Below are 115,343 nucleotides of genomic sequence, written 5' to 3'. Positions count from 1 at the left end.
ACGGATTGTATACAACGCCTGATATTCTTCTCTTCATTATAGGTAATAACTACTACGGAAAGCTAATCCATTTTAATACTGTTTGCTTAATGGTAAACGATAAAAATTTATATGCGGTTGCCTGTTTTAATTGTTAAATCATGTGTCGCTTTTCAATTTTGCCTTGTTGTTGATAAAGAAAAGAGAAAAGAAAAAACTGTAAAAAAAGACGCCTTTATTCACATCTAATATGTTTTCTGAAAGAGAAACCATGCTGATAATACCTAAAAAGACCAGGAACAAAATATCCTTATTTTGAAATGCTGTTTTGAACCCGCTGTATAAAACAAACAGGAACAGGGCCAGACCGACAATACCCGTTTTAATTAAAAAACTGAGATATTCATTATGCGCATTGAATTCGTTGAGATAAGCAACGAACATTTTTTTATCAAAAAAAAGTTTGCTCAATAATTCTTTTTCCGAGCCACTACCGTACCCGATCACCGGTGAAGCTTTTACCAGCTGCATAATGGCTTCCCATCTTGCAAAGCGGGGCTCAGCATCTTCCACCAGTTGCTGCTCACCACTTAAACTAAGATCTGTTTTTAGATTGCTTATATAACGTTCTTTAAACGAGTCTGTTTTTTCTATGGCAAATAATGTAGCTGCCGAAATAAAAAGGCTACAGGTTAAAAACAACCATCGCTTTTTACCCTTAAAGACAAAAAATGGGAACAACAGGTTGATGATGACCAGGAAAGAAATGAATACAGCACGGGAAGATAGCTGCAGCATACCAACTGCTAAAACGATACAGCAAAAAATATAAATCCATTTGTAGCGCAGCTCTTTATTGGTGAACAAAAGGTACAAAAATGCCAACAGCGAAAAAGTAACATACATCGACAGGTAAGTGGCATGCAGTTTAATGGGCAAGGAAAAGCGATGGTTCATAAACCTTGCGGTGAACAAAGAGCTGTAAGAAAGATGCAGGCTTCTTATCTCAGATAATGCACTTGCAAAAAGATACAGCACGGTGATAGTACAAGTAAAACCAAAAATGCACACCAGGTTCAACCGGTAATTTTCCAGGTTTATATTGCTGATGGCAAATAAAACGGGAATTATAAGAATGGCTGACTGCCGACCGGAAACATTAAAACCTTCGGACCTGCCGCTGCTGTATAAAATACCTAATAAACCTACTATAAAAACAGCCACCAGAGTAAGTACACGGGTGCTGAAAATATTTTTCCAGGAGGGGCTTTCAACATGAATGATGGTATGCAGGCCAAAACATATCAACAGCAATTCGCTGTAAAAAAAATCAAAAGGGAGCGCAATAAGAAAACACAGCAGCAGGTAATAACTGATCCTGTTGGCTGTAGTTTCTTCTATAAAAAGCAGCTTTCTCATTTTTTAGAACGGTTATAGCATTCCATAATAAAATCTTCGTAAAGGTTTACAATATTGGGCCAGTTATACTCTTTATCGATCTTTACAAAATTGTTTTTTACCATCAGGGCGCTTTCTTTATGCCCGTTGCTTTGCAGCACCAGCTTGGTTACATCCTCGGGAGTTTTAAAATAATAGGCATCGCCATTTAAAACGGCACGGTTAAACGGATTGTCATGTGCAACAATGATAGACCCATTGGCCATTGCTTCCAGCAAAGAAGGATTAGTGCCGCCCACACTGTGCCCGTGAAAATACAGCTTACAAAATGCCCGTAGCGTGTTGGTGATATCTGCATCAAAAATGCCACCGAGAAATTGTATGCGTTTATCACCGTGGTATTTCTGGTACATTAATTTGCCATACGAATTATTGTAGTTACCGATCACGATGAATTTTTTTTCTGAATTGCTGGAATGAAAACCGTTCAATATCATATCAATATTGTTTTCGGGTTCCATTCTTGCCATCAGCATGTGATAGTTGGATTTTGAAACGCCGTATTTGGTAAGCACGGCTTCATTCTTATCTTCAAAAATTTCAGCGCCATAAGGGATATACCTGCTTTTGATATAATATTTCTCTTCCACATAAGTTTGTATAACAGTAGAATCAGCAATAAAAAAATGACTGTATTTAATGGCGAGTTTTTCGGCGTACTTTAAAAACTGCTGTACCGGCTTACTGTATTTATCTCTTTTCCATTCCATACCATCCATGTTGGAAATGATGACAGCATTTTTAGGAAATAATTTCCCCCACACCGAACTACTGGTATATCCCAAAAAAAGGATCACATCAAAATGCTGTTTTCTTGCATTACGGATACAATTCAGGTCATATACAAATTGACCTGCAGTACCGATCATACTCTCTGCATCAAAACAATGAATGATCCTTACGCCATTCCATACATCGTGCTGGTAAGGATGATTGTGCGAATTATAAACAGTTACCTGGTGCCCTTTATTCAATAGCCCAACGGCCAGGTACTGGGCCATTTGCTCAAAACCGCCATAAAAATTCGGTATACCGCGGGAGCCTACTATTGCTATATTTAATGATTGCATTGTACGGTTATTTTTTTGTAAGCAGCCAGTGTAGCCGCTGCTGTTTTTTTCCAGGTATAGTTATTAAAAATAGTTTTTGAAAGGGTACTGCTTTCGTTTGCCGCAGCTGCATTTTTTACGGCATTAAAAATGCTTTCGGGGTTTGAAGGATCGCAATAAAAAGCGGCGTCACCAAAATAAGAAGAAGCATAGCCATTGCTGGTGATGATCACCTGGCAACCCATCGCCGCAGCTTCCAGTGATGAGAGGCCACATACCTCGAACCAACTGGGCAATACATGCACTTTTGCAGCAGCATAATGTTGCAGTAATTGCTGCTGCGGTAAAAAATCAATGAACGAAATATTAGTGGATGCGATCTTCCTGCATGCTTCGTAATAATCTTTTTGATTAGGAGCAGCATCACCGATCAATGTAAGACTGTAATCTGTATCACTTAAAGCCTTTATAAGATTGTATTGATTTTTTATGCCTTCGATCCGGGCAACACATAAAACGGTATTCTCTTTTTTTACAGCATTGCTGTCAGCCGCAAAAAGATCAGGATCGAATCCCGTTTTGTATCACAGTAAAAGGCGACTTAACAGCATATTGTTTTACAAGGTCATGGTATTCATCTTTGGATTGTACAAAAATGCCGGCCGCTTTTTTCATTATATACCTGATACTGCTGCGTTGTCCCTTCCACAAATAACTTTTGCTCACCAGTTTATCCTTACGCATCAACCACCGGTAAATGGTCTTTGCGTATTCAATGCTGCCTTTAGGTAATATGCGCAGTAGCTTACCGGCAAACCCTTTGCGCTGTTGCTGATCATAAACAGAATAGTCGATCCAGATGGCCGATACCACAAAAGGCCTATCACATCTTTGAATATGCACCAGTATATCAGCCGGGCGGATGATGTTGAAGAAATGCAGCAGGTCGTATTTTTTATAATCAATCTTTTCGTGGGTGAGCTTAATATCCACTTCTACCTGCAACATCTTAAGCATGCGGGCAGTCTGCAGCACCTGCTGCGTATCGCCACCCGGTACCGAGTGCAATGTTGATCTTGTTATAAAAACTACTTTCATTGTATCTGCATTACTGCTAAAACCTTTGTTTAATTAAAACTGCCGGCACACCTCCATAAATACCATTTGCCTTATACACACCCGATCTCACCAGCGACCCAGCTGCTATCACACATCCATCTTCAATCGTTGCTCCGTCCAGTATAGTTGCCTTGGAACCGATCCAGCAATTATTCCCCACTTTTATACCCTGGTGTGTAACACCCTGCAGCCGTATAGGTATAGTGGCATCACTGTAATTATGATTCTCTGCATGAAAACTGATAAAATTGCCCATGATGGTATCATCGCCAATTTCAATACCACCGGCACAACCAAAAAAATTATCGGCACCCAACCCCACATTATTCCCCACTGTAATGCCTTTGCCCACACATTGCAGGCTGCCGGAACATTCGATCGTAACCTTTTTGCCCAGTGAAACATTATTGCCCAGCACAATACCCTGCGTTGATAAAGCATCGATATAGCATCCATGGTTAATGGTCACCAATCGACCCGCTTTTATTTTCGATCTTGCTTTGATAGTAACACGTCTGCCGATAAATAACATACCGCCACCCTTTACACCACTGAAAAACCCTCTTAACCACATTACCGTTCTTGAAAACAACAGCGACAGCAGGTAAGACACCGGCATAGCATTGTCAATCTCGAAAGAACCGCCTTTTAACCTGGATAATATTTTATTCAGCATCCTGCGCATCTGTTACTTTATTTTATAGATCGCTTTTAGTATTCTTTCAGGAAAAAAAGATAAACCCAGCAACAGGTAACCCTGCATTTTTAAAGGGCAGGTTTTTATCAGTTGCACAATATTGAAACGGGCGCCGGCCTGGTTATAATTATTGAACAGGAATTTTTTGGCCAGCAAAGAATAATAAGCCCCCTTTTTTATAGAGCCGGTGTTTTGCTGCCGGATGATCTTTAATAATTTATCCCCTTTTTCACGACTGATATAACCATTACCAATAGACGCATATTTTATTTTCCTGAACCGGCGGCTCCTCCAGGTGTCGTCAATAGTAACAGATTCCGGGTTGAACCTTACTCTTACCAAAACCTCCGGTATAATGGCCACCCTGCCCAACTGCATTATCTTATGCCATAGTAAATGATCTTCAAAACTGTGTGCATTGATATCGTACATACCTGCTTTAATGGCCGCTTCTTTTTTATACAGAACAGTAACATGCGAAAAAGGACAAACAGATGCCGGCAATTGCCTGATCGATTCATCGTCATAAGCAGCAAAAGGTTGCCGGTATATAAATGCACCATTCATATCCACATAGTCAGCATCACTGCCTACCAGCACATGTGCGGGATGGGATAAGAAAAATTCCAGTTGTTTTTCCAATCGGTCAGGCAGGCAGATATCATCTGCATCAAAACGGGCAATAAGCTCTGCTTTTGCATTCAGCAGGCCGATATTCAATGCCGCAGCAACGCCCTGGTTGGTTTGATGAATGATCCTGATACGCTCATCAGTAAAAGAGTTGATCACTTCCACTGTGTTATCAGCAGAGCCATCATTAATGATCAGTAATTCAAAATCACCAAAGCTTTGCTGCAATACGGAACTGATCGCTTCACCAATATATTTTGCAGCATTATACGCAGGCATCAGTACAGTGATAGTGGGTATCATAGCGGGTGCTCCTCCCGGCGCAGTTCTTTCATATCCAGAAAGAATAATAATTCAAATAAAACAACGATAGAAAATTGTTCAAACCAATATTCGGCAAAGAATGCGCCGCCCAGCACCAGCAACAGCGGCAATCCGAAACTCATTTTACGGGCACGCTTTAAAAAAAAGCCGAAGTATAAAAAAACTAATGAAGCGATGCCCAGCAAACCATATTCTCCCGCCACCTGGTAATACACGGCATCGGGTGTATTGGAAGCTTCATGCTGGCTTTGATCCTTTGAATGATAATAGAGGTACAGGTATAAATGATTATACAGGAAATCGGGATGAATATATTTTAACCTTGCAGGATAAGCACCGGCTGTATTCAGCAAAGTGGCTTTAAAAGCCAGGCGGGAAGCAAAATTAGCAATGCCATCACCGGTTAAAATTTTTGAAGGATGTGTTTTCAAAAAAGCAAACAACTCCTTACCGGCGATCCATTTACCGGGCTTTTTCCAGTCGTACATTTTTTTAAGACTGTCCAGCAAAACGGTATCATAAGAAATTGCAATAAAATTGCTGTAGCGGTTTATCTTTTCAACAATACCTACACTTTCATGAAACTGGAAAAAGCCGCTGTCTTTTGGTTTAACACCGGGAATAACAACTGGTTTTACAATTGCAGCCGGTGCTATTGTGGGTGCAGCCGCAGTAACACCCAGCCTGATCGCACTCATACTGTCAATATAATTCTGTGCATACTTCAGCTTTCTTTGATCAAAAGAAAGCACACTGTCCGGTTCTTTCTTTAATACACTTAAAGGAATTACTTTTTCAGGGGGAAGGTCGTAAGGCTTATCAATAAGATGGTAAAAGATGCGGCCCACATGCTCATTATTCTGTGGCGAAATTTTTGCCATGAATAACACCAGCATTGCCAAACAAATGAGGATACAACTTTTCTGCAGCTTATTACTGTAAAAAATAAATGCGAATACCAGTACGGCAATTAAAATAAGGTTGGTAAAATTGCTGGCGATCAACAATAGCGCCGCCATGCTCACCAGGCAAAGCAGGAATTGCCTGCGGTATAAAAAATACAACATGCCGAAAGCAGCAATAACAGCCGTGGTGACCGGGGCATCAAAACTGATACCGCTGATAAAATCGCCGGTGCTGATATAATATTTCTGATTCAGGCCTTTATAAGTGTAAGGATTGATCGAGCCTGTTTCGAACATAATGCCGGCAAAATTGAAAAAGATAACAACAGCATGCAGTAAAAAGAACAGGCTGACCGTTGTGTGTAGCTTTTCAGGAGCTTCGTTCTTAACAATAGTATACAACAGGTATGCAATTACAGCGCTCATGGCCCAGAAGGTAACACCCAGGGCTGCTGTGGCAAGATAAGCCGTAGAAATGCTTTTGTATTGTAATGCAACGTTGATAATACCAATGCCGATCATGCTGAAATAAAACCAGCAATAACGCTGCTGCAGCATATTTTTCAGGCTGATATCTTTACGGTTGAGTACGATACCAATAATGACAGCCACTACTTTTATCACCAGCTTTACATTCAGCACCAGTATTAAAAAGACCAGCAGGAGCCAGTGCACCTGCCGGGCTTTTTCTTTTAGTGTATGTATCAACGGTAGTTTCATGTGTTTTCTTTGTATAAAAATTTACACCCATTCTCTTACCAGCTTCCAGTCGTTTTTCTTTACCTGCCGGGTAACAACAAGCAGCAAAAGGTACAAGGCCACTGCTGCCAGTAATTTCATCACGAGTGGTATATGGAGGTATTCCACGGCAAAACCACTTGCAAGAGCAATACCGAGGCAAACAGCTACAGACAGCCAGCTCTCTTTTATTTTTATCAATATGGAGGAGCGCAGGTAAACCAGGTATTCAATTGTGGTGGCGACAAGGTAAACGGTGGCGGCGCCTTTAGCATTCAATAAGGGTATCATCAACAGGTCTCCCGCCACGATCACGATACCGGTGATCACGGTTATCTTTAAAATTCTTTTAAGATGATTCTGCGCAAACTGTATGGTCCATAAAAGATTGATCATGTACTGGAAGGGAATGCATAAAGACAATAACAGGAAAGTGATTTTATTGACCGCACCATATTTATAACCGGTCAGCACATCTGCAACCGGACCCCATATTACATTTAACATCAGCGGCAGCAGTGTGGCAGCGATCATGGCATAACGGATAAAAAAACCCAGCTCTCTTTTCTTTTCGGTAAGCGATGTTTCAGTATGGTTGCTGAAATAGCGGGAAAAGCGACTGAGTAAGATCGGTCCTAATATCAGCATCGGCAGCGGGCACAATTCAAAAACTTTATAAGCAAAACTATATTCTGCAGTAACAACGCTGCTGCACCAGATGCCCAGCAATATCCAGTCGAAACGGGCGATCAACGCATTTAAAAAAACCACACCGATCTGTGGCAAAGACTCCTGCAGCAATAAAAAATAATCTTTGCTCGACCAGCTCGTTTTTACGGCAACCTTCAAGCGGAACTGAACAATATAAAAGCACACCAGCAGTTCTGCCAACGCCGAAACAATGTAAATAATAATTACCTGCTGAATATCGATGCTGTTAAAAAGAACAATGATCAAAAGCCATACAGCCCTGATCACATTTGCAACAGAAGACATGATGGCCAACGGGCGAAAAAATTCCTGGCCATTGGCCAGTTGCTTAAATGGCGAAGTAAAAAAACTGGTAAGCTGGCTGATGGCCAGCAATAATAAAAGATTGTGTTGCTGAAAAAATGCAGGAAAGATGATATGCGCAATTAAAAGTGCTGCATAAAAAAATACGCCGCCAAAAATACTGTGCCATAGGAACAGGCTGAGCATTTTTGAAGGGTCATCGCCTGCAGCAACTTTTCTTACTACAATTTGCTCCAGGCGCAGGCTGAGCACCGCAGTAACAAAAGCCATTACCGCCAGCGACCAGTTAAACTCGCCATAAACAGGCTTGCTTAAAAACCTTGATGTAAGTAGAAATATCAATAGCCCCAGCCCCTGGTTAAAAATAACCTGCAGGCTGCTGGCGGATACATCATCTAAGAATTTTTTTCTCATGTAAAATTATTACATCGTATTCAGCATTTTGATACTAATACAATCGCAATAATTATACGGGGGGATGCCTCGGGATTATTTTTTTATTGCTTCAGCGGCAACATTTTACGGAGTTGTTTGATAAAGCTGTCAGGTACTGGTTTCAGCTGCACCATTTGCCTTTGGGAAGGCTGTGTTTGCCTTAAAATACCAGCGGCACCTGCAAGGGGTTGATAGCGGTTCAGCACCAGTTCCCTCGCTTCCTGCAATGCGCCCAACCGCTCCTGCCAGTCATTTTTTTCAATGGCATCTTTTATTTTTTTTATCGCAGCAGGAACATCTTCAATATCAATACGGATGAAAGATCGGGAAGGAAAAAATTGATCAATATTCTTACAGCCATAATATAACGGCACTGTATAAGCAAGGAAACAATCATGGATCTTTTCAGTAAAATAATAAGGCGCAGCCGTATTCTCCATAGCAATGCTGAAACGGTAAGGTAACAAGCCGTCTATTTTATCGGCAATATAATGAGTGCCCTTGCCAAAAAAATCGATCTGCGGCAACGCACTCTTCAGTTCATTAATAAAATTCAGGCGCAGGCGGTGCCCCTTTAATTTGGCAAGATCAGAAGCGATACAGGATAACATGCGTTCCTTCTCCGGTACAGCTAAAGCAGACAAAGCAGCATGATCCTGCTGCAAATACCAGCCCATAAAACCATGCGACACAATGGTATTGGAAGAAGCACCAACAGGAGAAAATACTTTGGCATATTGATCCAGCCGTTTAAACATCCAGGGATGTTCACTGTAAATACCCGGCTCCATCATAAAAGCAAGTACATTTTCCGGGAAACAACGGGTATTTATTTTTTGCGAAGGATTGTTCAGCACCAGTATACCATCGCATTCGGGTAAGCTGTTAGTGGTAAATGCAAATTCATCCCAGTAAGCAAACTGCTCATCACTATGCTGTGCAAATTTTTTAAGCCAGGAGAATAATGCGGCGCCCTGCTCAAAAGAAGCGCTAACCTGAATGATCTTTTTATTCTCCATGCTGGTATTATTTTAAAAGATACCAGCGCAAATGTAGGGTTTTAAATTATTGGCGTAAAGCGCAGCATCCCGCAAAGCAACATTACTGGCAACCATTCTATTATTTACTGCGATAAGTAATTAAATCAAATTACACTATATGCAAAAATTTTTCCTTTTAGTTTCCATACTGGCTGCTAACAGTTTGTTTGCACAGGAAGATACCGCAGTATCAAAACTGATGAACTCGATGGATGAAAAGCCACCCACAGGAACACCTACAAAAGTTTTTTATTCTCAGAAATTAATAAATGCCAACACGGTAGAAGTATTACACAAAGGCATACTGGAATTTAAAGTGGTGCACAATTTTGGAGATGCATCCGGGTCGAATGGAGGTATCAGAACTTTTTTTGGACTGGATGGCGCCACCGATGTAAAGATCGCATTCCAGGCGGGTTTGACAGATAAGCTGAATGTATTCTTGTCAAGAACAAAGGGCGGCGGTAACGTTACACAGTTAATAGAGACCGGTATCAAATACCAGTTCTTAAAACAGATGGACAATGATCCCAAACATCCTATCTCATTAACATTGTTTGCCAACATGGTGGTATCCACAGCTAAATCAGATACCAATACCAGTGCTGCACAATTAAAAATAAAAGAAAATCATTTTGAGAATTTTTCTGACAGGCTAAGCCAGGTGGTGCAATTAATGATCGCAAGAAAATTCGGAAAGATCAGCCTGCAATTAAATCCTACTTATGTACATACTAATTATGTAGTGACCAACGATCAGAAAAGTATGTTTGCATTGGGCGGAGGGGTACGTTTACCGGTAACAAAGAAATTTGTATTGGTGGCGGATTATTTTCATGCCTTCCGTAGCAAAGCATCCGAAGCAGCATTAAAAAAACAGTACGCAGGATTATATGATGCCAGTCGTTACGATGTGTTCGGCATAGGCGTTGAAATTGTTACACCCGGCCACATGTTCCACCTGAACTTTACCAACAGCACCAATATTTTAGAGAACAGGTTCATACCACGCACTTTCACTACATGGGGTAAGGGTCAGTATCGTTGGGGCTTTACCATTGCAAGAAATTTCGTATTGTTCAGGGATAAAAAGAAGAAATAATAACAAACAATAGTCTCCTCTCTTGTCATGCTTTAATAAGAAAAGGGCTTCTTTAATTAGAAGCCCTTTGTTTTATTGAGAAAACCTATAGGGATTGTCTTTAAAAGATCAGGTCATTTTCTCTTGGCAAATGGCCTTACCGAAGCAGTGAATAATAAACCGGTACTGTTCAGTTTGATCTTGCCGGCGCCTACACCGCCCAACGGTAACTTAAGATAAGGTTCAGCAGTAATAGAAATAAAATTGTTGAGCTTGTATTGATACCCTGCAGATAAAGTAAGCACAGAAAAATAATGCTTATTCTCATTATCTACGCTGTGATAATAACTGTAGGTTTGCCCACCTGCATAAACGTATTGGTATTCATAATCTTCTTTTTTCATAAAGAAAGATGAAAGACCGATACCAGCCAGCCAATTGTGCTTGCCAGATTGCAGGAAGTTATAATAAACACTAACAGGAACTTCCATAACGTTGCAATCAGCCTTGATGTTTACAAGACTTGACGGGTACGCATAGTCGAATTTGTACTGCGATGGTTTAGCTTCGTATATTTTTTTGGAAACATAAACGCCCGAAGCCACAGTAAAGTGTTTATTGATGGCATAACTTAAGCCAGCACCATATACCGGTTTTACTTTTCCGGCATTGGCCAGGCTAACATAACTCATATCGGCGCCGGCAGAAAGTGTGATGGCAAATTTATCACCAAATTTCTTGTCGTTTTTCTTCTCTGCTGCTTTATCACCGGTCTTATTTTTTTCCGTTACATTCTTTTCAGTTTCTTTCTTTACTGCAACTGTTTTATCCGCAGAATCTTTTACAATAGTTGCTACAACATCATCTTTTTTAATGTTCTTGTCATCAACAGGGTTGGTATTATTCCCGGTATTGTTGTCAACAACATCATCTGCACCGGTGGCAGCAGGCGCTTTGGTGGCAACAGATGTTTTACCACCATTGTTCAAAGGCTGTTTATCATTATTGATTACATTGTCTTTATCTTCTTCACTGTCTGTGGCAACACCTGGTTTCTTTATTTTAATGGCGACACGCCCTTTCTGTTGGTGTTTTCTTGCTTTGCTGGTTGCATAGGCAACATCCTTATCGCCAGCTACAGCGGCCATATTGTTGCTGTTGTCTTTCTGTACAGGTTGCAAGTTATTGTTGCCTGTTCCTGTTGCAGATGGTGATGGCTGTGTTGCAGCCGCAGTTGATTGCTGGCCGGGCATGGTTTTATCAACCGCATCAGTATTTGTTGTGGCAGGGTTGTTATTGCTATTGTTGTTTACGGGACCATTGCTTGCACCGGCAGTATTTTCTTTGCTGTTATCAGCACTGCCTGCAGTGATAACAGGGCTTTTGTTTCCGCCCCGGTTTTGAATAACAAAAAATACAGCACTTCCCACCAATAAAAATAACAGCAAAAAGATAAGAGGCTTTTTCCTGTCTTTCTTTTGCGGAAGGTGTTTATCAAGCAATACTTCCATCTTTCCCCACGCTGTATCATCGTAGGGAGGATGGTGCTGGCCGGCTGCATCCCTAATCAACTTATCTATTTCTTCATCAGGCATTTTGCGCTATTGATATTTTATTTTGATTGTACAATATTTTCTGCAACTGTTTCCTCGCTTTAGCAAGGTTCGATTTGGATGTACCCACCGAAATGCCCAGTTGCGTGGCGATCTCCTCATGACTAAAGCCCTCTACTATAAAAAGATTCAGCACAGTACGATATGCAGGTGAAAGATCCTGTATAAAGCCTATGATCTCATCATACGATATTTTATCAAACGCAGTTTCCGTTTCCACCGGTAAATGTACCACGGCAGTTTCCAACTCCACCACGTTCTTGTGCTTATTATTTTTCCGGAAATGATCAATGGCAGTGTAAACCATTATCTTACGCAGCCAGCCTTTAAAGGAACTTACTACATCAGTATAGGCAGGCTTAAAATGGTGGATCTCTTTAAAAACCTTCAAAAAACCATCGTTCAAAATTTCAGAAGCATCTTCGTCGCGGCTGGTATAGCGGTCACATATAGACATAGCATAACCATAGAAAGAGTTGTACAATTTTTTCTGGCTCTCTCTTTGGTTAAGGGCGCATCCCCTTATCTGAAGGTTTAATTCGTCGGCAGTTAACAAAAACTGTTTTTTAGAGATTAATATATACCAATCGTGGTAATTACCCTTTTGGTTGCCTGGATAAAAGGTAAATTTTTTTCGTTCAATAAGCAAGTAATTGTAGCAAATAAGCCCGTTTGGCCGTCATACTACACCTATATCGTAACTATTATAACCCTTTGTAAGTAAACCTTCTACGTACATTTACGGTATATTGATATGCCAAATAATTAAATTTATCGAGTTATCAACAGCCACACAATAAAAAGGCTTTATTGAGCGATTTATAAGTGTGATTTTATAAATCTGGTATCCAACTGAAAACCCAATTAGAATGAGATTAATCCGTAACGCGTTTGCGATTTTGCCTGCATTATTGCTTATGGCAAATGTTTCTTCTCCTCTTGCTGGAAATAATAATATCGTTAAACAACTGCATGCCGGCGTGGCCAAAACAGTTGCACTGATAGACCATTATGCAGACTGGAACTTAACAGCCATCGGTTTATCAAAAGAAGCATTCGATTATGCCTTTAAAGGGTATAATTATTTAAAAGAGAAGAACCTGCTCAACAACAGTGAAGTATTGACCATTGTTGATTACAGTAAACCTTCCTCACAAAAAAGATTGTACGTGCTGGATATGAACACCGGCGAACTGTTATTCAATTCACTGGTGGCGCATGGCCGCAATTCGGGACTGGAATATGCCAATGATTTTTCCAATGCAGAAGAATCGCATAAAACAAGTTTAGGATTTTTTATCACAATGAGTACCTACAATGGCAACAATGGTTATTCATTAAGGTTACAGGGCTGCGAAAAAGGTATTAACGACAATGCACTGGAAAGAGCCATCGTAATGCACGGCGCAGCGTATGTGAATGAAAATTTTGTAAACAGCAATGGTTACCTCGGCAGAAGTTATGGATGCCCTGCAGTACCGGAAAATCTGAATAAAAAAATAATTGAGACAATAAAAAATGGTAGTTGTATGTTTTTATATCACCCAACAAAAAAGTACACCGCCGTTTCTAAAATACTGAACAGTTAGCTTTTTTTCATTCTACAGTTTAAAAGTTTTATTGTTAGGCACAACAGGAGAAAGATACCCTACCGCATGGTGGGGATTCTTTTTTGTGCGTGCCTCGAAATTTTATTTCGAGATATGGCCCGAAATAAAATTTCGGGAAACACCCGAAAAGAATTTTCGGGAAACTACAACACAAATATCCCCGCGGCCACCTGGCAAACCAATCCCCAGAATAAACCCCAGTAAATTTCTTTAGGAGAATGATCGCTTACAATTAAACGGGACGTACAAACGATCCCTGCGATCAATACGGCAATGCACAAAGGCCATGTCATCAGCATGGTATTGTACAGCATAATAATAAGGAATATACCCACCAGGCCACCCATGCCCATGGCGTGCATGCTGATCTTAAAATAAATATTCGATAATAAACCTACTACAGTAGTTAAAAAAACACCGGTCATAAAAGAAGGCATTATTAAAGCAAGCTGTGGTGTTGATTTAAAGAAAACCCAGGCAGCCCAAAAATAAAATATCATGCTGGAGAGATAAGGGCCGATCCTGTCCTGCCGGCTATGCAGCATAACAGATTTGATAAACCCAAGACCTTTCATCAGCAAAATGGCAAAGGCCGGAAAAAATACCGTGTTCAATACCGTGGTAAAAACAATGCGGTATTTTTCATAAGTAGTTAAACCAGCAAAATAAGAGGGATGCACAAAGGCTAAAAAAGCCACCACATAAGTTGGAACGAATAAAGGATGGAAAACATAAGAAAAAAAATGCGCCAATACGCTCACCGCTAAAGGGAAATGCTTTTGAACCGGTTGTTCTTCAACCGGTAGATCTGTATTCAGTACTTTGTACTCCATACTTTATAATTCTTTTCTTAAACGGGCAACCGGTATATTCAGTTGCTCCCTGTACTTGGCAACAGTGCGCCGTGCAATATTATAACCTTTTTCCTGTAAAAGTTCAGTAAGGCGCTCATCACTTAAAGGATGTTTCTTACTTTCTTCGCCAATAAGGTCGCTCAGTATCTTTTTAACCTCCCTGGTACTTACTTCTTCGCCGCTTTCAGTTTGCAAACTCTCACTAAAGAAGAATTTAAGGCGGTAAGTACCAAATTCGGTTTGTACAAATTTACTGTTGGCCACACGGCTTACGGTGGAGATATCAAGATTAGTAGCTTCTGCAATGTATTTCAATATCATGGGGCGTAATTCTGTTTCATCGCCGGTGATGAAGAATTCACGTTGGTAATTCATGATGGCTTCCATGGTATTTAGCAACGTATTTTGCCTTTGCTTAATGGCATCAATAAACCATTTAGCGGCATCTATCTTTTGTTTAATAAAGAAAACAGCTTCTTTCTGGCGTTTATCTTTCTTACTGCCGCGTTCATAATCTTTCAGCATATCGCGGTATCCTTCGCTGATGCGGAGGTCGGGCGCATTCTTGCTATTAAGTGAAAGTTCCAGCTTGCCATTATTGTTCACAATAAAAAAATCGGGTATCACATAGCTTTCGCCTTTGTTAGTATCACCAATATTGCCCGCCGGTTTAGGATTTAATTTAATGATCTGCTTAATGATCTCCTTCAGCTGATCATCATTGATATTCAAACCCCGTTGAATTTTTTCATAATGCTTCTTTGTAAACTCATCAAAATACTTTTCCAGTACTTTCATGGCCATTTCCACATGCTTGCCTTCATCCAGCTTTCTTTCTAATTGCAATAGCAAACATTCCTGCAGGTTACGGGCGCAAATACCCGGCGGATCGAACTGCTGTATCTGCAGCACTAATTGGCCTATCTCTTCTTCGGTGGTATTGATATTCTGGCGAAAGGCCAGGTCATCAACAATAGAGGAAATATCCCTTCTTAAATAACCATCATCATCCAGGTTGCCAATGATCTGTTCTGCAATTTTCTGTTGATGATCATCCAGGTTCAGTTGGCCCAGTTGCTCCAGCATCAGCTCATTAAAACCTACTTCAACCTTATGTGGTATCACTTTGCCGTCATCCACTTCGGGATAATTATCATCCCTTAATTTATAATCGCCCACTTCATCATCGCCCTCGCTCACATATTCACTGATGTCTAAATTATCGTAATCATCTTCGCTGCCATCTGCTTCAAAATCATCCTCGCTGTCTTTAAATTCATCATTCGTTTCATCATATTCATCTTTATGATCCTCCTCTGCCTGCTCCAGTGCCGGATTTTCCTCTATCTCTTCTTTGATGCGTTCTTCTAAAATAGCAGTGGGCACCTGCAGCAATTTCATTAGCTGAATTTGCTGGGGCGATAGTTTCTGCAATTGCTTTTGATATAGTCCCTGGCTTAATGACATATGGTTTATCGAAGCACCCTTGCGGGCTAGGTTTAGTTTAAACAATCGGCCGTACACCTGTCCACCACCTCAAAACTTTAACAGCCATTACAGCGTATATTGCTGTAATTGGTTGTAAATTTAATGACAAACTTGCTTTTAAAATGAATGAAAAAGCTAAAATTTTATTTTTTTGCATGATTTTTGTGGTGAAAGGCGCTTTTGCGCAAAAAAGCACGACAATTTCCCTTACGCCTGACCGTCAATATTTAACTGTAATTCAATTAGATACACCACATTTTTGCAATTTATCGCTGGTAAAAAAAGGCGGAAAATATTTTTTAGGATTTCCACAAAAAAAGCCCCAGGTTGAGCAAAAAGCCGCCATTCCGGTAATTACCAGTAATTTTTATACACAAAACTTTGGATTTTTTTGCAGGAAGGAATTGCAGCTGGAAAAGGCCACCAAACTGCCCTTTAAATTCCGCCTGGGATCGGTACAGCAATGCGATTGGATGGAAGGAAAGCCGAATGCAACGGCTCCTTATTGAACCAGTTAATCAACCAGTTTTTCGGCCACACTCCAGATATCGCCTTCCATTTTATACAGGTACTTAGACAGTTGTTTTCCGAAACTGTAATAATGCTGCTTCACAAAATTCCTGATCTCGTCGATGGCCGGTAAGTTATCTTTTGTGGTAAAAAGAATCACATCTCTTGCAGGAACTGCGATGTATAAACTGTTTTGCAATTGCTCCTGGAAATTCAGCCACATGCCCTCAAATAATACCAGGGTAGCTTCGTAACTGCCGCCACAAACAATCATGTTCATGCCCTTTTCTGAAGAACGTATCTCGGGCTTTTTTTCATTTTCATAGAAGTAGATAAGATTTTCCTTTGCAACCTGGTGCAGGTTATCTAACCGTAAGCTGTCGGTAAGATCCGAAGGCATTACCTGTGTGAACAGCATGCCCATATCAAAACCATAAAATAAAAAACAATCCGGTAATACTCTTTTAAAGATGATCTCCATTTTTTGTTCTTTACCATCAGGCAAATTCATATAAGAGGCGCCGATCACAGGAGCGTCGTCTTCTATTTTAAAAACATCATTGATGTCAACATCAATACCTCCAGAATACTTTAAATAAGGAAAAATAATACTGGCGCTTTTTTCTGGTAACGGAGTTTCGGGCTGCAACACTTTGGATTTTTTTTATCGTGGTGGTTAAATAATTTTTTTAAATCCAGGTAAGGTTTAAATCGATACGGAATGTTTTGCCAGTATCTTTTTTACGGCAGCCACCATTTTTTCGCCTTTTTCTTTCAGCTGCTCTTCCGTCCAGCTTAAATTGATGAGGGTAGAAATATTGCGGCCGATAATAGCATCGCTGGCGCTGAAATCTTTATTGGCGTGATGGATCACTTTTTCTTTCAGCTCCGGGCTTAACGCATTCAGCGTAACGGAATTTTTAAGATGATCCCATTTGCGGATATAATGCCAGTTGTTGTTATAATAATAAAAATTACCGGCAAGGATGCCCTGTTCTTTCATTTCGTTCACTACTGCATTGGTAATGGCAGCAGTGGGCAGGCTCCAACTTAAAAAAGTACAGCTGTCACCTGCTTCATCCGGTATCCTTCTAAAGCTGATCTCGGGAACCGTGGCCAGTATATTTTTTAAAGCGGCATGGTTCTTTTTCTGAATGCCGATGAACTCATCCATTCTTTTGATCTGTGCCAAACCTACGGCAGCATGCAATTCGCTGATCCTGTAATTATAGCCGATAAAAGGATGCGTTTCCGCGCCACGGTCGTTACCGATATGGTCGTGTCCATGATCGCTGTAACCATCGCTTTTGATATAGATATCTTCATTATTCGTGATCACAGCACCGCCTTCGGCACAGGTGACTGTTTTTACAAAATCAAAACTAAAAGTACCGGCATCACCGATGGTCCCTAATTTTTTTCCTTTATAAGAACCGCCAAAAGCCTGGCAGGCATCTTCCAGTAAAAACAAACCATGCTCTTTACAGATGGCCTGTAATGCATCCAGGTCGGCCATAGCGCCGCACATATGTACGGGCATGATCACTTTTGTTTGCGGCGTAATAGCATTGCGTACAGCTGCAGGGTCAAGGGTAAGGGTATCATCAATATCCACCAGTACCGGCACGGCACCCACGCTTAATACCGATTCAAAACTGGCCACGAATGTAAATGCAGGCATGATCACTTCATCGCCATAGCCCACGCCCAGGGCACTGAGCGCTGTAGTTAATGCGGCAGTACCACTGCTCACCAGTTGCGCATATTTGCTGCCCAGGCGGTTACAGATCTCCTGCTCCAGCTCTTTGGCTTTCCAGATCCCTTTACGGGGACCATCAAAATTATAACGCATCAGGATGCCTGTTTCCAGCACATCATTTACATGTTTGCGTTCCGCATCGCTCCATAATTCAAAGCCGGGCATAAAATAGAATTGAGAGTGAAAAAATGAATAATTGATAAGGGCATTTCCGGCGCCCTTCAATTACCCGGCAAAGGTAAACAATATGACGAAAAATTTATCCCAATCGTTGTATCCCCGGCATAAATCAGGCGATGTTTAACATTTGTGTAGATCGCTGTTTTATGGCCCCAAACGAATATTATTTGTAACGTAATCAATGATAAACGTTATGCCTCACCAAACGTTCCTACGGAACGAAAAATGGCCTAACCATTTTTCCACCCACGAAATGTTCCTCCGGAACAAAAACCCTCTCCCACAAAACCTTTGCTACCAACGAGGTGTTCCTACGGAACAAAATAGGATTGTTCCGACGACATATCCTCATTGAAATGAATCTCCCGGATCAACGTAATACTCCTCTGTTCCGTAGGAACACTTCATGGGTAGACCTAAAAAACAGGGATGGTTACAGCGTTCCGTAGGAACGCATCGTGTGTTAAACGTTCAAATGAATAAAAAATACCGCACACAAAATCCTACATCAAATGATGCATCACGGCATCGCAGGTGTTTTAGCCGGCACGGCAAAATAATGGAGGCGCAGGCTATCGCTCCAGCCATTGGGGTTTTTATCAAAGCTCTTGCTGCTGAAAAAGATCATGCCCTGCACATTGGGTGTATTTCGGATGGCTTCTATCTGCCGGGGCAATTGCGTTTTATCCCTCCAGTTGGCATTGCTGTTGGCCCTGTAAATACCCAGGCCGATATAGCAATTCTTACCATAACAATGGGTGCTCCACCAGTTCAGGATAGGTTCAAAAGGCGCCAGCTTATGTTCAAACTCCCAGTATATCTGCGGCGTTACATAATCTATCCAGCCATTCTTCAGCCACAATACAATATCCGCATACAGGTCGTCGTAATTGGTTTGGCCGGCCTTGGTATTGCTGCCGTCAGGATCTTTATCAATATTGCGCCATACACCAAAGGGACTGATACCAAACTGGCATTTCGGGTTCTCGGCTTTAATGGCACGGCTGATCATCACAATAATAGAGTCGGTATTGCTCCTTCTCCAGTCATCCTTATTCATACCGTTGCCGTATACACGATATTTTTCATCATCCGGAAATTCTTTGCCTGCAATGCGGTATGGATAAAAATAATCATCAAAATGAATCGCATCCACCGCATAGCGGCTCACCACATCTTTTACAATATTGGTAACATATTGCTGCACTTCTTTATTACCGGGATCGAAATATTTTTTATCGCCGTAGGTTAAAAACCATTCGGGGTGCAGGCGGGTGATATGGGTAGGGGAAATAGAAGAACTGTTGATATTGAATACCGCCCTGTAAGGATTCATCCAGGCATGAAACTCCATGCCGCGTTTATGCGTTTCTTCCAGCATAAAAGCCAATGGATCGTAATAAGGCACGGGAGGCTGACCTTGTTTACCAGTCAACCATTCACTCCAGGGTTCGTAAGGAGAGGGATAAAAAGCATCAGCAGCCGGGCGCACCTGTACGATCATGGCATTCATGCCATTGGCCTTGTGCATATCCAGCAGGCGGATGAATTCGGCCTTTTGTGCGTCGGAACTGAGGTTTTTTTGCGAAGGCCAGTCGATATTATCAACCGAAGCCACCCATACACCCCGAAACTCGGGCTTGGAGGCAACAGAATCCTGTGCAGTTGCAACTTGAAAGAAAAAACTGAAGACAACAGTTAAAAAAACAAGCAATAAAGATCTCATTACGGGGAGTTGAATTATTTAGAGTCGCGGATCTTGTCCAGTAATTTATTCAAAGTTTTAGCCTCGCTTTCGGTAAGATTGCTCAGCACAGCATCCATATCATCCTGGTGGCCATCCAGTTTGGCCAGCAGCTTTTTACCTTTTTCGGTAATGGATACATCCACCAGGCGTTTATCCACTTTTGAAATAACTTTTTTTACCAGCCCTTTTAATACCAGGCGGTCAACAATACGGCTGGTATCGCTCATTTTATCGAGCATGCGTTGCCGTATCTGCAAGGTGGAAAGCGGCTGCCCCGCACCGCGGAGAATGCGGAGAATGTTGAACTGTTGTGAAGTAAGGCCATGCGTTTCAAACAGGTTCTTGATCTGTTCGTTCATCCAGTTAAAAGTGTAGATGATATTGATGCCGGCTTTCTGGTATTCGTTCCGGAACTTCGATTGGTTAATGTCTTCCTGTATACCCATAAATTAATCTTTAGGTGAAGGCGCAGCTTCGGGCGGCCTGCTGCTGCCAAATTCGTTTATATAGATCTTTACCAAAATGATAAAGTAACTGATGAGCAAAGGTCCGAAAATTACGCCCCAAAACCCAAATAAACCTATACCAACAATTACCCCAAAAATAGTAACTAATGGATGTACATCCATTAACCTTTTAAGAATGGTAAGCCGGGCGGCATAATCTGCATTGGTAATGACCACTACTGCGTAAATAAGCAGGCCCAGCGCGGGCCCCGCCTTACCGGTTGAGTACAGGTACAGGGTAAGCGGCACCCATATTACCGCGGTGCCCACCACCGGCACCATCGAGAAAATGCCGGTTAAAAACCCCCACAAACCCCAATCTTTTACGCCAAAAATGGCGTAGCCAATGGCAGCCAGTATACCCTGTATAATGGCCAGCACCGGAATACCGATGGCATTGGCCTTAATGATATTCTTTGTTTCGGTGCTCAGTAGCTCCACATTCTCTGCTTTTAAAGGAATAAAGCGGTCCAGGAATTTTTCCACCTGGCGGCCATTTTTTAAAAGAAAATATAAAAGAAAGAACATGATGGCAAAATTGCTGAGGATACCGGCCGAACTGTTGAGCAGGCTCGGTATGATAGTAGCGGCCTTTTTCTGAAAAGCAGCCAGGTTCTCATCGGTGAGTAACTGGATGCCTGTTTTTTCAAATATTTTTTGCCCTACGATCTTGGCATCCATCATCAGTTCCATGGGGTTGGAAAGGATACCGGCCACTTTATCAGTCAGCAGGTTGATGGAAAAATATACCGGTAAAGCGATCACCACCAGGCTGGCAATAATAAAAAGCAGTGAAGTAGCGGTTTTATTCCATCGTTTGATGATGGTGAGCCGGTAATAACTCTCTCTTAATAAAATATACAATGTAATAGCGCCTAAAAAGCCCGGTAAAAAAACATACAGCTGGTTGAGCAATAGAATAGCCAACAGGATAATGATCAGCAGTAAAATGATTTGTCGGAGGCGGTTATTAAAAGTACTGGGCATAAGTAAAAATACAAATTAGCGCAAAAGAATTGGCTAAATATTCGTTAGTCTTTCCATACCGAAGCGCCCTCGCTGCAGTTGGCGCAGATATCAATGTTCTTGCGGCTCTTCATCAATTCTGTGCGAAACTGTTTGTAATTATCATTGTGCCAGATCTCTTTAAAAGACTGGTGCTTTAAATTACCTAAGCGGTGCATCGCATCTTTATCAAAACAACAGGGCACCACCAGCCCATCCCAGGTTATTACGTTGGCGTGCTGCAGTTTCCAGCAGCGGTTGGCTAATTTATTTTTGGCAGTGTAGGTGCCATCTGCATTCTTTTTATAACGGCTGAATTTATCGGTAGTGGGAATAAGATTGTTGGGGTCGGTCTCGTAATCGTATACCTGCGCCGTTTTAAAACGCACTTCATCCACGCCCACTTCCTTTGCCAGTTTTTTAATTTCTTCCACCTGGTGTTCATTAGGCTTTACCACTAAAAACTGGAAGAACACAAAGGGTGTTTTACTCTTTAATTCTTTCTTCCATTTTACAATGTTCTTTGCACCTTCAATTACTTTATCAAGATTGCCGCCCACACGGTATTGCTTATAAACATCCTGCGTGGTACCGTCGATAGAAATGATCAGGCGATCCAAACCGCTTTCAACCGTGCGCCTGGCATTTTCATCGGTAAGATAATGGGCATTGGTGCTGGTGGCCGTATAAATGCCTTTGGAAGAAGCATATTGCACCATCTCTAAAAAATCAGGATTTAAATAGGGTTCGCCCTGGAAATAAAAGATGAGGTATAATAATTCTTTATAGATATCATCGATGGTTTCCCTGAAAAAATCTTTTTTAAGCATGCCGGTGGGCCGGGTAAATTGTCTAAGACCACTGGGGCATTCGGGGCAGCGCAGGTTGCAGCTGGTGGTGGGCTCAAATGAAATAGAGACAGGATAACCCCATTGCACCGGTTTGTTTAACAGCCTGCTTGCATAAAAACTGCTGAGTACTTTAATGCCATTAAAAAAACGCCGTGGGGTAAGCTTGCTTAATAAATTGGTACTATCATTCCAGTTGAACTGCGGCATATTGCAAAGGTAGTTTATAATTGCAGGATGAATGATTTGTTTTTACTTTAGCGTATAAAAATTTCGTTATGAGCAAATGCCTGTTGTTTGTCATTTTATGCTTTATTTTAAACCAGTTGAATGCGCAGGAAAAAGTATTACCTGCCGAAGCAAAACCATTTGTATTAAAAGGATATGAAATGCTGGATTATGTTACCGGCGACCTGAATGCAGATGGAAAAGCAGATGCCATATTAATTTTGAAAGTAACAGGGGAAGATACTGCAACAGAAGATGTAAAAAGACCCATGTTTTTATTGATACGCAAACCCGATGGTAAACTTAAATTGGAAAAAAGAAATGACAGCGCCATTATGTGCAGGAGTTGCGGTGGTGTATTTGGCGATCCTTATGAAGGACTATCAATCGAAAATAATGGTTTTTCAATTGATTTTTATGGCGGCAGCAACTGGCGCTGGTACTACCATTATTATTTTACCTACAAACCGGCAACTAAAAACTGGATGCTGGTTAAAGAAGAAAACGGAAGTTTTCAGTCCACTGATCCGGAAAAAGATACAGAAGATGCAACCATTGATGCAACAGAACTGGGGGATGTAACATTCGAAAAATTTAACAGCTCACCCGAGTATGTAGAAGCAGAATGGAAAGTAACGGCTGCTAAAACATTTTTTTATAATAATCCAAAATTGGGCAGCAAGCCCCGCAAAGGTTATCTTTTAAAAGGCGATATAGCTTCGCAGATAAGGGAATTGCAAAATTTTGTACAGGTAAGTTTTAAAAGTTCAAACGACAAATACATACATGGCTATATCCTTAAAAAAGACCTGGTTAAAGTAACGAAGTGATCCGATGCTATAATCTTCTCCAAAAGAAGCTTCGGTAGTGGCTGCTTTTGCCAGTATGGGTTTAAAGCAAAGCGTATTATTTATAAACTTTTCGTAGTTATTAAAGATCACATTCAGCGCAATAAAATTCATCACATAGCTCCTGGTCTCAGCTACTATCATTCCAGTTGAACTGCGGCATGCTGCAAAGGCACGTTGAATGCAACTTATTTGCTGAGCACCACTCCCTTAATATCTGCTTTTTTAATAAAGCCGGTATACCTGCTGTCCATTGCTGAATGCCTGTTATCGCCCAATACAAAATAGCAATCCTGGGGGATTATAAAAGGGCCAAAATTATCTGCGGTCCATCTCAAATTTTTGTCGAGCCACTTAAACGGACCGTCCGCAGAAATGCTGTCTTTATTCAGGTTGGGACTGAATTTAATTTTTGACTGGTACTTTTTTATCTGCGAGTTATCAAACCGGACGAATGCACTGTCTTTTAATATTCCGAAACCAGTATTTGCGTCCATCTCTTGAGGCATATCTTCTTCACCAATTAAAGCAAATGCTTCTTTTGTGATGATAAAATCATTTTTTACGTTCAGCTTTTCATCAACATTGATGTTATTCACAAAAAGTACTGCGTCTACCATCTTAATAGTATCGCCGGGCATACCACAAAGTCTGTGCATGTAACGACTGTTTTTTGTAGTACCAGATTGATACGCTATTGCCAATATCGAATCTTCGTAACTACTTGCAAAAACAACATAGTTCAGCAGGCGTGGAGTTTTTAAATTACTTATAAAAACATGGTCACCGATTTTGATAGTGGGTTCATTAGCGGATGTAGAGATTTTGTAACGTTGCAACATGCCGGTTACATTTGCTACAAACCAAAGCGCAATAATTGCGGTACAAACGGAAGCGACAATGTACCAGATTTTTTTCATTGTTAGTTTATTTATAAAAAAACCAGTACAAATGTACTGGCAAGTGAATATTTATAGCAGCGGCGATATTATTTATTATTTGCAGAAGCGCCCTCTTCCAGCTCCTCCGTCATATTTTCCTGTAATTTATTGGCCTTAACTACTACCGGTTTAAAACAAAGTGTGTTGCTTAAAAATTTTTCGTAGTTATTAAAGATCACATTCAACGCAATAAAATTCATCACGTAGCTCCTGGTCTCAGCAGGTAAGTAATTCTTTACATCCCAAAAGTCAGGATCATCCTTGCCGGTTTTTTTCATGGCTTCCCACACATTGCCTACACCGCAATTGTAACTGGCCACCACCAGCAGGTAATCATTGTCCAGGTTGCGGCAGCGGTCTTTTAAATAACGTGCAGCCAGGTAGGTGGACCGGTCGAAATTCTTTCTTTCATCTTTAATAATCACCGGTTTATATTTCTTATGCTCTTTTTTAGCAAGGGCCTTCGCCAGTTTCAGTTGACGCTTTTTTTCTGCAGCGCTTAAATGCGGCGCATATTTTAAACCATATTCCTTGGCTACTTCATCCATTATCTGCCAGTAACCCACCGCACCGGCTTTGGATACTGCATTGGCATTAAAGGCGCTTTCCAGGGCCAGTAACACTTTGAATTCGTTGGGAATATTGTGCTTGCCTAAAATAGCAGCAGCTTTTGGAAAGAATTTTTTGCCTTTATTATAAGTGCGGATCAAATATTCCCTCCTGTTGTTGGAAAATTTTTCAATATAATCGAGTGATTGTTCTTCGTTGCCACACAGCAGGTCGGGATATACCACGTTGGCATCTTTTATTGTAACAAGCGCTGCTTCTTTTTTGCCCAGTTTGGCCAACAGCTTTTTTTGAGTGCTGTCTTTTTTTACCTGTGCATGAGCAGGTAAAAAAGCAATGCTGGTGAATAAAATAGTAAAAGCTGTAAAGCTGCGAACGAAATGATTTCTTTTTGTCATAGCTGAAATATTTGCTGCCGGGTTACGTTAATAAAAAACAGGAATATTTTAAACGGGCAGACAATTTCTTTATTGCCCGTTCACAAAACTTTAGGAACTTTGTTAAATCCGTTTAACTATTAATTATACACTTATATATGCGTTTTATTACAATATTTATCTGCTGTATCATTCTGAAGGCTACTGCTCAAACACCTGCTGATAATTGCAAACAAATAAAAGATATTGCTCTTGCCGAGCAGTTGAACCATATAAGGTTGGAGCAACCAATTGATAACATCATTACTGCAGCATCGGGCTACGATGTAAAGTATTACCGCTGCGAATGGGAAGTAGATCCTGCAGTGCGTTATATCAACGGAAAAGTGACCATGTATTTCGTGCCATCCGATGCAGCCACATCTATCAATATGGACCTGATGAGCCCACTGGTAGTGGATAGCGTAAAACAAAGAAATACCAAACTGGTGGTGCAGCAGGCCAACAATGCGGTCACCATCAATTTTACCAATCCTCTCAACGCAGGTACACTGGATTCTGTAAGTGTTTATTACCAGGGGGTACCACCCACAACGGGCTTTGGTTCTTTTATACAGGATCAGCATGCAGGCGTTCCCGTTATGTGGAGCCTCAGCGAACCTTATGGCAGCCGCGACTGGTGGCCCTGTAAGAACTGGCTGGATGACAAAGCAGATTCTATCGATATTTTTATAACGGCACCGCAACAGTACAAAGCAGCTTCCAATGGTTTATTGCAAAGCGAAACATTGATTGCAGGTGGTACAAAAAAGATCACGCATTGGAAGCATCGTTATCCTATTGCCACTTATTTGATGTGTTTTGCGGTTACCAATTATTCAGTATTCAATAACACGGTGCAACTGGGCAGTGTTACATTGCCCATGCAAACTTTCTGCTATCCTGAAAACCTGGCTTCCTTCCAGGCAGGTACACAAAATGTGCTGGATGCTATGCAGCTGTACCATAAAACTTTTGGCGATTATCCTTTCATTAAAGAAAAATATGGCCATGTGCAATTTGGATGGGGCGGAGGTATGGAACACCAGACATCTACCTTTGTAATATCCATCAATGAAGGATTGATAGCGCACGAACTGGGCCACCAATGGTTTGGCGATAAAATTACCTGCGGCAGCTGGCGGGAAATATGGTTGAACGAAGGTTTTGCAACCTTCCTCGCCAGTTTTTATACAGAAAACAAATATCCTGCTCAAACGGCAACTAACCGTAAAAGCGAGATCGCCAGTATTACAGCCCAGCCCGGCGGCTCTGTATGGGTGGATGATACTACCAGTGTGAACAGGGTGTTCGATTACCGGCTTACTTATCTTAAAGGCTCTCATGTATTGTATATGCTGCGCTGGAAACTGGGTGATTCTGCATTTTTCCGTGCATTGCGGAATTACCAGAAAGACCCGAAAGTGATCTACAATTTTGCACATACCACCGACCTGCAAAGAAACCTGGAGGATGAAAGCAAGCAGGACCTTACACAATTCTTCAGCGACTGGTACAAGAACCAGGGCTACCCCAGTTACAATGTACAATGGAGTACGGTTGGTACCGGTTATGTAAAAGTAAAAATGAGCCAGACCACTTCGCATCCATCTGTAAGCTTTTTTGCATTGCCCGTAGCATTGAAATTTAAAAACAGCACGCAGGAAAAAACGATCGTGCTGGATAATAAGGTGAATGGCGAAGAATTTTTCAGTAATATTGGCTTTGTTGCTGATACCGTTTTAATTGATCCCGATTATTGGTTGATAACAAAGAATAATACCACCACCAAAGTATTTGATGTGGTTAACGGCAACAATATCGTACAGGTATTTCCCAACCCGGTAAAAGACCAGTTTTATATTTATCTCCGGAATTTTGCGGCGCAATCTTCTGCAAATATTAACCTGTTTAACTCCGTAGGTCAATTGATATATACGAGGAAGGTGGCACTGCCCGCTGGTTCGGAATACCTGGAGATCCCTTCTAAAAACTTAGCTGCCGGCGAGTATAACCTGCAGGTAATAGTGGGCGATTTTAAATACGTGAAAAAGCTGCTGAAATAAAACTGCTTTAAAACTATAATTTCTGTTAATCCCATTGCAGCAGCCTAAAACTATTTTCTTTATTGCACAACATTGCAGTACTTTGCTGCAACCAATTGAACGTGGCAAAAAAGAAGAAAACTGTTTTTAAAATACTTACTGTATCTGTAATCTACCTGGCAGCAGCTGCACTGGCTGTTTATTTAATTACCAATTATTTTAACCGCCCCCGCTTTGTGCGTTATCCTGCATTCGGCATTCCTGTTCCCGTAAACTATTCCATACATGGCATTGATGTAAGCCGCCACCAGGCCGCTATTGATTGGGAGGATGTAAGTAATATGCAGGATAAGAATATCAGGATAGGGTTTACATTCATTAAAGCCACCGAAGGGTTGAATGATGTTGATGCCGCTTACCGCCGCAACTGGTTCAAAGCAAAAGAAGCAGGCATACCCCGTGGCGCCTATCATTTTTTTATATCCAGCAAAAGCGGCAAAGCACAGGCCGAGAATTTTATTGAAACCGTTACGCTGGAAAAAGGTGATATGCCTCCTGTATTGGATATTGAAAGAACCAACGGGGCTTCCGTAACGGATATACAGCAGCGGGCCAAAGACTGGCTGGTGATGGTGGAGAAAAAATATAAAGTAAAGCCGGTGATCTATACCAACGTGGATTTTTACGAAAACTTTTTAGCAGGAAAATTTGATGATTATCCTTTGTGGGTGGCGCATTACCTGGTGCAGGACAAACCGAGGATAAAACGCAACTGGCTTTTCTGGCAATACAACGAAACGGGCCATGTGAACGGCATCGATGCCTTTGTAGACTTTAATGCCTTTAGCGGCGACAGCGCTGCATTTAAGCGCATCCTTATACAGTGATCCTTTTTCTCCTTATTAAAAGCCGCTACTTGTTTGCAGAATAATGTAATTTTATAGGCTGGCGCAATTATGGGAATCGAAAACGAAACAAAGGAATTTTTAATAAGGATCATGCAAACCATATCCCTGGTATTGCTGTGGATGATGGTCAATGTATTTATAGGATTTTATAAAGACTACGCTTTTTTTGAGCATCACCCCAACTGGACCAATTATCTTTTTTACTTTTTTTCGCTGGCCAGTTTAATAGTACTGGTAGTGCACCTCTGGCGCAAATGGAAGTTGTGAACCGTTAACTGCTGTGGTCCATCACGATCACCCATTTATTCTTGATCTTTTTAAATAATAAAGTAAAATAACCGGCGGCATCGCCCACGCTGCGGGTTAAATGCCATTTACCCACCACGGAAAAATATAATACCGATAAACGTTTTACTTCCAGGATATTAAAATCCAGTGTACCCATTACCGTTGTGTCCGGGTAGCCCTTTTTATAATTCTCCAGCGTTTTTTGCCAGCCATAGGTAATACCGCTTTTGCCAATAAACATCAGCGAATCGCTTTGCCAGTAAGTTTGCATAAAGCGATCAATATTGCCGGCATTCCAGGCGGCCCGCTGCTCTTCCAGCGATTGCCTTATCACTGTTTCATCTTTTGATTGTGCTGATGACAGCTGAGCAATAAAAATAAATGCAATGCCAAGAAAAAATATCTTTTTCATTATCCTGTTTTAATGCAACAAGATAATGAATTCTTTTACTGCCTGCAGTCTATAAAAGCCCCCTTCAGGGGGTTGGGGGGATTAGTGTTGATGATGCGGCGAGCTGCACTTACTACGGTGGCAATACCTGTAATTGTAATAATGTGCAGATACAATGAGTATAACAGCGGGAACTAAAAACCAATAATCGAGCTGGTGAAATAATTGCTTGAGTATGAGAAAAACAAAACCGATAGAAAAAACAATGATGGGAGTAAAAGAACGGTGGTGCACAAAATAGCCATGAAACAATGCATACGAACCCACTACAAAAGCCAGTGCGATCATACCCCATTCAAACAATTTATTGTCCACTATGTTGATACCAAACACCGGCAGGCTGGTAACGATCAGCGGCAGCAGGGCGCAATGAATAGCGCATGCTACGGAAGTAATGATACCCAGGGCGTCCCAGTTTAATTTGAATTTCATGTTGTGGGCGACAAAGATACGTATATTTGCAATAATGTTGCAATTTTTAAAAAAGATTCACAAAGCTTGAAATCAGGTGCTTATCTAAACTGCCCAAGGCATGCTTTGGCTTAAATTTGCGCAAATTATTTTATGAGTAAGAAGCTGCTGTTATACGTCGTTTTTTTTATAGTGCTGCTGGGCGGCTTTTACCTGTTGGTTTTTAATGATTATGATTTTTCTCATTCCACCCTGCCCATCAGGATCGATAATGTGGGGGATTTTTCCTTTATCAATCAAAATGGCAAAACCATCAGCCAGCGGGATGTGGAGGGCAAGGTATATGTGGCAGAATTCTTTTTTACCACCTGCAGGGGTATCTGCCCTAAAATGAACGCCAATATGCGCCGGGTGTATGAAGTATTTGCAGACGAGCCCAACTTTATGATACTCTCCCATACCTGTATGCCCGAAGTGGATTCTGTTCCGCTTTTAAAAGCCTATGAAGATAAAATGGTAAGGGGCAACCTGGTAAAAAATGCGGATGGCTCTTTTTCCATTGATTATGATACGCCCAATATCAAAAGGCCGCTGCTGAATAAGAACTGGAACTTTTTGACCGGCGATAAAACTTCCCTGTACAAAATGGCCCGGCAGGCTTATGGTATTGATAATGGTAAACCCGATAGTAACCAGTTGATAAAAGACCAGTTCATTCATACCCAGTTCTTTGCACTGGTGGATAAAGAAGGCAGGGTAAGAGGCGGTGTGTATGACGGACTGAAAAATGATGAGATAGAAAAACTGATCACCGATATTAAAGGCCTGCTGAAAGAAAAAGTAACTTCTAAAAGATTTATGAACGGCTTCAGCAGCAACCCTAATTAACGTGAGTCGTCAGTGGTGAGTGGTCAGTAGTGAGTGTGGGCTTGATATGGCAGGTTCTTTACTCACTACTGACCACTCACCACTCACGAGCTTTTCCGTACCTTTGCAATTCAATATGGACACCCTCCTCGACATATTAAAAAAGAATCACCTGAGCGTTACCGACGGGCGCAAAAAGATACTGGAACTGTTTTTAAGCAGTCCCGGTGCATTGGCGCATGCCGATATTGAAAAAAGCACCGGCGAAAGCTTTGACCGTGTGACCGTGTACCGCACCCTGCAGACCTTTGTTGATAAGGGCATTATTCATAATATTCCCACTACTGATAACTCTATTTTGTATGCACTGTGCAGGCAGGATTGCCAGGCCGGCCATCACCACGATAACCATGTGCATTTTATCTGCGACGCCTGCAACAAGACCATCTGCCTGGATGATGTGACCATACCGGAAGTAAGATTGCCCATAGGATTTACACCCAAACACGCTGAAATGGTGGTGAACGGCATCTGCTCCGATTGCAAATAAGTTTTTTTTAAAATATACTCTGCGGTTATCCACTTTACACAGGGGAAAAGCTGTTTACAATTGCACCCGTTTTTTTACGGGCACAATGGCGAATGGTTTTATCTTAGCCGAAACAATAACTACTGCCTTATTACTAATTCCGCACCCGTCTTAACTGCCCATGCCCCAACCGCAATACTTTACTGAATCAAACTATTACACCAATGTTATGTAAAAAAATACTGGTACTTGTTGTGTTATGTGCCAGCATCAGCGCAAAGGCGCAGAACATAAAAAACCAGGCTACTTTCCGCACACTTAAAACCGCCACCTCATTACTGGAAGCACAGCAATTTGAAGCGGCCGAAGAATTCTTTAAAAAAGGATTGGAAAAAGCTACCATAGAAAAAGATTTTTACTGCCTGGCTTTTGCCAATGAAGGATTGGGTAATTATTATTCCAAAACGGACCAGACCGATTCGGCAGTGGTGCATTATAAAAAAGCGATCGCTATTTACCGTAGCCTTGGTTTTAAAGTAATAGCCAACGTGGTGGAGAATCTTTTAAAAAGTGTGCAGGGCATTGGCGACCTGTATGCCGGTATTGAAGTAGGTGCAAAGGGTATCAAGCTAAGTGTGATAGAGGTTACTTTAAATAAAGACCGCCAGTATGATTATACTTTAAAACTGGATACCGCCATCAATACCGATGCTGCATCTTTATCTTATCAAAGCGAAAAAGAAAGCCGTGATGCGATTGCAAAATTAATGGAGATCGTTGCTGATCGTTATAAAGTAACGAGCAAGCGTACTTATATTGTTATCAGCAGCGGGTTAAAGCAGGAGCTGGACAAATACGAAAAGGTGGATTATTTTGCCAACGTGATACGACCAAAGAATATTGATACTGCCATTCACATCATGTATGTAACGCCGGAGCAGGAATCGGAACTGAGCTTTACCGGCATTGTACCGCAAAAAGGCAGGTACATCAACAACCAGCTGGATATAGGAAGCGGTAATACCAAGGGTGGCTATTTTTCGAGAGAGAAAAAATTTGTGCCGGTCACCTTTTCTTTGGGCACCAAATCATTTCAGCGTTTGGTGGAATCAAAAGCACAGGGCAATTTGGAAACCTTTTCAAAAGCTGCTGAACAACTGGTAAAAGACAGCCTTAATAAAGTACTGATAGATGAGCTGGTGAGCAAACCCGATTTTAAATCGAGGGATGTGGTGTACCTGTCCGGTGGTATTGTATGGTCCATTGCTTCGCTGCTGCATCCTAAAAGCAGCGCCATTAATAATTACACGGAGTTAAGCAGCGGTGATATTGAAGAGTTCCGCCAGCGCATCTATACCGATTATAAATCGCTGACACAACCGGATCTTTCTTTTATACAGAATGCGGATGAAGCAACTGCAACGCAAAAGAACATTACCCGTGTGGTGAACACCTACGATCAGAAAGCATTACTGGCAGGTGCTATATGGCTGGATGAACTGGTAAAACAGATCAATACCATCAACCCCGGTAAAAAATTCATTTTTCCCAAATATGCTTATGTTGGTTGGATAAGCGGCTATATCATTAAAAAAGTGAACCAGCAATTCCTGGGCCTGGCGAGGTAATAAAAGATCGGTGTTGATACATTGATCGGTGCTGACTTTAAACGACTTAGCGCATATGGCATGCCGTAAATGCCTGCCCGAAAATGCGCTTTATAAAAAACTCATCTTAAAAAAAGATGAGTTTTTATTTGCATTTAACAGTAAAATTACTATCTTTGAATCCTGAAACCAAGCACCCTTTTGTCCGACCCATTTTCCTGTGCTATAAATACCACCTCCCAATTTAAGAAATAACGCACTATCAGTATCCTGGTAAAAATTACCTGATTCCTCTATTCCTGTGTTTAATTTTTTGCACACCTAAAACACAAGAAAATGTCTAAAAATTTTACGCTCGGAGCGCTAGCTCTGCTTGTATCATTGCTTGCACAAATGCCAATGAATTTACAGGCACAAAATTCCATCAACAGTTACACACAGGTTTATTCTGCCAACCTTAAAGGCGGTACTGCTGTATTGGGTAACACCAGTATGCATATTGTAAACAGTTCCGGAGTTGTACGTACCAGCCGGATGAATGAAATATCCGATCCTTTAAACGGACAAGGCGGTGTGGGCTACACGCAGTATGGTAACGATGACGATAACATGCAGTTTGCTGATATCGACGGTGTATCCAGTACAAAGAACTCTACATCTGCAGATCTTATTCTGCCTGCAGGTACCAACACTATTAAATATGCCAGGTTGTATTGGGGCGGCCGTATCCTTAACTCGGCAATTACAAGTGTACCGGATACTTTGCGTAAAGTAAAGATCAGGAAAGGTACAGGGGGTTATTCCAATGTATTGGCCGCAGCAACCAGTGTAGACCAGTTTGCGATCGCCGGTACTTCCGAAACAGTATACCAGGCTTATTCAGATATCACAGCTTTTGTACAGTCTAATGGCGCCGGCACTTTTACAGTAGCCGATGTACCTGCCACTCCGGGCTCTACTTCCAATGGCGGAAGGTTTGCCGGATGGAGCATTGTAGTGGCTTACGAAAACCCTGCATCAGCGCTGAACAGTGTGCGCATCTATCATGGTTACTACCAGGTGTTCACAGCCAGCAGTGGTCCTGCATCTGTTTCTGTTACTTTGAACGATCTGAATGTTCCTAATAACTCACTTTCTGCAGGCGATGCAGTAATGAGTGTAATGGGTTGGGAAGGTGATGGTAACCTGGGAGCTACCAATTCGAACCCTGATGGTGATTTTGTGAAAGTGAATAATGTAGTGGTATCGAATGCAGCCAACCTGGGTACTAATTTCTGGAACGGAAGCATCAGCAATAACGGCGCTTATGTTACTACCAAAAATCCCAGCTATTCCAACCAGATGGGTATTGATATTGACCAGGTAAATGTTGGAACCGGTTATGGTATATCGCCTAATGCCAATTCCGTAACACTTACGTTTGGTACAGAAGCCGATCAATATTTTCCCAGCTATTTCGCATTTACATTAAGGGTAAAAGATCCGCTGGTAACGATCAATAAAACGGTGAGTGATGCCAATAACAGCGGCGTGCTGGAATCGAACGAAATACTTACTTATACACTAACGGGAACGAATGTGGGACCTGGTGAAGCGCACAATGTATACGTGGTGGATTCATTGCCACTGAATGTATCGTATGTTGCTAATTCCATGCAGGTGGTGAATGCCATCGGCGCCACATTGGGTATACAGACCGATGCGGTTGACCTGCTCGATAAATCTTTTAAAGCGGTAACAGCTGCCGGAAGAGAATATGTAAAATTCTATTTAGGTACCGGGGCCACCAATAGTTTAGGCGGTATTATGGCAGTGGGCCAAACTTATACGGTTAAGTTCAAAGCCATAGCACAGGTAATACCGGGTAGTGTAAGCAATACAGCTACCTCTTATGCCTACTCGGTTGCAGGAGACCTTTTTACAGATATGAGTACAGCTGTGATAGGCCCTGTGGGTTCGCCACTGGCAGTGAAAATGGTATCGTTCAATGCAACACTGAATAATAACAGTTCATTGCTTACATGGGTCACAGAATCGGAATTGAACAACGACCGCTTTGAAGTGGAGAGAAGTGAAGATGGGGTACATTTTACCACTATCGGCACTGTAAAAGGTAATGGTACTTCATCAGTAACGCATACTTATAATTATACCGATAATTTAACACCGGGTGCAAACATTGTATACTACCGTTTGAAAGTGATCGACATCAACGATAAATCAAGCTATTCAAAAATAGTGTTGGTGAAGCTGAATGGGGCCTTTAGTGCTGATAATATCAGCGTATACCCCAATCCGTTTGTAAGCGATGTAAAAGTATTTATCAAGAGTACCAAACAGGTTACAGCACTGTTTAAGATATTATCAGTAACGGGTGCAGAACTTTCAGTAAAGAAAGTAGCGATTGAAACAGGCAGTAACGTAGTGGTTTTAAAAGATGTTGCGAACCTGCCTAAAGGCACTTATGTAATTGAAGTACAATACGAGAACGAAAAGTTCAGTAAGACCATTCTTAAAAACTAAGTAATAACACAAGTGGTTTGTAAAGGGATGGCGGTTGATTTATCAGCCCCCATCCCTTTTATTGTAAAAGCAGTAATTTCATTGACTCTTATTCTTTTTAAATGGGCTTTCTTTCTTCTATAAAAATTGGCAACGAACGTTACCCGCCGCTTACGGGTATACGGGCAATGGGGGCTGCGGCGGTTTTTTTTGTGCATCTTCCTTTTTACCTGGGCCGCACAGTGGTGATTGACGTGATGGCATTGTTTTTTGTGTTGAGCGGCTTTCTTATTTTTTACCTGTACTACGAAAATGAAAAAGTGCAGCAATGGAAACTGCGCCAATATTTCGTCAATCGCTTTGCACGCATTTATCCTGTTTATTTTTTACTGGTAACGATTGCCATACTGCTGCGCCACGATTTCAGGCCCTTATTTCTTTTTAAGAATTATACATTAACGCACGCTTTTTTCAGGAACCTTGCCGACAGGGCCATACAACCCAGCTGGTCCATTACCGTGGAAGAGTGTTTTTACCTGCTGGCGCCACTTATTATGTGGGTGATAAAACGCTTTAATTTTTTTGCTGCACTACTGGGCGGTTTTGTAATGCTGGCAATTGCACTATTCATTTCCACATTGCCCACGAGTTTTTTACATACTTACCAGTTTGTATTTTCGGTTACTTTCTTCGGACATTTTTTTGAATTCTTTTGCGGTATCTTTTTAGCGCTGTGTGTATTGAAAAAAGAAAAGAAAGGCAGTGTTGCTTTAAGCGGGATGAAGTATACTTTACTGGGAACTACGGGCATTTTAATGACCACCGCTGTGTTTTTTATCAGCAATAATATGAATGATCCGAAACAGGCAACTGAATTTTACCTCGTCAATAATTTTATACTGCCCATACCTGTTGCGATATTATATTATGGATTGATATGCGAAAAAAGTTTTTTAGCAAAATTCCTTTCCTTAAAGTGGATGGGTTTGCTGGGGCGTACTTCCTATGCTTTTTACCTGGTACATACCATGGTGATAGAAGCAGTTGCCACACCTTTTATAGCGCCTTATTTTCAAGGTCATCATAACCTGTATGTGATAGTGGTTTTTATACTTACGCAGGGAATAGCACTTGCTATCTACACATTATACGAAGAGCCGGTCAACAAATGGATACGTAAAAGCTTTTCTCAAAAAAATATGCCTGCCAAAAACTGATCAGGCTATTTTATCCATTTCTGCTTTTACAAATTCCATCAGCACTTTTATTTTATCAGGACTGAAATCGAATTTTAAACCTGCTGTTTCAAAAAGCTGTGGTAAGGTTTTAGTGCCGCCCAGGCTTAATGCGTTGCAGTAATTATCCAATGCCTGTGCAGGATCTTGTTTGTACTGCATCCACATGCCGATAGCGCCTAATTGAGCAATGCCGTATTCGATATAATAAAAAGGCACTTCAAATAAATGCAGCTGGCGCTGCCATGCGTTGCTGCGGTAAGCTTCCAGCCCGCTGTAATCGATCACATCATCCTGGAACTCTTTTAATATCTCATTCCATTTTGCGGTGCGTTGTTCGTTGGTATGTGTGGGATTTTCATATACCCAGTGCTGAAATTTATCGATGATGGCGATCCACGGAAATATAGTGATCACCCTTTCCAACTGGTGTTCTTTTGCCCTTTGCAGGTCGGCGTCATTATCAAAAAACGTGGTCCACTCATCCATGCTGAACAGTTCCATGCTCATGCTGGCCACTTCTGCAATTTCCATCGGGTATTCTTTAAAACCGCTCAGCTCCAGCGGGTGCGCCAGGAAGGAGTGAATGGCATGACCACCTTCGTGCACCATCGTGGTTACATCGTGCATTTGCCCGGCGGCATTCATAAAGATGAACGGGGCGCCGCTTTCCGCTAATGGGCAATTATATCCCCCGGGCGCCTTGCCTTTACGGCTTTCCAGGTCCAGGTGTTGCAGTTCCTGCATTTTTTTAAGGCAGTCGCCAAAAAAGGGGCGCAGCCTGTTAAAACATTCAATGGATTTGCTGATCAGTTCCTCACTTGTTTTAAAAGGATGCAGGGGTTGTGTGCCTTGCGGTTCTGCATCTATATCCCAGGGCCTTAAAGTATCGAGGCCCAACTTTGCTTTTTTCTTTTGGTAAATGATGTTTACCAGTGGTAATACATGCTGCTTTACCGCATCATGAAACTGGTAACAATCTTCCTTGGTATAATCAAAGCGGCCCAGTTCTTTAAAGCGGAAGTCGCGGTAATTTGCAAAACCCGCATTCAACGCTTCCTGGTTTCTTTTTGCGATCAATTGGTTGTATAGGTCATTCAATGTTGCCGTATCCTGCAATCTTCTGTCCTGTATCTTACGGTACACTTCTTCACGTTTACTCCTGTCGTGGCTTTCTAAAAATTTAGCAGCCTGCTGCAGCGTGTACTCCTTACCGTCAACTGTCACCGTCATTTTACCGGTGGTTACACCATATTGCTGTTGCAGCACGGCCAGTTCGGCCTGCAATGGAATATTTTCTTCTTTAAATAATTCAATGCTCTTTTTTACACTGCGCAGGTAAGTAAAATATTTTGCTGCATCCAGTTCGCTTGTCAACGGATGTGCCACCAGTTTTTTATTCAGCGCATCTGCATAAGGCTGGATCTTCGGTTGAATTTCCATGAAGAAGAAATTAAAAGCTTCTTCCAGCGCTTTATTCTCCGTATCACAGGTCATGCGTATCTGCCGCCAGCAGGCATCTTCATTTACCATTGCTTCCAGCTCGCTCTGGTCTTTAAGCCATTGCTCCAGGTCGGCCCTGCTGTCGATATTCCTGTCCAGCAGGTTCTTAAAAAAAGGTTCCAGGCTGCTCCAGTCGGTAACAGTAAAATTTGCAGGAACAAAATGACGGGGTAGTTTTTTAATATCGGCGGTGTACATGAGCGTGAGTTGTGAATCGTGAGTGGTGAGACGTGAGTCGTGAGTTGGGGTATCTTAAAATCCTGTTGTGGCTTTAAAATCACAACAGGATTTTGTATTTTCTAATTCGTGTAATTAGTGCAATTCGCCTAATTCGTGTTACGCCATTTTACGCGGCGCATTGATTTTTTTAGCAGGTGCATTTTTTACTGCGGCCGCTTTTTGTTCGGTTGGTTTTGCTTTGGCAACAGCAGCTTCTGTTTCTTCTGCCGGTAATTCGCTCAGTTTTATTTCTACGTTATTTTTTACCAGTGCTTCAAACCATTTTACCATTTTTTTCATGTCGCTGGCGTATACCCTGCTGAAATCCATATCGGGATATACTTTTTCGAAATAGGCTTTTACCTTTTTAGCATCACCTGCATCCGGCAGTTTTTCTGTGCTGGCTTTCATGGCCAGGAATATTTCCGACAGGTTAACATTATCCTTTACTGTAAACACTTCAATACTTTCCAGGTGCGAAAAATTGTGAATGCGGCTGCTTACAAATTTGGTGGTATTATCTTCTAAGGAACGTACTACTGCACCATCTGCTTTTGAAGATACCAGTTCGAACAAGCCACTTAGCCCGGTTACGGAAGCTAATTTATTATACTCCATACTTACAAAATTTTAGGGCTGCAAGTTAACTGTAAAAATGCAAAAAGCAAGGGAGGAGGGGAATAGTCTCAAGGGAAAGAGGGGAGAAGCTTCAAGGGATAAGCAAAAATAATTTTGACAGGTTATATCCCTTGCAGCTCCCCTTGTGGCTTCTCCCCTTGCGGCTATTCCCTGGTAGTTTCTCGCCTTGCCGCTGCTCCCCTTGCGGCTATTCCCTTGTAGCTTCTCCCTTTGTTTTTAAAACAGGCCTGCCATTTGTAGCGGTAAAATAAAACAAATCGCCGCGACAGTTTTTTCCTGCCGTGTCGTCTAAAGTAATATGCAAACGAAATCTAAAGTAACAAGAGTATTGGTAGCGCTGGTTTTAGGGCTCCTTTCCATGAGTGCCTACAGCCAGGGTGTGAGCCTGAAAGGTAAACTGGCAGATAAAGCAGATAACAGCCCCATTGCAGGCGCCGTAATTGAACTTACCCTTCAGAAAGACAGTTCCCAAAAAAAGACGGTAGTAACAGATACTAAAGGAAATTTTGAGTTTACCAGCTTAGAACCAGGCAATTATGTAGTAAAGATCGCCTCCAGCGGGTACGAAAAAATAGAACAGAAGATCAACCTGCAGGCCAGCAATAAAACGCCTATCCCTTTTACGGTAACCAAACTGGCTACTGAACTGGAAGGGGTGGTGATTGTGAGCAAGGCGCCGCCGGTAAAGCAAAAAGGCGATACTTCTGAGTTCAGCGCCAGCCAGTTCAAGGTAAATCCCGATGCTACGGCTGAGGATATGATCAAAAAACTGCCGGGCCTTACCGTTGCAAAGGATGGTACCGTTACCGCTATGGGCGAACAGGTGAAAAAAGTGACCGTGGATGGCCGCGACTTTTTTGGTGATGATGCTACGGCAGCTTTAAAGAACCTGCCTGCCGAAGTGATCGATAAGATACAGGTATTTGACAGGCTGAGCGACCAGGCGCAGTTGACGGGATTTGACGACGGGAACTCCATAAAAACGGTCAATATCGTCACGAAATCGGGGATACGGAATGGCCAGTTCGGGCGTATTTATGCCGGTGCCGGTACCGACAGCCGTTACCAGGCGGGTGGTAACGTGAGCTTTTTTAAAGGCGACAGGCGCCTTTCGCTGGTGGGCAACTTTAATAATATCAACCTGCAGAACTTTTCTACGCAGGACCTGCTGGGTGTGACCAGTGGTGGTGGCGGTGGTGGTTTTGGTGGCGGCCGCGGCGGTGGTGGTGGCGGAAGAGGCGGCGGCGGTGGTGGCGGCTTTGGCGGCCAGGATAATTTCAATGTAGGCCAGTCGAGCGGTATCAGTAAAACAAATTCTTTCGGACTGAACTTTAGTAATGTTTACAATAAAAAATTGACCTTAACCGGCAGCTATTTTTTCAATAACAGTACGAACACTAATTCCAGCATCAGTAATTCGGCTACCGTAACGGGCGACAGCATATTGCATACTATTCAAAACAGTAACTCCAGGTCTACCAATACCAACAACCGCATCAATCTGCGTTTGGAGTACAAGATAGATTCGGCGAATTCATTATTCATTATACCCAGTCTTAGCTTCCAGAAGAACAATTCTTCTTCTTACAGCAATACACAAAGTTTTTATAACCTGAATGATTCCACCAACTCATCCAATGGCTTCAACAGCGCTGATAAAAACGGCTATAACTTAAGGAACAATATTTTATTCCGTCACTCTTTTGCAAAGAGAGGACGCACTATTTCGTTTGGGTTTAATACCGCCTGGACAAAAAATGACGGCACTGGTATCAATGATATCAACTACCTTATTTACAAACAGGGATCGGCTACCAGTTCTGCCACCAATAACTATTCCGATAACAGCACTACCGGAACCACCATTGGCGGAAATGTCGCATATACGGAACCGATAGGTAAAAAAGGACAGTTGCAAATTGATTACACCCCATCTGTTCAAAAGAATAAAGCAGATCAGCAGGTTTTCAGGTACGATGGTAAAGTGTACAGTTTGTTCGATACATCAAAATCTAACCGTTTTGATAACACGATCACAACAAATAATGTAGGTGTTAATTACAGGCTGGGAAGAAGCAGGGATGAACAACTTTCTTTTGGTGTGAATTTCCAGGCTTCTAAACTGGAAAGCCAGCGCACCTTCCCTACTGTTTCAACAGTTAATCAAACGTTCAGTAATATTCTGCCCAATTTAATGTGGCGTAAAAAATTGTCTAATGTTAGTAACATCAGGGTGTTCTACAGGGCTTCTGTTAACTTCCCTTCGATAAATCAATTGCAGGATGTGGTAAACCCAAGCGATTCATTGAACATCAGCAGTGGTAATCCTGATCTGAAACAATCTTATACGCACTTTTTAACAGGCCGTTATTCTTATACCAATTCAAAAACAAGCACCAGTTTTTTTGCGAATATATTATTGCAGACAGCCAACGATTATATAGCCAACGCTATCTATATCCCCAATACTGATACTGTAATTCAAAATACAAAACTGCCGGCGCACGGTCAGTATACCAAGCCGGTGAACCTGGATGGTTATAAGAGCCTGCGTACATTCTTTACCTATAGCATGCCATTGAAATTCATTAAAACAACCCTGAATGTTAATGCAGGATTCAGCTATGGCAAAACACCAGGCCTGGTAAATTATCTTGCAACCACCACTAATACATATACCTATAATACAGGAGTGGTATTTGCGAGCAACATCAGCGAATTTGTGGATTTCAATATATCGTACAGCGCTAATTTTAATAATTCAAAAACAAGCGGCAGCAATACCAATTCCACCAACAACTATGTTAACCAGGTGGCAGGCGCACAGGTTAACCTGTTAAGTAAGAAAGGCTGGTTCATACAAAATGATGTTACAGGAAATTCATACACCGGTTTATCCGGTGGCCTTAACCAGAGTTTCTGGTTATGGAATGCTGCGATAGGTAAAAAGATATTGAAGAAACAGGCGGGTGAAATTAAATTGTCAGTATTCGACCTGTTGAAACAAAATCAAAGTATATCAAGAACAGTAAATGGTCCTCAAACAATTGATACGCAAACACAGGTATTACAACAATACTTTATGCTGACCTTTACCTACAAACTGAAGAATTTTGGTGTAGCGGCCACAAGGCAGGGCGGCGGCGGATTTGGCGGTGGACGCAATGGTGGTGGCGGTGGATTTGGTGGACCAGGTGGCCCTCCCGGCGGCAACTTTTAAGTAACTTTAGAGCGGATATAAAAATGAATTGTTTTGAACCAACCGGAATTAATCGCACAACTGCAGCAGGGTGACGGGCAGGCTTTTAAGAAGCTGGTGGATGAGTGGCAGGATATGGTTTATAATACGGCACTAAGTATTGTGCAGCACGAAGATGATGCCGATGATATTACCCAGGATGTTTTTATACAGGTATACCAATCGGTGAGTTCTTTTAAAGGGGAGTCAAAATTTTCAACCTGGTTATACCGCATCGTGGTATCCAAATCGCTGGATCATTTAAAAAAGAAAAAGCGGAAGAAGCGGTTTGCATTTGTACAGAGTTTATTTGGCAGTGCGAGTGAAGAGGAGATACACCCGGAAGAATTCAATCATCCCGGTGTGTTGATGGAGAACAGGGAAAGGGCGGCGGAATTGTTTAAAGCCATGCAGCAGTTGCCCGATAACCAGCGCATTGCTTTTACATTGCATAAATTAGAATCGCAGAAGCACCAGGATATTGCAGCTATTATGAACCTTTCCTTAACAGCCGTGGAATCGCTGATAGCGAGGGCAAAAGGCAACCTGCGAAAAATATTGGAAACGTACTATACTAAAAATAATTTTTAATACTATGAAGCAAGAGGATATCAACAGGTTAACCGAAGAGGCGATGAACAGCCTTGATGGTGCCGGCAGGGCAAGTGCAAAGCCTTACCTGCTTACGAGGATCAATGCAAAGATGCAGCGGGAAAAAGATACTGCCTGGGACAGAACATTAAAATTCATCAGCAGGCCGGCAGTGGCATTGGCAGGGCTTTGTTTTGTGATAGCAGTGAATGCGATGGTGGCTACATATAATTATCCATCAGGCACTGTAACCGCGGCATCCGACGAAAGCTATGCATCGCTGGATGAATACAGCAGTTCTGCAACCGTATTAAACGATATTGAAAATATTGAACAACCATAAATGAGTACACAAACAAAAAGTAAACTATACCTTTTAATAATCGGCATATTGCTGGTTACTAATATCGTGATGCTTTTTATTTTTTTGAAAGACGGCAGGCATGATAGTAAGCCCAAGCCTCCACGCAATAATAATGACCGGACAGCGATGATGCGGAATTTTTTGAAGGGTGAAATTGGTTTTGATACCGTGCAGTTGCAGCAATATGATACTTTAAGTAAACAATTTAAAGAAAGGTCCAGGCCGGATTATGATTCTTTAAGAAATGTAAAAGAACAACAGTTCAAAGAACTGGGCGCACAATCTTTCAGTGACTCTGCTATTGAACAAATGGCCATTGCATCGGGCGATAAACAAAAACAAATGGAAGCACGCCTGCTGAATCATTTTGCCAATATCAGGAAGATATGCAGGCAGGATCAACTGATAAAATTCGATACTTCATTTTATAAAATGTGGAGCCGAAAGAAAAAGCCGGAAGAAAAGAAGGACGACAAAAAGTAAACATTTTTTATTCACACAAAAAATAAATAAAAACACAATGAAAAAACAAATCTTAGCAGCAGCGGTTGCAGCTTTCTTCAGTGTAACTGTAGCCAATGCACAGGGTGGTGGAAATTTTCAACGCAGAACACCCGAAGAAAGAGTAAAAGTTGTTCATGACAAATTAGACAGCGCCTTTAAACTGGATGCTGCTAAACTGAAACAGGCAGACGACATCTTTTTGACTTTCTATAAAGACCAGGATAAAAAAATGGAAGAATTAAGAGCGGGTGGCGGACAGATGGACAGGGATGCTATGATGGCTGCAAGGCAAAAGCTGACCGAAGAAAGGGATACTAAATTAAAAGCTGTGCTGACTGAAGCACAAATGAAAACCTGGAAAGATGAAATTGAACCGTCTATGAGGCCGCAGAGAGGCAACCGTGGTGGTGGCGGTGGAGGAAACTAGTAATTTGGGTGAATATGAATAGCAAGGGCTCCGCTTTTTTAGGCGGGGCTTCTTTTTTTGGGCCCGCAGATTACGCGGAAGGCGCAGAGAATAATTAAGGAAATTCACTTTTTGATATTAAAGCTATATGAATATCGATAAACTCATCTGCGTACTTTGCGCTATCTGCGGGAAAACAAAAGCACCCCCGTAGAAACGGAAGTGCTTTGAAACCAAACTGTATAGCCAACTAACGGTAATTATTTTATACGATCCCTTTCCACCTCATTATCCCGGCGCCGCCCAATAATACAGCGCTGATCAATATCATGCCGGCGGGTAAAGATTTATCCCGGTCGGTTTCGCTTTTGATCTGTGGTATCAGCGTTGCATATTGCGCTTCTTTATCGGAAGTTTCTTCGTTTGATGCAGTGGCATCATCCTGCCAGTTATTCATATTGGTGCCGGTCAATGCAGTTAATTCCTGCAATTCTTTTTTTCTTCTCTGCTTCAGGTCCTGCAGGTATTTTTTTCCGGCATCACAACTCAGGTCGCCGGTGGCAGGATGCGTGATGATATACCTTGCCTGGAAGGTTTCGGTATTGGGAGTGACCTGGAACATCAGGTCCTGCGCAAACGAACGCCTGTTATACCGGAAATGCAATCTTGTAAAATGCACATTCTTGCTGACATTATCCTGTTCATCATTGTCTACATCGCTGTAATCGCTCCAGTCCTTGCCGTTCAGCCACCATACACCGCTTTGTACCAGGTCCTGCTGGCTGGGTGCTGTGGCAATGCAGGGGTCGCAGTGATAAAAATTCTGCGGACTTACATCCCATGCGTATTCTAAAAATGCCACGCTCTTATCTTCATTATTCCATTGATGATTGAATAGATTATTATAGAAGGCACCAAAATTTTTCTGTACAAACAGTGGAACATTTTTATCCGTAGCAATATTTACATTGCGGTAATTGGTGCATTCAATCCTTCCCTTGCGGGTAAAGGCATACACCACCAGGTCCTGGTCGCCATCGCTGTTGGCCATACCCAATCGTATCGGCAACATGAACTTGGGAGAGTTGAAACTGATTCTGTATCGGCCGCAGGAAATTATTGTTCAGCTTTGCTTTTTCTTTTTCATTCACTTTTACCACAAAAAATTTCAGGTTGCTTTTGATATAAGGATCCAGCACTTCTTCTGCATTGGCAGGAATTTTATAACCATTATCGTTCAACCAGTCTTTTAAACCACTGCTTTCTTTAGCGCTTAATATCAGGATATCATATTCACCCACGATGTATTGCGCTTCTATTTTTACTGCATCTTTTCTTTTGATGGCGCCGTAGCCTGTTACCACTGTTTCGCTTAAAGCCTTGTTGGCCATCGGCATCATTTTGTCATCTTCTTTATAGCCATAGCAAGGGTTCTGGTCCCAGTATTCCACCAGCCTGGGCGAACTGTAATCGTTCAGCCGTTGAAAGATAGATTGGTCCACCACTTTCACATCTTCCTTTCTTAGTACAACCGGTACCGGTACCACCATGGCAAAATCTTTGGTATCACCTTTAAAATCATTGTACATGGTGATCACATTCCTGTTGCCATCCCTTACCAGTATCACCTGGCTGGTCTTGTTCTTTAAAGTGCCGTCTGCTTTGCTTACATAAAAGCCACAGAAGGACATTACCATTGGCGCCGCAGCGATCACTGCGCCAATGATCAAAAGTTTCTTTTTCATAAAGTTTTAATTTTTAAATGGAGAGATTTTTATAAACTGTGTCAAGGTATTTTGTTTCTTTTTCGGTGAAGGAAGCAGTGGACTTCCAGCTGAATTGTTTTGCTTTGAATAACCAGTCGAACAACGGAACCAATGGCTGCATATACACCAGTACCCAGACCGGCGCAGTGGAAATGAATTTAAATGTGGCCAGGTAAAATGCTACGGCGGCTACCAGCATGCTCCATATTATTCTTGCAACTTTGTGGTTGGGTGTGGTTTTAGGATCGGTGATCATAAAGAAGGAGAACAGCAACAGGCTGCCGGTGCTGATGCTTTGCACAAAAAAATCCAACGGCCATCCCAGGTATACTATCTGCCGTATAAAAAGTAATCCGCCAAATGTAAGCAGGAAGGCAAGACTGGTATCCAGTTTTTGCACCCGTGTAGTTACAATAAAACCGAGGCATATCACTGCAAAAAAGAGTACGGCATTGCTACCCCACTGGCCGGGGCTGATCCATGCTTTACCGGTAAGTAATACAGCCGCAACAATACCCAATGCAGAAGGATTAAAAATATGTTTGCCTCTGATACGGATAATATACTTGGATGCAATGGAAATAAATGCAGCCAGTGCTGCAACAGGCAAACTATTGGTCTTTAATAAAAGGCAAAGCCCCATCGAAGAAATGATCGCTGAAGGAATGCCGTTTTTGATCTTTACTGTGGAGGGCAGGCTTTTGCTCTTGATCCTGCTCAATATTATTTCGGCACAAAGCTGGGTAACAATACTTACACTTAGATAAGTAAAGTATAAAGCCCATTCTGCATTCCAGCCCAGGTAAAAAATTCCGTACGATAAAAAGCTGCACTGGAATAATACCTGGAAATAGCGGGCATCTTTAAAAAAGGATGTGATAAACATAACAGTTGAATTTGCTGTAGGATGAAAAAGCAAACCCGATTACACAGGCTAACTGTTAATGAAATGTCAATGGAACGAAAATAAATATTTATGGAAAAAAATAAAGGACGCATCGCCGCACATAAAATTTTTATTGCAAAAGCCATTTAAGTTGCCTAATTTGATTTGCAAAAAATGGAAAGAGTTACTTCGATAGGTGGCGTGTTCTTTAAATGCGAAAACCCTGCGGCGCAAATGGAATGGTATGCAAAGCGTTTGGGCATTGCGATGGATCAATACGGCAGCAGCTTTGAATGGCGGCACAAGGATGATGCAACAAAGAAAGGTTACTCCGCCTGGAGCCCTTTTGAAAAAGATACCGATTACTTTGGCGATGCTGCGCAGCAATACATGATCAATTATCGTGTGGATGACCTGGAAGCGCTGGTAAAACAATTAAGAGAAGCAGGTGTGACCATTGTAGACCAGATGGAAATTTATGAATATGGTAAGTTCATTCATATACTGGATGGTGATGGCAACCGGGTGGAATTATGGGAGCCCAATGACAGTATGTATGAAAAAATGGTGAACGTGGTCACTAAATAAAGGAATGACGGACGGAAGTATAAAAGGATGAGCAAGCCAGCATTTTTTACAGCATTCATGTCCTGTATAAAAAAACTAACATGCAAAAACTGATTGCTTTATTTATTGGCTGCATTTTATTTTCCATCGCTGATGCTCAAAATAACCAATTACCCTGCAGTAAACCGGAGTACCGGCAGTTTGATTTCTGGATAGGAGAATGGGAAGCTTTTGCACCCAATGGGAAAAAGGGCGGAGATAGTAAGATCAGCCTGATGCTGGATAGTTGCACGATACTGGAAGAATGGACGAGCACCGGTATGCAGAATGGATTGCGTTATGCCGGAAAGAGTTACAACATGTATAATGCTGCACAAAAAAGATGGCAGCAGTACTGGGTGGATAATACCGGCAGCATCACCCAATATTTTAATGGTCATTACGAAGATGGAAAAATGATCGTACAAACAGCGAATGAAAAAGTAAATGATACATTGTGGCAGATACAGAAAATGACTTTTTATAATTTAAGCCCGGATAAAGTGAGGCAGCATGGCGAAACCAGCAGTGATAATGGTAAAACATGGGTAACAAGTTTTGACCTGGAATACCGGAGAAAAATAAACAACCCGACTGTGATGATCGATTCCATTTTACGTAGTATGGAAAATGCGTATAACAAAGGACAATACAGAATGCTGGCATCTTATTATTCGGTCAATGGAAAAATAGTGAGCAATAATACCAGCATCAATGGAAGGATTGCTATAACCGATTACTGGAAAAGTTTGATCGCATTGGGTGGTACATGGAAGCTCAGTAACGAAAAAACAGAAAAGGTTGGTGAACAGATCTGGCAAAAAGGAGTATCAGTGATTACAGATAAGACCGGTAAAGAACATAAAGTGAATTTTACACTGGTATTTGTGCGTGAAGATGGATTGTGGAAGATATTGCAGGATGCTTACTGGTAAAGAATCAATAAACCATTCTGTTGTATTTTAAAATAAAGAAAATGAAAATCATAACCTTGCTTGCAGCAGCAGTATTTACCTGCTGCCAATCTTTTGCACAACTCGATCTGCCACCAGCCGGTGGAAATCCCCGAGCCACTATTTCTGAAGAAGTGGGCATTACTTCTATTACCATCAAATACAGCCGGCCTGATGTAAATAAAAGGGAAGGAAAAATTTGGGGCGATGGTAACGTGGTTACCTACGGTTTCAGTACACAGAATTTTATTACCAATACCAATGTATCGCCCTGGCGTGCGGGTGCCAATGAAAACACCACTATTACTTTTGAGCATGATGTAAAAATTGAAGGCAAGCCGCTTAAAGCCGGTACGTATGGTTTATTCATGGCAATGGGTGCCGATAATGTTACGCTGGTATTCTCCAGCCAGAGTGATGCATGGGGCAGTTTTTATTATGATGAAAAATATGATGTGCTGCGGGTAAATGTAAAACCCGTTACATTGGATAAAAGCGTGGAATATTTGAAATATGAATTTATAGAACACAAGGAAAAATATTGTGTGATAGCCATGCAATGGGAAAAAGTATCCGTGCCATTCAAAGTGGAAGTGGATGTTGATAATATAGTACTGGCAAGGCTGCGGGAACAATTAACAAGCCGGTATGGTTTTAATCCTTCACTGATCTTAACCGCCGCACAGTATTGCTTCACGAAAAATATCAACCTTGATGAAGCACTGGAATGGAGTAAAAGAGCGATCAATGGATTAGGCGGACAAAAAACCTATATCACTTTACGCAATCTTGCCACGGCTTATGAAAAACTAAACCGCATTCCCGAAGCGGATTCCACTATGAATGAAGCATTGCTGATCGCTACAGCCAATCAATATACCGCTTATGGAAAGATACTGATCACACAAAAACGCAACGATAAAGCGATGGAAGTATTCATTGCTTCGCAAAAAAGATACGGTGATATATTTGGTGTGAACAATGGACTGATGAGCGGTTATTCTGCCAAAGGAGATTTTAAGAATGCCATTAAATATGCAGAAAAGGCTATGGCGCAGGCGCCTAACGATGCGGCCAAAACAACATTGCAGGGCCAGATAGCCAAGCTGAAAGAAGGAAAGGATATCAATTAAAAGCGGCGGTCATGAAAACGAAATATCTTTTAATGATCCTGCTGCAGATTGCAATTGCAACCAAGGCGCAATATAAAAATGATGATGTATTGTATAAAACAGTGGATCCGCGAATGCTGTACAAAACATTACAATCAACAAAAGATTATGTGCTGCTGGATGTAAGGAGTAAAGGGGAATATGAAGATACATCACAGTTTGCCGGTGCCAATATCGGTCGCCTGAAAGGCGCTGTGAATATTCCCGTGAACGAGTTAGGAAAAAGACTGGATGAATTACAGCAGTACAAAGGCAAACCTGTGTTTGTATATTGTTCGCACAGCCAGCGCAGCCGCAGGGCGAGTAAGATGCTTGCTGACAGTGGCTTCAGCAATGTAATGAATGTGAATGGTGGATTGACCAGCCTCTTATATTTTTCGGAGACAAGCCGCAAAGAGTATAAGGAACTTTACGAAAACAGGACAGGGTATTCCTTTATTTCGCCTAAGGAACTGTGTGATAAAGTAAATAAAAATGCTGCTGCCGTTTTTTTACTCGATGTGCGATCGGATTCTTTGTTCAGGCATATTGCACTGCAACCCAAAGAAAATGCGCTGGGTACTATCAGGGGTTCAGTCAATATTCCTTACGAAAAACTTAAAGAAGATCTTTCGGCGATACCCCGTAATAAAGATATTGTACTGGTAGATGTATACGATGATGATGCGGCACGAACTGCTGCCTTGCTTTTAAAGAATGGGTATAAAAATGTACAGGTGCTAATTGAAGGTATGGACCGATGGGTGGCAATGAATGAGGTGGAAGTGCCTTGTAAAAAAATATTGTACCAGCCTGTAGCAGGGATCAATATTATTGCAGCAACGGAATTCCTTAAGGAAGATGCAGCAAAAAAATATACTATTATAGATGTAAGAACGGATGAAGAATACAACAATACACACAAGGATTACTGGAGAAATATTGGTAAAATAAAAAATGCAGTACACCTACCGTGGGCAGATATGCAGAAAGATATCACATTGCTGGAGCCTTATAAAAACAAACCGGTATTGTTGTATCACTTTGGTGGAGACCGCGATGTTTTTGCAGCGGCTGATTATCTTTCCAGTAAAGGATTTACCGATGTTACCGTATTGTACGGCGGCATATTTAATTTACGCTGGACCGCTGCAAATATTAAAGGGCAGGCAGCATTAAAAGATTATGTAACAGATATTCCCGAAATAAATAAATGAACCATGAAAAAAGCCATCATTATCATCACCGGTATCTGCAGTATTATTATTTTACAAAACTGCAGCAATAGTAAAAAAGCCGGCAAAACCCCGGTAGTGGTATCATTTGAAAAAGATGTGATGCCCATCATGCAGGCAAGATGTACACCCTGTCATTTTCCACCGGAAGGCAGGAAAAAGCCTTTGAACAATTATGAAACGGTGAAAGCAGGTATTGCCGATGTAATTGCGAGGGTAAAACTGCCGCAGGAAGCAAATGGTTTTATGCCGTTTAAAAATAAAAAACCACCTTTGAGTGATAGTTTGATCAATGTACTGGTGCAATGGCAGCAACAGGGCATGCCGCAATAATTTTAAAACAAAAAAATAAAAGAATGAACAATGCGATCAGTTGGTTCGAGATACCGACAACAGACATTAACAGGGCTCAGAAATTTTATGAAACAATTTTTGGTATCAGCATGATACCGATGGAAATGCCGAATATAAAAATGCGCATGTTCCCGCTGGATGATATGATGAATGGTATTGGTGGTGCGCTGGTGGACAGTGGCGGTTTTCATAAACCATCGATGACCGACGGGCCGTTGATCTATTTAAATGCCAATCCTGATGTACAGATCGTACTGGATAAAGTAGAAGCAGCAGGTGGAAAGATCATGGTGCCTAAAACAGAAATATCTCCTGAATACGGAAACATGGCTGTATTTATTGATACCGAAGGTAACAGGATGGCATTGCATAGCATACCACAATAAGGTGAATTATGGCTTACAATGAAAAATTAGCGGACAGGGTGAGAGAAATGATCGCTCTTACCCATAAGAACGTGGAAGAGAAAGCCATGTTTGGGGGATTATGTTTTATGGTGAATGATAAAATGTGTGTGGGTGTGGAGCAGGAAAGACTGATGGTAAGACTGGATCCTGCCAAATATGAAGAAGTGATGGAAAAAGAAGGTTGTAAGCCAATGGATTTTACCGGCAAGATCATGAAAGGATATGTATTTGTGGATATAGCTGCACTGCAAACAAAAAAGAAACTGGAATACTGGATGACATTGGCACTGGAGTATAATAAAATTGCCAAACCTTCTAAAAAGAAAAAGAAATGAAGTACGGGGTTATTATCATTGCCGGTATGTTTTTATTGAGCGCTTATATAACTACCAGAAATGATTTTAAAAGATTGTATGCGCTGGAAGGTACCTGGCGAATGAAAACCAAGCGTGGCCTGCTTTGCGAAGAATGGAAAAAAATAAATGACGATCATTTGCAGAGCAGGGGTTATATCATACGCAACAACGATACTATTATTAATGAACGGGTAGCCCTTACCCGGCAGGGCGATGATATCTTTTATACTTCAACGGTGGAAAATCAAAATAATAAACAACCTGTTGCTTTTAAAATGACGAAGCAGCAGGGCAATAGTTTTATTTTTGAAAACCCGCAGCATGATTTCCCTAAGCGAATTGTATATGAACTGGTAAATACGGATTCGCTGCATGCTTTTATCGATGATGGCATTGATGACACGGGGCATATACAGCATTTTTATTACAAACGTTTTCATTGATGAAATATACTACAGCACAGGCAATACAGATATTGGAAAGAACACCAGCGGTTTGCACAGCTTTACTGGCAGGCTTAAGCGATGATTGGGTGATGCAGAATGAAGGACCGGAAACCTTTTCGCCTTACGACGTGATCGGGCATTTGATATATGGCGAACAAACCGACTGGGTACCAAGGGCAAAAAGAATACTGGAGTTTGGTAACAGCAAAACATTCGACAAGTGGGACCGGTTTGCACAATACGAACTAAGTAAAGGCAAATCATTACAGCAGCTGCTGGCTGAATTTGCTGAAGAAAGAAAAAAGAACATGATTTGGTTCAAGTCATTACAACTAACCGAAACAGACCTGGATAAAAAAGGCATGCATCCTGTTTTAGGCGAAGTAACATTGCGAAATCTTTTATCTACGTGGGTGGTGCATGATCTTACACATATTGCGCAGATAACCCGGGTGATGGCCAAACAATACAGATCCGAAATGGGACCCTGGCCTGAATTTTTCCGTATTTTGAATTTTTAAAAAAGCGATCATGCAATCCAAAGCTGCTACTGTAGATACTTATATTGATGAATTGCCGGAAGAGCGAAAAGAGGTGATGAACAAGCTGCGTAAGATCATTAAAAAGAATTTACCGAAGGGATTTAAAGAAGGAATGGGATATGGTATGATGGGCTGGAGTGTGCCGCACAGTATTTACCCGGCAGGGTATCATTGCAACCCCTCCGACCCTTTGCCCTTTATGGGTATTGCTTCGCAAAAGAATTTTGTAGCGGTGTACCACATGGGCATATATGGCGATCCCAAACTGAGCAAATGGTTTGTGGATGAATATGCTAAACTGGGCATCGGTAAACTGGATATGGGTAAAAGTTGTTTACGTTTTAAAAATCTCTCAAAGATACCTTACGAACTTATTGGCGAACTGTGCACCAAAATGACTGTAGAAGACTGGATCGGGAAATATGAAAAGGCATTAAAGCGGTAATACAATTTTACTGGAACAATTCCATCACTTCGTTTCTTTTCCTGCGGGATACGGGCACCTGCACATCATTGGATAACCAGAGTACGTGATCGGTATCCATTCGCTTTACATGATGAATGTTTACCAAAAAAGATTTATGAATGCGGATGAAGCGGTGCTCTGTAAGTATCTCTTCATAATCTTTTAAAGTTTTAGCAACCAGTAATGGTTTTTGGTCGGTAAAATAAAAGCGGGTATAATTGTTCATGCCTTCCAGGCAAATAATATCTTTTGTTTCGAATAGAAAAACGCCTTCCTTAACAGAGATCGCCAGTTTAAAATCGGCCGTGTTTTTTTGCTGCAGGTTGTTCAGTAAATTATCTACCAGCTGCTGCTGTTGTTGTTTCCCCTGGAACTCTTTTTTAATGATATGACGGTTGATGGCATTCTGCAGATCCACAATGTCCACCGGCTTTAATAAATAATCCAGCGCACTGAAGCGGATGGCCTTGATGGCATATTTATCAAAGGCAGTAGTAAAGATCACATCAAAGTCCCAACTGGCAGCATTGTTCAAAAAATCAAAACCATTCATGCTGGGCATTTCAATATCCAGCATTACAAGGCCGGGCTTGAATTGCGGTAACAATTGCAATGCTTCTTCGGGCGAATTACAACAGCGTATCTCTTTTTGCAATGGTATATGTTTTTCTATCAGCACTTTTAAAATATTGCCGGCAGCCGCTTCATCATCTACAATTAATATCTTAAGCATATACTTTAATTTTTTATGTTAACAGGTAAATAGATCAGCACTTTTGTACCGGTGGCATTACCTTCATCGTCTGTTTTATCTACGATGGTGATCTTTGCCATACCGGGATACTGGCTGTTTAAAACAGCAATACGTTGCTCCGCCAATGCTGTACCCTTTGATTCAAATTGTTCTGCGCCCAGCTTTTGACTTTTTATAGTTTCCGAGCGTTTGCGGCCTACGCCATTATCATCGATTGCTATCTGCAGTTGTTGCTGCTTTTCGTGAATGGTGATCAATAGTTTTTTTTCTCCGTCATGATGCCTTAACCCATGCCATACGGCATTTTCAACATAGGGCTGCAGTAATAAAGAAGGTACTTGTGTAATTTCCGGTTCAATATTCTCGTCCAGCAGAATTTCGTAACTGAATGATTGACGGAAACGAAGCGACTCGAGGGATAGGTATAATTTTATCATTTCCAGTTCATTGCTTAAAGGAATAAAGTTTTTATCGGAATTATTCAACACCATCCGCAGCAGTTTGGAAAAACTGGAAAGATACCGGTAACCCTCTTCTGTATTGCGGGTAATGATCAACTCCTGTATGGCATTTAAACTGTTAAAAATAAAATGCGGGTTCATCTGCGCCCTGATCGCTTTTGCTTCCAGCTCGGCCATTTGCTGTTTGGTACTGATCCTGTTTTTTATAACCGCTAATCTTCTCCTGAACAAAATAAAGACCAGCGCTGCCACTGCTGCGATCATTATTACCCGGAACCACCAGGTTTTCCAGAAAGGCGGCAGTATAGTAAAACTATATTGTAGACTGTTTTTCGTCCATACGTTATTGTTATTACAGGCTTTTACTTCAAAGCTGTACTTACCTGGCTGTAAAAAATTAAAATTAATGCTGCGGCTGGAAGTATAAACCCAGTTACTGTCCATACCGATCAAACGGTAAGCATAGCGCACCCTGGAAGCATCGGTAAGGCAAACGGCTGTAAAGCAGAACTGTAGCGAATTTTGATTGTGATCAAAAACAGGCGTAACAGCAGCGGTATAATTACTGTCAGATCCTGTCATAGTGATACTGTCAAGTGCCAGCACCGGGGCGATCGTATTCTGACTGATACTGTCGGGATGAAACGATACCATCCCCATCGAAGTGAGCGCCCAGATAGTGCCATTTCTTTGCTGCTCCAGTTTTAATGTTTGATAGTAACTGGATAATAAACCGTCTTTTTCATTAAAGCTGATAAGCTGCTCTGTACTACCCGCATTCAGCAATACCGAAATGCTCATATAATCTCCCCACCACACATTATCATTCTTATCTGTTAAAACAGTCAGTGCAATATCAGAAGGAGCACCTTTTTTTGTATCATACTGCTGCTTTAAAATAAAATGACCATCCTGGTACACACATTGCAATAATCCTTTGCCCAATGTTGCTATCCACACATTACCTTTTTTATCCGCTGCAATTTTTGTAACATAAAGATTTTTCACCGGCATCCCAGCCACAGCATCTTCTACGAGTAAGTTATTTTTTAAAACAAATAAACCGGTGCTTCCATAAAAGAAATATTTTCCATCAGCAGCTTTATAGCAACCGAATAATTCCGGATAGCGGGTATAATTCTTTTCAAAATTGTAATGTGCCGTAAGGGGATCATTCAGTAAAGGATCGATACGGGTAACACCATGTTCCGTACAGGCCAGCAGGCCATCGCTGCCGGCATCAAATAAGGCTTCGCAGTTATTATCTTTTAAAAACCCGGTATCCTTCCAGTGCGTAAGCCGGTTATCCTTAAAGCGGCTGATACCTTCATAGCCACTACCAAACCAAAGCCCACCGGAAGCATCCTCGTGTATACACATTACTTCTGATTGCGGAAATACAGCCGGTATATTTTTTTCGGGAATAATGGCTTCTTGGTTTTTAATGAATACAGTACCCCTGTTGCCGCCAAACAACAGGTCGCCATTCTTTCTTTCCCAAAAAGAAAATACCTCCTTATGCTCCGATTGCTGCAAACTGTACTGCCTGAAATTGTTGGCTTGAAATTTTTGCAGGCCTTCCCAGGAACCGATCCAGAAATTCCCTTCTGCATCCTTCAATGCAGTAAAAGCATTATTGGTAATCGTTTCAAAATTAAAAAGCGTCTGTACCTTACTGTTATTAATTAGACCAATGCCGCTGGTGGTCAAAGCATATATTTCACTCCCGCTACTGAAAACTGTATTGCCAATGAATTCATCGGTATAATAACCGCTGATTTTGCCCTGTACCAGCTGCATAGGGTGATGATTGAGGCAGTTCCAGAAAATACTGTCGGGAGCAATTACAGCAACAGCATGCACAAAATTTACCGGGTCGGGGTTGGCCCATATCGATTCGTAATGGCTGGCATCAGCATTGGTTTTAAATAACCCATCATGCGAACCGATATAGATCTGTTGCTTTTTATCAGAAGCGATGCAAAACACCCTTCTTGTAAAACCGGCAAAAGGAGTGAGCGCAATAGTACTATAATTATTGCTGCTGAAGCTATTGGTTATTGATGCAGGTATTTTATACAAGGCATCAATACATCCCACCCACAAATTGCCATTGCCGTCAGTATGCAGGGCTTCTGCGGCGATTGCTTTTTTGCTTTCCAAAGTCACCCTTTTTATTATTCCCTGTTGATAATAAAATAAACCTTTGTCACCGCCGATCCATACCGCACCGGTACTATCCTGCGTAATGCAGAGCACACGACCGATCGATTCACTGGCGCCGGTATACTGGTAATTGATAAAATCATAACCATTATAAATACTCACTCCCAGTTCGGTTCCTATCCACAACCTCCTGTCGCTGCTTTGTGCCAACGCATATACTTTGGAAGAAAATAAACCATTGCGGGTACCGAATGTTTGTGCCCGGTATTTGCCGCTTAATTGAGCAACAGCAATAGCAGGCAGCAAAAAGAACAGCAATAAAAAAGATATGGTTGCAGGGTGCTTCATTATGCAGAACAAAAATATACAACCTTTTCTCCGTATTTCCGCCATAGCCTCTGCCACCGTTACCGTTGCATAAATACAGCCTGTAACAGCAACCTTAACATAACTGCCTGCTGCCATTCTCTTTATAGCAGTTTAAAAATCATTTGTGTGCAGGTAGTTTTATGCGGCAGTAATTACCCAGGCATGGATCAGATAACAGATAAAGTAACCGCAATTAAAAACGAAATGAAACTGGTGGGCTTGTGGAAAAAGCAACTGCCTGCCTGGGTAAACGAATACAATGGACAGCACATTACCACCGAACAGGATTTTACCGGCTGGCTGCAGTTCATCTATCTCCCCAATATCATGCAACCGGAAAACCGCAACAGCATGAGCACAATGGAAAATCATATTGTACCACAGGCGATGAAATTTTTTGGAGAAGACATACAGAAGGGCAGGCTGCTGCAATTACTGGTGGAACTGGATAGCCTGGTGTGATGCATATATCAATTATTATTTTATAAAAATACAGGAATGAAACAGCTACTTACACTTGCTTTTGCAATAGGGTCCGCATTTTTATTGCAGGCACAAAACGTGGGCATCGGCACCACCACACCAAACAGCAGCGCTGCATTGGAGATCAAAAGCACTACCAAAGGATTATTGATACCTTCTATGACAACATCGCAACGTTTTGCGATCAATAATCCTCCGCCGGGACTCATGGTATACGATACGGATAAAGATGAATTTTATCACTATAACGGTACCGGGTGGACGGTAATTGTGAACGGCAGTTACTGGAGCAGGCCCATCACCAGCCGCAGCCGTATTGCCAACGCAACAGATAGCGTGGGTATCGGCACCAACAGCCCAACAGAGCGTTTGGATGTGAATGGCAATATCCGCAGCAGGGATAATATTTCTGCCACCAATAATATTGATGCAGGTGGTACATTAAGCGGAACAACTTTGGTGAACTCCGGCAATGCCGTAATAGGCGGCACCACTTTGCTGAATGGCGATGCCACCACCAATGGCGACCTTATTATGAATAGTGGCGGTACCGTACAATTTAAAACCAGCAGCGTTAATAAAACATTTGTCCAACTATCGGGCGACAACCTGCGGATGGGCACCAACAGTGGTAACAGCGCCGGGGATTTTATAATAAGGATGAATGGCAACGACCGCGTAAATGTAAATGCCCAAGGCGATCTGAATGTAGATGGAAAGATAACCAGAACAGCGACCGGGGCTGCAAACCTTGTTCCTTATTGTTTTGGCAGGGTTGAACTGGATGGTACTGTGGTAAATGCAGGATCAGGAAACTGGACAGTAGCAAAAGTGGGTACCGGGCAATATGAAATTACCTGCACCGGAATTTTGAGCACCGATGTTGTGATAGCAACTTCCCGGGACTTCAGGATTGTGATGGGCGCCTATCATCCCAATGCCGGCAAGGTGAAATTTTACACTTACAGCGTTGTGTCGCAGAGCTACGATGATGAAGCCTTTAGCTTTTTAATATATAAATGATCGATGACTAAAATATTTCAACCATGAATATCATACCCGCAGGAAGCAATAACCAGGACCTGGCAGTGAATGACCTGTTCCACGCACTGGATGCAAAACTTAAAAACAAATGTGTGGGCTATGCCTTTGTTATCTCTTACAAAGAAAATTTCTGCACCGGCAACTCCGGTGGTTTTTGCAGGCTGCAGCAGGACGATCACCCAAGAGTGATGACCGTTTTTGAAAAATACAATTGCGCCAGCGTAAGTAAACTGGTAAGTTCGGCAGCATTGTTATTGCTGTTGTATAAAAAAGAAGGTGTGGGACTGAACTCGATGATGTGGGAATGGTTACCCTCGCACTGGACAATGGGTAATAATATTAAGACGATCACTTTTAAAGAATTGCTGACACATACCAGTGGTTTCAGAACAAGTGTACGAAGCTATGCCGATCTGAAAAAGCTGATCAAGGATGGCATTAACCTGAATGATAAGAATGACAGTTATTACAACAATTCCAATTATTCATTGCTGCGGTTGATCATTCCAAAACTGGCGGGCTACAGTATTTTATCGCTTAAAGGATTGTCAGAAAGCGTGATCGCATCAAAAGAACCAACGCAGGCAGAAACATTTGCGAATGATTATATTGATTACTGCCGTAAACATATTTTTGAAAAGCTGGCCAGCATGCCGGATATGAGCTGCACGGAACCTACCCTACAACCTGCCTTGTTTTATGATAACGAAGACACAACAAAAACAGGACGGCATATGGGTGATCAGCGATTGAATGCAGGCTCGGGCGGATGGGTAATGACCACATTGCAGATGGCGCATTTGTTCCGGTCCATTCATCACACCGAAAAAATAATGCCAGCTGCCTTGGCCAAACGTATGCGGGACGAACACCTGGGGTATGGGCTGGAAGAAGTGGAAGGTGTGATGAGTTATTTTAAATCGGGCGGCGAGAGCCTGGATGGCCGTGAATACAGTTCTTTAACCATGGGTTTTGCAAACGGCGTACATATTGAAATGATGACCACATCGCACATGGCGTTGAAGAACATTGCATGGGATGCTTTTAAGGAATGGTATCATTGATGTTTTGCAGTTTGCTTGCAATTCATAAAAATGATGCTTATTTTTCCCATAGAACCACCCGTTTAAAACCTTTACTATGTCAAACATCGCAGCTCCTGTTGCTCAAAAAGAAAGGATCGGCATTATAGATTCATTGCGTGGCGTGGCCATACTGGGCATATTGTTGATGAATATACCCGGCTTTGCGTATGCAGTAATGGGTCATGACCCCTCTATCAAAAATGAGTACGGTACTATCAATTATTATATCTGGAAATTTGTTGACTGGGTGCCCGATGGTACACAAAGAGCACTGTTCAGTATGCTGTTTGGCGCCGGCATCATTCTTTTTGTAAGCGGTAAAGAAAAGCAGGGCCATACTGTAAGCCCGGCCGATTATTTTTTCCGCAGGTAATTATGGCTCATCGTTTTCGGGTTGATCAATATCTATATTTTTTTATGGCGGGGCGATATTTTGTTTGATTATGGCTGCTATGGTTTTTTGGTATTCGTATTCCGTTTGTGGGAACCTAAAAAACTACTGATGGCTGCAGGGCTTTGCTTTATATTGATGCTGGCCCGGGAGAACAGGGACCTGTATAAAGACAAAACAATGATCGCCAAAGGAGAAGCGGTGGAAAAAATAGATACACTCACCACCAAATTGACCGACGATCAAAAAGAAGTAATGGGTGAAATGCAGGAATTCAGGGAAAAGTTCACTATGCCAAGCAAAATAAAAAGAATGGAAAAAACCAACCGGAAAGTAACAGGTACTTACGGTGAAGTATACACTAACAGAACAGATGCTTACCTCTCAAGCCTTATCACATACACTTATATGTCCGTTTGGGATGTGATCTCCTTCATGCTGCTGGGCATGGCTTTTTTTAAAATGGGCATATTGACGGGCAAAGCGTCTATAAAATTGTATACCATCATGTGTGTTGCAGGTTTGGGGTTAGGTCTTTTAGTAAGTTATTATCAATTGCAGCCCTATATCAATACCCACTTTAATTATTTTGAGTATCTAAAACAAACCCCCGTGAGTTTTTATGAAGTGGGCAGGTTATTGCGTTCACTGGGCTTTTTAGGATTGCTGATGCTGCTGTACAGGTCGGGTGTATTTAACTGGTTCTTTGCAATAATGCGGCCGGTGGGTCAAATGGCATTCACCAACTATCTTTCACAATCGATTTTCTGTGCGGTCATTTTTTATGGGATAGGGTTTGGCCTGTTTGGCAAATTGCAGCGCTACGAGGCTTATACAGTTGTACTAAGTATCTGGTTATTCCAAATTATTTTCAGCAATATCTGGATGCGTTATTTTTTATACGGCCCATTTGAATGGCTGTGGCGCAGCCTTACTTACTGGAAAAAGCAGCCTTTTAAAAGAAGTAATAATGATGCAATAAAAAGCCCCGCATAAATGCAGGGCTCTTTCGGGACAAGGTTTATACAATGGTTTATTTTTTTGTCATCATTATTTCCATCATCTTAAATTCTTTACCGGTCTTTTGATCCGGGCCATACATTTCCATTTTTTGTGTCTTATCATCGATCACGGTAAATACTTCCCGCATGGTGCATTGTTTGCCGGGCCTGCATACATCAGGATAAGTGCCGCTCATGTTCAACGTTTTTTTGGCAGCATCCCAGTCACCTTCCATCATCATAATGCCGGTGCCCCAGTTGTCGATCCAGGAGGAAACAAATTTTTTCTTGGCATTATCATAACCGGTAATGCTTTCACCTTCAAAAGGCATTCCCATCATGGTGGAAGTATGTTTGCTGGACTGATAACGGCCGCCCAATATCATTGTGTTAACTGCAGTGCCAGTTGTTTTTTGCGGGGCAGCGCCATCGTAATCCCACATGGTCATATCGCCTTTCCAGGTACCGTTGGAAGCAGCCAGCCATTTGTGCATATCACCAGGCGTAGCATAATCCATCATGGCCTTCATCATGGTGGCAGAATCCACCACTACCCAGGGTTCATCTTTTTTAGTATCGGCCATTTTTTCTTTTTTGTCCATGGCAGATGAATCGCCGCCTGCCGGTTTTTTTTCATCAGTGCTGTTGTTGCAGGCAAGCAGTACTACTGTTGCAGTGCAGATAGTCAAGATCGTTCTTTTCATAATTCAATTTTTATAGTTTTAGTTTTTCATGAAAGCATAGCATAACTCTTTCATGGTATAAAATGAGGCAGGTAAAATACAGTTTAGTTTTTGCATTTGCAAGCAAAAACAGCCCGGCTTTCTTTAAGCGAAAATTAAGTTTTCCACTTTGCCGCGGTAAAATTTATAAATGAAATGGCGGGAGTTATTCTTTTATTTCGGCTAAAATATTTTCCAGCCGTTGTAGTACACCTTCATAAGCAGTAAAACCTTTTGCCAAAAGATAGAATTTTGTTTCGCTGAACTGCATCAGTACCTGCGGATAACTATCTACATTTAGTTGCCTGCACAGGCTGAATTCGTAATAAGCTTTTTCTTTATACTCCTCACTTTTCAGTTTGGTATAAAATGCCTCTTCGGGCAGTTGGTATTTTTCCAACAGGTGCCGGTAAGCTTCATCATCATCCAGGTCGCGGCCCTCGTAATTTAAAGCATATTGCAGGTCGCTTGCAAAATCCAGTTGCTGTGCAGGATAATATTCTTTAAAGATGCACAAAGCAATAGCAGGCTTTTCACTGTTCATCACCCAATCGCTTTTATCAGGGTTGGCAGTATGCCATAAAAAATCCTCGCCGAATTGTATACCGGTCAATGCTTCCACTCTTTTATAAGCGCTTTGTATGTAGGGGCCTATTTTTTCTATCGGCATCACACTTTCACCGATCATCATGCCGCCACTCAACACTTCAATATCCAGTTGTTCACTAAATTCAGCAGCTATCTTTTTCATCACCGGGCTAAAACCATAGCACCAGCCGCAATAAGCATCATAACAATAAATTAAAATTGGCTTCATCCTCATTTTTTAAGGGTACAAAAATACAGATTAACTGCCGCAGGCCCTCAAAGAACAAAATGTCTTTTAAAGTTGGATGAACTGCTTTTTAAAAAACTTATGGTAGTTTTGAAACCTACAAAGATCATTATGAAACAAATTTTTATTGCCGCAATTGCAACAACGCTTTTATTCGCCGCCTGTACCTCATCCAATAACAAAAAAGACCTGCCACCTGTAGCGCCCAGAGATACCACGGTAACGCCGGCAGTAGCTTACAGCGACATCTTTTTAGACAGTGCCACCATGGAAAAATTCATTGCACAAGAGGGTTACAGGGATTCACTGGCCAACCGCCTGCGTAGTTTTTACAACAGCCGTAACTACCAGTATGCCTGGTTCTTTAAAGAAGGAGCTGCAGATTGCGCCGCTACATTTCATGATATGTACAATGATTATATCAACTATTCCGGCGACAGCAGTTTAAAAAATCCGCAACTGGAAACATTATACGACTCTGTTCTTTCCGGTAATCTTAAAATAACCGACAGCCTTACTGCAAAAACAGAGCTGCTGCTTACTGCACAGTTCTTCCGCTATGCACGGAGAGCCTACCAGGGCAATAACCAGCTGGATGCAAAAGAGCTGGAATGGTTCATACCCCGTAAAAAAATCGACCCGGCCGGGTTACTGGATTCATTGCTGGCGAATAAAGGCAAAAACCTATCTGCTTATGAACCCGTGAACCGGCAATACAACTTATTAAAAGAGCAGTTGCTGAAATATTATGCCATTGAAAAAAATGATAACTGGGCACCCATTGCAACAGATAAAAAATCATATAAATTAAATGATGCGGCGCCTGTATTGACAGCAATTAAAAAACGCCTTTTCCTTACCGGCGACCTGGAGAAAGAAGACAGCACTACTACCTTCAATACAGAGCTGCAGGCTGCAGTAAAGGGTTTTCAAAAAAGATACGGGTTAAAAGAAGATGGAATTATCAATACCGCATTTTTAACGCAATTGAATAAACCTATACAGGAACGTGTACAGCAGATATTGATCAATATGGAACGCATACGCTGGATGCCTGTTGCACCCACCACCGATTATATATTGGTGAATATACCGGAGTACCGGTTACACGTATACGAAAATGGTAATTATGCCTGGAGTATGAACGTGGTAACAGGATCGGTGGTGCACAGTACGGTTATTTTTAGCGGGGCCTTAAAATACGTGGTGTTCAGCCCCTACTGGAATGTAACGCCCAGCATTATAAAGAACGAGATACTGCCCGGTATGGCTAAGAATAAAAATTACCTGGCATCGCATAATATGGAATGGAACAATGGTGCTGTAAGGCAATTGCCCGGTCCAAAAAATTCCCTGGGCCTGGTGAAATTCCTCTTTCCCAACAGCTATAATATTTACCTGCACGATACACCCGCTAAAAGTTTATTTGGAGAAAGCAGCCGTGCGTTCAGCCATGGCTGTATAAGGTTGGCTGAGCCGAAGAAACTGGCGCAATATCTTTTGCGCAATGATGCCGCATGGGATTCGGTAAAGATCACCAAAGCGATGAACTCCGGCAAAGAACAATATTACACCCTCCAAAAAACCATACCGGTATTCATTGGTTATTTTACTGCATGGGTAGACCGACAAGGCAAACTCAACTTCCGTGATGATATATACGGGCACGATAAAAAACTGGCTGAAAGATTGTTTAAAAAATAAATAATAGCCGTAATGATTTAAGAAGGAACAGCAATTATGTAATTGCTGTTTTTTTATGCGGCGAAATACCGTTTACTAAGCAAAAGCCACCGCAAACAAACTATTGAACAATGAAGACGGCGGCCATCTGTTACTTTGTGGTACAAAAAAGATATAGTCATGAAAACAACAACAAACAAGTTGGGTGTTACCATGAGCAAAGAAGAACTGGAAGTGATAACAAAAGAAGTAAAAGAAACTTTAGCTTTTGACTATCTCAAACAAAATAAGCATTTCGGTTCTGTTGACTTATGGAATATCCAGCGGCGCAGAAAAGGCATACATTCCCGCAGAATGTACGTTTAAAGAATTTACCGGCCCTATTGTTTTTCTCAGGTAAGTTTAGTTTAAGCGGGTAAAGGTTATCACTATGATAACCTTTTTTTATTTTGTATATTTAAAATGAAATATTATCCACTAAAACCGGCTTCAAGTGAAAGCAGTAATAAAAGCTTTTAAAATACTCATGCTGTTTTCTCTATTTTTCTTTTCCTGCAATCGCAATGAAAACAGGAAAATAGAAGAAGCTGCCAAAAGGCTGAATGAATTTTGCAACGTACGGGAAACAAAACTGGAAGTATCGCCCAAAGACATTTTTACTGGTTTTGATACATTAAAAGGAATTGCAAAACAAATTAACCTTTGTTCTTTAGATAAACCGGGAGATTCAATAATTATAAGGGTTTGGTTCGATACAGGAGGCTTACAGATAAAACAATTTGTGTTGGAGATCGGCTATCAAAACCAATCTTATTTCGGAGCTTTTTATGAGTTTAAGACATACTACCCGGATTCATCACGCAAAAAAATGGCCAAGGTCTTGTCTAAAAGGGATATTGGAACCCAATCACAACTAAGCCAAATCTTCAACAACCTGATTATGATGGACATTCTCACACTTCCCACTATGGAAGACCTGGGCCCGGGATTTGGCGGCGGCGATGGTAATAATTACTGTGTTGAGGTATTTTCAAAAAAGCATTATCGCTATTATGTTTACTGGTGTCCCAATGAATTTAAAGGCCGCAATAAATTCATTGACCAGATTATAATGATATTGAATTATTTAAGAAAAGAAATAAAAATACAGGATGAGGCATGTTAACATCATTCATCCTGTACATTCCTGTTCATTTGATTTAATTACTTCCCATACACCACAAAACTAAACGGTGCAATTACCGTAGACGCCTTTGCTTCATTTACTGTAAACCGGACCCTGTTTGGTGGTAAAAATTCGTAGGTGATGATGCCTAAAGAAATACCATTCTTGTTATTGATATGATCTTCAGAAACAGCAGTGAGTATAACAGGTGTTTCATCAAAATTATGACTGAATGTTACCGTGATGCTGTTATTGGATTGCACCGGGTCGCCGGTAACACCGTATTTTAAACCGATCTTGTAACTGTAACCATTATACTTTTTATCATATTCAGGGTTCAGTGCACCGTAAGCAGTAGGCGTTAATTGCTCCGTAATTACTTTTAAAGATATTTTGGCAAGGCCCAGTTCCAGGTGGTCCTGGTTGGATTTGGTGACCAGTTTATCTACCGTTTGTTTCAGTTCGGCAACCTCGTCCTGAAGTTTCTGTATCTTGATACTGCTGCTGTCTGCAACCCTTAAATTAGCAGCAGGCATAGGCTTTATTGACGCATTGTTTTGCGCTGCTGCTGTGGCAGCATACAAAACAGCCGTGGCTAAAGCAAGCAATGGAGTGGATTTCATATACGTGATTTTTGGTGTAATGATAAGATAAGGTCTCGCTCAATCTAAAACGACCGGAAACATATTTTATTATTTTATGATAATCCGGGCCAATTAATGCGCTTCCAGCCAGTTGTCACCAAAACCTATCTCTGCATCGGTCGGCACATCGTTGGGTAAAGCCAGCGCCGTTTGCATGCAGTTTAAAATAACGGGCTTGATGGTCTCAAGTTCGTCCTTATGTGCATCAAATACCAATTCATCATGCACCTGCAGCAGCATCCTGCTTTTAAATTGATGTTTGTTGAATTCCTCGTGTATCTTGATCATCGCCAGTTTGATCATATCCGCTGCGGTACCCTGTATAGGTGAGTTAATGGCATTGCGCTCTGCAAAACCACGCACCGTAAAGTTGGCAGAATTAATATCCCTTAACCAGCGTTTGCGGCCCATCAGCGTTTGTACGTAACCGCTCTCCTTTGCAAAATTGATGGTATCATCCATATATTTCTGGATGTTGGGGAATTGCTTTTTATAATTATCAATGATCTCCTTTGCCTCTGCACGGGGAATGCCTAAATTTTCTGCCAGCCCGAAAGCGCCCTGCCCATAGATGATACCAAAATTCACGCTCTTGGCTTTGTAGCGCATTTCTTTTGTAACAGCAGATTCTTCCACGTTAAAAACCTTTGCCGCAGTAGCGGTATGAATATCCTTACCGGTACGGAATGCTTCGCACATATTGGCATCGCCGCTGATGGCTGCCACAATGCGTAATTCAATCTGCGAATAATCAGCCGAAACAAGGATATGATCTTTATCGCGGGGAATAAATGCTTTGCGGATCTCTTTACCCCTGTCGGTACGTACAGGAATATTCTGCAGGTTAGGATTATTACTGCTCAGCCTGCCGGTAACAGCTACCGCCTGTGCATAGGAAGTATGTACACGACCGGTTTTTTTATTGATCATTAAAGGCAGTGCGTCCACGTAAGTGGATTTTAATTTCGTGTACTCACGGAAAATTAAAATATCATCCACAATTTTATTCTGCGCTGCCAGTTTTAATAATACATCTTCACCGGTGGCATATTGACCAGTTTTTGTTTTTTTAGCTTTAGGATCCAGCTGCAGTTTATCAAACAATACTTCGCCCAGTTGCTTGGGGCTTGCCAGGTTAAAACGCACACCGGCCTGCTTGTACACATTCTCTTCGGCAGCTTTTGCCTCCCGTTCCAGTTCCTTACTGTAATCGTTCAAAAATTTTTCATCAATGCGGATGCCTTCAAATTCCATGGCGGTTAAAACTTTTACCAATGGATTTTCCACTTCGTAAAAAACTTTCTCAACTTCTTTTTGTTTTAACTGCGGTAAAAAAACATGCTGTAATTGTAAAGTAATGTCCGCATCTTCCGCAGCATAATCTTTTATCTTTTCAAATTCCACATCCCGCATATTGCCCTGTGTCTTTCCTTTTTTGCCGATCAGTTCATCAATATGCACAGGCTCGTAACCTAAATATTTTTCGCTCAGTGCATCCATACCTCTTTTGCCATCGGGTTCAATAACATAATGCGCCAGCATGGTATCAAAAATATTACCGGCCAGTTCAAAGCCATACCATTTCAGCATCAGCATATCATACTTCAGGTTCTGCCCGATCCATGTTTTTGAAGTATCATTAAAAATGGGTTTGAACTGGTTTAATATCGCCATACATTCTTTTTGATCGGCGGGGCAGGGCACATAATAGGCTTCGCCTGGTGTAACAGAAAAACTCAGGCCCACCAGCTCTGCATCATTGGCATCTATGCCCGTGGTCTCTGTATCAAAACAGATCTGTGATTCTTTTTTAAGTATAGCGATCAGCTGGCTGATGGAATCTTTGCTGTTGGCAAGAATATAGTTGTGTGGTGTGTTATGGATATTCTTATCAACTTTTAAAGCGCCTTCTTCTGCATCACTGTCGTCGGCAATTGCCGGTGCTGCTGCTGGTTCGGGTTCAATAACGTTGCCAAAAAGATCCATTTGCGGTGTAGCGGCTTTGGCTTTGGCAGATGGTGCAGCTGTTTTGGTATTGGTATCAACAGCAGCATCAGCACCCTCTTCGCCCAATATTCTTTTGCCCAGTGTTTTAAATTCCAGTTCAGCAAAAATATCTTTCAGCACTTCCTTATTCATCTCTTTAATACGGAAGTTCTCTTCATGAAATTCAGCGGTAGGCACATTGGTGATAATGGTGGCCAGCTTTTTACTCATGGTGGCCAGCTCTTTACCAGCAACGATCTTTTCGCCCAGTTTGCCTTTTATCTTCTCTGCATTTTCCAATACATTTTCCAGGGTGCCGTATTCTTTTAAAAGTTTGGCGGCAGTTTTTTCACCTACGCCGGGTATGCCCGGGATATTATCCACGGCATCACCCATCATGCCCAATATATCGATCACCTGTTCCACTCTTTCAATATCCCATTTTTCACAAACTTCTTTCGGCCCCAGTATTTCATAATTACTGCCCTGGTAAGGTGGTTTGTAGATCTTTATTTTTTCAGAAACCAGCTGACCATAATCCTTGTCGGGGGTAACCATGTATACTTCGTAACCTTCCTTTTCGGCCTGTTTGGCCAGTGCGCCGATCACATCATCTGCCTCGTAACCATCAATGGCCACCACGGGAATATTAAAGCCTTCAATGATCTTTTTGATGTCCGGTACAGCAGCAGAAATATCTTCAGGCGTTTCCTGGCGGTTGGCCTTGTAATCAGCAAAATCAGTATGCCTTTCGGTGGCGGCGCTAGTATCAAAACACACGGCCATGTGTGTGGGGTTCTGATTTTTTATAAGGTCGATCAAAGTATTGGTAAAACCGAATTGTGCATTGGTATTGCGGCCCTTACTGGTAATGCGTGGATTGCGTATAAGTGCATAATACGCCCGGAACACGAGGGCAAAAGCATCCAACAGGAATAATTTTTTTTGCATGGCATAAAAATAAACATTTGCCCTGCTAATCAAATAAAAAAATAAAAAAGGTTGTTATTCAACAACCTTCATTAGTGCTTTCCGGAATGATTGGATTTTCCAGGATCAACTTCTTTACTTAGGGGTAATGAACAGACCGGATGGCTTTTAAAATGGATATTGTATGTTCTTCACAAGTATTGGATATCAGCTTGTTTTTTACCATCACAAAAATATAATACAGTAACTGGCCGGTGCTCTGCAAGATTAGGAGGAATGACCCGCTTTTTTTAGTGGGGTGTGCAACCTGGCAAAATATAAAAGCCGTTTCTGATGGAAACGGCTTTTTCTCTGGGGGTTAGTAAAATCTATAACGAGGTGATGAGAAATCTTTCGGTGTCTTTTTCTCCGGTCTTTTCAAAACTGATACCGGCATCGCTTACTGTATTGATGTTCCAGAAATCATTTAAATGATCCAGTACAGTATTGGAATTATTGAAACTGATAGTAATGGTGTTCGAAATATTATCTTCCAGCCAATGTCCTTCGATCACTTCTTTTCCTTTGCTGGCAACAACTTTACCGGTGGCATCAAAACTAAAAGTGTAATCTTCAAAAATACAGGTCTTGTCGATACTTGCATTGCTGAAGCAATTCACCTTCCAGGTGGGCTTGTTAACCAGTTGTTCGCTGATCGATTTTGAAACAGCTAATTTGTTAAGACTGGTGCAGGCCGCAAAAAACAATATAACTGAGCACTTAATTGCAAAAACTAAAGCTGGCTTTTTCATGTGTCAGGATTTTAGAAGGATTTCCCTTATATAACTGAGAAAAAGCCAGTTTATTGTATGCCGGTATTAAAAAGCGCTTAAAACCTGCTGCCTAAATAAGCGGGCAGCATGGCCCTCCAGGTTGGCCAATCGTGTTTCCACTCGTGCCCCCACACATCCAGTTCGTAATTGATGCCTTTGTTGTAAAGCACGCCTGCAAACTCTTTGGCAGCGTCAGGAGCTTCGTAATCACCGCTTCCGGTAAGGATATGAATGTGGTGGCTGCTGCGTATCTGCTCTAAAATATGATGGTCGCTCAGGTTGGGAATATAGTGCATAGGCGAATTGAAATACACCTGCTCATCGTAAAATCCCTTGGTATATTCCATCAGGTTATAAACCCCGCTCATAGCAATAACGCCGTTGATAAGATCAGGACGTTTTAAGAACAGGTTCATACTGTGCAGGGCACCAAAAGATGCACCGCAGGTAATGATGGGTGTTTCCCAGGACGTGCTGTTCTTTATAAAAGGGATCACTTCGTTGTAAACATATTCATTGAACTGGTTCTGGCGGATGGCTTTGTGCTCACCCTGCATATTATTGTTCAGCCAGCTTTCGTTGTTAATGCTGTTAATGGAAAACACTTTTACTTTTCCGCTGTCAATAAAAGGCGCTAAAGTATCTATCAATTGAAAGCGTTCATACTCCAGGTAATCAGCAGCGGCTGTGGGTACCAGTAATAAAGCAAATCCGTAATCGCCATAAGTGGCAACAGGCATATCTTTTTGCAGTGCCGGGCTGAACCAGCTGGTGAGCTCTCTTTTCATTTTTTTATTATATTTACATTTTAGAGATAAAAACTACGTTTCCGGCCTTGAAATTATGAAATCTGGGTGATGTTTATGCAACGCCGGGTAAAATTCGGGAGTCTTGATTTTTACCATTACCATTCGCCATTATAAACTATACTAAACAGCAATCATGAAAACTAAATTATTCTTAGCCGCAATCCTTGCGCTATTTTTTATTTCCTGTCAAAAAGAAATGAGCTTTGAAGGTGGTGGTACCATCGGCAGTGCTGAATTTACGTACGACGGTGCTCCTGCTGCCTGCACATTGCCTGTAATAAGCGGTACTTATATGGCCGGCATTAATTTAAGTGCTTCCAATACCGTTACCTTACCTGTTACAGTAACCAAAACAGGTACCTATGCAGTATCCACCGCCAGTGCTAACGGTATCAGCTTCAGCGGTACCGGTACCTTTACATCGTTAGGTAGTCATACCATTGTATTAACCGGTTCGGGTAAGCCTGTTACTGACGGTTTATATAGTTTTGTTCCGGGCGTTACAGGCTGCAGCTTTACCATTACGGTTGCTGCTGCTGCGCCACCTGCTGTATTTACTTATGCTAATACCGCCGGTATCTGTACCGGCCCTGTTGTAAGCGGTACATACAAAGCAGGCACTCCACTCACCGCTGCCAATACCATTGTATTAAGCGTTACAGTTACCACAGCGGGCAGTTATTCTGTAAGCACCAATACAGCGAACGGGGTAACTTTTTCAGGCTCCGGCTTACTGGCACTGGGTGCACAAACCATTACACTTACCAGTACCAACACGCCTTCGGCAGCCGGCAGCTTTGATTATACACCAACAGGAGGTTGCAGTTTCCCTATTGTTTATACACCTTCAACCGGCGGCGGTGGTGGTAGCGGAACTAATTTTTTAAAGTGTAAAATAGATGGTACGCTGGTGAATTTTAATACCAATCTGCAGGGCATTGGTGTAACAGTGGCGGGCTTTCCTGCAACCTTTACAGTACAGGGTAAAATTTCCGATAACTCCGGCCCTGAAGAATTCTGGGTGGCGGTGCAAAATCCCGGGGCCGTTAACACGGGGTTATATCCCAATGTTACTTTTACAACTATACTGGACAGGGGATGCATTGTAAGTTACTATCCAACCGGTTTCCCTAATATATACTTTGGTGTATCTGTGCTTACCAGCAACGATTTTAGTGTAACTATCACATCGCTTACGGCCAACCGTATAGAAGGCACTTTTTCCGGCACCTTATGGGATCAGAACGGTACCAGCTTTACAGTTAAAAAAACGATTGATTCCGGCTCGTTCAGTGTAGGATTTTAAAACGGGGAAGATAAGATCATAGAACGCCTTCTTTAATTTCAGTCCACAGCTCCCGGTAGCATTTGGCAGCATAACTGCTGTTGGCAAATTCCATTACAGGGGCTTTGTGTACACCCATTTTTTCTACATCCGATAAATAAGGGATATAGTTCTGGAAAAAGCGTTTGTCCTTGTACAGTTCTTCCATGATCTCATTGTGCATATTCTTGCGCAGATCGGCCATAGCAAAAAAACACATCATTTTGCTGAGGTCAATATCTTTTTCTTTAAAATAATCTTTCACCATGTGGTAAGTGCGTATAGACAAGGTAGTGGGTATCACGGGCATCAAAACAATATCAGCGGCATGAAAGATATTTTCGCTTAATGCGCTGAAGCCGGGCGGGCAGTCGATAAAGATAAAATCATATTCTTTGTCCAGCTGTTTGGCAACTGTCTTTAAACGGTTCTTATTGCCCTTCATTTCTTCCAGCATAATATCAAAGGTCTTGCTGCTGCTGTCGGCAGGTATCACATCCAGCAGTTCAAAATCGGTGCTCATGATCGCATTCTCCAGGTCGGCATCCTTGGTAATGAGTTTTTTGATACCGGGATGTGTTTTGGGTTTTACCTTATAATAAAAAGAAGAAGATCCCTGCGGATCAATATCCCACAACAGGGTTTTAAAACCATCGGCGGCAGCCAGGTAAGCAAAGTTTACACAACTGGCGGTTTTACCAACACCGCCTTTAAGATTGTACAGGGCAATTGTTGTCATGATCTATGGTTTGTAAAATAATGGAGAAGTAAGATAACGAATAATTTTTAAGAAAACCGTACCTTTTCAAAAACTACGCTATGCATATTCCCCCGCAATACAACCGGCTGATGCCTTATATGATAGTGCCCAAAGCATACGAATTTATAGCCTTTATGAAAAATGTATTTGGCGCCGAAGAACAGATCATAGTACCCCGCAGTGAAGCTGTGATCATGCATGGCGAACTGCGTATCGGAGATGCCGTTATAATGCTGGCCGACGCTACTGAAAACTTTGCTGCCCGGCCTGCGGGTATCTTTATTTATATGGAAGATGTGGATGCACTTTATAAAAAAGCGATCGCTGCCGGTGCTGTGTCCTCTATGGAACCACAAATGCAACCTTACGGCTATACCTGCGGCTTTACCGATCCGTTTGGTAACGACTGGTGGCCAGTGCAGGGTGCGGTCTGACGCCACACGGTCTGACGCCCCCGTCTGACTGTGTGGCATCAGGCATGATCAGACGAGGGCGTCAGATCAGCAGGACATGGTCAGACGGGGCGTCAGACCATGTCTTCCCACCAATTCGCAAACACCTGTTCTTGACCCAGCAATAATTTTTCGCCGATCATCGGCGTCAGCAACGGCATATTACTTTCCTGGGCTGCTTTGTACACCCTCTTTACAGGATCGTCCCAGGCATGATTGCTTAAAGCAAACTTGCCCCAATGCACTGCCAAAAGTTGCCGGGCGCCCAGGTCGATAGCGGCCTGCACGGTTTGCTCCGGCATCATGTGAATGTATTTCCAGTTCTTATCATATTGTCCGCATTCTAAAATCGCAAGGTCAAAAGGGCCATGTGTTTTGCCAATGGTTTTAAAATGATCATCATAGCCACTGTCGCCACCTAAATATATTTTCCGCGAAGGGGTTTGCAACGCAAACGAAACCCACAGGGCCGTATTCCTGCTGAAGCTCCGGCCCGAAAAATGCCGGGCCGGTAAAACAGTTACAGAAAAACCGCCGGGTAATTCCACCAGTTCATTCCAGTCTTTTTCAATTACCCGTTCTTTTTTAAAACCCCATCTTTCCAAATGCTGACCCGTACCCAGGCCCGTAATGATGGTTTTAATTTTAGGTTGTAATTTTTTAATGGTATCATAATCCAGGTGGTCCCAATGATCATGCGAAAGAAATAAAAAGTCAATGGTTGGTATATCATCCGGGGTATAAATATCCGACCCTGCAAAACTTCGGGTGGTAAAGCTCACCGGCGAAGCCGCGCCACTGAATACAGGATCCACTAAAATGGTTTTACCGTCCACCTGCATAAAGTAGGAGGAGTGTCCCATCCACACTAAAATATTTTCGTCTTTGGAAAGCTGTAAAAGATCGGTTTTTTTAGAAGGTAAAACCGTGGCAGGTTTTTTTCTTTCTTTCTTTTCAAAAAAGAATTCTTTTAGCACCGAAAAAAAGGAAGCGCCTTCTGTTAAAGCCGGTGTGTTGCTGAGGTTTTGAAATTTGCCTACTTTATAATGCGGCGATCTTTCGATCATTTCCAGCCGGGCATCGGCAGGGGTGCTGCCAAATTTTTCCTGCTGCATAAAAACATATACAAACAAAGCCATTGCTGCAATGATCACCAGTGCTATAATCATGAAAAAAAGACGGTTTTAAGGCATCTTCTTCAGCTAAGACGTTTGAAATACCGAAATGTTTTAAAAAGTAGGAAGCGTTTTTATTTAGCTGTAGTAGGGGCAACCACGAAGCCACCAAGACACGGAGCTGCACCAAGAAATTTCTATATCGCCTCCATGCCCTATGTCTTCTATGTGCCTATGTGGTTTTAATAGTGTTTTATGGGATTGCTTCCTCCTGCCGCAGCGACAATACACATGGTCAGACCGAGGGTCAGATCATGTGATGCGCCGTTTGTCGAAGCCAAGACGGCGGCGAAGATATGAAGCAGCACTATGTAATCTCTGTGTAGCCTCCATGCCCTATGTTTTCTATGTGCCTATGTGGTTTTAATAGTGTGTGATGGGATTGTTTCCACCTGCAGCAGCGACAATACACATGGTCAGACCGAGGGTCAGATCATGTGATGCGCCGTTTGTCGAAGCCAAGACGGCGGCGAAGACTCACGTCTCACCACTCACGTCTCACGCTCCCTTCATCCCCTCCAGTTCCTTCTGCAACCGGAACATCTCGTCCCTCAACCTCGCTGCCTCCATAAAATCAAGGTCTTTGGCCGCCTTCTCCATTTGCTTTTTAATTTTAGTAATGCCTTTCTCCATCTGCGGAATGGTCTTGTATTCCACTTCATCCTCCGCCGCAATATTCACAATATCTTCATCTGCTTTAATGGAGTAAGGATTGGCAGGGTCATATCCCTTTACATCCAGCACCGAACCCTGTGCAATGATCTGTTGCGTACTTTTTTTAATGGTGGTGGGCACAATATTATGAGCTGTGTTGTAAGCAATTTGTTTTTCCCTGCGGCGGCTGGTCTCGTCAATGGTCTTCTGCATACTCTCCGTCATGGTATCGGCATAAAAAATAACCAGGCCGTCCACATTACGGGCAGCCCTACCCGCAGTTTGTGTAAGACTGCGTTCGTTACGTAAAAAACCTTCTTTGTCAGCATCTAAAATAGCTACCAGCGAAACTTCGGGCAGGTCCAAACCTTCCCTTAATAAATTCACACCCACTAAAACGTCGATGATGCCCAGGCGCAGCTCCCGCAATATCTCCACCCTTTCCAGTGCATCCACTTCGCTATGGATGTATTTACATTTGATATTGATACGCTCCAGGTATTTCGTCATCTCTTCGGCCATGCGCTTGGTAAGTGTGGTCACCAGCACCCGATCGCCTTTTTTAATGCGTTTGTCAATTTCATCCAGCAGGTCATCAATCTGGTTTACAGAAGGCCGTATCTCAATTGGAGGATCCAATAAACCGGTAGGACGCACCACCTGCTCCACAACGATACCTTCACTCTTCTCCAGCTCGTAATCTGCCGGTGTGGCAGACACGAAAATGGTCTGCCCCGTCATGGCTTCAAATTCATGAAAGTTCAGCGGGCGGTTATCTAAAGCGCTGGGCAGGCGAAAACCATAATCCACCAAAATTAATTTGCGGCTCCTGTCGCCGCCATACATACCACTCACCTGCGGAACGGTCTGGTGACTTTCATCCACCATCAAAATAAAATCTTTGGGAAAATAATCCAACAAACAGAAAGGCCGTGTGCCCGGCTGGCGACGATCGAAAAAGCGGGAATAGTTTTCAATACCATTACAATAACCCAGTTCACGGATCATTTCAAGATCATAGTTCACTCTTTCACTGATGCGCTGTGCTTCAATATATTTACCACTGTTTTTAAAGTAATCGGTTTGGGCCGTGCATTCATCTGTAATTTCATGTACCACCTGTTGCAGCATATCTTTTGGCGCCACATACAAATTGGCCGGGAAGATGGCGGCGTTCTCCACGCTGCTGATGCGCTTGCCACTGCTTAGTTCCAGTGTTTCAATGGTCTCGATCTCATCGCCAAAAAAAGTGATGCGGTAACCAAAATCCACGTAAGGTAAATTGATATCAATAGTATCACCTTTAACGCGGAAAGTACCTCTCGTAAAATCGCCTTCGCTGCGATTGTATAAAGAATTTACCAGCGCATGCAAAAATCCCTGCCGCGATAGCCGTTGACCCTGTGTAATGCGGATGATGCCATTCTCATAATCCACCGGGTTGCCCATACCATAAATACAACTCACACTCGCCACAATAATGATATCCCTTCGCCCGCTCAATAATTGCGCAGTGGCCTGTAACCGAAGTTTATCCAGCTCATCATTAATGCTCAGGTCTTTTTCAATATAGGTATTACTAACGGGCATGTATGCCTCGGGTTGATAGTAATCATAATAACTCACAAAATAACCCACGGCATTATCGGGAAAGAATTGTTTGAACTCACCGTATAGCTGCGCCACCAGCGTTTTATTATGTGTAAGTACCAATACCGGCCTTTGTACATTCTGTATCACGTTGGCCATGGTAAAAGTTTTACCGCTGCCGGTAACACCCAACAGTGTTTGATATCGCTCGCCATTTAAAATACCTTCCGTCAATTGCCGGATAGCTTCCGGCTGATCGCCGGAAGGAGCGTAGGAGGATTGAAGCTTGAATTGCATGATAAGATGAATTAAAAACGGACTGTAAATTTACCGATAATAAATCTACAGTCCGTTAGTGTGCCGAAATTCCTTTTCGGCGTATATCGAAAATTCTTTTCGATCGTTTGTCGAAATTTCATTTCGACCCAGTCAGACCGAGATGAAATTTCGGTGCACTATTTCACATAAGTACCACCCGCCGGAACATCCTTTGCTGCCAGTTCCACCATCATGCTCACTTCATCCACCAGCGCATCATCATTGCCGCCGAAGCCAACACTTTTAAAACGGATATTACCGGCTTTATCTAAAATGAATTTGGTAGGGATACCCGTTACTTTAAAATCACTCACCACTTTGTCTTCGTTATCCAGCAACACATGAAAAGGATATTTGTTCTTGGCCATAAAATCCGTCGCATTTTGTTTTTTATTGTCTTCTGTCTGCCAGGTATCAACAAAAACAAAAGCCACATCATCCCTGGATTGTAATTTTTCCAGCGCTGTTTTCATGGCAGGCATAGAGGCAATGCAGGGGCCGCACCAGGTAGCCCAAAAATCAACCACCACCACTTTACCTTTCAAACCTTCCAGGCTTACTTCCCGGTCATCCAGGTCTTTTAAAGTAAATTTAGGAGCAGGTTCGTTGGTCATGGTCTTAGCCAGTTCCGCTTTCTTTTTCAATTTGGCATCCATTTCCAGTGCGGCAAGGTATTCGTCATAGCCATTATCCGAACCCTTTTCCTTAACATATTGTGCTTTCAGAATTTCTTTGGTACGGGAAGAAGCAGCGCCATCTTTTACAAACTGTTCAATTTCTTTTTTAACGGTGGCCGGCGGCATTACTTTTTCCAGTGCCAGGCTGTAGCGCTCATTATAATCAGCGTTCTTATTTTTTTCATCTGCAGCGGCATCTTTTGCATACTGGTAAGCGGTTTTATAATCACCGGTCTTGTACATGATAAAAGAGTACGTATCAGCATACATGGCATATTGTCCTTTACGGTTGCCGATCCATTGACGCTCCGTAAAATATTCCGGTTTTTTTACAGTGGGTTTAGTGATCTCTGCTTTTGCATAAATGGTGGCGGCCAGCGACATTTTTTTTGCTTCTTCCAGGTCTTCACTTTTTTCTGCCATACCCCACGAAATATTGTTGTTGTTGGAAGCTGCCATTGCCGCTGGCAGCTGGTTATTCCATTGGTTGTAAGCAGCATAATCCTTTGCCTTGGCATAAGCCAGCGCAATGCGTGATTTTAATGCATCGATCCCTTCTTTATCGGCTGCGGTAACAGGAGGGAACTGCGCCACGTATTCTTGGAACAAAGCAGCTTTTTTAGCCAGATCTTTTTCCTGGATTACTTTTCCACCTGCGTCACCCTTTACCCATGCACCGTTAGGAAATGCAATTCTCATATCATGGTCCAGGCTGTCTGCTTTTGCTTTCTTTTTATCCCTGGTATACCATTGTATCAGTGTGGAATACTCTTTCTCACTCAGGTTGCCTTTGTTTTCCAGCTGGTGCAATTCGTTCCATATAATGGTTGCAGCATCCGCTTTTTTGGCGCCATTGATCGCATATAAATAGCTATTGAAAAAAGTGGGGTCATTCTTTAAAGCAGGATTTTGTTTCAACCCATCTTCAAAAATGCCTAACACTTTTTGCGCATTAAAGCTGATGCCAAAATAAGCCTCGCCATAAAAGCGCTGGATATTATACAAGGTGGAATAGTATTCAGCAACCGGCTGTTTTTTATTATCATACACCGGCACAAAGTATCCGTTGCTGTGATTGATATTCTTTTTCTTTATCGGCCGAAAAAGAAAAAGCAAATGATTTGGTTTTTTCTTCCAGTTTAAAACTACCCGAGAACACTGTGCCCGTCTGCGTTATCTTAGGCTCCCGTATCTTATACTCCGAACCATCCAGCAGGTATATTATGATATCGATCTTCTTTTCATCAATTAAGGGCGAAAGGTTTTTATTGTATTTAAAGCTAACGGTTTCGCCTGCTTTGGGAAATTCGGGCGTAAAGGTCAAAGCTTCAAATTTTACCTGCGCAAAGGCAAGCTGGGCAAATGCAAATAAAATTGCAGCCAGGAAAACTTTTTTCATTTGGGAGATGTTTTGGAGTGAGTGATAAATTTAATATCAAAATAAAACACTACCAATTAAATAACGTTAAAACTATACAGCTGTAAAATAAAAGGGGGCTACGGATCTATTGCTGCAGTAATTTATCTGCCTGCTGCCTGCGGATGAACCACGCAATGGTAAAGGAAGGGATCACATCGGTAAAAGGCAGGGCCTCCTCAATAAAATCCAGCACGCCGCCAATAAGCCCAAACCTGCCGCCGAATAGTTTGTAAAATATAAAGCCCGAAATAGGGGCCCATACAATATCACCAAATTCACCCAGGCCGGGAATGATATAAGTGCCCATACCGATAATATCCATCACCAGGCAGATAGCAATATGGGGCACGAATATTTTCTGTTGTGTTTTCATTTGCTCAGATATATTTTGCTATCAAACCCTCAATTCCCCTGCCATTTAAAAAATCCCGCTGGTAGGCTGTTATTTCGTCAGTGCTGATATCAAGTAAACCCTCTTTTCTTAATTCATGCACCTGCAATCTTTCCCTTACTGATAACCTGCCATCCAGTAAAAAACCGATCACGATCAGCAGCTGGCAAACTTCCTTTTCTTCCTTACCTGCAGCCCGCAACTTTTCGTAATAACCTTCTTCCAGCCAGTGATTATCCTTTGGCTGCACATTGTATATCTCGAACAGGTTTTTGGTGAGGATAAAATGGTTCTGGTGAAAATCCCTTTTGCTGATGGCGATATACTGCAAAGTGTCATACAGCAGTTGCTTGAATGCCTCGGTAGGCTCCTGGTCTTTACGGATGCGTTGGCAAACCACTTCAATTAAATTCTGCCCCATAATGATCACCCTTGCTTCCTTCAATATCACTTTGGTACCATAAGCATTCCAGGCGGCAAAAATGGGTATGCCTGCAAAATCCTGTAAAGCCTTTACCGCATAGCGGCCCAGTAAACGCTGTATCAGTATTTTAAACAGCATATTACTGAGCGTGGCCTTTAAAATAAAAAAGAAGTTCCAGGCCATCAGCGCTTTTTTATTGATGCCCTGCAATGGATCGATACCATACTTCAACACCGCCTTATTCTTTTTCTCCAGCCCGATATTGATCAGCAGGTTCCTTTTCTCTTTTTCTTTTTTGGATTGATAATTTAAAAAGCCGGTAGCCACAGCGATCTCGTGAGTACACCAGATATTTAAAAAGGTCAACAGCATAATTTCAATGATCACCAGCACCACACTGTATACCAGCATAATGATCGGCACCTTAAATGTTTTACCAAACAAACTGATGGCAGTATCCGGAAACAAATGCGGAAAAGCATATTGCGGTACATATAGCAACACCACACCCATAGCGCCAAAAAAAGCGGCCAGCCAAATGGCAATGCGCTCTTTATTGCGGATGATCTTTATCTCCTCCTCCGTTAAAAGAAAAAGCTGGTTATCAGTGTTTACCTTTTTGATGGGTAATAAACGATAGAATAAATGGTAAATGGGTCGCAAAATAAAAGAGAGTAAACTTTATAAAGATGATCAACGCGTTACTTTACGGTTTAGGTAATTGCTGTAATCCGGCAACTGGGTCTCGTAGTCCTGCATCATCAGCGGTGAGGTAAGGATGAAGTCGGCTGTAGCCCGGTCGCAGGCCAGCAAAATGTTCCAGGCCACACCCAGGCGCAGCAGGGCTTTTACATCACTGTCATGCGGCTGGGCCTCCATCGGGTCCCAGAAAAATATCAGCACATCCACTTTTCCCTCGGCGATCATAGCGCCCAGTTGCTGATCGCCGCCCAGCGGGCCGCTCAGTATCTTTTTAACAGGCTGGCCCAGCTTTTCTTCCAGCAATTTGCCGGTGGTGCCGGTAGCTATCAGTTCATGACTGGCCAGTACTACTTTATTAAACACTGCCCAGTCCACCAGGTCGGCTTTTTTGTTGTCGTGCGCCACCAGGGCGATCCTCTTTTTGGCTGTGATCCTTCTTACCGCTTTCATTGTTGATAATTTGTGATAAAGTACGCATTTTGATCAAAATCCCCTATATTTGTTCCCGCCTCTATTCATATCTTTCAAAAAACCAACTTCCCCTTAGCACACATTTGATTGATTTGCTTGCATTGTGTAAAGCATGAGTTAATGTAAACAAGCATTATGATCTACACCTATACCCGGCCGGCAATTATTGCTGCTGTACTTTTTTTGCTGCAATTTACCACAAATGCACAGAAACGCATTTATGTGGCCAACGACGACCATACAGATTATATGTGGGCGGGCAATGTAAAAGATTACGATTCTGCCTTTGCACAAATGCTGGATTGGTGGATCGCCTATAACGATTTTACCAAAACAGAACATCCTACAGATACCGCCTTGCAAAGTAAATGGAACTGCGACGGCAGTTTATGGGTATCCCGTTATAAAAAAGTGCGTTCTGCAGCCCAATTCAATAAACTTATTGACCAGATAAAAAGCAAACAGATATCAGTGCCCTACTCTCCATTGGTATGTACTTATGGCGGTGTACCGGCCGAAGCAATTTTGCGGGGAATGTATAATGCAGGCGAGCTGGAAAGAAATTACAGCATCAAGCTGGAGTTAGCCTCCAGTATGGAAAACCAAACCCTGCCGCTGGGGTTGGCTTCCTTATGGAAAGGTGCGGGTGCCAAATATTGCTGGTACGGTGTATGCGACTGCTATACCAGCGTACCCAATTTAACCAGCAGGCAAAATGAAGTGTACTGGTACAAAGGATTAGACACCAACAAGATACTTTTAAAATGGTACAACCTTGTTAATGTGCCGCAAACCGGCAGTTCATTAGGTGGTTATGCAGAGGTGAGGGACTACAGCAATGCGATCAGCTATTTAAATACCAAGGTAAATACCGGGCCTTATAATATAGTGGGCGGTTTTGGTGTTGGGTACGATGATATAATGACCACGCAGGATAACCTCGTTGCTGCTGCATCATCATTCAACAATGCCAACAGCACCACCAAAGTAATTCTCTCCAATGAGTTGGATTATTTTAAGGATATGGAAACCAATTACGGCAGTTCCTTACCCACTCAAACACAAACTTTCGGCAACGAATGGGACCTTTCCTGTGCTTCAATGGCCGAAGTAAGTGGCCATGTAAAAAGAATGGTTGAAAAACTGCGGTCGGCTGAAGCCATGGCATCCATCGTTACCAACTATATGCCCACTTTTACCAACGATCTTGACAGTTTAAAAAAAGAAGCATGGATGGCATTGGGTTTATTCTGGGAGCATGATTTTGGTTTTGCAGGTCCTTCTATTTCATTAGATGAAAGAAATGCTTATCAGCGCAAGCTGGATACCACTATTACGCTTTATGTAAACCAGTTGTACAATCTTTCCCTTACCAACCTCAGCAATCTTATTACCAGCGACGATCCTTTAACGCAACGTTTTTTTGCGTTTAACCCACTGGGCTGGAAACGCACCAATTATGCGGACTATGTATATTCCGGCTCTACCAATATTCATGTAAAGGATGTGGTAACGGCACTGGATGTACCATCACAGATCATTACGCGGAATGGCACCCAGTATCTTCGTGTACTCGCAGACAGTATACCCTCTGTTGGTTACAAGGTATACGAGATACAACCCGGCACAGGTACTTCTTTTCCCAATGCGGGCACCAATGGCGGCAATATCATCGAAAGCGATTCCTTTAAAGTTACTTATACCAATGCCGGTGTACTCACCAGCGTTATAGATAAAAATCATTCCAGGGAACTGGTGCAATCAGGCAAGTTCCTGAACGACCTGGGCTCCGGCAGCGCCACTACCGGCTCCATAACCAGTATAGAGAACGGGCCGGTTTCCATATCGGTACTGCTTACCAGCACTGCACCGGTATCGCACAAAACAAGGATCACCTTATTTAAAAACGTTGCCCGTATAGAAATAGATAACCAGATAACGCAAAACTTTGGGGATACAAAAACATGGAACTATGGTTTTAATATCACCGGACCTACGGTGTGGCACGAAGAAACAGGGGCAGTGATCAAAGCAAAACTTACCAGTAATGGTGGGCACTATGCCACACAGAATGCCCGGTACGACTGGAGTACGCTGAACCATTTTGCCAGTGTGAACGAAAGCAATTTTGGTGTAAGCATCTCCAACCAGGATTGTTATTTTATGAAGATCGGGAATAGTACAGAAAGTACGCTGGATGAAGGCGCCACCAGCTCGCAGTTAAAGATACTGGCAGGCGGACAGATAGATAACCTGGGTATGCCCGACCAGGGCGGTGATGCTGTGTTTAACCAGCGCTTTGCCATTACCACGCACACCGGTTTTTCTGCAACTGCCGAAATGAAGAAAGCGCTCGAACACCAGGATTCAATGGTTTGCGGAGCGGTGTATAATCCTGTAAACTTTTTATTGCCTAATCAATATTCATTTATCAGTAACTCCAACCCCAATTCGATGATATGGGCGGTAAAACCTACTGAGATCTTTAATGGAGATTCAAGGGGCATTCTTACCAGGGTTTGGAATTTAAGTGATGTTGACGCTACACAGGATATTAATTTCAACCTGAAAATAAATGATGCTTATTTAACCACGCATGTGGAAACAGACATCAGTAAATTCACCAGTATTCCTGCCAATGTTCAATACAATTTACCCTTATCACTTGGGCATAACGAAATGAAAAGTTTCAGAACCAAAATGTACGTGATACCATTGGCCATTAAAACTGCTGTTGAACTGTCGGGTAATAAAGTGCAGGAATCAAATGTTTTGAACTGGAAGATCATCACCGGCGGCGATATCGGCACTTTTGAACTGGAAAGAAGCGCCGATGCACAGCACTTTACAAAAATAGCCACCATCGCTGCTACAAGCGACCTGGTAACGAGCTATGCTTACACCGATAAGGGCCTTAATATTGCCATTCCTTTTTATTACAGGTTGCATGTCATCAATAAAAATGGCTCGCTCAGCTATTCCAATATCATTTTAATAAAAGCGGCCAGTGAAGCATACAACATTATTTTATATCCCAACCCCATTAAAGATATACTCAAGGCCAATTTTGTACTGGAAAAACAAACCCGCTGCCAGGTGCTTATTTACAATACCGCCGGCGAAATGGTAAAAACAGTAGCGTCGCCCTTATTTGAAAGGGGCAATAACTACTATTCCCTGTCAATAAAAGACCTGCCCGCAGGCGACTATATCTTTACCATCATAGCGGGCGACAAGAAATATGTAAAGAATTTTATAAAAGAATAACCTGACCCCTGGGGTTAATTTCGAATGCCTCCAGCTTGTTTGGGGGCATTTTTGTGTTTAAAAAACAGCTTTGGACATCATCAATTTCATTGTTATTTAATGCGGAAAGCCCGCTAAAATGACCTACCTTTGCAGCTTCAAAAAAACAGGTAAAAAGTATAACCCTAATGGTTATCAATAGTTTACCACAATAAACAAATAATGAATATTCGTAACATTGCCATCATTGCCCACGTTGACCATGGAAAAACCACCCTTGTAGACAAGATCCTGCACAGTACCAATGTGTTCAGGGATAACCAGGAAACCGGTGAATTGATCATGGATAATAACGACCTGGAAAGGGAAAGGGGTATCACCATTTTCAGTAAGAACGTATCGGTTACCTATAAAGATATTAAGATCAACGTGATCGATACCCCCGGGCACAGTGACTTTGGCGGAGAAGTGGAAAGGGTATTGAAAATGGCCGACGGTGTATTGCTGCTGGTGGATGCCTTTGAAGGGCCCATGCCGCAAACCCGTTTTGTATTGCAGAAAGCATTACAGCTGGGTCTGAAACCGATCGTGGTAATTAATAAAGTGGATAAAGAGAACTGTCGTCCTGATGAAGTACATGATGCAGTATTTGAATTGTTCTTTAACCTGGATGCAACCGAAGAACAACTGGACTTCCCTACTATTTACGGTAGCAGCAAACAGGGCTGGATGAACACTTCATTAACACCCACCGAAAATATATTGCCGTTGATGGATGCCATACTGCAATACGTACCCGAACCAAAAGTGAATGAAGGTACCACGCAGATGCAGATCACTTCACTCGATTATTCAGCCTTTTTGGGCAGGATAGCCGTAGGTAAAGTAGCCCGTGGCAGCATAAAAGAAGGACAGAACATTGTAATGGTGCAGGCCGATGGTAAACTGGTAAAATCTAAAGTAAAAGAAGTGTACACTTTTGAAGCGCTGGGTAAGAAAAGGGCTACTGAAGTGTTTGCAGGCGATATATGTGCTGTAGTGGGACTGGAAACTTTCAACATTGGTGATACTATCTGCGATGCAGAATTCCCTGATGCATTACCGGTGATCAGCGTGGATGAACCAACCATGAGCATGATGTTCGGCATCAACAACTCACCTTTCTTTGGTAAAGAAGGTAAGTTTGTAACCAGCCGTCACTTACGCGACAGGTTGATGAAAGAAACAGAAAAGAATCTGGCGCTTCGTGTAGAGGATACCGATAGTGCGGATAGCTTTTTGGTATACGGTCGTGGTATCCTGCACTTAGGCGTACTGATAGAAACCATGCGCCGCGAAGGATTTGAACTGACCGTGGGTAACCCGCAGGTGCTGGTAAAAGAAATAGACGGTAAAAAATGCGAACCATACGAAAACCTGGTGGTGGATGTGCCATCTGAATTCAGTGGTAAAGTGATAGACCTGGTAACACAGCGCAAGGGCGAAATGATCATCATGGAAAGTAAGGGCGAAATGCAGCACCTAGAGTTTGAAATCCCATCTCGCGGATTGATCGGGTTGCGCAGCACCATGCTTACCGGTACTGCCGGCGAAGCTGTAATGGCGCACCGCTTTATTGAATACCGCCCCTGGAAAGGTGTGATACCGGGCCGTAACAATGGCGTGTTATTATCTAAAAATACAGAAAGGACCACGGCTTACTCTATTGATAAATTGCAGGACAGGGGCAGGTTCTTTGTAGATCCGGGAGATGAAGTGTACGCAGGCCAGATCATTGCAGAACATATTAAACCAGGCGACCTGAATGTGAATGCAACGGAAGCTAAAAAACTCACCAACCACCGTGCAAGCGGTAGTGATGATGCCAGCCGTGCCGCACCCAAGATTCTGATGACGCTGGAAGAATGTATGGAGTACATACAGCAGGACGAATGTATTGAGGTAACACCCAAAAGCATCCGTATGCGTAAAGTGATACTGGATGAGAACGAACGCTCTAAAGTATCTAAACAAATGAAAGCAGAAGCAATGTAAAAATTGCTGCAACGATACATTATCCCCTTTGCTGAATGCAAGGGGGATTTTTTTATGACCTGTTTACAATTATAGTAAGTTTGTAAAAAACAGCAATATGCTTATCACCTGTAAGGTTTGTGGCAATACAGACAATAATACATTACATCACGTAAAAGAAATGCAGCTGGGTTTCAGGGAAATGTTTACCTATGCCCAATGCAGTAACTGCGGCAGTATGCAGTTGCAGAATATTCCTGCAGACCTGGGAAAGTATTATCCCAATGATGGGTATTATTCCTTTAACCTGGGCCTGGATGTGAGGCAGAAAGCAGATACACTGCGCAAGATAAAAGCCTCCTACCTTATTTATGGAAAACACAAATTACTGGGAAGTTTGCTGTCGATAGGGTATAAGCCGCCACACTATTATTCCTGGATAAAAAATGCAGGCGTACAATACAACGATGCCATACTGGATGTAGGAACGGGCAATGGCAGCCTGCTGCTGGATCTTTTTAAAATAGGCTTCACCAATCTTACCGGTATAGATCCCTTTATAGAAAAAGACTGGGATTACGGCGCTATTAAGATCTATAAAAAAAGCATTTTTGAAACAACAGGACAATACGATTACATTATGCTGCACCATGCCTTTGAGCACATGGATGAGCCGTTGAAAGTATTGCAACAATTATATAAACTTTTAAAAAATGGCCGGCAGCTGCTGATACGCACGCCTGTTATGGGCATGTACAGCTGGAAAAAATATGGCGTGAACTGGATGGACCTCGATGCACCCCGGCATATCATCATCCACTCAGTAAAAAGTATGGAACTGCTGGCTAAGCAGGCCGGCTTTGAATTGAAGCAGGTGGTATTTGATGGTAACTACATGAGCCTGATCGGCAGCGACCAGTATGCAAAAGATATTGCATTGCCCGATGCCAATTCGTACATGGTAAATAAAGAAGCATCAGGATATACAAAAGAGGATATAGAAAAATTCAAGGCCATTAGCATCCATAATGATAAAGAAGGCCAGTCTGACCAGGCAGCTTTTTATTTATTCAAGCCGTAGTGATCTTTTTAAAGCAACGCAGCATCAGTTTTTTCGACCAGGGGGTTTGTTTGATAATGATCCGCGGAATGCTTTTTTGAAAAGCGATGATCTCTTCTATCTTATCCGGTATTTTGCCAGTGTAGCCGGTAGCTTTAATGTCGGCAATGCTTTTTATTTTAAAGCGTCGTAGCATATTCCAGATCATATGGAATACGTATGGATTTTTTAAATGCAGGTCGCTCTCGTATTTCGTAAGCAACGTAAAATATTCCGGTATCTCTACCTTGCTGTTCTTATAATACTTATACGATTCCTGCGTGTTGCCCTTGCCGATATTGACCAGTGTTTCCGGTATATAATGATACCCGTTATGCGCTTTTAAAAAACGTAAATAGTAATCAATATCCAGTACCCAGTTGAACTGGCTGTCGTATTGAATGCTGTCATCTTTTTTATGCATCACGACACTGGGGTGGCCGATCACATTTAAATAAATAAGGCTGAAAAAAGAATCGTCCAGTTGCTGTTTTCTATCGGCGGTTAAAAATTCTTTTTCTGTTTTACCCTTTTCAAGATATACCTGGTTGCTGGCGCAAAAGATAAAATCCTTGCCGGAATTTTTTGCAGCATCTGCAAACTGCTGCAGTGCATCAACGCCTTCAAACCAATCATCGTCATGCATCATTTTTATCCAGGGTGCCCGGGCCTTCAGCATCACTCTTTTGCCATTCTCAACAGCAGTAACAGCCGGTTCGTTTTTTTGATAGGAAATATTCAAGGATGCGCTGTAAGACTGCACCAGGTTTTTTACAGATTCATCCGGGCTGTTATCGTTCACCAGTATCTCAAAATCTTTAAAAGATTGTACCTGTATAGAGTCGAGCAACTTTTTTAAAAGATCGGTTCTTTTATACGTGGGGATGCATATCGAGATAAAAGGTTGGCTCATGGGCCGGCAATTTATCAATAGTTTTTAAAACAATTACTTTTGCACTTATAAAATTTAAGCAATTGAATATTCCGGCCGGCACTGGTACATTATTACAGCAGTATTTTGATAAGGTATTTGTTGTGTCCATACCCCGCTTTACAGAGCGGCATCAAAAAGTACAACAGCAATTAGAGGGAGTTGCATTCGATTTTTTTTGGGGAGCTGATAAGTTGAATCTTGACCTGCAGCAGGCCAAACAAAACGGGGTATACAACGAAGAAAAAACAATAGCACTGCAACGCCAGGGCAAACCGCTTAACCTGGGCGAACTGGCCTGCTCCCTTTCGCACCGCATGGTGTACGAAGAAATGATCAAACACAACTGGCAAAAAGTATTGATACTGGAAGATGATATTGTACCCTTGCTACAGAATATGGCGGCATTGCCGGGTGCTTTGAAAGAACTGCCGCCCGACTGGGAACTGGTATACCTGGGTTATCTTAAAAACGAAACGGTAAGTACCGGCGCCAGGATAAAGCAGGGATTCTATAAAATATTAAGCGCACTGGGATTAATGAAATGGACCTATACCATGGTAAGCAATTCTTTACCCAGCAAATACAGTGCACATTTAAAAAAAGCGGGCTTTCATGATTGTACGCATGCCTATGCCATAACATTAAGTGCAGCAAAAAAACTACTGGCCGCACAAACGCCGGTGGTGTACCGTGCAGACGACCTGTTGTCGCATACAATTTTAAAAGGGGATATCAATGGTTTTGTGACCGAACCCAAATTCTTCGACCAGGAAGTGTTTCATAACAGCAACGCAGTATCAGAGATACGTTAAGGCTGTGCAGGCCCTGTAGCAGCCTGCTGCTGTTTGGCAGCGAGCCTTTTTTGTAAGCTTTCCGCCATCCTGGGATTTACTGTTTTAAGCTGGTCGATCATTTTCAATACATTGTCGTTCTGGTTCATTTCCATATAAGCATAACCCATGTACAGCATGGGCAGGTCATTTACGGATATGGCCAGGTTCTTTTTAAACTGGGCAACACATTCTTCGTAGGCCTTCAGCTTATTATAGGCATGGCCCAGTTCACTATAAGCCGGGCGGTAATTATTATCAATATCAAGCGCCTTTACGGCATAGGTAATGGCTTCGCGGTTATTGCCTTTGTTGTTATAACACCAGGCCATGCCATAAAGAGCGGCCTTTTCAGTACTGTCAAGAGACAGTACTTTTTGATAGTTAATGATAGCAGAATCGATCTCGTGTTTCACATCCCTGTACAAATTGCCCAATGCCATATAGCCGCTGGTAAAAGCAGGCATTATCTTAACGGCCGTGTTCAGCAGTAATATGGAACTGTCGGGAACACTTACTGTTGCATACAGAGAAGCAAGGCCAAGGTAGGCAGAATCATACTTTTTATCCACTGCAATAGCTTTTCTAAAAAAGTCCAGCGACTCCAGGAACATACCTTTCTCCTTGAGAATGACGGCTTTATTATACAGGTCAACAGCCTGTTTAGGGTGCTGCGCCATTGCAGCAAAAGAAGTGAAGGTGCAGATAAGGATAAGGTAAAAATATTTCAACATGAAGCCATTTTAATTTACTTACAAAGTAAAACTAAGTTTGCATTTTTTGAGCCCCCGGGCCCAAAAAAATTAGTTAAACAAAAGTGGAACTGGCCTGTTGGTTTGTTAACTTTGCAGTGTAAAATGAAGCATTTTTTTACCATATTGATACTGGCCGCCGCCATGGTTTTCCTGGCACCGGGTGCTCAGGCTCAATGTTCTGTATGCACTAAAACAGCTTCGCAGCTGGGCGAAAAACCTGCCAAAGCGCTCAACCAGGGCATCCTGTACCTGATGGCCGCCCCCTTTTGCATTGTAGGGGTGGTGGGCTACCGCTGGTGGAAAAGCAATAAGCAATACGAAGACAACGAAGCTGCAGGTAAATTGCCCCCTCAGTAGTTTTTGATGAACCGGTACAGGTTAAGATCATTGCCTGCTGCCGCGATCTTGTTTTTTAATTCCTCTTTATCAATTCCCTTCATTCTTTTTTGCTGGATCAAATGATAGGCTTTTTCGGCCAGCAGCCAGTTTCGTTTATTGGTTACTGTTAGTTGCAGCAATTGTATAATAGCTTCCAGTAATTCCGCAGTGCCCTGTTTTTGCGAAGCGGTGGTTTTAATAACTGGCACGGGCTGGCTATGGTTGCTGAAGGCAGGCGCCAGCATCAGGCGCAGGTTCTTTACAAATGTATCCGCTTCGGGCCGGTCGGCTTTATTTACTACAAATACATCTGCAATTTCCATCAGGCCGGCCTTCATGGTCTGTACTTCGTCACCAGCTTCGGGCACCACCACCACTACGGTCACATCGGCCAGCCCTGCTATCTCAATTTCACTTTGGCCCACACCCACTGTTTCCACGATGATATGATCAAAAGGAGCCGCTTTAAAAAGGTCGCATATCTCGATGATCTTGGGATGCAATCCACCCAGCGAACCCCTTGTTGCCAGTGAGCGGATGAACACCTGCGGGCTGTTGTACCACTCGCTCATGCGGATGCGGTCGCCCAGCAGGGCGCCCAGGTTAAAAGGCGAAGAAGGATCTACACAGAGCACACCCACCCGCTTGCCCTGCCGCACCAGCTCGCCGGTAAGTGCATCCACCAGGGTGCTTTTGCCGGCGCCGGGAGGGCCGGTAATACCAATAACGGGGGTGTTGGAAAAAGGCAGCAGTTCCAGCAGTTGCTCATAGCCTGTCACTTCATTCTCAATAAGCGAAATGCAGCGGGCCAGCGTTTTACTGTTGCCCTGTTGTATCTCGTTCAGTAGTTGCTGCCACATGTAACAAAGTAACAAAATTAATGAGTGCCTTCCCAATAAAGGATGATTTTGTAGTACTGAACAGGTGGTTTTGTAGTACTGTTTTACCTATTAATAAAAACTCTCAAATTAATTATGAACACAAGGTTAACTTGTTGCTCTTTATTGTTTCTTTGCACACAATTGCTTTTAAACATTGATCGCTGCATGCCAATATCGGTGGTAATCATAACCAGGAACGAGGCTCATATTATTGCAAATACCCTGCAGAGTTTACAGGAGGTTTCCGGCGATTTTGTGATCGTGGACAGTGGCAGTACCGACGATACCGTTGCCATTTGCAAAAAAATGGGTGCAAAGGTTATTGAGACCACCTGGGATGGCTACGGACCCAATAAAAATAAAGGCATTGATGCGGCTGCCAACGACTGGATACTGAACCTGGATGCAGATGAGGCCATAGATGAGGAATTGAGTACCGCCATTCAGCAACTGGCGCTGCAGGATGAGAACACCGTGTACAATTTTAAGTTCAGGAATTTTTTTTGCGGTAAATGGATACGCTATGGCGAATGGTCGGGCGATAAACATATCCGCCTCTTTAACCGTAAAAAAGTAAGGTGGGATAATGCCGCCGTACACGAATCGCTTACCCTGCACGACGATACAAAAGTATCGCTGCTGCCCGGAAACATACTGCATTATACCACGCAGCATATTGACGAATACATCAACAAAACTGTTGCGTACGCCAAGTTAAATGCAAAAAAATATTACCTGCAGGGCAAGCGGGCCAGCTTTTTTAAACTGCGCCTGGCGCCTGGCTTTACATTTGTACAGCACTATATTTTACGCCTGGGTTTTTTAGATGGATGGGAAGGCTATCTTATTGCCAAAACCACTGCCTGGTACACCTTTTTAAAATATAGTTTTTTAAAAGAGATGCATAAAAACCAATAGCACATTGACCAACTTCATTCCCATATTTCCGCTTGGCATAGTTGTTTACCCCGGTGAACAGCTGAACCTGCACATTTTTGAACCGCGGTATAAGCAACTGATCAAAGAATGTTTCGATAATAAAAAACCATTTGGTATTCCCCCCGTTATCGACGATAAAATGAACGATACCGGCACATTGGTAAGGGTGATGGAGATAACCAATGTGTACGAAGATGGTAAGATGGATATTAAAACCGAAGGGTTGCAGGTATTCAATATCCTGGAGTCCATTAAGGAATTGCCCGAAAAATTATACAGCGGCGCTATTGTGAACTACCCGGCCAATGCCGAAAGCGGCAACAGGGCTTTGATGCTTACCATTGTAGCAGCCATACGGGAACTGCACAAACTGCTTAAAATAACCAAGGAATTTAAAAAGCCCGATAACGAATTGTGGAGTTATGATGTGGCCCATCATGCCGGCCTTTCGCTGGCCGAAGAATATGAACTGCTGCAATTGCTGCAGGAACTGCAACGCCAGGAATACCTGAAACGTCATTTAAAAAGAGTGCTGCCTATTATTGCAGAAATGGAAACGCTGAAGGAACGAGTGCAGATGAACGGCCACTTTAAGAATTTAAAAGGATTTGATATTTAACCCAAAGGAATGTGTACGCACAAACCCAACCTTAAAACAAATAATTGATGAAGACGCTTTGTCTGGATTTTGGAAATACCCGGCTTAAAGTTGCCGTATTCAACGACGATAATTTTGTTGAGGAAATAACACTGCCTAATGATGAGATGTTCACGATAGACCGGTTGATCTCCATTCACCAGCCACAGAAAACCATACTGGCATCTGTTATCAATCATAACCCGGCTATTGAAACCTTCCTGGCATCCAAAAGTAAATTTCATAAACTATCCCATCTTACCAGGGCCAATTTTACGGCTGCCGTAGGCAAGCCCGAAACCATTGGGGCCGACCGCCTGGCGCTTTGCGCCGCCGCCGCCCATTTTTACCCGGGCAAGAACAACCTGGTGATCGGTATGGGTACCTGCATCACCTATAATTTTATTAATCAATATCACCAGTTCCTGGGTGGCAGTATTTCGCCGGGTATGGAAATGCGTTTTAAGGCCATGCAGGTGTTTACAGCCAAACTGCCATTAGTGCAGGCCGAGTGGAATTTTCCGGTGATAGGGTACGATACAAAGACCAATATGCAGAGCGGGGTGATTGCCGGAATTGCTTATGAAATGGACGGATTTATTGATGAATACGCCAAAAAATACGATAACTTTAACGTCGTTTTAACCGGGGGCGATACTGCCTATTTTGCTGGTCGGCTTAAAAACAAGATATTTGCCGACAGTAATTTTTTATTCAAAGGACTTTATGCACTCAGCGAAACTAACAACGACTAAGCTTATCTCCGTACTTTTTGTATTACTAGGTATTCAAACAACAGCATATTCACAGGAAAATTCCCCTTATTCAAGATATGGTTTAGGCGACAGGGCCCCCAACCAGAACATGTTTACCCGCAGCATGGGTGGTATTTCGGCTGCTGTGGTGGATTATCAAAGCGTGAACTTTGTAAACCCCGCCACGCTGGGCAGTTTATCAGTAACCATCTTTGATATAGGTGGTGAAGTGGACATCCGCACGCTTAAAAGTGTGAACCCGGTTAAAAGATTCAGCGCCACCAACACTATATTTTCCTACCTGCAACTGGGCGTTCCGTTAACCACGCCTAAAATGCGTAAAAAAGATATTTCCTGGGGCCTCAACTTTGGTTTAAAACCAGTTACCAAGATCAATTACAAGATCGAGAAAGATACACGCCTCACCAATATCGACAGCCTGAATACCCTGTACGAAGGCAGCGGTGGTACCAACCAGGCATTTATAGGTACCGGTATCCGTTTTAAACATTTCAGCATTGGTGTAAGCGCCGGCTATATGTTTGGCAACAAGGATTACAGTACCAGGCTGAGCTTTATCAACGACACTGTAACTTATTACAAATCCAATTCGGCCAATCAAACCAATTTTGGTGGTATGCTTTTTACGGCCGGTTTGCAGTACGAAATACTTTTAAGCAAGGATAAGAATAGAGCATTCCCCCGTTTGCGTTTAGGCGTATACGGTAACCTGCAGCAAAAACTCAATGCTACCCGTACTGATGTAAGAGAAACATTTGAGTACGATGCTAACCTGGCTGCCTACCGCATCGACAGTGTATACGAAAGCAAAGATGTAAAAGGCAAGATTGATTACCCTTCTTCTTTTGGCGCCGGCTTTACTTACCAGGATGTACACTGGCTGATTGGTGCGGATTATGAAAAGACCAGCTGGAGCAAATACAGGTATTATGGCCAAACCGACCTTGTACAGGACAACTGGGTGATCAGGGTGGGCGCACAATATTACCCTGCAAAAGAGAACACACCTGTAAGAAAATACTTCAACTTTGTAAGATACCGTGCAGGTTTTTATTATGGCCCGGATTATATTAAAACAAATAACAGCAGGCCAGACTACGCCGTTACTTTTGGTGCCGGAATGCCCTTAACTTCGCTGCAGCGTGTAAGCTACAACCCGGAATCGGGTTTTGTAACGTTGAACACCGGTGTGGAAATTGGCGGCAGGGGAGATAAAAAAGGTAATAACCTTCGGGAAACAACCGTACGCTTTACCATCGGTGTTTCTATGAACGCCAACTGGTTCATAAAACGAAAGTATAATTAAACATGTTGCTTAAAAAAGCTTATAAAAAATTGAATGCAGTCTTGATAGGAGGCTGCATTTTTTTATCTGCCTGTGAGAACAGCTCCCAGGAAATAAAAGATGCCACTACTAAGAACACGGGAGTGGAAGAGGCGCAGAAAGTAAACCTGAATTATACATTAAGCGGTAAAACAAAAGCCATACTGCAGGCGCCATTGATGCTAAGGGTGCAGGATAGCATGCCTTACGTAGAGTTCCCGAAAAAGATACACGTTGATTTTTATAACGAAGGCACGGTGATAGAAAGCATACTGGATGCCAAATACGCCAAGTACATCGAAAGCCAGAGTAAGATATTACTGCGGGACAGTGTGCGCTTTATCGGCCTTAAAAACGGCGACACGCTTTACTGTGATGAATTGTATTGGGACAGGAACCGCCCGACATACCAGTTCTATACGGATAAGCCTGTACAGATAAATACAAAAACGCACAACATAAAAGGCATTGGTTTTGAAACCAGCCAGGACTTTAAAGAGAAATGGATAAAACAGGTTACCAATAGTTTTATAAGGGTGCCATCATCCGAGTTTCCCGATCATTAGTGTAGCAAATTTTATATTTGCTCCCTCATTGCTGTTCGCAGAACAGCAAGAATACAAAGTATAACGTATCCCAATCCCTAACTCATAACTTATCACTCATAACTTATCACTCATAATTTATAACTCCATACCATCTCAATACCATCCCCGTACTATCTTCGTTCGAAGCCGTTGAAACATTATGTTGAATAACACAAACAATTCCTTTTCCGTATTGTTATCCTAACTTTAACCTCCAATTTTAAAACTTCATTTTATGCAATACCGCCGTTTGGGAAGATCAGGCTTACAGGTAAGCGTGCTTTCATTTGGAAGCTGGGTAAGTTTTAGTAAACAGATCAACGATAAAATAGCCGACGAATTAATGGGCATTGCCTATGATAACGGCGTTAATTTTTTTGACAATGCAGAAGTGTACGCACTGGGCGAAAGCGAGAAGATGATGGGCCGTGTGCTGAAAAAGAAAAAATGGGACCGTACTTCTTTCACTGTATCTTCCAAAGCATATTTTGGCTGGAGAGGTAAAGAAAACAAACCCAACCAAACCGGCAACAGCCGCAAGCATTTAACGGAAGCCTGCAATGAGGCATTACAACGGTTACAGGTAGACTATCTGGACCTCTTTTTTTGCCACCGCCCGGATAAAAATACGCCCATTGAAGAAACCGTTTGGGCCATGAACCATTTGATACAGCAGGGAAAAGTATTGTACTGGGGCACCAGCGAATGGAGCGGCGTGGAAATAATGGAAGCGCACCGGGTGGCTGAAAAATTCAGGTTGATAGGCCCCACCATGGAGCAGCCACAATACAATTTATTTGAAAGGGATAAACTGGATAAGGAATACCTGGATATCTTTAGAACCGTAGGGATGGGCACCACTATCTGGAGTCCGCTGGCATCAGGTTTGTTAAGCGGCAAGTACAACAATGGTATACCGAAGGACAGCCGCTTTGCATTACAGGGCTTCGACTGGCTGAAAGAACGTTGGGTAATGGATGAAAAATTAAAGAAGGTAAAAAAGCTGAGTGAGCTGGCAACCAAACTGGGCGAAACAACCGCAGCGTTAAGCATAGCCTGGTGCATTAAAAACCCCCACGTAAGCACCGCTATACTGGGCGCCACCAAAAAAGCACAATTGCTGGATAATTTAAAAGCGCTGGATGCATTGGAAAAGCTGACACCCGATGTAATGGAGAAGATCGAAAACATTATGAAAACAAAACCCGTTTTACCCGAATATTAAAATGAGCAAACTAATTATTTACGGCATCCCTAATTGCGATACCACCAAAAAAGCCATGAGCTGGTTACAGAAAAACAATATTGCTTTTTCGTTTCACGACTATAAATTGCAGGGGATAGACAACAAAAAACTGGCAGAATGGTGTAATATAAAAGGATGGGAGACTATCTTTAACAAGCGAAGCACCACCTGGCGGGAGTTACCTGCAGCAGCGCAGGCAAAACTAACCGGGCAGGAAACGGCGATCAAAATGATGATGGAACATACCAGCATCATAAAAAGGCCGATTGTTGAATACAATGGCAAACTAATTGTTGGCTATAACGAATCGGAATATAAAGGGCTTTTAAAATAATACCATTACATTACAATCAACAAAAAGAACCTGAACCTATAGAGTGTAAAGCCCCTTTAGTGGTTTGGGATAAAATTAAAATTTATGAAACGTAACGCAACAGCCGTTTGGAATGGCTCCGGAAAAGAAGGTAGTGGAAATCTTACTACGCAAAGCACCACGCTGAACAAAACACAATACTCCTTCAACTCCCGTTTTGCGGAGGGTGTGGGTACCAATCCCGAAGAACTGGTGGCTGCTGCACACGCCGGCTGCTTCAGCATGAAACTGAGTTTTGTACTGGGTGCTGCAGGTTTTACACCCGACAGTATTGAAACACAATGCGTGATCACACTGGATCCTGCTGCGGGAGCGATCACTGAATCTCATTTGACTGTAACTGCCAGCATTCCCGGCATCAGCAAAGAAAAATTTGAAGAATGCGTGGCCGATGCAAAAGCAAACTGTCCCATCTCCAAATTGCTGAACACCAACATTACACATGAAGCAACGTTGAAATAATTTTCACGCAAAGCAATACATTCCACGCAAAGTGGCAAAGAAAAATACAAAAGCCGCAAAGTGTTTCTTTGCGGCTTTGCTATCTTACCTGCTTTGCGTGAAAACCCCCTGTACATAACAAAGCCGCCCCCAATTGAATGAAGGCGGCTTTTGGTTTTTCTTTGCGTCTTAGCGGGAAAAATATTTTAATGCATGGCTTCGCCTAAATCTACTTTTTTCTTTTTATTGCCTCTTACCAGTATAATGAATGGTACACACAATAAAAATGCAATACCCAGGTAGAGGAACACATCCATATAAGATAGAACTGCAGCCTGCTTCATTACTTTACCATCCATGGCTGCATAAGCGGCCTTGAGCGCCTTGTCAGCTGAATAACCGGCCTTGCTTATAAATGATTGCTGCATTCCCTGGATCTGTTGCTGTACCGCAGAATTAGTATAATCCAGTTTACTTACCAGGTCAGTACGGTGCACGATATTCTGCCGTGAAATAAATGTAGTGATCAGCGCAATACCGAACGATCCCCCAATTGCCGCATCATTCCCGTAAAAGCGGCACCCTGCCCGATCTGTTGCCCCTTTAATGTGGACAACGACAAAGTAGTGATGGGGATGAATAACATACCCATACCTACTCCACGAACGATCAGCATCCAGAAGAAATCATCCGCATTGGTATCGGGCGTAAGAATAACATAACCCCAGAACGTGAACACGGCAAATAATATAAAACCCGATGCTGCCAGGTATTGCTGCGGCACACCTTTTTGTAACAGCGTACCAATTATCGGCATCATAAAAGCTGTAGTTAATGCGGCGGGCACCATCAGCATACCTGCCTGCTGCGCCGTCCAGCCAAGGATGGATTGTGTATACAGCGGAATGATAAAAGTGGAGCCATATAAACCAAAGCCCATGATAAAGGAAAGGATGGTACCGACTCGGAGGTTACCATTCTTCAATACCCTTAATTCTACAATGGGTTTTTTATAAGTTAATTCCCTCCATATAAAAAAGTAAAGACCCAACCCGGCAATAACAGTAAGCGAAAGGATGAGGCTGTCACTGAACCAATCATCATCCTGTCCTTTTTCCAGCACATATTGTAAAGATCCCACGGTTACTGCCAGCAAAGCGATTCCAAGCCAGTCTACATCACCCACAGCTGTTTTTTCGCCATACTTGGGACTGCGTACATACTGCAGCGTTAGTAAGGTGGCAATAACACCAATGGGAATATTGATATAAAAGATGTCTGGCCAGGTGGAATGATACACAATGTAACCACCTAATGGCGGGCCCAGTGTAGGGCCAATGATAACACCCAAACCATAAATAGCTTGTGCCATACCTCTTTTTTCAGGCGGATAACTTTCTGTAATGATCGTTTGAGAAGTTACCAGCAATGCGCCACCGCCCACGCCCTGCAGAAAACGGAATATCACCAGCTCCACAATGCCTGTGGCATTACCGCACAAAAAAGAGCAGATGGTAAACATGATAATGGAAGCTGCAAAATAATTGCGGCGCCCAAACTGTTGCGATAACCAACTGGTCATCGGTACAATAATTACGTTACCAATTGCATACGCAGTAACCACCCAACCCACTTCAGTAAGCGTGGCGCCAAGGCTACCTCTCATGTCATTCAATGCCACGTTCACAATAGTGGTATCCACGATTTCCAGCAGCGCACATATAATAGCCGTGATAGTAATGATCACACGCCGTGACCCATACTCCACTAAAGACTCCATCTGTTGCATAATTAGTTACCCCCGACCCCTAAAGGGGAGATGCGGAGATTATGTTTTGTTATGCCTTTGGATACGTCAATCAACGATCCAATGCATAGGTTATGATTTTAAAACCAATATATATTTTATACACGCTGTGAACACTTCTAAATCTTCTCCATCTCCTCCTCATTTATCTCCGCTTCAGTTCCCCCTTCAGGGGGCGGCCCAAAGGGCTCCTTCGGAGAGGGGGTTAATCCAAATGCACATCCACATTCACGTTCATACCGGGCTTTAATTGTTTTACCAGCGCATCATCCACTTTATTGAATTCTATCTTCACCGGTAAACGCTGTACCACTTTTACAAAGTTACCACTGCTGTTATCGGGAGGCAGTAATGCAAAACGGGAGCCTGTAGCAGGAGAGAATGAAGTCAACGTAGCTTCAAAAGAATGATCGGGGAATGCATCCACATGAACTGTTACCTTCTGGCCGATCTTCATTTTTTCAAATTGTGTTTCTTTAAAATTCGCTACCACCCAGATATCGTTGCTCAATACAATACTGAAAACAGATTGGCCCGCCTGTAAGAATTGCCCTTCCTGTACATTTACTTTAGAAACCAGCCCGCTTTCCTGTGCAGTGATCACTGCGTAAGAAAGATTGAGTTTGGCTTCCGAAACTTCCACTTCACGCTGCTTAATAACGGCACCGGCTACCCCAATTTGAGAAGAAGTGGCGTTGCTTTGTGAAGCGACAGAGTTTGTTTGCTGTGCTGCCTGGTTCTTTTGCTGCAGCAAAACATTCAGCTGGCGTTCTGCGGTTTCTTTTGCTGCCTGCGCCTGTTCAAACTGCTGTTGTGTAATAGAATGATCCTTTATTAAATTGGCATAACGGTCGTAGTCCTGTTTGGTACGCACAGCATTTACTTTAGCTACTTCAATCTGTGCATCAATAATACCAATGTTAGCCTGCGAACTTGCAATGCTTGATCTTGATGCGTTGGTAGTGGCTTCAGCCGAACCTAGGTTGGTTTTTGCTGTACCTAAAGCAGCTTCGGCCTGTTGTACCCTTAATGCCATATCCCTGTCGTCGAGAATGATAAGTGTATCACCCTTCTTTACCATTTGGTTATCTTTTACCCTCACTTCTTTTACATAACCTGCAATACGTGGTATTACCGGGCTGATGTTGGCTTCCAACTGTGCATCATCCGTTTCTTCGTGGTGCTTACCATGATTGTACTTACTGAAGCCAAACCATCCGCCTGCTACAACCAGCAGTATCAAAACGATGAGGAATGCTTTGCTTCTTTTTTTCGGCGCTTCTGCTGCCGGAGCGGTTGCCTGTGGGGTTGCTGTTTCATTCTGTGCCATATAAATCTCTTTTTAAGTTTGTTGTTGTGGTAATGAATTATTGTTTTAAAAGACCGGATACGTATAATAATTTGTTGTACGCCAAAAACGAATCGGCCTTTGCATTGGTAACGCTTAATTTGCTTTGCAGTAAAGCAACATCAGCATCCAGCAGCTCGGTAGTAGTGGCCAGGCTGTTATCGTATTTGTTTTTGGTGATGCGGTAATTTTCTGTTGCCTGCTCCACCGATTTTTCCAGCACTTCAATTTTTTTGCGGCTTACAAAATAAGTTTGATAGGCCTGGTTGATCTGCATGCGGATATTATCACTCAACAGATCCTGGCTGGCCTGCACCTGTTTTACTTTGGCTTCGGCCACCTGTAATTTGGTCTTTGTTTTCCAGAGGGAGGAAATATTGTATTTAACACCCACACCGATATTCACGGCATTGGTTATAGTTAAGAACTTAGGTATATCAGCTGCTACATAACCACCCGTTAGCGAGATACTGGGATAATAATCTGCTTTGATCGTTTTAATACTCAGCTCTGCAGATTTTTTGCGGATGGCTGCAGCAGCAACATCATTGCGGTTTTGCAAAGCTTCCTGTTCGTATTCTGCAACGGTCTTTACAGATTCCGGTAAAGCCAAACCACTCCTGTCGGGGATAAGGTCTGTTTCTTCCGGCAGGCCGATCATGATGTCCATGTTGGCGCTGGCCAGCCTGTAATTGCTTTGAGCATCCAGCAGTGTCAGTTCAATATTGGATGATTGCAGTTCTGCTTTCATCAGGTCGTTACGTGCCAGTAAGCCATTTTTTTCCAGGTTGCTGAAATCCTTCACACGCTGTTGCGATTGCTCCAGGTTTTCTTTTACCAGTGCAATGGCTTCTCTTGCTTTGAACAGGTTGATACAGGCATTGATGGTGTTGATGATCACGGCATCGCGGTCGTTATCAGCATCCAGCTTTAAAGCCTGCTGTAAATATTTAGCCGACTCTATACCGTATTTTAATTTACCGCCATTGTAAATAGGCAGCGAAACAGTGGCCATGCCATATATAGCCTGCGAAACTTTAGGGCCGCCGCCACCAGAAGAAGAATCACTCTTTAAATTAATATGCGGCTGCACCGGGAGATAAAGATAAGCACCGCTTATACCGGCATCGGGTAGACGCTTTTCTTCCGCTTCTTTAATGCCGGCGGTAGCTTCCAGTATCTTTGCTTCGTTCAGTTTTAATTGTTTGTTGTTGGCGAGGCTCAGGTCTATCGCTTCTTTTAATGTAAGCGATTTAGTTGTCTGGGCCAGCAGCGGCTGCAGGCTTAGCAGGCTTGCAGTAAGTACGATCAGTTTATGCTTCATGAGTTAAGATGGCTTTAAAAAGAAATTTTATGTGTGCGCTTAATTTTTTTCTTATCAGTTTTTCAAATTGTTCATCCGTAAGGGATTGCAGGTTATTCAGCTCTTTATAAAAATGCTGTGTGGTAACCAGGTGGCTTACTGTGCCCACAAGGGTCGTCATCAGTAAAGGAATATCCACATTCTTTACAAAATCGCCGCTTTTCTGTCCTTCTGCTATCAGTTGCTTTACCAGCGCCTGGTTGCGTTTTTTATATTCCTGTATCAGTCCCGAAATAGCGTGCCGGTGATTGGCCACCTGCTCCCGCATCATTATTTTATGAAAACACTGCTGGTTCATAAATTTATCGATGTAGTAATCGATCATCTGGTTCACTTTTTCCATCGGTGTCAATGCTGTATTCTTGAACATGCTTTCCAGTTTCAGCATCGTTGTTTCCGAACGGAAAGTGAAGATCGATTCCAGCATCTTTTCTTTGGAACCAAAATAATACGAGATCATCGCCACGTTGATATCTGCCGCATCGGCGATATCCCTTACTGAAGTACCGGAAAAACCTTTTTCAGCAAAAAGCTCTTCAGCGGTCTCCATTATCTTTATTTGCTTGTCGTTGAAATCCATGGTAGTTCATTTGAAGGCGCAAAGTTAAACAACTGTTTAATATTAATCAAACATTTGTTTAACTTTTTTTATTTGGCCACTCCAAAGGAGTCCTTCGGACGGATTGCACTGATTTTCACGGATTAGGAAAAGTCACCTTGGTCGGAACCACTCCGCCCAGGGTATATTTGTGTCCTTGGTCGGTGGGACACCGACCAAGGGAGTAGATATCCGCTTATATCCATGGTCGGTGTCTCACCGACCGGAACGTATTTTAACTTGGGCCCCCACTAAAGCATTTTGTTGTGGCTTTTAACTTAGATTTGAACAAACAAATAATCATGCCATTTAAGAATAAAACAGTGCTGATAACCGGTGCATCGAGAGGAATTGGAAAAGCCATAGGGCTGAAGCTGGCTGCCGAAGGCGCCAATATTGTAATAGCCAGTAAAAGTGTGGAAGAAAACCCCAAACTGGGAGGCACTATTTTCTCAGCCGCCGCCGAAATGGAAGCTGCAGGTGGCCAGGCGCTGGCCGTGCAATGCGATATACGCTTTGAAGACCAGGTGCAGCAGGTGATCGACCAGGCCGTAGAAAAATTCGGCGGTATTGATATATTAGTGAACAATGCATCGGCCATCAATCTTACACCTACCGAGCAAACAGAACCCAAACGTTTCGACCTGATGTATGATATCAATGTGCGGGGCACATTTATGGTAAGCAAGGCCTGCATACCGCATTTAAAAAAATCCACCAATGCACATATCCTTAATTTGTCACCGCCGGTAAATATGGATATGAAATGGTTCGCCAATCACCTGGCCTATACCATCAGCAAATACGATATGACGATGATCGCATTGGGCCTGGCAGCAGAATTAAAAAAATACAATATTGCCGCCAACACTTTATGGCCCCGCACTACCATTGCAACAGCAGCAGTGAATAATTTACTGGGTGGTGAAATGCTGATGAAGATGAGCCGCACTACCGAAATAATTGCAGATGCAGCCTATTATATTTTAAGTAAACCTGCCGCATCCTGCACCGGCAACAGTTTTATTGATGAAGAAGTATTGGCCAAAGAAGGCATCACCGACCTCAGTAAATATTCTGTAGTACCCGGCGCACAACTATATAATGACCTGTTTGTATAAGCTGGAAAGGGAGAAGCCTCAAGAGAAGAGTTGCAAGGGGAAAAGCTTCAAGGGAGAAGCATTTTGTTTGAAAGTAATGCTGCTGCCTTGTGGCTTGCAGCTATTTCCCTCATCCCCTTCTTTTCTTTGATAATGCTGTTTGAATAAAAAAAACTACAATGCATAAGTATGCTGTTTAAGTGTAATGCATCTCCCTTGTGGCTTGCAGCTATTTCCCTCATCCCCTTCTTTTCTTTGATAATGTTGTTTGAATAAAAAAACTACAATGGATAAGTATGCTGTTTAAGTGTAATGCTTCTCCCTTGTTGCTTGCAGCTATTCCTCTCTTCCCCTTTGTTCTCTCTTCCCTGTTAAAGAAAGCCTAAATACATTTTTGTTTTGATGAGCGGTAACATTTTGGGTAGTTGTACGTTTAATTTCGTACCGGCATTATTTAGCCACTAATGCTGAACAAAACCAAAGGTATAGCCATGAACTTCTTTCAACTCAAAGCGGTATGCTGCTGCATGCTGTTTACTGCCACTGCTTTCGGGCAAACGCCCAAAAAAAAGATCGCTGCACAGCGCATCAATAAATCACTAAAAGTAGACGGTGAACTAAACGAACCGGAATGGAAACAAAGTCCCGTTGCTGATAAATTCATTGCATTACAACCGACGCCATTTAAACCGGAGAACCCGGATAACAACAGCGAAGTATATTTTTTATATAACGATGAAGGGATATACATCGGTGGTTATTTTCATGAAAAATACAAGGACAGCATTGCTTCTGAACTGGTGGGCCGGGATGGATTCGGCAACAATGATTTTGCAGGGATCATTTTTGATACTTATAATGATAAGATCAACGGCTTTGAATATTTTGTAACGCCATTGGGCGAACAGTTTGATGCCAAACAGGCGCCTAATCCCAATGGCAACAGCGAAGATTTCAGCTGGAATGCAGTTTGGCAAAGCGCAGCAAAAATTCATAACGATGGCTGGAGTTTTGAAATGTTCCTGCCTTATTCCGCTATCCGTTTTGGAAAAAAGAAAGTGCAGGACTGGGGTTTGAATATTGTGCGCCGCAGGCAAAAAAGCGGTGAGCAACTCTTCTGGCAACCTATCGACCCGATAGCGAATGGCTTTCTAACACAGGAAGGTTTTCTTACAGGATTAACGGATATTAAACCACCATTGCGTTTACAATTCTCGCCTTATTTTTCCCTCTACCACGATAAACCTGCAGGCGCCGATAAATTTAAAAGCCGCGTAGGCGGAGGTGCAGATGTGAAGTATGGATTAAACCAGGCTTTTACACTGGATATGACATTGATCCCCGATTTTGGCCAGGTGGTTACAGATAACCAGATACTCAACCTTACACCTTTTGATGTGAAGTTCACGGAGAACCGCCCGTTTTTTACAGAAGGAACAGAGTTGTTCAATAAAGGCAATTTATTTTACAGCAGGAGGATCGGCGTGGAGCCGAATTACCGCAAATATCCCACCGGCACCTCCGAAGATGTTATTACAGAAGATCCGCAGCAGGCAAAAATTGTGAATGCCACCAAGATCAGCGGCCGTACACAAAAAGGGCTGGGTATTGGTGTGCTGAATGCGGTAACCAATGCGCAATACACTGTGTTCAGGGATAAATCAACCGGCATTGAACATAAGGAGGAAAGTATGCCACTCACGAATTATAATGTGTTCGTGCTCGATCAAACCATGAAGCACAACAGCAGTGTGTCTTTTGTAAATACAAACGTACTCCGCTCCGGAAAAGATTATGATGCCAATGTAAGCGCCTTTTTAATTGACCTGAACGATAAAAAGAATAAATGGAACGTGGGTGGTAATGCAAGCATTAGTAACCTGATGGGGAAAGATGGCAAAAATGTTATCGGGTATGCACACCTGTTATATTTTGGAAAAACAAGCGGCCGATTGAATTTCAGCCTGAGCCAGCAGCTGTACGACAATAAATATGACAAGAGCGACCTGGGCTATTTTACCAATAATAATACCATGGACCATAACCTGTGGGTGGGTTATAACTGGACCAAGCCAAAAGGTATTTACAACAGGATGTACCTGAATTTTAATTCCTTTTACAGCAGGCTGGTTACGCCATTGGATCTGTTGAAAAGAAAGAACATGATGTACCAGAGTTATAGCGGTAATGTGAACCTGAACGGCCAGCTTAAATCATTGTGGTATGTGGGTGCCAACATAAACTGGGGCTTTAACTATAATGATTTTTATGAAGCAAGGGTGCCGGGCAGGGTATTTCAAAACAAAGGAAGGATAGGTTTAGATGTATGGTGGAACAGCAACCAGTCTAAAAAATTGTCGTGGGGTGGAGAAGTATATGGTGGTACCGGCGGTGTGTTCAAAAGAGTAAGTGTGAGCCCTTCTTTGTTTGGAAAGATCCGTTTCAGCAGCAAGTTCTCTATCGATAATTCTTTGAATATGAATTTTGAAAAGAACAACGCAGGATGGGCAGCTACTTTGCTTTCAGGAAATGGTCCGCTGAATGATACCATCATTTTTGCAAAGCGCAACCTGCGCATGGTGGAAAATATCCTGAACGTTAAGTACAACTTCAACAATAAAATGGGCATCACTTTACGTACCAGGCATTACTGGAGCAAAGTGGCGCCGCAGCAATTCTATCAACTGGATGAGACCGGGAAGTTAAAAGATCCCGTTACTCCCTTCACTAAAAATGTAAATCAAAACTATAATTTCTTCAGTACCGACCTGGTGTATACCTGGCAGTTTGCACAGGGTAGTTTCATCAACGTGGTATGGAAGGATATTTCAGAATCTTTCAACAGGGATTTTGAAAAAAATTATTTCTCCAATTTTGATAAAACGATTACCGGGCCACAGGCCAATAGCTTCTCCATACGGGTGATCTATTTCCTGGATTATCTTACTGCAAAAAATAAACTGAAAAAGAAAAAGACAGTATAATGAAAAGGCCCCCGGAACTCCGGGGGCCTTTTTTATAAACCAGGACCTATTTTAGTTACGTGAATTATTACCAATAATAAAAGCAGCCATTGCCAAAGCGCCGTCTTTTAAAGGCTGATCGAATTTTCCCTGGTTGATAGCGGGCATCAAGTGAATAGTGAGGATAAATATGATCAGCATAAGCGCCAGTAAATAGCAGGCCAGTTTTTTTTGTTTGTTGATGATGATGGCAACAGCGGCCAGCAAAAAACCAATGCCGGTAATGTATACCCATATTTTTCCATCACCGGGCATAAAAGAAGGAACACCGTTTGCATAGCCATTGGCGTATTTTAAATGAATGGCTCCGAATGCAGCCATGGCAAGTGCAAATATTATTTCAGCAAATCGTGTGGGAAAAGTGATTTTCATGTTTGAGTGTTTAAGGTTTAGTTTGAAAAATAGTATTTAAACACCGGCTTTGCAAATGTTTTGTGGTATTTGTTATTTTAAATTTATTGTGCAGGCCTACACATAAAAAACTGCTGTATCAATAATATCGTGTATTACTGCGGTTTAGCAGCGGATATTCTTAACTGAAAAATATTTTTTAGCGAAAATGTTATGAGGAATTCCGGGAGGCAGCGGATGAGCTAACTGTCTTCTGCAAGCAATTGAAATATGTAGGCAAATTTATTCCGGTGCGTTGTTGCCTACCAGCACCGCCGCCATTGCCATGGCAGTATCTTTTAAAACATTGGTGAAATTACCGTTCATTAAATGTTTTAAGTGAATGGTAAAAACAAAGATGAGCAGCATGGCGGCCAGCAGGTAACAGGCCAGCCTTGTTGCTTTGTTGATGATAATGGCAATGGCCGCCAGTATCAAACAGGCGCCGGTAATGTAAATCCACACAATGCCACCAGGTATATAATCAGGTACACCGCTTTTCATTTCTTCTGCATTCATAAAATGCAGCACACCAAAAGTACCAATGGAGAGGGCATAGATGATGCCTGCCACCCGGGAAGATATTATCTGTTTCATAATAACTGAATTTTGGTTATATATGAAAATTAATACTTAAAACCAGCTTTTACAAGTGTTTTAGAGCAAACTGCACCAGCGTTTTGATGCGAATTACGGTAGTTAAATAAAACCAGCGGATAAGTATACAAAAGCGTAAAATGTGAGACAATCTTTAAAAGTTAAAAAAGAAAGCGCTGGATTTTTTTCAGATATAATAAGCGATATTTAAGGATGAAAACTATTAACCTTATTTTCTTTTTCTTCATTTGTTTTTTGTGCGAAGCACAAACCAACAGCCCTAAAGAACAGCTTTATTATTTTAAAACAAAAGACAGCCTGGTAGGAGTGAGAAATGCTTCTGGTAAAATAATATTAAAGCCACGAAAGGTGTATTGGGATTATGATGACAACTACAAAAAGAACCGGGTGGAGGGAGATATCATTTATCTTGAAGGAGACAGCAATGCTATTAATGAGCCCCACAGCAGCGGCAACGCCTATAACACGAAGGGCGATTTTTTGTTTGCGCCATTTGAGTTTGATAATGGTCCTGATGGACCGGTGGAAGGATTATCCCGCTTTGTTAAAAATGGAAAAATAGGTTTTGCAAACAGGCATGGCGATATTGTGATCGAAGCTAAATTTGATTATGCACAAATGTTCAACTATGGTACCGCAGCTTATTGTAATGGTTGTACATGGAAATATAAAAATGAACAATTTTTTGCTTCAGGTGGTACATGGGGCTATATAGACTATCAAGGCAATCCCGTAAATGTGATGGACAAAAAAACAAACCCTAAAGACCAGGCGGTCGATTCGGGCAGGTTTTTACCTTATCAATTCTCTTATTCGGCGTTTGAGCAAAATATCATCGATTCTTTTTACCAATTAAAAGAAATTAGCAAAGCTTATTTTGTAAATTATGGCAGTCCACTAGATAGTAATGAACGAATATTGCGTTACGAGATCGTGGAAAGGCCCTCTTCTTTTTTTCCTTATTATTTTGTAGCTACTTTTTTATATGACAGAAGCGGGGAATACCGGGGGAATCCTTTTTTGGGTATTAATTTCTGTGTGAGTAAGGAAGGTGACCGGTTTTATTATTACGATGCCGGTAATATGGTGCCGTTAAAAACCTGGCTTAAAGAATATATTAAAAATGCAAAGGAGTATTTAAAGAAACACCCCGATGCATTGTATAAATTTTAATGTTACCCGTTATTTTCAGGCCGCATCATTGGGAAAAACAGTACATCCTGTATGGAATGCTGGTTGGTCAGTAACATACAGATCCTGTCGATACCAAAACCAATACCACTTGTAGGAGGCATGCCATATTCCAGCGCACGTAAAAAATCATGATCAATGAACATGGCTTCATCATCGCCCCGCTCCATTAACTTTACCTGCTCTTCAAAGCGCTCCCTTTGTTCCAGCGGATCGTTCAGTTCACTGTACGCATTGGCAATTTCTTTGCCATTGCACATCAGCTCAAAACGCTCTACCAGCCCAGGTTTGCTGCGGTGCTTTTTTGTAAGCGGGCTCATTTCTACCGGGTAATCGGTAATAAATGTAGGTTGTATATAATTGCCTTCGCATTTGCTGCCAAATATCTCGTCGATCAGTTTGCCCTTGCCCCATTTTTCATCCGCATGTATCTTTAATTCGCGGCAAACATTTCTTATACCTGCTTCATCCATTTCGCTGATGTCGAAACCTGTATGTTCTTTAATAGCTTCGTACATGCTTATACGTTTGTACGGCGCTTTAAAATCAATTTCTTTTTCGCCTACCGTTACTTTGGTGGAACCATTGGTTGCCATGGCGGCTTTTTCCAATAACTGTTCCGTGGTATCCATCATCCATTCGTAATCTTTATAGGCCACGTAAAATTCCAGTACCGTAAATTCAGGATTGTGGGTACGGTCCATACCTTCGTTACGGAAGTTGCGGCTGAATTCATATACCCATTCAAAACCACCCACGATCAGTCTCTTTAAATACAGTTCGTTGGCAATACGCATGTACATCGGTACATCCAGTGCATTATGATGGGTAATGAATGGTCTCGCTGCTGCACCGCCCGGTATAGATTGTAATACCGGTGTATCCACTTCCAATGCACCGCGTTCATTTAAAAAATCACGGATAGCATTGACCATTTTAGTACGCTTGATAAAAGTATCCTTTACAGCAGGGTTTACAATAAGATCGGCATAGCGCTGGCGGTAACGGAATTCAGGGTCCGTTACTTCATCAAAAGTTTCACCTTCTTTTTCTCTTACAACCGGCAAAGGCTTTAATGATTTTGCCAGCAACGTAAATTCTTTAACATGAATAGAAGTTTCGCCGGTTTTGGTAGTAAATACATAACCCTTAAAGCCAATGATATCACCCAGGTCAACTAGTTTTTTCCAAACGTTCTGAAAAAGACTTTTATCGTCGCCGGGGCAAATATCATCCTGCTTTATATAGAGCTGTATCTTTCCCACAGCATCCTGTATCACTGCAAAATTGGCCTTGCCCATATCACGTACACTCATCACACGGCCGGCAATACAAACATTGGCAAACAACTCTTTATCAGCTGCAGGGGGGTCAAAATCAGCCCCTTTATAATGTTCTTTTATGTAAACAGAGGTAGTATTTACAGGGTATAAAGCAGCCGGGTAGGCATCGATACCCAATTTTTTAAGTTCTTCCAGTTTTTCCCTGCGGATGATCTCCTGTTCGGATAAATGTTGTGTGCTCATAATATTTTATACTTCAAATTGACATTTCTATCAATATAATTGGCGGCAAAGATACTTTATGCAACCCAATCATCCATATTTACTGTCTGTAGAGGGTAAACAATAAACTATGGCATTATATTAGTTTATCTTTAAAAATCAAAAATCTGAGAAATGAAAAAATTTTTAGTTGTATTAATGAGTGTGGTATTATTAAGTGGCTGTGATGTTATCAGCAAGTTGCCGCAGGCAACCGGGATGGGTGGTGTTACCGAAGCGGAAGCAGGACAAGGTATCAAGGAAGCCTTGAGCCAGGGGCTGGCAGGGGCCGTATTGAGACTGAATAAAGAAGACGGTTTTTTTAAAGATGCTTTGTACAAGATATTATTACCGACCGATGCGAAGAAAGTAGAAAACACTTTGCGCAGCCTGGGTTTTAACAGCCTGGTGGATAAAGCGATATTGCAGATCAACCGCGGCGCCGAAGATGCAGCCGGCTATGCCAAACCGATTTTTGCAGATGCTATCAAAAGCATGACCTTACAGGATGCGATCGGTTTGGTGAAAAATGGCGATACCAGCGCCACGCATTTTTTTCGGGAGAAAACCACTGATAAGCTGATCGCTGCATTTTTACCTGCTATAAAAGCTTCGTTGGATAAAGTGGATGCCACAAAATATTATGGCGATATCATTACCAAGTACAACAACTTTCCTACCACGATCAAAAAAATAAATCCCGACCTGGCCAGTTTTGTTACAGGCAAAACAACTGATGCATTGTTTGATCTCGTTGCAAAGGAAGAAGTGAATATCCGCACCAATTTTGCGGCAAGAACTACGGATATTCTGAAGAAGGTGTTTGGGCAAAAATGGAATTAGTGTAACGAGTTTCTTACTCGTTTCGTGCAACGAAATTGGAATTTCGTTATACGAAATGTAACGAGTAAGAAACTCGTTTTACTTAATTACCCGCCTTCAGCAATCTTTCAAAAAAATAATCAGCGGCACTTACGCCATTATTATAAAGCAGCAGCTTATCCTGCTGCTTTGTTCTTTTTACCCTGCTGGAAACATTGCCCTGGCTTACATAGATCGTTCTGCCGATCTCATTTTCAAGATTGGGATATTTCCTGCTGAGTGTTTCCATTAAAAGATTGGAAAATGCGGCAAGGTATTCGGATAATTTACTGATATCGTATGCCGGTATACGGGTGCTGTTGCTGTTGAGCGAATCGATCTGCTGCGGCCGCTCCAGTTTGATGCCGATGGTTTGCGGGTTGAATTTTAACTGATCGCACAACAATGGATTGACGCAATGCCCTTCACAACTATCGAACATACTGATGGGATAATTGCATAGCATGCCGCCATCAACATAGTAGTTCACAAAACTGGTAGTATCATCTTTCTTTATTTTATGCAGGTGATTATCCAGCGCCACCGGTTCAAAATACAGTGGGATACTGCTACTGATGCGTACTGCCAATGCAATGGGCATATCGGGTGTATTAAGGTAAGAGAATATTTCCAGCTGCTGTTTGCTGAGGTTGGTGCCCGTGCAATAAAGATCTTTGAATAAATTGTTTTTTACGTGCAATTCGTGTAATTGACCAAAGGTGAGTAACGGATTGCCTGTTTTATACGATACCATTTGCTGTAACCAATGTTCAAACACACCACCGCGGTAAATACCGAAATCATTTTTAAACCTTTTGTATTTACCTACAATGCCGCCTTTCCCTTCATTGAATTTTTGTATCGGCAGTTCTGTCATAAGGCTGTCTATCTCTGCTGCAGTGTAACCAATACTTACCAGCATACCCGCAATAGCACCGGCTGATGAGCCCCCGATATTTTCTATCTGCTGCAACACGCCTTTTTCTTCCAGCACACTGAATACGCCTGCGTATGCAAGTCCCCGCACACCACCGCCTTCCATCACCAGGTTTTTATAATCGTATTTTTTTTGGGCAAAACAAACAGCAGGGAACAGCAGTAGGACAATTAGTTTTTTCATACAGTGAAAATAAAAAATTGCGGCTGCAGTAAAAGTTAAGAACAGTTTAATTTTTATTGGTAGTCGGCGAGTAATACCTGCCATGCTTCATTTACTTTCCCTTCTTCCAGCAAAGTTTTTGCATAGCGGTGCAGTTCTTTATCCATTTCGTCGGGATTGATGGAATAGTATTGAATGATATTCTTGAGTTTATCGTCGTTAAAAGCAGGATCGATCACCGGCATTTCGTGCACATTGGCCAGCTGGCCTAAATTATTACCGCTGAGGATAGCGCTGTTCCTGATAGCAATCGGCAATGCATCCACACCAATGCCCAGCTGTGTGTTGGGTTTTTCTACTTTAAATAAATTGCTGTTGTCTACTTTGCAATACCAGTCTCCGCCCAGCCTTGCCACATGCTGTATTTTAGTTTGATCTATTTTACCTTCTGCATTTAAAATGCTGTCATCGATATGCATCAGCAATACTTCTGCAATTACTAAATTGCCCGCCCCGCCTTCATTGCCCAATGGCTTCACTTCATTTACACGGCATTCCAATTTTATTTTGCTTTCTTTTACCATGGGTGGTTGCACGAGTGTTGCGGCCTGCATGGTAAACCCTGCTTTCTCAAATTCATTGGTGCCCTTTGTAAATTCGCAACTGGCCAAAGAAGTTTGCTGCACCATATCATAATCCACAATGTTGATCACTACTTCCGGTACTTCCAATACGTTCTCTAAAGTATGCTTGGTGGTATTATCCCTTACCCTTCTTGCCGGAGAAAAAACAACGATCGGCGGATTGGAAGAAAATAAATTGAAAAAGCTGAATGGTGAGAGGTTTATATTCCCTTCCTTATCAATTGTAGAAGCAAAACATATCGGTCGTGGTGCAATGGCGTGCTGCAGGTAGTTTTGAGCGTCCATTGGTTTAAGATCTTTTAATTTAATTGTCATCCCACTAAGTTACGAGTTGCGGGTTAGTTTTGTTTTTTTGATCGTTCTGCTTTGTTTGCCCTTAAGTATTTCATCATATTACCGATCTGGCTGCCCAATAGCCTGGAAAATTCAATCAATCCACGAATTTCTTCTTCCTTTGTATATTTAATTTTTATTGAAAACAATAAACAACTTCTAACTTCTCCGCAAGAACCTTTGGCAATTCTTAAAAATCTCCAGAAATCATTATTGTTGCTGTATTCAAAGCCTTCTGCAATATTGTTTGAAACAGATTGCGAAGCTCTTTTTATTTGATCTTTAAAAGAAAAATCTTTTACAATTCTTGGATTATTATCAGACAATTCATACACCATTACTCCTAACTCAATCGCTTTTTTCCAAATGTCCAAATCTTCGAACGATGTTATTGTAGCCATTTTTTTTAGTTACGGGTTAAAGGGTTACGAGTTACGGGTTTGTATCGTTATTATAGTTGCAACTCACACTTAAAAGGTTGCTTGACATCTTTACAACACTCATATATCCGCAAACGATCAAAAACCCCGTAACCCGTAACTAAATCAACCCGCAACTTTCTTCAACTCCAAAATCGAAAAATCACTCTCTTCCTTCACAATAGTATTATTCAACAATCCCAATCCATCTATTTCCATTTCCACCACATCACCTTCCTGCAGCCATTGTTCCTGGTAGTTGGGATCGTTTAATTTTCCGGTGCCGTTCAGTTCCAGAAAGCAACCGGTGCCCACCGTGCCACTGCCTATAACATCACCTGCATACAGGTTAACGCCATAGCTGGCCCGCTCAATGATCTCGGCAAAAGTCCAGTCCATATCACTTAAGTTGCCTTCGCTTACCTGTATACCATTTACTTTACATTTCATAGTTAAGTTCCAGGCCTTGCCGGTATGATTTTCCTTGCAGGGCACTTCAAAAGATTCCAGTTCATCGAGTGTGACCAGCATTGGGCCGATAACGGTGCTGAAATCTTTTCCCTTGGCCGGGCCCAGGTTCAGCAGCATTTCTTCCATCTGCAAAGTTCTTGCGCTCATGTCGTTCATGATCATTAAACCAGCGATGTAATCATCCGCATCTGCTGCCTTGATGTTCCTGCCGGAGCGGTTGATAACAATGGCAGCTTCCAGTTCAAAATCCAGTTTTTTAAAATGATCGGGCATGCAGATAATATCACCAGGCCCCTGGATGCTGTTATGATTGGTAAAATAAAATATCGGGTACTGGTCAAATTCTGCGATCATGTCCACTTTGCGGTTACGCCTTGCTGCGGCCACGTGCTGGCGGAAAGCGTAGCCATCCCTGCAGCTGCTGGGGTGCGGCACTGGCGCCAGAATGCTGGCATCGGAATAGGGTGTACCAAACGCAGTACGGCCCGTACCATCCTTTATCCTTTGCTCCACGGCCTTTGCAATGGGGTACATATCATCCCAGTAATTCAGGAACATCGACATGCTTACCGGCAGGTCGGAATGCAGTGAGTCCGTATCGTATAAAACGCCATTTACTAAAATTGCCAACTGCTGCTGGTCATCTTTTAAGTAGGTAACTAATTTCATGTATAAAAAATTGTTGTCAAAAATAGCTAATTATAAACCGATTAAATTAACAAATGAATGATTGTTTTTTAATGGTATCCACTAATTTTGTAGTACAAAAAGCAGCACATGAAATTCGAGAAGATTCATAATAAAGGGCAGGCCCGATTATTTAAGAATCAATATCTGGAATATCTTACCAAGACACATCCACTGGTAATATGGGGGATGTATATCCCTATTATTGTGCTGATGCTGTATTATAGCGGTGCGGTAAAAAACTTTTCAGCAATACGGATCATCATTACTTTTTTGGGCGGTATGTTTTTCTGGAGTTTTTTTGAATATTGCATCCACCGCTTTGCATTTCATTTTGTGGCAGAAAGTGAAAGGGCCACCAAATTTGTTTACATCATACATGGCAACCACCACGAGTATCCCAGGGATAAGGAAAGATTGTTTATGCCGCCGGTACCAAGTTTAATATTGGCCTCTACCATTTTCGCATCGTTATTTCTTATATTCAGCCTGTTTAACAGCAGTGCTTATGTATTCTCATTCTTCCCGGGCTTTATTATTGGCTATTTAATGTATGGCACCATGCATTATGCCATCCATGCCTGGAACCCGCCTTTTAAATGGATGAAACCATTGTGGCGCAACCA

The 115,343-nt window shown here is 42.2% G+C and carries 115 protein-coding genes and 1 pseudogene (2 of these 116 running past the window's edge); 55 read left to right on the top strand and 61 right to left on the bottom strand.

Annotated elements, in window-relative coordinates:
* From QM738_RS05170 to QM738_RS05125, 10 genes and pseudogenes are all read right to left on the bottom strand, one after another.
* Nucleotides 1-47, bottom strand: partial view of a glycosyltransferase family 2 protein gene (locus QM738_RS05170; protein ID WP_462276699.1) — the start only. The gene continues 721 nt to the left of window position 1, outside the view; only the first 47 of its 768 coding nucleotides appear in the window; its start codon is at nucleotides 45-47; the stop codon falls past the left edge of the window.
* A gap of 91 nt (nucleotides 48-138) precedes the next feature.
* Nucleotides 139-1,398, bottom strand: coding sequence for an O-antigen ligase family protein (locus QM738_RS05165; RefSeq protein WP_462275609.1), 1,260 nt, complete (start codon nucleotides 1,396-1,398; stop codon nucleotides 139-141).
* The gene (locus QM738_RS05160; protein WP_462275608.1) at nucleotides 1,395-2,507 is read right to left on the bottom strand and encodes a DUF1972 domain-containing protein; all 1,113 of its coding nucleotides are present in this window, start codon (nucleotides 2,505-2,507) and stop codon (nucleotides 1,395-1,397) included. The genes QM738_RS05165 and QM738_RS05160 overlap by 4 nt, the downstream gene beginning before the upstream one ends.
* A pseudogene (locus QM738_RS05155) lies at nucleotides 2,495-3,022 on the bottom strand (glycosyltransferase); the annotation flags it as partial. The gene QM738_RS05160 and the pseudogene QM738_RS05155, both read right to left, overlap by 13 nt.
* A gap of 25 nt (nucleotides 3,023-3,047) precedes the next feature.
* Nucleotides 3,048-3,584, bottom strand: a complete 537-nt coding sequence (locus QM738_RS05150; RefSeq protein ID WP_462275607.1) for a hypothetical protein — start codon at nucleotides 3,582-3,584, stop codon at nucleotides 3,048-3,050.
* Between the two features lie 16 nt (nucleotides 3,585-3,600).
* Nucleotides 3,601-4,290: an acyltransferase gene (locus QM738_RS05145; RefSeq protein WP_462275606.1), complete on the bottom strand. Its 690-nt coding sequence runs from the start codon at nucleotides 4,288-4,290 to the stop codon at nucleotides 3,601-3,603.
* 3 nt (nucleotides 4,291-4,293) lie between these two features.
* Complete coding sequence (locus tag QM738_RS05140) at nucleotides 4,294-5,235, bottom strand: glycosyltransferase family 2 protein (RefSeq protein WP_462275605.1); 942 nt, start codon at nucleotides 5,233-5,235, stop codon at nucleotides 4,294-4,296.
* The gene (locus QM738_RS05135) at nucleotides 5,232-6,881 is read right to left on the bottom strand and encodes a hypothetical protein (RefSeq protein WP_462275604.1); all 1,650 of its coding nucleotides are present in this window, start codon (nucleotides 6,879-6,881) and stop codon (nucleotides 5,232-5,234) included. The genes QM738_RS05140 and QM738_RS05135 overlap by 4 nt, the downstream gene beginning before the upstream one ends.
* A 21-nt stretch (nucleotides 6,882-6,902) precedes the next feature.
* A complete protein-coding gene (locus QM738_RS05130) occupies nucleotides 6,903-8,327 on the bottom strand; it encodes a lipopolysaccharide biosynthesis protein (protein ID WP_462275603.1) in 1,425 nt (474 codons plus the stop codon).
* 83 nt (nucleotides 8,328-8,410) lie between these two features.
* Entirely contained in the window at nucleotides 8,411-9,367 is a 957-nt protein-coding gene (locus QM738_RS05125; protein WP_462275602.1) for a glycosyltransferase family 10 domain-containing protein, read from the bottom strand.
* A 139-nt stretch (nucleotides 9,368-9,506) separates the two neighbouring features.
* On the opposite strand from QM738_RS05125, the gene QM738_RS05120 reads away from it, so the two are divergent.
* Nucleotides 9,507-10,490 carry a DUF5777 family beta-barrel protein gene (locus tag QM738_RS05120; protein ID WP_462275601.1) on the top strand — a complete coding sequence of 328 codons (984 nt, stop codon included), beginning with the start codon at nucleotides 9,507-9,509 and terminating at the stop codon, nucleotides 10,488-10,490.
* Between the two features lie 113 nt (nucleotides 10,491-10,603).
* Here QM738_RS05120 and QM738_RS05115 read toward each other — a convergent pair whose 3' ends face one another.
* Nucleotides 10,604-12,064, bottom strand: a complete 1,461-nt coding sequence (locus QM738_RS05115) for a hypothetical protein (RefSeq protein ID WP_462275600.1) — start codon at nucleotides 12,062-12,064, stop codon at nucleotides 10,604-10,606.
* Nucleotides 12,057-12,638 (bottom strand): RNA polymerase sigma factor, encoded by a 582-nt coding sequence (locus tag QM738_RS05110; RefSeq protein WP_462275599.1) that lies wholly within the window; start codon nucleotides 12,636-12,638, stop codon nucleotides 12,057-12,059. The genes QM738_RS05115 and QM738_RS05110 overlap by 8 nt, the downstream gene beginning before the upstream one ends.
* Nucleotides 12,639-12,951: 313 nt before the next feature.
* On the opposite strand from QM738_RS05110, the gene QM738_RS05105 reads away from it, so the two are divergent.
* Nucleotides 12,952-13,671, top strand: coding sequence for a murein L,D-transpeptidase catalytic domain family protein (locus tag QM738_RS05105; RefSeq protein ID WP_462275598.1), 720 nt, complete (start codon nucleotides 12,952-12,954; stop codon nucleotides 13,669-13,671).
* A 164-nt stretch (nucleotides 13,672-13,835) separates the two neighbouring features.
* Here the strand turns inward: QM738_RS05105 and QM738_RS05100 are convergent, their stop codons facing one another.
* Both QM738_RS05100 and rpoN read right to left on the bottom strand, forming a co-directional pair.
* Nucleotides 13,836-14,525, bottom strand: a complete 690-nt coding sequence (locus tag QM738_RS05100; RefSeq protein ID WP_462275597.1) for a hypothetical protein — start codon at nucleotides 14,523-14,525, stop codon at nucleotides 13,836-13,838.
* Nucleotides 14,526-14,528: 3 nt separating this feature from the next.
* The gene (gene rpoN / locus QM738_RS05095) at nucleotides 14,529-16,013 is read right to left on the bottom strand and encodes an RNA polymerase factor sigma-54 (RefSeq protein WP_462275596.1); all 1,485 of its coding nucleotides are present in this window, start codon (nucleotides 16,011-16,013) and stop codon (nucleotides 14,529-14,531) included.
* A gap of 176 nt (nucleotides 16,014-16,189) precedes the next feature.
* On the opposite strand from rpoN, the gene QM738_RS05090 reads away from it, so the two are divergent.
* Complete coding sequence (locus QM738_RS05090; RefSeq protein ID WP_462275595.1) at nucleotides 16,190-16,543, top strand: hypothetical protein; 354 nt, start codon at nucleotides 16,190-16,192, stop codon at nucleotides 16,541-16,543.
* Between the two features lie 5 nt (nucleotides 16,544-16,548).
* On the opposite strand, the gene QM738_RS05085 is transcribed toward QM738_RS05090, so the two are convergent.
* The 6 genes from QM738_RS05085 to QM738_RS05060 all read right to left on the bottom strand — a co-directional run bounded on the left by QM738_RS05085 (nucleotide 16,549) and on the right by QM738_RS05060 (nucleotide 22,799).
* Nucleotides 16,549-17,196, bottom strand: a complete 648-nt coding sequence (locus QM738_RS05085) for a DUF1444 domain-containing protein (protein ID WP_462275594.1) — start codon at nucleotides 17,194-17,196, stop codon at nucleotides 16,549-16,551.
* A gap of 54 nt (nucleotides 17,197-17,250) precedes the next feature.
* Complete coding sequence (locus tag QM738_RS05080; RefSeq protein ID WP_462275593.1) at nucleotides 17,251-18,468, bottom strand: DegT/DnrJ/EryC1/StrS family aminotransferase; 1,218 nt, start codon at nucleotides 18,466-18,468, stop codon at nucleotides 17,251-17,253.
* A 535-nt stretch (nucleotides 18,469-19,003) separates the two neighbouring features.
* Nucleotides 19,004-20,209: a glycoside hydrolase family 10 protein gene (locus tag QM738_RS05075; RefSeq protein ID WP_462275592.1), complete on the bottom strand. Its 1,206-nt coding sequence runs from the start codon at nucleotides 20,207-20,209 to the stop codon at nucleotides 19,004-19,006.
* 14 nt (nucleotides 20,210-20,223) lie between these two features.
* Nucleotides 20,224-20,676: a MarR family winged helix-turn-helix transcriptional regulator gene (locus QM738_RS05070; RefSeq protein ID WP_462275591.1), complete on the bottom strand. Its 453-nt coding sequence runs from the start codon at nucleotides 20,674-20,676 to the stop codon at nucleotides 20,224-20,226.
* Nucleotides 20,677-20,679: 3 nt separating this feature from the next.
* Nucleotides 20,680-21,723 (bottom strand): AI-2E family transporter, encoded by a 1,044-nt coding sequence (locus QM738_RS05065; protein WP_462275590.1) that lies wholly within the window; start codon nucleotides 21,721-21,723, stop codon nucleotides 20,680-20,682.
* Between the two features lie 44 nt (nucleotides 21,724-21,767).
* On the bottom strand, nucleotides 21,768-22,799 hold the full coding sequence (locus tag QM738_RS05060) for a radical SAM/SPASM domain-containing protein (protein ID WP_462275589.1): 1,032 nt from the start codon (nucleotides 22,797-22,799) through the stop codon (nucleotides 21,768-21,770).
* A 68-nt stretch (nucleotides 22,800-22,867) separates the two neighbouring features.
* On the opposite strand from QM738_RS05060, the gene QM738_RS05055 reads away from it, so the two are divergent.
* Nucleotides 22,868-23,647 carry a hypothetical protein gene (locus QM738_RS05055; protein ID WP_462275588.1) on the top strand — a complete coding sequence of 260 codons (780 nt, stop codon included), beginning with the start codon at nucleotides 22,868-22,870 and terminating at the stop codon, nucleotides 23,645-23,647.
* Here the strand turns inward: QM738_RS05055 and QM738_RS05050 are convergent.
* The 3 genes from QM738_RS05050 to QM738_RS05040 form a co-directional block, all read right to left on the bottom strand.
* A complete protein-coding gene (locus QM738_RS05050) occupies nucleotides 23,585-23,809 on the bottom strand; it encodes a hypothetical protein (RefSeq protein ID WP_462275587.1) in 225 nt (74 codons plus the stop codon). The two genes, QM738_RS05055 and QM738_RS05050, sit on opposite strands and share 63 nt — an antisense overlap.
* A gap of 44 nt (nucleotides 23,810-23,853) precedes the next feature.
* Nucleotides 23,854-24,585, bottom strand: a complete 732-nt coding sequence (gene lepB, locus QM738_RS05045) for a signal peptidase I (RefSeq protein ID WP_462275586.1) — start codon at nucleotides 24,583-24,585, stop codon at nucleotides 23,854-23,856.
* 68 nt (nucleotides 24,586-24,653) lie between these two features.
* Entirely contained in the window at nucleotides 24,654-25,571 is a 918-nt protein-coding gene (locus tag QM738_RS05040; RefSeq protein WP_462275585.1) for a lytic transglycosylase domain-containing protein, read from the bottom strand.
* Between the two features lie 137 nt (nucleotides 25,572-25,708).
* Between QM738_RS05040 and QM738_RS05035 the strand changes: the two genes are divergently transcribed.
* From QM738_RS05035 to QM738_RS05025, 3 genes are all read left to right on the top strand, one after another.
* The gene (locus QM738_RS05035) at nucleotides 25,709-27,655 is read left to right on the top strand and encodes a M1 family aminopeptidase (RefSeq protein ID WP_462275584.1); all 1,947 of its coding nucleotides are present in this window, start codon (nucleotides 25,709-25,711) and stop codon (nucleotides 27,653-27,655) included.
* A gap of 101 nt (nucleotides 27,656-27,756) precedes the next feature.
* The gene (locus QM738_RS05030; protein WP_462275583.1) at nucleotides 27,757-28,521 is read left to right on the top strand and encodes a glycoside hydrolase family 25 protein; all 765 of its coding nucleotides are present in this window, start codon (nucleotides 27,757-27,759) and stop codon (nucleotides 28,519-28,521) included.
* Between the two features lie 111 nt (nucleotides 28,522-28,632).
* Nucleotides 28,633-28,809, top strand: a complete 177-nt coding sequence (locus tag QM738_RS05025) for a hypothetical protein (protein ID WP_462275582.1) — start codon at nucleotides 28,633-28,635, stop codon at nucleotides 28,807-28,809.
* A 4-nt stretch (nucleotides 28,810-28,813) separates the two neighbouring features.
* On the opposite strand, the gene QM738_RS05020 is transcribed toward QM738_RS05025, so the two are convergent.
* Together QM738_RS05020 and QM738_RS05015 are read right to left on the bottom strand one after the other, a co-directional pair.
* A complete protein-coding gene (locus QM738_RS05020; protein WP_462275581.1) occupies nucleotides 28,814-29,242 on the bottom strand; it encodes a YybH family protein in 429 nt (142 codons plus the stop codon).
* An 81-nt stretch (nucleotides 29,243-29,323) separates the two neighbouring features.
* Nucleotides 29,324-29,713 carry a MerC domain-containing protein gene (locus tag QM738_RS05015; RefSeq protein ID WP_462275580.1) on the bottom strand — a complete coding sequence of 130 codons (390 nt, stop codon included), beginning with the start codon at nucleotides 29,711-29,713 and terminating at the stop codon, nucleotides 29,324-29,326.
* A gap of 132 nt (nucleotides 29,714-29,845) precedes the next feature.
* Here QM738_RS05015 and QM738_RS05010 point away from each other — a divergent pair, with 132 nt between their 5' ends.
* From QM738_RS05010 to QM738_RS04990, 5 genes are all read left to right on the top strand, one after another.
* On the top strand, nucleotides 29,846-30,580 hold the full coding sequence (locus QM738_RS05010; protein ID WP_462275579.1) for an SCO family protein: 735 nt from the start codon (nucleotides 29,846-29,848) through the stop codon (nucleotides 30,578-30,580).
* 46 nt (nucleotides 30,581-30,626) lie between these two features.
* A complete protein-coding gene (locus tag QM738_RS05005) occupies nucleotides 30,627-31,109 on the top strand; it encodes a Fur family transcriptional regulator (RefSeq protein ID WP_462275578.1) in 483 nt (160 codons plus the stop codon).
* Between the two features lie 203 nt (nucleotides 31,110-31,312).
* Entirely contained in the window at nucleotides 31,313-32,716 is a 1,404-nt protein-coding gene (locus QM738_RS05000) for a hypothetical protein (protein WP_462275577.1), read from the top strand.
* A 315-nt stretch (nucleotides 32,717-33,031) separates the two neighbouring features.
* A complete protein-coding gene (locus QM738_RS04995; RefSeq protein ID WP_462275576.1) occupies nucleotides 33,032-35,218 on the top strand; it encodes a T9SS type A sorting domain-containing protein in 2,187 nt (728 codons plus the stop codon).
* A gap of 101 nt (nucleotides 35,219-35,319) precedes the next feature.
* Nucleotides 35,320-36,414: an acyltransferase family protein gene (locus QM738_RS04990; protein ID WP_462275575.1), complete on the top strand. Its 1,095-nt coding sequence runs from the start codon at nucleotides 35,320-35,322 to the stop codon at nucleotides 36,412-36,414.
* Here QM738_RS04990 and QM738_RS04985 read toward each other — a convergent pair whose 3' ends face one another.
* Both QM738_RS04985 and QM738_RS04980 read right to left on the bottom strand, forming a co-directional pair.
* On the bottom strand, nucleotides 36,415-38,133 hold the full coding sequence (locus QM738_RS04985) for a M3 family oligoendopeptidase (protein ID WP_462275574.1): 1,719 nt from the start codon (nucleotides 38,131-38,133) through the stop codon (nucleotides 36,415-36,417).
* Between the two features lie 138 nt (nucleotides 38,134-38,271).
* Complete coding sequence (locus QM738_RS04980; RefSeq protein ID WP_462275573.1) at nucleotides 38,272-38,772, bottom strand: DUF5606 family protein; 501 nt, start codon at nucleotides 38,770-38,772, stop codon at nucleotides 38,272-38,274.
* 319 nt (nucleotides 38,773-39,091) lie between these two features.
* Here QM738_RS04980 and QM738_RS04975 point away from each other — a divergent pair, with 319 nt between their 5' ends.
* Genes QM738_RS04975 through QM738_RS04955 form a run of 5 tightly spaced genes read left to right on the top strand, consistent with a single transcriptional unit; the run spans nucleotide 39,092 to nucleotide 43,917 of the window.
* Nucleotides 39,092-42,013: an outer membrane beta-barrel protein gene (locus tag QM738_RS04975; RefSeq protein WP_462275572.1), complete on the top strand. Its 2,922-nt coding sequence runs from the start codon at nucleotides 39,092-39,094 to the stop codon at nucleotides 42,011-42,013.
* 33 nt (nucleotides 42,014-42,046) lie between these two features.
* Nucleotides 42,047-42,622: an RNA polymerase sigma factor gene (locus tag QM738_RS04970; protein ID WP_462275571.1), complete on the top strand. Its 576-nt coding sequence runs from the start codon at nucleotides 42,047-42,049 to the stop codon at nucleotides 42,620-42,622.
* Between the two features lie 4 nt (nucleotides 42,623-42,626).
* The gene (locus QM738_RS04965; RefSeq protein WP_462275570.1) at nucleotides 42,627-42,965 is read left to right on the top strand and encodes a hypothetical protein; all 339 of its coding nucleotides are present in this window, start codon (nucleotides 42,627-42,629) and stop codon (nucleotides 42,963-42,965) included.
* On the top strand, nucleotides 42,966-43,469 hold the full coding sequence (locus QM738_RS04960) for a hypothetical protein (RefSeq protein ID WP_462275569.1): 504 nt from the start codon (nucleotides 42,966-42,968) through the stop codon (nucleotides 43,467-43,469).
* A 37-nt stretch (nucleotides 43,470-43,506) separates the two neighbouring features.
* Nucleotides 43,507-43,917: a hypothetical protein gene (locus tag QM738_RS04955; protein ID WP_462275568.1), complete on the top strand. Its 411-nt coding sequence runs from the start codon at nucleotides 43,507-43,509 to the stop codon at nucleotides 43,915-43,917.
* Between the two features lie 244 nt (nucleotides 43,918-44,161).
* On the opposite strand, the gene QM738_RS04950 is transcribed toward QM738_RS04955, so the two are convergent.
* The 3 genes from QM738_RS04950 to QM738_RS04940 are packed head-to-tail and all read right to left on the bottom strand — an operon-like array spanning nucleotide 44,162 to nucleotide 46,548.
* Nucleotides 44,162-44,968: a hypothetical protein gene (locus QM738_RS04950; protein ID WP_462275567.1), complete on the bottom strand. Its 807-nt coding sequence runs from the start codon at nucleotides 44,966-44,968 to the stop codon at nucleotides 44,162-44,164.
* Entirely contained in the window at nucleotides 44,883-45,641 is a 759-nt protein-coding gene (locus tag QM738_RS04945; RefSeq protein WP_462275566.1) for a DUF2330 domain-containing protein, read from the bottom strand. The genes QM738_RS04950 and QM738_RS04945 overlap by 86 nt, the downstream gene beginning before the upstream one ends.
* A 13-nt stretch (nucleotides 45,642-45,654) precedes the next feature.
* Entirely contained in the window at nucleotides 45,655-46,548 is an 894-nt protein-coding gene (locus QM738_RS04940; RefSeq protein WP_462275565.1) for an RnfABCDGE type electron transport complex subunit D, read from the bottom strand.
* Nucleotides 46,549-46,722: 174 nt separating this feature from the next.
* Between QM738_RS04940 and QM738_RS04935 the strand changes: the two genes are divergently transcribed.
* The 10 genes from QM738_RS04935 (at nucleotide 46,723) to QM738_RS04890 (ending at nucleotide 53,043) form a co-directional block, all read left to right on the top strand.
* Nucleotides 46,723-47,136: a VOC family protein gene (locus QM738_RS04935; protein ID WP_462275564.1), complete on the top strand. Its 414-nt coding sequence runs from the start codon at nucleotides 46,723-46,725 to the stop codon at nucleotides 47,134-47,136.
* 80 nt (nucleotides 47,137-47,216) lie between these two features.
* Nucleotides 47,217-48,089 (top strand): nuclear transport factor 2 family protein, encoded by an 873-nt coding sequence (locus tag QM738_RS04930; RefSeq protein ID WP_462275563.1) that lies wholly within the window; start codon nucleotides 47,217-47,219, stop codon nucleotides 48,087-48,089.
* Nucleotides 48,090-48,130: 41 nt separating this feature from the next.
* Entirely contained in the window at nucleotides 48,131-49,240 is a 1,110-nt protein-coding gene (locus tag QM738_RS04925; protein ID WP_462275562.1) for a DUF2911 domain-containing protein, read from the top strand.
* Nucleotides 49,241-49,251: 11 nt separating this feature from the next.
* The gene (locus QM738_RS04920; RefSeq protein ID WP_462275561.1) at nucleotides 49,252-50,475 is read left to right on the top strand and encodes a rhodanese-like domain-containing protein; all 1,224 of its coding nucleotides are present in this window, start codon (nucleotides 49,252-49,254) and stop codon (nucleotides 50,473-50,475) included.
* A 3-nt stretch (nucleotides 50,476-50,478) separates the two neighbouring features.
* The gene (locus QM738_RS04915) at nucleotides 50,479-50,826 is read left to right on the top strand and encodes a hypothetical protein (RefSeq protein WP_462275560.1); all 348 of its coding nucleotides are present in this window, start codon (nucleotides 50,479-50,481) and stop codon (nucleotides 50,824-50,826) included.
* A gap of 23 nt (nucleotides 50,827-50,849) precedes the next feature.
* Nucleotides 50,850-51,233: a VOC family protein gene (locus QM738_RS04910; protein ID WP_462275559.1), complete on the top strand. Its 384-nt coding sequence runs from the start codon at nucleotides 50,850-50,852 to the stop codon at nucleotides 51,231-51,233.
* 8 nt (nucleotides 51,234-51,241) lie between these two features.
* A complete protein-coding gene (locus QM738_RS04905; protein WP_462275558.1) occupies nucleotides 51,242-51,589 on the top strand; it encodes a TfoX/Sxy family protein in 348 nt (115 codons plus the stop codon).
* Nucleotides 51,586-52,053, top strand: coding sequence for a DUF6265 family protein (locus QM738_RS04900; RefSeq protein WP_462275557.1), 468 nt, complete (start codon nucleotides 51,586-51,588; stop codon nucleotides 52,051-52,053). The genes QM738_RS04905 and QM738_RS04900 overlap by 4 nt, the downstream gene beginning before the upstream one ends.
* Nucleotides 52,053-52,577 carry a DinB family protein gene (locus QM738_RS04895; RefSeq protein ID WP_462275556.1) on the top strand — a complete coding sequence of 175 codons (525 nt, stop codon included), beginning with the start codon at nucleotides 52,053-52,055 and terminating at the stop codon, nucleotides 52,575-52,577. Before QM738_RS04900 ends, QM738_RS04895 begins: the two co-directional genes overlap by 1 nt.
* 10 nt (nucleotides 52,578-52,587) lie before the next feature.
* Complete coding sequence (locus tag QM738_RS04890; RefSeq protein ID WP_462275555.1) at nucleotides 52,588-53,043, top strand: DUF1801 domain-containing protein; 456 nt, start codon at nucleotides 52,588-52,590, stop codon at nucleotides 53,041-53,043.
* A gap of 7 nt (nucleotides 53,044-53,050) precedes the next feature.
* On the opposite strand, the gene QM738_RS04885 is transcribed toward QM738_RS04890, so the two are convergent.
* Nucleotides 53,051-53,797 carry a LytR/AlgR family response regulator transcription factor gene (locus QM738_RS04885; protein WP_462275554.1) on the bottom strand — a complete coding sequence of 249 codons (747 nt, stop codon included), beginning with the start codon at nucleotides 53,795-53,797 and terminating at the stop codon, nucleotides 53,051-53,053.
* A gap of 5 nt (nucleotides 53,798-53,802) precedes the next feature.
* Complete coding sequence (locus QM738_RS04880; protein ID WP_462275553.1) at nucleotides 53,803-56,793, bottom strand: sensor histidine kinase; 2,991 nt, start codon at nucleotides 56,791-56,793, stop codon at nucleotides 53,803-53,805.
* A gap of 183 nt (nucleotides 56,794-56,976) precedes the next feature.
* Here QM738_RS04880 and QM738_RS04875 point away from each other — a divergent pair, with 183 nt between their 5' ends.
* From QM738_RS04875 to QM738_RS04855, 5 genes are all read left to right on the top strand, one after another.
* Nucleotides 56,977-57,276, top strand: coding sequence for a YqcC family protein (locus tag QM738_RS04875; protein ID WP_462275552.1), 300 nt, complete (start codon nucleotides 56,977-56,979; stop codon nucleotides 57,274-57,276).
* A gap of 36 nt (nucleotides 57,277-57,312) precedes the next feature.
* Entirely contained in the window at nucleotides 57,313-58,320 is a 1,008-nt protein-coding gene (locus QM738_RS04870) for a hypothetical protein (RefSeq protein WP_462275551.1), read from the top strand.
* Between the two features lie 23 nt (nucleotides 58,321-58,343).
* Nucleotides 58,344-59,405, top strand: coding sequence for a serine hydrolase (locus QM738_RS04865; RefSeq protein ID WP_462275550.1), 1,062 nt, complete (start codon nucleotides 58,344-58,346; stop codon nucleotides 59,403-59,405).
* A 76-nt stretch (nucleotides 59,406-59,481) separates the two neighbouring features.
* Nucleotides 59,482-59,799, top strand: a complete 318-nt coding sequence (locus QM738_RS04860) for a hypothetical protein (protein ID WP_462275549.1) — start codon at nucleotides 59,482-59,484, stop codon at nucleotides 59,797-59,799.
* Nucleotides 59,800-59,820: 21 nt separating this feature from the next.
* Nucleotides 59,821-60,813: a DUF418 domain-containing protein gene (locus QM738_RS04855; RefSeq protein WP_462275548.1), complete on the top strand. Its 993-nt coding sequence runs from the start codon at nucleotides 59,821-59,823 to the stop codon at nucleotides 60,811-60,813.
* Between the two features lie 37 nt (nucleotides 60,814-60,850).
* Here the strand turns inward: QM738_RS04855 and QM738_RS04850 are convergent, their stop codons facing one another.
* Together QM738_RS04850 and QM738_RS04845 are read right to left on the bottom strand one after the other, a co-directional pair.
* Nucleotides 60,851-61,522 (bottom strand): DUF1579 domain-containing protein, encoded by a 672-nt coding sequence (locus tag QM738_RS04850; RefSeq protein ID WP_462275547.1) that lies wholly within the window; start codon nucleotides 61,520-61,522, stop codon nucleotides 60,851-60,853.
* 184 nt (nucleotides 61,523-61,706) lie between these two features.
* Nucleotides 61,707-62,357 carry a DsbA family protein gene (locus QM738_RS04845; RefSeq protein WP_462275546.1) on the bottom strand — a complete coding sequence of 217 codons (651 nt, stop codon included), beginning with the start codon at nucleotides 62,355-62,357 and terminating at the stop codon, nucleotides 61,707-61,709.
* A gap of 129 nt (nucleotides 62,358-62,486) precedes the next feature.
* Between QM738_RS04845 and QM738_RS04840 the strand changes: the two genes are divergently transcribed.
* The 3 genes from QM738_RS04840 (at nucleotide 62,487) to QM738_RS04830 (ending at nucleotide 65,223) form a co-directional block, all read left to right on the top strand.
* Nucleotides 62,487-64,079, top strand: coding sequence for a L,D-transpeptidase family protein (locus QM738_RS04840; RefSeq protein WP_462275545.1), 1,593 nt, complete (start codon nucleotides 62,487-62,489; stop codon nucleotides 64,077-64,079).
* 159 nt (nucleotides 64,080-64,238) lie between these two features.
* Entirely contained in the window at nucleotides 64,239-64,424 is a 186-nt protein-coding gene (locus QM738_RS04835) for a hypothetical protein (protein ID WP_462275544.1), read from the top strand.
* Nucleotides 64,425-64,551: 127 nt separating this feature from the next.
* Nucleotides 64,552-65,223 carry a hypothetical protein gene (locus QM738_RS04830; protein ID WP_462275543.1) on the top strand — a complete coding sequence of 224 codons (672 nt, stop codon included), beginning with the start codon at nucleotides 64,552-64,554 and terminating at the stop codon, nucleotides 65,221-65,223.
* A 38-nt stretch (nucleotides 65,224-65,261) separates the two neighbouring features.
* On the opposite strand, the gene QM738_RS04825 is transcribed toward QM738_RS04830, so the two are convergent.
* From QM738_RS04825 to QM738_RS04810, 4 genes are all read right to left on the bottom strand, one after another.
* Nucleotides 65,262-65,846 (bottom strand): hypothetical protein, encoded by a 585-nt coding sequence (locus QM738_RS04825; RefSeq protein WP_462275542.1) that lies wholly within the window; start codon nucleotides 65,844-65,846, stop codon nucleotides 65,262-65,264.
* Nucleotides 65,847-65,939: 93 nt separating this feature from the next.
* Nucleotides 65,940-68,804, bottom strand: a complete 2,865-nt coding sequence (gene polA / locus QM738_RS04820; protein ID WP_462275541.1) for a DNA polymerase I — start codon at nucleotides 68,802-68,804, stop codon at nucleotides 65,940-65,942.
* A gap of 347 nt (nucleotides 68,805-69,151) precedes the next feature.
* Entirely contained in the window at nucleotides 69,152-69,574 is a 423-nt protein-coding gene (locus QM738_RS04815) for a hypothetical protein (protein WP_462275540.1), read from the bottom strand.
* Nucleotides 69,575-69,651: 77 nt separating this feature from the next.
* Nucleotides 69,652-70,383, bottom strand: a complete 732-nt coding sequence (locus tag QM738_RS04810) for an esterase family protein (protein ID WP_462275539.1) — start codon at nucleotides 70,381-70,383, stop codon at nucleotides 69,652-69,654.
* A 154-nt stretch (nucleotides 70,384-70,537) separates the two neighbouring features.
* Here QM738_RS04810 and QM738_RS04805 point away from each other — a divergent pair, with 154 nt between their 5' ends.
* A complete protein-coding gene (locus QM738_RS04805) occupies nucleotides 70,538-71,710 on the top strand; it encodes a hypothetical protein (protein WP_462275538.1) in 1,173 nt (390 codons plus the stop codon).
* A gap of 16 nt (nucleotides 71,711-71,726) precedes the next feature.
* Here QM738_RS04805 and QM738_RS04800 read toward each other — a convergent pair whose 3' ends face one another.
* Nucleotides 71,727-72,467, bottom strand: a complete 741-nt coding sequence (locus QM738_RS04800; RefSeq protein ID WP_462275537.1) for a ParA family protein — start codon at nucleotides 72,465-72,467, stop codon at nucleotides 71,727-71,729.
* Between the two features lie 80 nt (nucleotides 72,468-72,547).
* On the opposite strand from QM738_RS04800, the gene QM738_RS04795 reads away from it, so the two are divergent.
* Nucleotides 72,548-72,922 (top strand): VOC family protein, encoded by a 375-nt coding sequence (locus QM738_RS04795; protein ID WP_462275536.1) that lies wholly within the window; start codon nucleotides 72,548-72,550, stop codon nucleotides 72,920-72,922.
* A 92-nt stretch (nucleotides 72,923-73,014) separates the two neighbouring features.
* Here the strand turns inward: QM738_RS04795 and QM738_RS04790 are convergent, their stop codons facing one another.
* The 7 genes from QM738_RS04790 to QM738_RS04760 form a co-directional block, all read right to left on the bottom strand.
* Nucleotides 73,015-74,109 (bottom strand): MBL fold metallo-hydrolase, encoded by a 1,095-nt coding sequence (locus tag QM738_RS04790; RefSeq protein ID WP_462275535.1) that lies wholly within the window; start codon nucleotides 74,107-74,109, stop codon nucleotides 73,015-73,017.
* Between the two features lie 504 nt (nucleotides 74,110-74,613).
* Nucleotides 74,614-76,656, bottom strand: a complete 2,043-nt coding sequence (gene uvrB / locus QM738_RS04785) for an excinuclease ABC subunit UvrB (RefSeq protein ID WP_462275534.1) — start codon at nucleotides 76,654-76,656, stop codon at nucleotides 74,614-74,616.
* Nucleotides 76,657-76,814: 158 nt separating this feature from the next.
* Nucleotides 76,815-78,470, bottom strand: coding sequence for a TlpA family protein disulfide reductase (locus QM738_RS04780; RefSeq protein WP_462275533.1), 1,656 nt, complete (start codon nucleotides 78,468-78,470; stop codon nucleotides 76,815-76,817).
* Nucleotides 78,397-78,753, bottom strand: coding sequence for a hypothetical protein (locus QM738_RS04775; RefSeq protein ID WP_462275532.1), 357 nt, complete (start codon nucleotides 78,751-78,753; stop codon nucleotides 78,397-78,399). Before QM738_RS04775 ends, QM738_RS04780 begins: the two co-directional genes overlap by 74 nt.
* Nucleotides 78,754-78,859: 106 nt before the next feature.
* Nucleotides 78,860-79,147 carry a hypothetical protein gene (locus QM738_RS04770; protein ID WP_462275531.1) on the bottom strand — a complete coding sequence of 96 codons (288 nt, stop codon included), beginning with the start codon at nucleotides 79,145-79,147 and terminating at the stop codon, nucleotides 78,860-78,862.
* A 4-nt stretch (nucleotides 79,148-79,151) separates the two neighbouring features.
* Entirely contained in the window at nucleotides 79,152-80,252 is a 1,101-nt protein-coding gene (locus tag QM738_RS04765) for an LBF_2804 family protein (RefSeq protein WP_462275530.1), read from the bottom strand.
* Nucleotides 80,253-80,282: 30 nt separating this feature from the next.
* On the bottom strand, nucleotides 80,283-80,741 hold the full coding sequence (locus QM738_RS04760; RefSeq protein WP_462275529.1) for a methylglyoxal synthase: 459 nt from the start codon (nucleotides 80,739-80,741) through the stop codon (nucleotides 80,283-80,285).
* 156 nt (nucleotides 80,742-80,897) lie between these two features.
* Here QM738_RS04760 and QM738_RS04755 point away from each other — a divergent pair, with 156 nt between their 5' ends.
* The 3 genes from QM738_RS04755 to QM738_RS04745 all read left to right on the top strand — a co-directional run bounded on the left by QM738_RS04755 (nucleotide 80,898) and on the right by QM738_RS04745 (nucleotide 87,102).
* Complete coding sequence (locus QM738_RS04755) at nucleotides 80,898-84,029, top strand: T9SS type A sorting domain-containing protein (protein ID WP_462275528.1); 3,132 nt, start codon at nucleotides 80,898-80,900, stop codon at nucleotides 84,027-84,029.
* A 201-nt stretch (nucleotides 84,030-84,230) separates the two neighbouring features.
* Nucleotides 84,231-86,042 carry a translational GTPase TypA gene (gene typA, locus QM738_RS04750; RefSeq protein ID WP_462275527.1) on the top strand — a complete coding sequence of 604 codons (1,812 nt, stop codon included), beginning with the start codon at nucleotides 84,231-84,233 and terminating at the stop codon, nucleotides 86,040-86,042.
* A 97-nt stretch (nucleotides 86,043-86,139) separates the two neighbouring features.
* A complete protein-coding gene (locus QM738_RS04745; RefSeq protein ID WP_462275526.1) occupies nucleotides 86,140-87,102 on the top strand; it encodes a class I SAM-dependent methyltransferase in 963 nt (320 codons plus the stop codon).
* Here the strand turns inward: QM738_RS04745 and QM738_RS04740 are convergent.
* Nucleotides 87,092-88,033 (bottom strand): glycosyltransferase family 2 protein, encoded by a 942-nt coding sequence (locus QM738_RS04740; RefSeq protein ID WP_462275525.1) that lies wholly within the window; start codon nucleotides 88,031-88,033, stop codon nucleotides 87,092-87,094. The two genes, QM738_RS04745 and QM738_RS04740, sit on opposite strands and share 11 nt — an antisense overlap.
* Nucleotides 88,034-88,095: 62 nt before the next feature.
* Between QM738_RS04740 and QM738_RS04735 the strand changes: the two genes are divergently transcribed.
* On the top strand, nucleotides 88,096-88,866 hold the full coding sequence (locus tag QM738_RS04735; protein ID WP_462275524.1) for a glycosyltransferase family 25 protein: 771 nt from the start codon (nucleotides 88,096-88,098) through the stop codon (nucleotides 88,864-88,866).
* Here the strand turns inward: QM738_RS04735 and QM738_RS04730 are convergent.
* Complete coding sequence (locus QM738_RS04730; protein ID WP_462275523.1) at nucleotides 88,863-89,618, bottom strand: tetratricopeptide repeat protein; 756 nt, start codon at nucleotides 89,616-89,618, stop codon at nucleotides 88,863-88,865. The genes QM738_RS04735 and QM738_RS04730 overlap by 4 nt on opposite strands.
* A gap of 123 nt (nucleotides 89,619-89,741) precedes the next feature.
* On the opposite strand from QM738_RS04730, the gene QM738_RS04725 reads away from it, so the two are divergent.
* Entirely contained in the window at nucleotides 89,742-89,996 is a 255-nt protein-coding gene (locus QM738_RS04725; RefSeq protein WP_462275522.1) for a hypothetical protein, read from the top strand.
* On the opposite strand, the gene meaB is transcribed toward QM738_RS04725, so the two are convergent.
* Nucleotides 89,990-90,877 carry a methylmalonyl Co-A mutase-associated GTPase MeaB gene (gene meaB, locus QM738_RS04720; protein WP_462275521.1) on the bottom strand — a complete coding sequence of 296 codons (888 nt, stop codon included), beginning with the start codon at nucleotides 90,875-90,877 and terminating at the stop codon, nucleotides 89,990-89,992. The genes QM738_RS04725 and meaB overlap by 7 nt on opposite strands.
* Nucleotides 90,878-91,063: 186 nt before the next feature.
* Here meaB and QM738_RS04715 point away from each other — a divergent pair, with 186 nt between their 5' ends.
* From QM738_RS04715 to QM738_RS04680, 8 genes are all read left to right on the top strand, one after another.
* The gene (locus tag QM738_RS04715) at nucleotides 91,064-91,816 is read left to right on the top strand and encodes a glycosyltransferase family 2 protein (protein WP_462275520.1); all 753 of its coding nucleotides are present in this window, start codon (nucleotides 91,064-91,066) and stop codon (nucleotides 91,814-91,816) included.
* A 4-nt stretch (nucleotides 91,817-91,820) separates the two neighbouring features.
* The gene (locus QM738_RS04710) at nucleotides 91,821-92,456 is read left to right on the top strand and encodes an LON peptidase substrate-binding domain-containing protein (protein WP_462275519.1); all 636 of its coding nucleotides are present in this window, start codon (nucleotides 91,821-91,823) and stop codon (nucleotides 92,454-92,456) included.
* Nucleotides 92,457-92,503: 47 nt separating this feature from the next.
* Nucleotides 92,504-93,229 (top strand): type III pantothenate kinase, encoded by a 726-nt coding sequence (locus QM738_RS04705; RefSeq protein WP_462275518.1) that lies wholly within the window; start codon nucleotides 92,504-92,506, stop codon nucleotides 93,227-93,229.
* A complete protein-coding gene (locus tag QM738_RS04700; RefSeq protein ID WP_462275517.1) occupies nucleotides 93,201-94,556 on the top strand; it encodes a hypothetical protein in 1,356 nt (451 codons plus the stop codon). Before QM738_RS04705 ends, QM738_RS04700 begins: the two co-directional genes overlap by 29 nt.
* Before the next feature lie 2 nt (nucleotides 94,557-94,558).
* Complete coding sequence (gene lptC / locus QM738_RS04695) at nucleotides 94,559-95,140, top strand: LPS export ABC transporter periplasmic protein LptC (RefSeq protein ID WP_462275516.1); 582 nt, start codon at nucleotides 94,559-94,561, stop codon at nucleotides 95,138-95,140.
* A gap of 256 nt (nucleotides 95,141-95,396) precedes the next feature.
* Nucleotides 95,397-96,386, top strand: a complete 990-nt coding sequence (locus QM738_RS04690) for a potassium channel beta subunit family protein (RefSeq protein ID WP_462275515.1) — start codon at nucleotides 95,397-95,399, stop codon at nucleotides 96,384-96,386.
* Between the two features lies 1 nt (nucleotide 96,387).
* Nucleotides 96,388-96,741 carry an arsenate reductase gene (locus QM738_RS04685; protein WP_462275514.1) on the top strand — a complete coding sequence of 118 codons (354 nt, stop codon included), beginning with the start codon at nucleotides 96,388-96,390 and terminating at the stop codon, nucleotides 96,739-96,741.
* 84 nt (nucleotides 96,742-96,825) lie between these two features.
* On the top strand, nucleotides 96,826-97,242 hold the full coding sequence (locus QM738_RS04680) for an OsmC family protein (RefSeq protein ID WP_462275513.1): 417 nt from the start codon (nucleotides 96,826-96,828) through the stop codon (nucleotides 97,240-97,242).
* Nucleotides 97,243-97,427: 185 nt separating this feature from the next.
* Here QM738_RS04680 and QM738_RS04675 read toward each other — a convergent pair whose 3' ends face one another.
* The 5 genes from QM738_RS04675 to QM738_RS04655 form a co-directional block, all read right to left on the bottom strand.
* A complete protein-coding gene (locus QM738_RS04675) occupies nucleotides 97,428-97,718 on the bottom strand; it encodes a hypothetical protein (protein ID WP_462275512.1) in 291 nt (96 codons plus the stop codon).
* A 29-nt stretch (nucleotides 97,719-97,747) separates the two neighbouring features.
* Nucleotides 97,748-99,010 carry a DHA2 family efflux MFS transporter permease subunit gene (locus tag QM738_RS04670; RefSeq protein ID WP_462275511.1) on the bottom strand — a complete coding sequence of 421 codons (1,263 nt, stop codon included), beginning with the start codon at nucleotides 99,008-99,010 and terminating at the stop codon, nucleotides 97,748-97,750.
* A gap of 223 nt (nucleotides 99,011-99,233) precedes the next feature.
* Nucleotides 99,234-100,358: an HlyD family secretion protein gene (locus QM738_RS04665; RefSeq protein WP_462275510.1), complete on the bottom strand. Its 1,125-nt coding sequence runs from the start codon at nucleotides 100,356-100,358 to the stop codon at nucleotides 99,234-99,236.
* A gap of 37 nt (nucleotides 100,359-100,395) precedes the next feature.
* Nucleotides 100,396-101,700 (bottom strand): TolC family protein, encoded by a 1,305-nt coding sequence (locus tag QM738_RS04660; protein ID WP_462275509.1) that lies wholly within the window; start codon nucleotides 101,698-101,700, stop codon nucleotides 100,396-100,398.
* Nucleotides 101,690-102,319 (bottom strand): TetR family transcriptional regulator, encoded by a 630-nt coding sequence (locus tag QM738_RS04655; RefSeq protein WP_462275508.1) that lies wholly within the window; start codon nucleotides 102,317-102,319, stop codon nucleotides 101,690-101,692. The genes QM738_RS04660 and QM738_RS04655 overlap by 11 nt, the downstream gene beginning before the upstream one ends.
* Nucleotides 102,320-102,639: 320 nt before the next feature.
* On the opposite strand from QM738_RS04655, the gene QM738_RS04650 reads away from it, so the two are divergent.
* Both QM738_RS04650 and QM738_RS04645 read left to right on the top strand, forming a co-directional pair.
* A complete protein-coding gene (locus QM738_RS04650) occupies nucleotides 102,640-103,458 on the top strand; it encodes an SDR family oxidoreductase (RefSeq protein WP_462275507.1) in 819 nt (272 codons plus the stop codon).
* Between the two features lie 443 nt (nucleotides 103,459-103,901).
* The gene (locus QM738_RS04645; RefSeq protein ID WP_462275506.1) at nucleotides 103,902-106,421 is read left to right on the top strand and encodes a DUF5916 domain-containing protein; all 2,520 of its coding nucleotides are present in this window, start codon (nucleotides 103,902-103,904) and stop codon (nucleotides 106,419-106,421) included.
* Nucleotides 106,422-106,472: 51 nt separating this feature from the next.
* On the opposite strand, the gene QM738_RS04640 is transcribed toward QM738_RS04645, so the two are convergent.
* Nucleotides 106,473-106,832, bottom strand: coding sequence for a hypothetical protein (locus tag QM738_RS04640; RefSeq protein ID WP_462275505.1), 360 nt, complete (start codon nucleotides 106,830-106,832; stop codon nucleotides 106,473-106,475).
* A 261-nt stretch (nucleotides 106,833-107,093) separates the two neighbouring features.
* Entirely contained in the window at nucleotides 107,094-107,447 is a 354-nt protein-coding gene (locus QM738_RS04635) for a hypothetical protein (RefSeq protein ID WP_462275504.1), read from the bottom strand.
* A gap of 213 nt (nucleotides 107,448-107,660) precedes the next feature.
* On the opposite strand from QM738_RS04635, the gene QM738_RS04630 reads away from it, so the two are divergent.
* A complete protein-coding gene (locus QM738_RS04630) occupies nucleotides 107,661-108,641 on the top strand; it encodes a WG repeat-containing protein (RefSeq protein WP_462275503.1) in 981 nt (326 codons plus the stop codon).
* Between the two features lie 2 nt (nucleotides 108,642-108,643).
* Here the strand turns inward: QM738_RS04630 and lysS are convergent, their stop codons facing one another.
* Nucleotides 108,644-110,185 carry a lysine--tRNA ligase gene (gene lysS, locus QM738_RS04625; RefSeq protein ID WP_462275502.1) on the bottom strand — a complete coding sequence of 514 codons (1,542 nt, stop codon included), beginning with the start codon at nucleotides 110,183-110,185 and terminating at the stop codon, nucleotides 108,644-108,646.
* 153 nt (nucleotides 110,186-110,338) lie between these two features.
* Between lysS and QM738_RS04620 the strand changes: the two genes are divergently transcribed.
* The gene (locus tag QM738_RS04620) at nucleotides 110,339-111,046 is read left to right on the top strand and encodes a DUF4197 domain-containing protein (RefSeq protein ID WP_462275501.1); all 708 of its coding nucleotides are present in this window, start codon (nucleotides 110,339-110,341) and stop codon (nucleotides 111,044-111,046) included.
* 82 nt (nucleotides 111,047-111,128) lie between these two features.
* Here the strand turns inward: QM738_RS04620 and QM738_RS04615 are convergent, their stop codons facing one another.
* The 4 genes from QM738_RS04615 to QM738_RS04600 all read right to left on the bottom strand — a co-directional run bounded on the left by QM738_RS04615 (nucleotide 111,129) and on the right by QM738_RS04600 (nucleotide 114,699).
* The gene (locus QM738_RS04615) at nucleotides 111,129-112,184 is read right to left on the bottom strand and encodes a patatin-like phospholipase family protein (RefSeq protein WP_462275500.1); all 1,056 of its coding nucleotides are present in this window, start codon (nucleotides 112,182-112,184) and stop codon (nucleotides 111,129-111,131) included.
* Between the two features lie 53 nt (nucleotides 112,185-112,237).
* Entirely contained in the window at nucleotides 112,238-113,122 is an 885-nt protein-coding gene (locus QM738_RS04610; protein ID WP_462275499.1) for a flavin reductase family protein, read from the bottom strand.
* Nucleotides 113,123-113,145: 23 nt separating this feature from the next.
* Nucleotides 113,146-113,541: a four helix bundle protein gene (locus QM738_RS04605; RefSeq protein ID WP_462275498.1), complete on the bottom strand. Its 396-nt coding sequence runs from the start codon at nucleotides 113,539-113,541 to the stop codon at nucleotides 113,146-113,148.
* A gap of 144 nt (nucleotides 113,542-113,685) precedes the next feature.
* A complete protein-coding gene (locus tag QM738_RS04600; protein ID WP_462275497.1) occupies nucleotides 113,686-114,699 on the bottom strand; it encodes a fumarylacetoacetate hydrolase family protein in 1,014 nt (337 codons plus the stop codon).
* A 108-nt stretch (nucleotides 114,700-114,807) separates the two neighbouring features.
* On the opposite strand from QM738_RS04600, the gene QM738_RS04595 reads away from it, so the two are divergent.
* Nucleotides 114,808-115,343: the 5' portion of a sterol desaturase family protein gene (locus tag QM738_RS04595; protein WP_462275496.1), read on the top strand. 139 nt of this gene lie beyond the right edge of the window; 536 of the gene's 675 nt are visible here — the first part of the coding sequence; it begins with the start codon at nucleotides 114,808-114,810; the stop codon falls past the right edge of the window.

This window comes from Ferruginibacter sp., from assembly GCF_049840995.1.
Taxonomy (GTDB): Bacteria; Bacteroidota; Bacteroidia; order Chitinophagales; family Chitinophagaceae; genus Ferruginibacter.
The sequence above is the reverse complement of the archived record's forward strand: the minus strand, read 5'-3'. Positions and strand labels throughout refer to the sequence as shown.

Bases quoted from the DNA above. Each gene is read 5' to 3' on its own strand.
- QM738_RS04690 (WP_462275515.1), top strand. From the start codon at position 95,397: ATGCAATACCGCCGTTTGGGAAGATCAGGCTTACAGGTAAGCGTGCTT.
- meaB (WP_462275521.1), bottom strand. From the start codon at position 90,877: ATGTGGCAGCAACTACTGAACGAGATACAACAGGGCAACAGTAAAACG.
- QM738_RS04990 (WP_462275575.1), top strand. From the start codon at position 35,320: ATGGGCTTTCTTTCTTCTATAAAAATTGGCAACGAACGTTACCCGCCG.
- QM738_RS04895 (WP_462275556.1), top strand. From the start codon at position 52,053: ATGAAATATACTACAGCACAGGCAATACAGATATTGGAAAGAACACCA.
- QM738_RS05055 (WP_462275588.1), top strand. From the start codon at position 22,868: ATGAGCAAATGCCTGTTGTTTGTCATTTTATGCTTTATTTTAAACCAG.
- QM738_RS04900 (WP_462275557.1), top strand. From the start codon at position 51,586: ATGAAGTACGGGGTTATTATCATTGCCGGTATGTTTTTATTGAGCGCT.
- QM738_RS05165 (WP_462275609.1), bottom strand. From the start codon at position 1,398: ATGAGAAAGCTGCTTTTTATAGAAGAAACTACAGCCAACAGGATCAGT.
- QM738_RS04930 (WP_462275563.1), top strand. From the start codon at position 47,217: ATGCAAAAACTGATTGCTTTATTTATTGGCTGCATTTTATTTTCCATC.
- uvrB (WP_462275534.1), bottom strand. From the start codon at position 76,656: ATGCAATTCAAGCTTCAATCCTCCTACGCTCCTTCCGGCGATCAGCCG.
- QM738_RS04840 (WP_462275545.1), top strand. From the start codon at position 62,487: ATGAAACAAATTTTTATTGCCGCAATTGCAACAACGCTTTTATTCGCC.
- QM738_RS04890 (WP_462275555.1), top strand. From the start codon at position 52,588: ATGCAATCCAAAGCTGCTACTGTAGATACTTATATTGATGAATTGCCG.
- polA (WP_462275541.1), bottom strand. From the start codon at position 68,804: ATGCAAAAAAAATTATTCCTGTTGGATGCTTTTGCCCTCGTGTTCCGG.
- QM738_RS04805 (WP_462275538.1), top strand. From the start codon at position 70,538: ATGAAAACTAAATTATTCTTAGCCGCAATCCTTGCGCTATTTTTTATT.
- QM738_RS04850 (WP_462275547.1), bottom strand. From the start codon at position 61,522: ATGAAAAGAACGATCTTGACTATCTGCACTGCAACAGTAGTACTGCTT.
- QM738_RS04810 (WP_462275539.1), bottom strand. From the start codon at position 70,383: ATGAAAAGAGAGCTCACCAGCTGGTTCAGCCCGGCACTGCAAAAAGAT.
- QM738_RS04940 (WP_462275565.1), bottom strand. From the start codon at position 46,548: ATGTTTATCACATCCTTTTTTAAAGATGCCCGCTATTTCCAGGTATTA.
- QM738_RS04615 (WP_462275500.1), bottom strand. From the start codon at position 112,184: ATGAAAAAACTAATTGTCCTACTGCTGTTCCCTGCTGTTTGTTTTGCC.
- QM738_RS05140 (WP_462275605.1), bottom strand. From the start codon at position 5,235: ATGATACCCACTATCACTGTACTGATGCCTGCGTATAATGCTGCAAAA.
- typA (WP_462275527.1), top strand. From the start codon at position 84,231: ATGAATATTCGTAACATTGCCATCATTGCCCACGTTGACCATGGAAAA.
- QM738_RS04905 (WP_462275558.1), top strand. From the start codon at position 51,242: ATGGCTTACAATGAAAAATTAGCGGACAGGGTGAGAGAAATGATCGCT.
- QM738_RS04650 (WP_462275507.1), top strand. From the start codon at position 102,640: ATGCCATTTAAGAATAAAACAGTGCTGATAACCGGTGCATCGAGAGGA.
- QM738_RS04985 (WP_462275574.1), bottom strand. From the start codon at position 38,133: ATGTACACCGCCGATATTAAAAAACTACCCCGTCATTTTGTTCCTGCA.
- QM738_RS04845 (WP_462275546.1), bottom strand. From the start codon at position 62,357: ATGAAGCCAATTTTAATTTATTGTTATGATGCTTATTGCGGCTGGTGC.
- QM738_RS05035 (WP_462275584.1), top strand. From the start codon at position 25,709: ATGCGTTTTATTACAATATTTATCTGCTGTATCATTCTGAAGGCTACT.
- QM738_RS05040 (WP_462275585.1), bottom strand. From the start codon at position 25,571: ATGACAAAAAGAAATCATTTCGTTCGCAGCTTTACAGCTTTTACTATT.
- QM738_RS05070 (WP_462275591.1), bottom strand. From the start codon at position 20,676: ATGGGTATACAGGAAGACATTAACCAATCGAAGTTCCGGAACGAATAC.
- QM738_RS04760 (WP_462275529.1), bottom strand. From the start codon at position 80,741: ATGAAAGCGGTAAGAAGGATCACAGCCAAAAAGAGGATCGCCCTGGTG.
- QM738_RS04670 (WP_462275511.1), bottom strand. From the start codon at position 99,010: ATGCAACAGATGGAGTCTTTAGTGGAGTATGGGTCACGGCGTGTGATC.
- QM738_RS05015 (WP_462275580.1), bottom strand. From the start codon at position 29,713: ATGAAATTCAAATTAAACTGGGACGCCCTGGGTATCATTACTTCCGTA.
- QM738_RS04825 (WP_462275542.1), bottom strand. From the start codon at position 65,846: ATGAAATCCACTCCATTGCTTGCTTTAGCCACGGCTGTTTTGTATGCT.
- QM738_RS04910 (WP_462275559.1), top strand. From the start codon at position 50,850: ATGAACAATGCGATCAGTTGGTTCGAGATACCGACAACAGACATTAAC.
- QM738_RS04640 (WP_462275505.1), bottom strand. From the start codon at position 106,832: ATGAAAATCACTTTTCCCACACGATTTGCTGAAATAATATTTGCACTT.
- rpoN (WP_462275596.1), bottom strand. From the start codon at position 16,013: ATGTCATTAAGCCAGGGACTATATCAAAAGCAATTGCAGAAACTATCG.
- QM738_RS05025 (WP_462275582.1), top strand. From the start codon at position 28,633: ATGCAAACCATATCCCTGGTATTGCTGTGGATGATGGTCAATGTATTT.
- QM738_RS04920 (WP_462275561.1), top strand. From the start codon at position 49,252: ATGAAAACGAAATATCTTTTAATGATCCTGCTGCAGATTGCAATTGCA.
- QM738_RS04620 (WP_462275501.1), top strand. From the start codon at position 110,339: ATGAAAAAATTTTTAGTTGTATTAATGAGTGTGGTATTATTAAGTGGC.
- QM738_RS05135 (WP_462275604.1), bottom strand. From the start codon at position 6,881: ATGAAACTACCGTTGATACATACACTAAAAGAAAAAGCCCGGCAGGTG.
- QM738_RS05050 (WP_462275587.1), bottom strand. From the start codon at position 23,809: ATGATAGTAGCTGAGACCAGGAGCTATGTGATGAATTTTATTGCGCTG.
- QM738_RS04860 (WP_462275549.1), top strand. From the start codon at position 59,482: ATGTCAAACATCGCAGCTCCTGTTGCTCAAAAAGAAAGGATCGGCATT.
- QM738_RS04755 (WP_462275528.1), top strand. From the start codon at position 80,898: ATGATCTACACCTATACCCGGCCGGCAATTATTGCTGCTGTACTTTTT.
- QM738_RS05125 (WP_462275602.1), bottom strand. From the start codon at position 9,367: ATGGAGAATAAAAAGATCATTCAGGTTAGCGCTTCTTTTGAGCAGGGC.
- QM738_RS04870 (WP_462275551.1), top strand. From the start codon at position 57,313: ATGAAACAGCTACTTACACTTGCTTTTGCAATAGGGTCCGCATTTTTA.
- QM738_RS04630 (WP_462275503.1), top strand. From the start codon at position 107,661: ATGAAAACTATTAACCTTATTTTCTTTTTCTTCATTTGTTTTTTGTGC.
- QM738_RS04935 (WP_462275564.1), top strand. From the start codon at position 46,723: ATGGAAAGAGTTACTTCGATAGGTGGCGTGTTCTTTAAATGCGAAAAC.
- QM738_RS04645 (WP_462275506.1), top strand. From the start codon at position 103,902: ATGCTGAACAAAACCAAAGGTATAGCCATGAACTTCTTTCAACTCAAA.
- QM738_RS04700 (WP_462275517.1), top strand. From the start codon at position 93,201: ATGCACTCAGCGAAACTAACAACGACTAAGCTTATCTCCGTACTTTTT.
- QM738_RS04605 (WP_462275498.1), bottom strand. From the start codon at position 113,541: ATGGCTACAATAACATCGTTCGAAGATTTGGACATTTGGAAAAAAGCG.
- QM738_RS04960 (WP_462275569.1), top strand. From the start codon at position 42,966: ATGAGTACACAAACAAAAAGTAAACTATACCTTTTAATAATCGGCATA.
- lepB (WP_462275586.1), bottom strand. From the start codon at position 24,585: ATGAAAAAAATCTGGTACATTGTCGCTTCCGTTTGTACCGCAATTATT.
- QM738_RS04635 (WP_462275504.1), bottom strand. From the start codon at position 107,447: ATGAAACAGATAATATCTTCCCGGGTGGCAGGCATCATCTATGCCCTC.
- QM738_RS05060 (WP_462275589.1), bottom strand. From the start codon at position 22,799: ATGCCGCAGTTCAACTGGAATGATAGTACCAATTTATTAAGCAAGCTT.
- QM738_RS05120 (WP_462275601.1), top strand. From the start codon at position 9,507: ATGCAAAAATTTTTCCTTTTAGTTTCCATACTGGCTGCTAACAGTTTG.
- QM738_RS04600 (WP_462275497.1), bottom strand. From the start codon at position 114,699: ATGAAATTAGTTACCTACTTAAAAGATGACCAGCAGCAGTTGGCAATT.
- QM738_RS04610 (WP_462275499.1), bottom strand. From the start codon at position 113,122: ATGACAATTAAATTAAAAGATCTTAAACCAATGGACGCTCAAAACTAC.
- QM738_RS04835 (WP_462275544.1), top strand. From the start codon at position 64,239: ATGAAAACAACAACAAACAAGTTGGGTGTTACCATGAGCAAAGAAGAA.
- lysS (WP_462275502.1), bottom strand. From the start codon at position 110,185: ATGAGCACACAACATTTATCCGAACAGGAGATCATCCGCAGGGAAAAA.
- QM738_RS05105 (WP_462275598.1), top strand. From the start codon at position 12,952: ATGAGATTAATCCGTAACGCGTTTGCGATTTTGCCTGCATTATTGCTT.
- QM738_RS04955 (WP_462275568.1), top strand. From the start codon at position 43,507: ATGAAAAAACAAATCTTAGCAGCAGCGGTTGCAGCTTTCTTCAGTGTA.
- QM738_RS05145 (WP_462275606.1), bottom strand. From the start codon at position 4,290: ATGCGCAGGATGCTGAATAAAATATTATCCAGGTTAAAAGGCGGTTCT.
- QM738_RS05090 (WP_462275595.1), top strand. From the start codon at position 16,190: ATGATTTTTGTGGTGAAAGGCGCTTTTGCGCAAAAAAGCACGACAATT.
- QM738_RS05080 (WP_462275593.1), bottom strand. From the start codon at position 18,468: ATGCCCGGCTTTGAATTATGGAGCGATGCGGAACGCAAACATGTAAAT.
- QM738_RS04775 (WP_462275532.1), bottom strand. From the start codon at position 78,753: ATGAAAAAAGTTTTCCTGGCTGCAATTTTATTTGCATTTGCCCAGCTT.
- QM738_RS04705 (WP_462275518.1), top strand. From the start codon at position 92,504: ATGAAGACGCTTTGTCTGGATTTTGGAAATACCCGGCTTAAAGTTGCC.
- QM738_RS04975 (WP_462275572.1), top strand. From the start codon at position 39,092: ATGCAAACGAAATCTAAAGTAACAAGAGTATTGGTAGCGCTGGTTTTA.
- QM738_RS04815 (WP_462275540.1), bottom strand. From the start codon at position 69,574: ATGAAAAAGCCAGCTTTAGTTTTTGCAATTAAGTGCTCAGTTATATTG.
- QM738_RS04880 (WP_462275553.1), bottom strand. From the start codon at position 56,793: ATGAAGCACCCTGCAACCATATCTTTTTTATTGCTGTTCTTTTTGCTG.
- QM738_RS05000 (WP_462275577.1), top strand. From the start codon at position 31,313: ATGTTATGTAAAAAAATACTGGTACTTGTTGTGTTATGTGCCAGCATC.
- QM738_RS04665 (WP_462275510.1), bottom strand. From the start codon at position 100,358: ATGGCACAGAATGAAACAGCAACCCCACAGGCAACCGCTCCGGCAGCA.
- QM738_RS04950 (WP_462275567.1), bottom strand. From the start codon at position 44,968: ATGTTGCCGATACGATTGGGTATGGCCAACAGCGATGGCGACCAGGAC.
- QM738_RS05100 (WP_462275597.1), bottom strand. From the start codon at position 14,525: ATGGAGTACAAAGTACTGAATACAGATCTACCGGTTGAAGAACAACCG.
- QM738_RS04800 (WP_462275537.1), bottom strand. From the start codon at position 72,467: ATGACAACAATTGCCCTGTACAATCTTAAAGGCGGTGTTGGTAAAACC.
- QM738_RS04660 (WP_462275509.1), bottom strand. From the start codon at position 101,700: ATGAAGCATAAACTGATCGTACTTACTGCAAGCCTGCTAAGCCTGCAG.
- QM738_RS05075 (WP_462275592.1), bottom strand. From the start codon at position 20,209: ATGAGATCTTTATTGCTTGTTTTTTTAACTGTTGTCTTCAGTTTTTTC.
- QM738_RS04795 (WP_462275536.1), top strand. From the start codon at position 72,548: ATGCATATTCCCCCGCAATACAACCGGCTGATGCCTTATATGATAGTG.
- QM738_RS04725 (WP_462275522.1), top strand. From the start codon at position 89,742: ATGAAGCATTTTTTTACCATATTGATACTGGCCGCCGCCATGGTTTTC.
- QM738_RS04980 (WP_462275573.1), bottom strand. From the start codon at position 38,772: ATGGAGTATAATAAATTAGCTTCCGTAACCGGGCTAAGTGGCTTGTTC.
- QM738_RS04915 (WP_462275560.1), top strand. From the start codon at position 50,479: ATGAAAAAAGCCATCATTATCATCACCGGTATCTGCAGTATTATTATT.
- lptC (WP_462275516.1), top strand. From the start codon at position 94,559: ATGTTGCTTAAAAAAGCTTATAAAAAATTGAATGCAGTCTTGATAGGA.
- QM738_RS04685 (WP_462275514.1), top strand. From the start codon at position 96,388: ATGAGCAAACTAATTATTTACGGCATCCCTAATTGCGATACCACCAAA.
- QM738_RS04875 (WP_462275552.1), top strand. From the start codon at position 56,977: ATGGATCAGATAACAGATAAAGTAACCGCAATTAAAAACGAAATGAAA.
- QM738_RS04770 (WP_462275531.1), bottom strand. From the start codon at position 79,147: ATGAAAACACAACAGAAAATATTCGTGCCCCATATTGCTATCTGCCTG.
- QM738_RS04790 (WP_462275535.1), bottom strand. From the start codon at position 74,109: ATGATTATAGCACTGGTGATCATTGCAGCAATGGCTTTGTTTGTATAT.
- QM738_RS04655 (WP_462275508.1), bottom strand. From the start codon at position 102,319: ATGGATTTCAACGACAAGCAAATAAAGATAATGGAGACCGCTGAAGAG.
- QM738_RS04715 (WP_462275520.1), top strand. From the start codon at position 91,064: ATGCCAATATCGGTGGTAATCATAACCAGGAACGAGGCTCATATTATT.
- QM738_RS05065 (WP_462275590.1), bottom strand. From the start codon at position 21,723: ATGCCCAGTACTTTTAATAACCGCCTCCGACAAATCATTTTACTGCTG.
- QM738_RS04885 (WP_462275554.1), bottom strand. From the start codon at position 53,797: ATGCTTAAGATATTAATTGTAGATGATGAAGCGGCTGCCGGCAATATT.
- QM738_RS04965 (WP_462275570.1), top strand. From the start codon at position 42,627: ATGAAGCAAGAGGATATCAACAGGTTAACCGAAGAGGCGATGAACAGC.
- QM738_RS04680 (WP_462275513.1), top strand. From the start codon at position 96,826: ATGAAACGTAACGCAACAGCCGTTTGGAATGGCTCCGGAAAAGAAGGT.
- QM738_RS05130 (WP_462275603.1), bottom strand. From the start codon at position 8,327: ATGAGAAAAAAATTCTTAGATGATGTATCCGCCAGCAGCCTGCAGGTT.
- QM738_RS05010 (WP_462275579.1), top strand. From the start codon at position 29,846: ATGAGTAAGAAGCTGCTGTTATACGTCGTTTTTTTTATAGTGCTGCTG.
- QM738_RS04995 (WP_462275576.1), top strand. From the start codon at position 33,032: ATGTCTAAAAATTTTACGCTCGGAGCGCTAGCTCTGCTTGTATCATTG.
- QM738_RS04865 (WP_462275550.1), top strand. From the start codon at position 58,344: ATGAATATCATACCCGCAGGAAGCAATAACCAGGACCTGGCAGTGAAT.
- QM738_RS05115 (WP_462275600.1), bottom strand. From the start codon at position 12,064: ATGCCTGATGAAGAAATAGATAAGTTGATTAGGGATGCAGCCGGCCAG.
- QM738_RS04925 (WP_462275562.1), top strand. From the start codon at position 48,131: ATGAAAATCATAACCTTGCTTGCAGCAGCAGTATTTACCTGCTGCCAA.
- QM738_RS04730 (WP_462275523.1), bottom strand. From the start codon at position 89,618: ATGTTGAAATATTTTTACCTTATCCTTATCTGCACCTTCACTTCTTTT.
- QM738_RS05020 (WP_462275581.1), bottom strand. From the start codon at position 29,242: ATGAAAAAGATATTTTTTCTTGGCATTGCATTTATTTTTATTGCTCAG.
- QM738_RS05160 (WP_462275608.1), bottom strand. From the start codon at position 2,507: ATGCAATCATTAAATATAGCAATAGTAGGCTCCCGCGGTATACCGAAT.
- QM738_RS05150 (WP_462275607.1), bottom strand. From the start codon at position 3,584: ATGAAAGTAGTTTTTATAACAAGATCAACATTGCACTCGGTACCGGGT.
- QM738_RS05005 (WP_462275578.1), top strand. From the start codon at position 30,627: ATGGCAGGTTCTTTACTCACTACTGACCACTCACCACTCACGAGCTTT.
- QM738_RS04740 (WP_462275525.1), bottom strand. From the start codon at position 88,033: ATGAGCCAACCTTTTATCTCGATATGCATCCCCACGTATAAAAGAACC.
- QM738_RS04945 (WP_462275566.1), bottom strand. From the start codon at position 45,641: ATGAAAAAGAAACTTTTGATCATTGGCGCAGTGATCGCTGCGGCGCCA.
- QM738_RS04745 (WP_462275526.1), top strand. From the start codon at position 86,140: ATGCTTATCACCTGTAAGGTTTGTGGCAATACAGACAATAATACATTA.